Annotated in this window: 107 protein-coding genes and 1 riboswitch (1 of these 108 only partly in view); of the genes, 48 read left to right on the forward strand and 59 right to left on the reverse strand. The window is 68.7% G+C overall.

Annotated features, from left to right (window positions below; translation table 11 throughout):
• Positions 1–64 precede the first annotated feature (64 nt).
• Positions 65–985: a LysR family transcriptional regulator gene (locus WKR98_RS27025; RefSeq protein ID WP_341435173.1), complete on the forward strand. Its 921-nt coding sequence runs from the start codon at positions 65–67 to the stop codon at positions 983–985.
• Between the two features lie 13 nt (positions 986–998).
• Here WKR98_RS27025 and WKR98_RS27030 read toward each other — a convergent pair whose 3' ends face one another.
• Positions 999–1451 (reverse strand): MarR family winged helix-turn-helix transcriptional regulator, encoded by a 453-nt coding sequence (locus WKR98_RS27030; RefSeq protein ID WP_238160166.1) that lies wholly within the window; start codon positions 1449–1451, stop codon positions 999–1001.
• An 82-nt stretch (positions 1452–1533) separates the two neighbouring features.
• Between WKR98_RS27030 and WKR98_RS27035 the strand changes: the two genes are divergently transcribed.
• The 6 genes from WKR98_RS27035 (at position 1534) to WKR98_RS27060 (ending at position 9389) form a co-directional block, all read left to right on the forward strand.
• Entirely contained in the window at positions 1534–3330 is a 1797-nt protein-coding gene (locus tag WKR98_RS27035; protein WP_341435174.1) for a chloride channel protein, read from the forward strand.
• Positions 3331–3333: 3 nt separating this feature from the next.
• Positions 3334–4491 carry a D-alanyl-D-alanine carboxypeptidase family protein gene (locus tag WKR98_RS27040; RefSeq protein WP_341435175.1) on the forward strand — a complete coding sequence of 386 codons (1158 nt, stop codon included), beginning with the start codon at positions 3334–3336 and terminating at the stop codon, positions 4489–4491.
• A gap of 87 nt (positions 4492–4578) precedes the next feature.
• Positions 4579–6210 (forward strand): sensor domain-containing diguanylate cyclase, encoded by a 1632-nt coding sequence (locus tag WKR98_RS27045; protein WP_341435176.1) that lies wholly within the window; start codon positions 4579–4581, stop codon positions 6208–6210.
• Between the two features lie 97 nt (positions 6211–6307).
• The gene (locus WKR98_RS27050) at positions 6308–6751 is read left to right on the forward strand and encodes a copper resistance protein NlpE (protein WP_341435177.1); all 444 of its coding nucleotides are present in this window, start codon (positions 6308–6310) and stop codon (positions 6749–6751) included.
• An 83-nt stretch (positions 6752–6834) separates the two neighbouring features.
• Entirely contained in the window at positions 6835–8070 is a 1236-nt protein-coding gene (locus WKR98_RS27055) for an MASE1 domain-containing protein (protein ID WP_124691022.1), read from the forward strand.
• 8 nt (positions 8071–8078) lie between these two features.
• Entirely contained in the window at positions 8079–9389 is a 1311-nt protein-coding gene (locus tag WKR98_RS27060; RefSeq protein WP_341435178.1) for an HdeD family acid-resistance protein, read from the forward strand.
• Between the two features lie 176 nt (positions 9390–9565).
• Here WKR98_RS27060 and WKR98_RS27065 read toward each other — a convergent pair whose 3' ends face one another.
• Entirely contained in the window at positions 9566–10090 is a 525-nt protein-coding gene (locus tag WKR98_RS27065) for a hypothetical protein (RefSeq protein WP_341435179.1), read from the reverse strand.
• A gap of 349 nt (positions 10091–10439) precedes the next feature.
• Here WKR98_RS27065 and groES point away from each other — a divergent pair, with 349 nt between their 5' ends.
• The 16 genes from groES (at position 10440) to WKR98_RS27145 (ending at position 31074) form a co-directional block, all read left to right on the forward strand.
• Positions 10440–10727 carry a co-chaperone GroES gene (groES, locus tag WKR98_RS27070; RefSeq protein WP_087781765.1) on the forward strand — a complete coding sequence of 96 codons (288 nt, stop codon included), beginning with the start codon at positions 10440–10442 and terminating at the stop codon, positions 10725–10727.
• 60 nt (positions 10728–10787) lie between these two features.
• Positions 10788–12434, forward strand: a complete 1647-nt coding sequence (gene groL, locus WKR98_RS27075) for a chaperonin GroEL (RefSeq protein ID WP_124691025.1) — start codon at positions 10788–10790, stop codon at positions 12432–12434.
• Between the two features lie 172 nt (positions 12435–12606).
• On the forward strand, positions 12607–13125 hold the full coding sequence (locus WKR98_RS27080) for a hypothetical protein (RefSeq protein WP_341435180.1): 519 nt from the start codon (positions 12607–12609) through the stop codon (positions 13123–13125).
• Between the two features lie 76 nt (positions 13126–13201).
• On the forward strand, positions 13202–14182 hold the full coding sequence (locus tag WKR98_RS27085) for a bifunctional helix-turn-helix transcriptional regulator/GNAT family N-acetyltransferase (RefSeq protein WP_341435181.1): 981 nt from the start codon (positions 13202–13204) through the stop codon (positions 14180–14182).
• 102 nt (positions 14183–14284) lie between these two features.
• Positions 14285–14851 carry a methylated-DNA--[protein]-cysteine S-methyltransferase gene (locus WKR98_RS27090; RefSeq protein WP_341435182.1) on the forward strand — a complete coding sequence of 189 codons (567 nt, stop codon included), beginning with the start codon at positions 14285–14287 and terminating at the stop codon, positions 14849–14851.
• Between the two features lie 14 nt (positions 14852–14865).
• The gene (locus tag WKR98_RS27095) at positions 14866–15561 is read left to right on the forward strand and encodes a 2OG-Fe(II) oxygenase (RefSeq protein ID WP_341435183.1); all 696 of its coding nucleotides are present in this window, start codon (positions 14866–14868) and stop codon (positions 15559–15561) included.
• Positions 15562–16158: 597 nt separating this feature from the next.
• Positions 16159–16632 (forward strand): cellulose biosynthesis protein BcsD, encoded by a 474-nt coding sequence (gene bcsD, locus WKR98_RS27100; protein WP_341435184.1) that lies wholly within the window; start codon positions 16159–16161, stop codon positions 16630–16632.
• A 7-nt stretch (positions 16633–16639) separates the two neighbouring features.
• Entirely contained in the window at positions 16640–17044 is a 405-nt protein-coding gene (locus tag WKR98_RS27105; RefSeq protein ID WP_341435185.1) for a hypothetical protein, read from the forward strand.
• 35 nt (positions 17045–17079) lie between these two features.
• Positions 17080–19290, forward strand: a complete 2211-nt coding sequence (gene bcsA / locus WKR98_RS27110) for a UDP-forming cellulose synthase catalytic subunit (RefSeq protein WP_341435186.1) — start codon at positions 17080–17082, stop codon at positions 19288–19290.
• Positions 19287–21590 (forward strand): cellulose biosynthesis cyclic di-GMP-binding regulatory protein BcsB, encoded by a 2304-nt coding sequence (bcsB, locus tag WKR98_RS27115; protein ID WP_341435187.1) that lies wholly within the window; start codon positions 19287–19289, stop codon positions 21588–21590. The genes bcsA and bcsB overlap by 4 nt, the downstream gene beginning before the upstream one ends.
• 17 nt (positions 21591–21607) lie before the next feature.
• Entirely contained in the window at positions 21608–22834 is a 1227-nt protein-coding gene (gene bcsZ / locus WKR98_RS27120) for a cellulose synthase complex periplasmic endoglucanase BcsZ (RefSeq protein ID WP_341435188.1), read from the forward strand.
• Positions 22810–27117, forward strand: a complete 4308-nt coding sequence (locus WKR98_RS27125) for a cellulose biosynthesis protein BcsC (protein WP_341435189.1) — start codon at positions 22810–22812, stop codon at positions 27115–27117. The genes bcsZ and WKR98_RS27125 overlap by 25 nt, the downstream gene beginning before the upstream one ends.
• Before the next feature lie 40 nt (positions 27118–27157).
• On the forward strand, positions 27158–27820 hold the full coding sequence (locus WKR98_RS27130) for an SGNH/GDSL hydrolase family protein (RefSeq protein WP_124691038.1): 663 nt from the start codon (positions 27158–27160) through the stop codon (positions 27818–27820).
• A complete protein-coding gene (locus WKR98_RS27135; protein WP_341435190.1) occupies positions 27817–28470 on the forward strand; it encodes an alginate O-acetyltransferase AlgF in 654 nt (217 codons plus the stop codon). The genes WKR98_RS27130 and WKR98_RS27135 overlap by 4 nt, the downstream gene beginning before the upstream one ends.
• 34 nt (positions 28471–28504) lie before the next feature.
• A complete protein-coding gene (locus tag WKR98_RS27140; protein WP_341435191.1) occupies positions 28505–29914 on the forward strand; it encodes an MBOAT family O-acyltransferase in 1410 nt (469 codons plus the stop codon).
• Positions 29914–31074, forward strand: coding sequence for an alginate O-acetyltransferase AlgX-related protein (locus tag WKR98_RS27145; protein ID WP_341435192.1), 1161 nt, complete (start codon positions 29914–29916; stop codon positions 31072–31074). Before WKR98_RS27140 ends, WKR98_RS27145 begins: the two co-directional genes overlap by 1 nt.
• On the opposite strand, the gene WKR98_RS27150 is transcribed toward WKR98_RS27145, so the two are convergent.
• Positions 31046–32026: a Bug family tripartite tricarboxylate transporter substrate binding protein gene (locus tag WKR98_RS27150; RefSeq protein WP_124691042.1), complete on the reverse strand. Its 981-nt coding sequence runs from the start codon at positions 32024–32026 to the stop codon at positions 31046–31048. The genes WKR98_RS27145 and WKR98_RS27150 overlap by 29 nt on opposite strands.
• Before the next feature lie 152 nt (positions 32027–32178).
• On the opposite strand from WKR98_RS27150, the gene WKR98_RS27155 reads away from it, so the two are divergent.
• Both WKR98_RS27155 and pyrF read left to right on the forward strand, forming a co-directional pair.
• Positions 32179–32571: a diacylglycerol kinase gene (locus tag WKR98_RS27155; RefSeq protein WP_087839813.1), complete on the forward strand. Its 393-nt coding sequence runs from the start codon at positions 32179–32181 to the stop codon at positions 32569–32571.
• A gap of 87 nt (positions 32572–32658) precedes the next feature.
• Positions 32659–33486 (forward strand): orotidine-5'-phosphate decarboxylase, encoded by an 828-nt coding sequence (pyrF, locus tag WKR98_RS27160; protein ID WP_341435193.1) that lies wholly within the window; start codon positions 32659–32661, stop codon positions 33484–33486.
• A gap of 25 nt (positions 33487–33511) precedes the next feature.
• On the opposite strand, the gene WKR98_RS27165 is transcribed toward pyrF, so the two are convergent.
• Positions 33512–34501 carry a Bug family tripartite tricarboxylate transporter substrate binding protein gene (locus WKR98_RS27165; protein ID WP_341435194.1) on the reverse strand — a complete coding sequence of 330 codons (990 nt, stop codon included), beginning with the start codon at positions 34499–34501 and terminating at the stop codon, positions 33512–33514.
• A gap of 1 nt (position 34502) precedes the next feature.
• Positions 34503–35225: an RraA family protein gene (locus tag WKR98_RS27170; protein WP_124691045.1), complete on the reverse strand. Its 723-nt coding sequence runs from the start codon at positions 35223–35225 to the stop codon at positions 34503–34505.
• Between the two features lie 143 nt (positions 35226–35368).
• Between WKR98_RS27170 and gcvA the strand changes: the two genes are divergently transcribed.
• Positions 35369–36286: a transcriptional regulator GcvA gene (gene gcvA / locus WKR98_RS27175; protein WP_341435195.1), complete on the forward strand. Its 918-nt coding sequence runs from the start codon at positions 35369–35371 to the stop codon at positions 36284–36286.
• Between the two features lie 13 nt (positions 36287–36299).
• On the opposite strand, the gene WKR98_RS27180 is transcribed toward gcvA, so the two are convergent.
• Complete coding sequence (locus tag WKR98_RS27180; RefSeq protein ID WP_341435196.1) at positions 36300–37652, reverse strand: ATP-binding protein; 1353 nt, start codon at positions 37650–37652, stop codon at positions 36300–36302.
• The gene (locus WKR98_RS27185; protein ID WP_341435197.1) at positions 37649–38311 is read right to left on the reverse strand and encodes a response regulator transcription factor; all 663 of its coding nucleotides are present in this window, start codon (positions 38309–38311) and stop codon (positions 37649–37651) included. The genes WKR98_RS27180 and WKR98_RS27185 overlap by 4 nt, the downstream gene beginning before the upstream one ends.
• 213 nt (positions 38312–38524) lie before the next feature.
• Here WKR98_RS27185 and WKR98_RS27190 point away from each other — a divergent pair, with 213 nt between their 5' ends.
• Positions 38525–39277, forward strand: a complete 753-nt coding sequence (locus tag WKR98_RS27190) for a MipA/OmpV family protein (RefSeq protein WP_341435198.1) — start codon at positions 38525–38527, stop codon at positions 39275–39277.
• Here WKR98_RS27190 and WKR98_RS27195 read toward each other — a convergent pair.
• The 9 genes from WKR98_RS27195 to WKR98_RS27235 all read right to left on the reverse strand — a co-directional run bounded on the left by WKR98_RS27195 (position 39265) and on the right by WKR98_RS27235 (position 46717).
• Positions 39265–39789: a CinA family protein gene (locus WKR98_RS27195; protein ID WP_341435199.1), complete on the reverse strand. Its 525-nt coding sequence runs from the start codon at positions 39787–39789 to the stop codon at positions 39265–39267. The genes WKR98_RS27190 and WKR98_RS27195 overlap by 13 nt on opposite strands.
• Positions 39790–39937: 148 nt before the next feature.
• A complete protein-coding gene (locus WKR98_RS27200) occupies positions 39938–40453 on the reverse strand; it encodes a phosphatidylglycerophosphatase A family protein (RefSeq protein WP_445936169.1) in 516 nt (171 codons plus the stop codon).
• Positions 40450–41463: a thiamine-phosphate kinase gene (gene thiL / locus WKR98_RS27205; RefSeq protein WP_341435200.1), complete on the reverse strand. Its 1014-nt coding sequence runs from the start codon at positions 41461–41463 to the stop codon at positions 40450–40452. Before thiL ends, WKR98_RS27200 begins: the two co-directional genes overlap by 4 nt.
• Before the next feature lie 189 nt (positions 41464–41652).
• A complete protein-coding gene (gene nusB, locus WKR98_RS27210; RefSeq protein ID WP_124691052.1) occupies positions 41653–42120 on the reverse strand; it encodes a transcription antitermination factor NusB in 468 nt (155 codons plus the stop codon).
• Positions 42113–42637 carry a 6,7-dimethyl-8-ribityllumazine synthase gene (gene ribH / locus WKR98_RS27215; RefSeq protein ID WP_341435201.1) on the reverse strand — a complete coding sequence of 175 codons (525 nt, stop codon included), beginning with the start codon at positions 42635–42637 and terminating at the stop codon, positions 42113–42115. Before ribH ends, nusB begins: the two co-directional genes overlap by 8 nt.
• On the reverse strand, positions 42634–43824 hold the full coding sequence (gene ribBA / locus WKR98_RS27220; protein WP_124691054.1) for a bifunctional 3,4-dihydroxy-2-butanone-4-phosphate synthase/GTP cyclohydrolase II: 1191 nt from the start codon (positions 43822–43824) through the stop codon (positions 42634–42636). The genes ribH and ribBA overlap by 4 nt, the downstream gene beginning before the upstream one ends.
• A 123-nt stretch (positions 43825–43947) precedes the next feature.
• A complete protein-coding gene (locus tag WKR98_RS27225) occupies positions 43948–44724 on the reverse strand; it encodes a sulfurtransferase (RefSeq protein ID WP_341435202.1) in 777 nt (258 codons plus the stop codon).
• Between the two features lie 32 nt (positions 44725–44756).
• The gene (locus WKR98_RS27230; protein ID WP_124691056.1) at positions 44757–45737 is read right to left on the reverse strand and encodes an XdhC family protein; all 981 of its coding nucleotides are present in this window, start codon (positions 45735–45737) and stop codon (positions 44757–44759) included.
• 62 nt (positions 45738–45799) lie between these two features.
• Positions 45800–46717, reverse strand: coding sequence for a hydroxymethylglutaryl-CoA lyase (locus WKR98_RS27235; RefSeq protein WP_341435203.1), 918 nt, complete (start codon positions 46715–46717; stop codon positions 45800–45802).
• 177 nt (positions 46718–46894) lie between these two features.
• On the opposite strand from WKR98_RS27235, the gene WKR98_RS27240 reads away from it, so the two are divergent.
• Positions 46895–47737 (forward strand): SDR family NAD(P)-dependent oxidoreductase, encoded by an 843-nt coding sequence (locus WKR98_RS27240; protein WP_341435204.1) that lies wholly within the window; start codon positions 46895–46897, stop codon positions 47735–47737.
• Between the two features lie 11 nt (positions 47738–47748).
• Here the strand turns inward: WKR98_RS27240 and WKR98_RS27245 are convergent, their stop codons facing one another.
• Positions 47749–48501, reverse strand: a complete 753-nt coding sequence (locus WKR98_RS27245; protein WP_341435205.1) for a GntR family transcriptional regulator — start codon at positions 48499–48501, stop codon at positions 47749–47751.
• A gap of 164 nt (positions 48502–48665) precedes the next feature.
• Here WKR98_RS27245 and WKR98_RS27250 point away from each other — a divergent pair, with 164 nt between their 5' ends.
• Positions 48666–50093 carry an NAD-dependent succinate-semialdehyde dehydrogenase gene (locus WKR98_RS27250; protein ID WP_341435206.1) on the forward strand — a complete coding sequence of 476 codons (1428 nt, stop codon included), beginning with the start codon at positions 48666–48668 and terminating at the stop codon, positions 50091–50093.
• On the opposite strand, the gene WKR98_RS27255 is transcribed toward WKR98_RS27250, so the two are convergent.
• The 7 genes from WKR98_RS27255 to WKR98_RS27285 form a co-directional block, all read right to left on the reverse strand.
• A complete protein-coding gene (locus WKR98_RS27255) occupies positions 50080–51237 on the reverse strand; it encodes an ABC transporter permease (protein ID WP_341435207.1) in 1158 nt (385 codons plus the stop codon). The genes WKR98_RS27250 and WKR98_RS27255 overlap by 14 nt on opposite strands.
• Positions 51237–52511 (reverse strand): ABC transporter permease, encoded by a 1275-nt coding sequence (locus WKR98_RS27260; protein WP_341435208.1) that lies wholly within the window; start codon positions 52509–52511, stop codon positions 51237–51239. The genes WKR98_RS27255 and WKR98_RS27260 overlap by 1 nt, the downstream gene beginning before the upstream one ends.
• 4 nt (positions 52512–52515) lie before the next feature.
• Entirely contained in the window at positions 52516–53493 is a 978-nt protein-coding gene (locus WKR98_RS27265; protein WP_341435209.1) for an HlyD family secretion protein, read from the reverse strand.
• A gap of 21 nt (positions 53494–53514) precedes the next feature.
• Positions 53515–54876: a TolC family protein gene (locus WKR98_RS27270; RefSeq protein ID WP_341435210.1), complete on the reverse strand. Its 1362-nt coding sequence runs from the start codon at positions 54874–54876 to the stop codon at positions 53515–53517.
• Between the two features lie 183 nt (positions 54877–55059).
• Positions 55060–55833, reverse strand: coding sequence for an SDR family NAD(P)-dependent oxidoreductase (locus tag WKR98_RS27275; RefSeq protein ID WP_341435211.1), 774 nt, complete (start codon positions 55831–55833; stop codon positions 55060–55062).
• Positions 55834–55836: 3 nt separating this feature from the next.
• Positions 55837–56811 carry a Bug family tripartite tricarboxylate transporter substrate binding protein gene (locus WKR98_RS27280; protein WP_124691065.1) on the reverse strand — a complete coding sequence of 325 codons (975 nt, stop codon included), beginning with the start codon at positions 56809–56811 and terminating at the stop codon, positions 55837–55839.
• A 56-nt stretch (positions 56812–56867) separates the two neighbouring features.
• Complete coding sequence (locus WKR98_RS27285) at positions 56868–58139, reverse strand: Rieske 2Fe-2S domain-containing protein (protein ID WP_124691066.1); 1272 nt, start codon at positions 58137–58139, stop codon at positions 56868–56870.
• Between the two features lie 143 nt (positions 58140–58282).
• Between WKR98_RS27285 and WKR98_RS27290 the strand changes: the two genes are divergently transcribed.
• Positions 58283–59059 (forward strand): IclR family transcriptional regulator, encoded by a 777-nt coding sequence (locus tag WKR98_RS27290; RefSeq protein ID WP_124691067.1) that lies wholly within the window; start codon positions 58283–58285, stop codon positions 59057–59059.
• A gap of 10 nt (positions 59060–59069) precedes the next feature.
• Here WKR98_RS27290 and ribD read toward each other — a convergent pair whose 3' ends face one another.
• The 3 genes from ribD to glyA form a co-directional block, all read right to left on the reverse strand.
• On the reverse strand, positions 59070–60182 hold the full coding sequence (ribD, locus tag WKR98_RS27295; RefSeq protein ID WP_124692479.1) for a bifunctional diaminohydroxyphosphoribosylaminopyrimidine deaminase/5-amino-6-(5-phosphoribosylamino)uracil reductase RibD: 1113 nt from the start codon (positions 60180–60182) through the stop codon (positions 59070–59072).
• Positions 60183–60230: 48 nt separating this feature from the next.
• Positions 60231–60704 carry a transcriptional regulator NrdR gene (nrdR, locus tag WKR98_RS27300; RefSeq protein ID WP_124691068.1) on the reverse strand — a complete coding sequence of 158 codons (474 nt, stop codon included), beginning with the start codon at positions 60702–60704 and terminating at the stop codon, positions 60231–60233.
• A 123-nt stretch (positions 60705–60827) separates the two neighbouring features.
• Entirely contained in the window at positions 60828–62075 is a 1248-nt protein-coding gene (gene glyA / locus WKR98_RS27305) for a serine hydroxymethyltransferase (RefSeq protein WP_124691069.1), read from the reverse strand.
• A gap of 154 nt (positions 62076–62229) precedes the next feature.
• Positions 62230–62364: riboswitch (ZMP/ZTP riboswitch) on the reverse strand.
• A gap of 117 nt (positions 62365–62481) precedes the next feature.
• On the opposite strand from glyA, the gene WKR98_RS27310 reads away from it, so the two are divergent.
• The gene (locus WKR98_RS27310) at positions 62482–63420 is read left to right on the forward strand and encodes a 2-hydroxyacid dehydrogenase (protein ID WP_341435212.1); all 939 of its coding nucleotides are present in this window, start codon (positions 62482–62484) and stop codon (positions 63418–63420) included.
• Here the strand turns inward: WKR98_RS27310 and WKR98_RS27315 are convergent.
• The 12 genes from WKR98_RS27315 to WKR98_RS27370 all read right to left on the reverse strand — a co-directional run bounded on the left by WKR98_RS27315 (position 63417) and on the right by WKR98_RS27370 (position 76493).
• Positions 63417–64430, reverse strand: coding sequence for a LysR family transcriptional regulator (locus WKR98_RS27315; RefSeq protein WP_238160169.1), 1014 nt, complete (start codon positions 64428–64430; stop codon positions 63417–63419). The genes WKR98_RS27310 and WKR98_RS27315 overlap by 4 nt on opposite strands.
• A gap of 93 nt (positions 64431–64523) precedes the next feature.
• On the reverse strand, positions 64524–64973 hold the full coding sequence (locus WKR98_RS27320) for a CoxG family protein (protein ID WP_124691072.1): 450 nt from the start codon (positions 64971–64973) through the stop codon (positions 64524–64526).
• 30 nt (positions 64974–65003) lie between these two features.
• Positions 65004–65474, reverse strand: a complete 471-nt coding sequence (locus WKR98_RS27325) for a (2Fe-2S)-binding protein (protein WP_341435213.1) — start codon at positions 65472–65474, stop codon at positions 65004–65006.
• Complete coding sequence (locus tag WKR98_RS27330) at positions 65471–66304, reverse strand: FAD binding domain-containing protein (RefSeq protein ID WP_341435214.1); 834 nt, start codon at positions 66302–66304, stop codon at positions 65471–65473. Before WKR98_RS27330 ends, WKR98_RS27325 begins: the two co-directional genes overlap by 4 nt.
• The gene (locus WKR98_RS27335; RefSeq protein WP_445936171.1) at positions 66301–68715 is read right to left on the reverse strand and encodes a xanthine dehydrogenase family protein molybdopterin-binding subunit; all 2415 of its coding nucleotides are present in this window, start codon (positions 68713–68715) and stop codon (positions 66301–66303) included. The genes WKR98_RS27330 and WKR98_RS27335 overlap by 4 nt, the downstream gene beginning before the upstream one ends.
• A complete protein-coding gene (locus WKR98_RS27340; protein WP_161567917.1) occupies positions 68712–69707 on the reverse strand; it encodes a Bug family tripartite tricarboxylate transporter substrate binding protein in 996 nt (331 codons plus the stop codon). The genes WKR98_RS27335 and WKR98_RS27340 overlap by 4 nt, the downstream gene beginning before the upstream one ends.
• A gap of 92 nt (positions 69708–69799) precedes the next feature.
• Complete coding sequence (locus tag WKR98_RS27345) at positions 69800–70150, reverse strand: RidA family protein (RefSeq protein WP_124691077.1); 351 nt, start codon at positions 70148–70150, stop codon at positions 69800–69802.
• Positions 70147–71730, reverse strand: coding sequence for a hydantoinase B/oxoprolinase family protein (locus tag WKR98_RS27350; RefSeq protein ID WP_341435216.1), 1584 nt, complete (start codon positions 71728–71730; stop codon positions 70147–70149). Before WKR98_RS27350 ends, WKR98_RS27345 begins: the two co-directional genes overlap by 4 nt.
• Entirely contained in the window at positions 71730–73841 is a 2112-nt protein-coding gene (locus WKR98_RS27355; RefSeq protein ID WP_341435217.1) for a hydantoinase/oxoprolinase family protein, read from the reverse strand. The genes WKR98_RS27350 and WKR98_RS27355 overlap by 1 nt, the downstream gene beginning before the upstream one ends.
• Positions 73842–73890: 49 nt before the next feature.
• Positions 73891–75303 carry an aldehyde dehydrogenase family protein gene (locus WKR98_RS27360; protein ID WP_124691080.1) on the reverse strand — a complete coding sequence of 471 codons (1413 nt, stop codon included), beginning with the start codon at positions 75301–75303 and terminating at the stop codon, positions 73891–73893.
• Positions 75304–75315: 12 nt separating this feature from the next.
• A complete protein-coding gene (locus WKR98_RS27365; RefSeq protein WP_341435218.1) occupies positions 75316–75930 on the reverse strand; it encodes a thiamine pyrophosphate-dependent enzyme in 615 nt (204 codons plus the stop codon).
• A gap of 11 nt (positions 75931–75941) precedes the next feature.
• Positions 75942–76493 carry a decarboxylase gene (locus WKR98_RS27370; RefSeq protein WP_341435219.1) on the reverse strand — a complete coding sequence of 184 codons (552 nt, stop codon included), beginning with the start codon at positions 76491–76493 and terminating at the stop codon, positions 75942–75944.
• 336 nt (positions 76494–76829) lie between these two features.
• Between WKR98_RS27370 and WKR98_RS27375 the strand changes: the two genes are divergently transcribed.
• Genes WKR98_RS27375 through WKR98_RS27385 form a run of 3 tightly spaced genes read left to right on the forward strand, consistent with a single transcriptional unit; the run spans position 76830 to position 79800 of the window.
• Positions 76830–77825: a zinc-binding dehydrogenase gene (locus WKR98_RS27375; protein ID WP_341435220.1), complete on the forward strand. Its 996-nt coding sequence runs from the start codon at positions 76830–76832 to the stop codon at positions 77823–77825.
• The gene (locus WKR98_RS27380) at positions 77822–79348 is read left to right on the forward strand and encodes a class I adenylate-forming enzyme family protein (protein WP_341435221.1); all 1527 of its coding nucleotides are present in this window, start codon (positions 77822–77824) and stop codon (positions 79346–79348) included. Before WKR98_RS27375 ends, WKR98_RS27380 begins: the two co-directional genes overlap by 4 nt.
• Positions 79349–79395: 47 nt before the next feature.
• On the forward strand, positions 79396–79800 hold the full coding sequence (locus WKR98_RS27385) for a PaaI family thioesterase (RefSeq protein ID WP_341435222.1): 405 nt from the start codon (positions 79396–79398) through the stop codon (positions 79798–79800).
• On the opposite strand, the gene WKR98_RS27390 is transcribed toward WKR98_RS27385, so the two are convergent.
• Positions 79797–80810 (reverse strand): Bug family tripartite tricarboxylate transporter substrate binding protein, encoded by a 1014-nt coding sequence (locus WKR98_RS27390; protein ID WP_341435223.1) that lies wholly within the window; start codon positions 80808–80810, stop codon positions 79797–79799. The genes WKR98_RS27385 and WKR98_RS27390 overlap by 4 nt on opposite strands.
• Positions 80811–81008: 198 nt before the next feature.
• Here WKR98_RS27390 and WKR98_RS27395 point away from each other — a divergent pair, with 198 nt between their 5' ends.
• Genes WKR98_RS27395 through otnI form a run of 4 tightly spaced genes read left to right on the forward strand, consistent with a single transcriptional unit; the run spans position 81009 to position 84652 of the window.
• Positions 81009–82010: a Bug family tripartite tricarboxylate transporter substrate binding protein gene (locus tag WKR98_RS27395; RefSeq protein ID WP_124691086.1), complete on the forward strand. Its 1002-nt coding sequence runs from the start codon at positions 81009–81011 to the stop codon at positions 82008–82010.
• A 26-nt stretch (positions 82011–82036) separates the two neighbouring features.
• Positions 82037–82846, forward strand: a complete 810-nt coding sequence (locus tag WKR98_RS27400; RefSeq protein WP_124691087.1) for a class II aldolase/adducin family protein — start codon at positions 82037–82039, stop codon at positions 82844–82846.
• 17 nt (positions 82847–82863) lie between these two features.
• Positions 82864–83799 carry a 2-hydroxyacid dehydrogenase gene (locus tag WKR98_RS27405; protein WP_341435224.1) on the forward strand — a complete coding sequence of 312 codons (936 nt, stop codon included), beginning with the start codon at positions 82864–82866 and terminating at the stop codon, positions 83797–83799.
• Between the two features lie 22 nt (positions 83800–83821).
• Positions 83822–84652: a 2-oxo-tetronate isomerase gene (gene otnI / locus WKR98_RS27410; protein WP_341435225.1), complete on the forward strand. Its 831-nt coding sequence runs from the start codon at positions 83822–83824 to the stop codon at positions 84650–84652.
• Here otnI and WKR98_RS27415 read toward each other — a convergent pair.
• The 4 genes from WKR98_RS27415 to tyrS are packed head-to-tail and all read right to left on the reverse strand — an operon-like array spanning position 84618 to position 88145.
• Positions 84618–85508, reverse strand: a complete 891-nt coding sequence (locus WKR98_RS27415; protein WP_341435226.1) for a LysR substrate-binding domain-containing protein — start codon at positions 85506–85508, stop codon at positions 84618–84620. The two genes, otnI and WKR98_RS27415, sit on opposite strands and share 35 nt — an antisense overlap.
• A 21-nt stretch (positions 85509–85529) precedes the next feature.
• Positions 85530–86183: a histidine phosphatase family protein gene (locus tag WKR98_RS27420; protein ID WP_124691091.1), complete on the reverse strand. Its 654-nt coding sequence runs from the start codon at positions 86181–86183 to the stop codon at positions 85530–85532.
• Positions 86176–86826 (reverse strand): YbhB/YbcL family Raf kinase inhibitor-like protein, encoded by a 651-nt coding sequence (locus WKR98_RS27425; RefSeq protein WP_124691092.1) that lies wholly within the window; start codon positions 86824–86826, stop codon positions 86176–86178. Before WKR98_RS27425 ends, WKR98_RS27420 begins: the two co-directional genes overlap by 8 nt.
• Positions 86827–86867: 41 nt before the next feature.
• Positions 86868–88145, reverse strand: coding sequence for a tyrosine--tRNA ligase (gene tyrS / locus WKR98_RS27430; RefSeq protein WP_341435227.1), 1278 nt, complete (start codon positions 88143–88145; stop codon positions 86868–86870).
• A 263-nt stretch (positions 88146–88408) separates the two neighbouring features.
• Between tyrS and WKR98_RS27435 the strand changes: the two genes are divergently transcribed.
• From WKR98_RS27435 to WKR98_RS27450, 4 genes are all read left to right on the forward strand, one after another.
• Positions 88409–89860 (forward strand): M23 family metallopeptidase, encoded by a 1452-nt coding sequence (locus tag WKR98_RS27435; protein WP_341435228.1) that lies wholly within the window; start codon positions 88409–88411, stop codon positions 89858–89860.
• A gap of 11 nt (positions 89861–89871) precedes the next feature.
• The gene (locus tag WKR98_RS27440) at positions 89872–90975 is read left to right on the forward strand and encodes an anhydro-N-acetylmuramic acid kinase (RefSeq protein WP_341435229.1); all 1104 of its coding nucleotides are present in this window, start codon (positions 89872–89874) and stop codon (positions 90973–90975) included.
• A gap of 236 nt (positions 90976–91211) precedes the next feature.
• Positions 91212–92156: an NAD(P)H-dependent flavin oxidoreductase gene (locus tag WKR98_RS27445; RefSeq protein WP_124691095.1), complete on the forward strand. Its 945-nt coding sequence runs from the start codon at positions 91212–91214 to the stop codon at positions 92154–92156.
• A gap of 19 nt (positions 92157–92175) precedes the next feature.
• A complete protein-coding gene (locus WKR98_RS27450; RefSeq protein ID WP_341435230.1) occupies positions 92176–93366 on the forward strand; it encodes a CaiB/BaiF CoA transferase family protein in 1191 nt (396 codons plus the stop codon).
• Here the strand turns inward: WKR98_RS27450 and WKR98_RS27455 are convergent.
• From WKR98_RS27455 to WKR98_RS27490, 8 genes are all read right to left on the reverse strand, one after another.
• Positions 93361–93864: an aromatic-ring-hydroxylating dioxygenase subunit beta gene (locus tag WKR98_RS27455; RefSeq protein ID WP_124691097.1), complete on the reverse strand. Its 504-nt coding sequence runs from the start codon at positions 93862–93864 to the stop codon at positions 93361–93363. The genes WKR98_RS27450 and WKR98_RS27455 overlap by 6 nt on opposite strands.
• Before the next feature lie 13 nt (positions 93865–93877).
• Entirely contained in the window at positions 93878–95200 is a 1323-nt protein-coding gene (locus WKR98_RS27460; RefSeq protein WP_341435231.1) for an aromatic ring-hydroxylating oxygenase subunit alpha, read from the reverse strand.
• A 22-nt stretch (positions 95201–95222) separates the two neighbouring features.
• A complete protein-coding gene (locus WKR98_RS27465; protein WP_124691099.1) occupies positions 95223–95999 on the reverse strand; it encodes an SDR family NAD(P)-dependent oxidoreductase in 777 nt (258 codons plus the stop codon).
• 24 nt (positions 96000–96023) lie between these two features.
• A complete protein-coding gene (locus tag WKR98_RS27470) occupies positions 96024–96995 on the reverse strand; it encodes a Bug family tripartite tricarboxylate transporter substrate binding protein (RefSeq protein WP_124691100.1) in 972 nt (323 codons plus the stop codon).
• A 70-nt stretch (positions 96996–97065) separates the two neighbouring features.
• Complete coding sequence (locus tag WKR98_RS27475) at positions 97066–97383, reverse strand: non-heme iron oxygenase ferredoxin subunit (RefSeq protein WP_124691101.1); 318 nt, start codon at positions 97381–97383, stop codon at positions 97066–97068.
• A gap of 11 nt (positions 97384–97394) precedes the next feature.
• Complete coding sequence (locus WKR98_RS27480; RefSeq protein WP_341435232.1) at positions 97395–98693, reverse strand: NAD(P)/FAD-dependent oxidoreductase; 1299 nt, start codon at positions 98691–98693, stop codon at positions 97395–97397.
• Positions 98690–100120 (reverse strand): MmgE/PrpD family protein, encoded by a 1431-nt coding sequence (locus WKR98_RS27485; RefSeq protein ID WP_341435233.1) that lies wholly within the window; start codon positions 100118–100120, stop codon positions 98690–98692. Before WKR98_RS27485 ends, WKR98_RS27480 begins: the two co-directional genes overlap by 4 nt.
• A gap of 37 nt (positions 100121–100157) precedes the next feature.
• The gene (locus WKR98_RS27490) at positions 100158–100955 is read right to left on the reverse strand and encodes an HpcH/HpaI aldolase family protein (RefSeq protein WP_341435234.1); all 798 of its coding nucleotides are present in this window, start codon (positions 100953–100955) and stop codon (positions 100158–100160) included.
• Between the two features lie 242 nt (positions 100956–101197).
• Between WKR98_RS27490 and WKR98_RS27495 the strand changes: the two genes are divergently transcribed.
• Positions 101198–101995: a GntR family transcriptional regulator gene (locus WKR98_RS27495; RefSeq protein ID WP_124691105.1), complete on the forward strand. Its 798-nt coding sequence runs from the start codon at positions 101198–101200 to the stop codon at positions 101993–101995.
• Positions 101996–102008: 13 nt separating this feature from the next.
• On the opposite strand, the gene WKR98_RS27500 is transcribed toward WKR98_RS27495, so the two are convergent.
• The 6 genes from WKR98_RS27500 to rplM all read right to left on the reverse strand — a co-directional run bounded on the left by WKR98_RS27500 (position 102009) and on the right by rplM (position 107547).
• Complete coding sequence (locus WKR98_RS27500) at positions 102009–103946, reverse strand: ATP-binding cassette domain-containing protein (RefSeq protein WP_341435235.1); 1938 nt, start codon at positions 103944–103946, stop codon at positions 102009–102011.
• A gap of 123 nt (positions 103947–104069) precedes the next feature.
• Positions 104070–104438, reverse strand: coding sequence for an iron-sulfur cluster insertion protein ErpA (gene erpA, locus WKR98_RS27505; RefSeq protein WP_124691107.1), 369 nt, complete (start codon positions 104436–104438; stop codon positions 104070–104072).
• Between the two features lie 201 nt (positions 104439–104639).
• Complete coding sequence (locus WKR98_RS27510; RefSeq protein ID WP_124691108.1) at positions 104640–105440, reverse strand: DUF6776 family protein; 801 nt, start codon at positions 105438–105440, stop codon at positions 104640–104642.
• Positions 105440–106498, reverse strand: a complete 1059-nt coding sequence (gene argC, locus WKR98_RS27515) for an N-acetyl-gamma-glutamyl-phosphate reductase (RefSeq protein WP_341435236.1) — start codon at positions 106496–106498, stop codon at positions 105440–105442. Before argC ends, WKR98_RS27510 begins: the two co-directional genes overlap by 1 nt.
• Before the next feature lie 217 nt (positions 106499–106715).
• A complete protein-coding gene (gene rpsI, locus WKR98_RS27520; protein ID WP_124691110.1) occupies positions 106716–107108 on the reverse strand; it encodes a 30S ribosomal protein S9 in 393 nt (130 codons plus the stop codon).
• Between the two features lie 10 nt (positions 107109–107118).
• A complete protein-coding gene (gene rplM, locus WKR98_RS27525) occupies positions 107119–107547 on the reverse strand; it encodes a 50S ribosomal protein L13 (RefSeq protein WP_124691111.1) in 429 nt (142 codons plus the stop codon).
• A 346-nt stretch (positions 107548–107893) separates the two neighbouring features.
• Here rplM and WKR98_RS27530 point away from each other — a divergent pair, with 346 nt between their 5' ends.
• The 3 genes from WKR98_RS27530 (at position 107894) to WKR98_RS27540 (ending at position 109598) form a co-directional block, all read left to right on the forward strand.
• Entirely contained in the window at positions 107894–108328 is a 435-nt protein-coding gene (locus WKR98_RS27530; protein ID WP_161567918.1) for a DUF4168 domain-containing protein, read from the forward strand.
• 83 nt (positions 108329–108411) lie between these two features.
• Complete coding sequence (locus WKR98_RS27535) at positions 108412–108792, forward strand: hypothetical protein (RefSeq protein WP_341435237.1); 381 nt, start codon at positions 108412–108414, stop codon at positions 108790–108792.
• A 380-nt stretch (positions 108793–109172) separates the two neighbouring features.
• Positions 109173–109598: an OsmC family protein gene (locus WKR98_RS27540; protein ID WP_124691113.1), complete on the forward strand. Its 426-nt coding sequence runs from the start codon at positions 109173–109175 to the stop codon at positions 109596–109598.
• Positions 109599–109604: 6 nt separating this feature from the next.
• Here the strand turns inward: WKR98_RS27540 and coq7 are convergent, their stop codons facing one another.
• Entirely contained in the window at positions 109605–110288 is a 684-nt protein-coding gene (gene coq7 / locus WKR98_RS27545) for a 2-polyprenyl-3-methyl-6-methoxy-1,4-benzoquinone monooxygenase (RefSeq protein WP_341435238.1), read from the reverse strand.
• Between the two features lie 202 nt (positions 110289–110490).
• On the opposite strand from coq7, the gene WKR98_RS27550 reads away from it, so the two are divergent.
• A complete protein-coding gene (locus WKR98_RS27550) occupies positions 110491–111534 on the forward strand; it encodes a porin (RefSeq protein ID WP_161567919.1) in 1044 nt (347 codons plus the stop codon).
• 340 nt (positions 111535–111874) lie between these two features.
• On the forward strand, positions 111875–111894 hold the 5' portion of the coding sequence (locus WKR98_RS27555) for a porin (RefSeq protein WP_124691116.1). It continues 1006 nt past the right edge of the window; the window shows 20 of its 1026 coding nt (coding positions 1–20); its start codon is at positions 111875–111877; its stop codon lies beyond the right edge, outside the window.

Consider the following 111894-nt stretch of genomic DNA (forward strand, 5'->3'; position numbering starts at 1 on the left):
TATTACACGATCGGCTCACTTATAATTCAAACGAATATTTCTTATCCAGAAATGAGCTGATCTCATGAATTTGACGGTGCGTCAGTTGCAAGCCTTCGTGCTCGTCTCGCGGCTGGGCAGCTTCACCAAGGCCGCCCACGCCATGCACGTCACGCAGTCGGCGCTCAGCCTGCTGGTCCGCGAACTGGAGACGGGACTGGGCACGCGCCTGGTCGACCGCACCACGCGCAGCGTCAGCGTCACCGCCGTCGGCCGGGAATTCCTGGCCAGCGCCGAGCGCATCCTGGACGACATCGGCCACGCCATCGCCAACGTCGACCAATGGGTGGCGCACCAGCGCGGACGCGTGGTCGTGGCCGCGCCGCTCGTGCTGTCCGGCACCCTGCTGCCGCCGCTGGTCGCGGATTTCAGGGCCGGCCACCCCGGCATCGAACTCGTCTTGAAGGATTCACTGCCCGACGAAGTGCTGCCGCAGGTCCGCAGCGGCGCGGCCGACCTCGGCATAGGCACCTTCCGGCGCACCGAGGCCGAGTTGCAGCACACACAGTTGTTCGAGGAATCGCTGGTCGCGATATTTCCGCTGGACCATCCATTCGCGCGCGCGCGGCGCCTGCCCTGGCGCCGGCTGGAACAGGAACGCGTGCTGACGCTGCCGCGCGGCAGCGTGTTCCGCGAGCTGGCCGAGCGGGGCTGCAACGCGGCGGGCATGGCGCTCGATCCGGCGGGGGAAGCGACCTACGTCGGCACGCTGATCGGATTGGTGTCGGCCGGGCAGGGGGTGGGTATCGTGCCCGGCTACGCGACCGCGCTGGCCGACCGGCGCGTGATCGCCTGGAAACCGTTGCAGGACCCGGTCGTGCGGCGCGAAGTGTCGATCGTGCACCGCGCCACCGTGGCGGTCTCGCCGGCGGCCCAGGCCTTCATGGATTTCGTCCTGGGGCACGCCGGCATCCGGCGGCTGCGCCGCGCGTCCGCCAGGGATTGACGGGCGGGAACGTTCAGTCCGCCGCGCCGTCGTCGAAGCGCGCGAGCAGCCGCGTCAGCAGCGGCTTGATCGCCCGCAGTTCCTCCAGGTGCGCCGCCGACAACTCCTCCAGCAGTTGTTCGGCATGCGCCGTCAGCACCAGCCGCACCTTGCGGCCGTCGTCGGGATCCGCCATGCGCGCGACCAGGTCCATGCGCACCAGCCGCCCGGCCAGCTCGGCGGCCGAATGCGGCCTGATCAGCAGGCGCTCGGCGATCTCTCCCACGTACAGCCCATCGCGTCCCGGCGCGCCCTTGATGGCGAGCAAGGCCTGGTGCTGCTGCGGCGCCAGGCCGATCGCGTGCGCGGCGTCCTCGCTGAACGCGATGAAGCGGCGCAGGGCGTAGCGGAACTCGGCCAGCAGCGCATAGTCGGCGGTCGACAGGCTGGGTCGCGCGCCGCGCGACGAGGAAGCGGCTTTCTTCACCGGGGCATTCTAATATATGTCGTGGTACGATATATATGGCCGCCCCATGTCCGGGGCGCCCTCTTCCCTTCCCTCCTTCATCATGTCTCATTCCGTTCCCGCTTCCCGGCTCGGCGATTTCACGACCGACCGTCGAGTCCTGCTGCTCATGGCCCTGGCCGCGGCCATCGGCCTGTGCAGCGTCGGCGCCGCATGGCTGCTGCTGCGGCTGATCACGCTGTGCACCAACCTGGCCTACTACGGCCGCCTGTCGCTCGAAGACCTCCCCATCGCCGGCACGCCGCTGGGCTGGACCACGGTGTTCGTGCCGGTGGCAGGCTGCCTCATCATCGGTTTCATGGCGCGCTACGGTTCGGAGAAGATCCGCGGCCACGGCATCCCCGAGGCCATGGAAGCCATCCTGATCGGCCGCAGCCGCATCCAGCCCAAGGTGGCGGTGCTCAAGCCGCTGTCGTCGGCGATATCGATCGGCACCGGCGGCCCGTTCGGCGCCGAAGGACCGATCATCATGACCGGCGGCGCCATCGGCTCGCTGCTGGCGCAGATGGTCCACATGAGTTCGGCCGAGCGCAAGACGCTGCTGGTGGCCGGCGCCGCGGCGGGCATGACGGCCATCTTCGGCACGCCCGTGGCCGCGCTGCTGCTGGCGGTGGAACTGCTGCTGTTCGAATGGAAGCCCCGCAGCTTCCTGCCGGTGGCGGTGGCCGCCGTGGTCGCCGCCGCCGTCCGCCCGCTCGTGATGGGCGGCGCGCCGCTGTTCCCCTATGCCGGCTCGGTCGATGTCTCGGCCGCGCACGTGGCGGCCTTCGCCGCGCTCGGCATCGTCGCCGGACTGGGATCGGGCGTGCTGACGACGCTGGTCTACGCCGCCGAAGACGGCTTCGCCAAGCTTCCCTTCCACTGGATGTGGTGGCCCGCCATCGGCGGTCTCGTCATCGGGCTGGGCGGCCTGATCGAACCGGCCGCGCTGGGCGTGGGCTACGACAACATCCGCCACCTGCTGGCCGGCGACCTGGCGCTGCACGCGGTGCTGCTCCTGCTGGCGGTCAAGGTCGTCATCTGGGCCGTGGCGCTGGGCTCGGGCACCTCGGGCGGCGTGCTGGCCCCGCTGCTGATCTTCGGCGGCGCGCTGGGCGCCCTGGCGACGCCTGTCATGCCGGAAGCCGCGCCCGGCTTCTGGGCCCTGCTGGGCATGGCGGCGATGATGGGCGGCACCATGCGCGCGCCGCTCACCGCCACGCTGTTCGCCGTGGAGCTGACCGGCAACTTCGGCGTGATGGTGCCCGTGCTGACTGCCTGCGCGTTCGCCTACGGCGTGACGGTGCTGCTGCTCAAGCGCTCCATCCTGACCGAGAAGATCGCCCGCCGCGGCCATCACATCACCCGCGAATACCACGTGGATCCGTTCGATCTCGTGCGGGTGGCCGACCTGATGACGCGGCAGGTGGAAACGCTGCCGGCGTCGATGACGGTCGGCCAGGCCGTGGAGCATTTCACGACGCTGGAGCGCCGCCACACCAGCTATCCCGTGGTGGACGCGCAAGGCGTGGTGGTGGGCGAAGTCACCCGCGCCGACAGCCTGGCCTGGACGGTGGAACAGGAAGACCGCGACCAGCCCATGGGCGAACTGCTGGCCGACCGGGAACTTCTGGTCGCCTATCCGGACGAACTCGCCAGCCAGTTGGCCGACCGCATGGCGCTCGCGGGCGTTGGGCGCGTGCCCATCGTCGACCGCGCCGGCGGAAAGCTGGTGGGGCTCGTGGGCCGCAAGGATCTCCTGCGGCTGCGGGCACTGCGCCTGGCTGAAGAGCGCGATCGCATGGCCTATTTCCGATGGAACGCGGACGCCGGTCGCCCCCCCACTCAGGACATCCGCTAAGACATGCCCATATCGAAGATGGCGGCGGCGCTGGTCTGCGCCCTTTGCACCGCCACCGCCGCCGCCCAGCCCGTACCCGTCCCCGCCCTGTCCGCCCGCGCCTGGCTGCTCCTGGATGCCACCAGCGGCCAGGTGCTGGGCGCGCACGATCCGGACAAGCGCATCGAGCCGGCCTCGCTCACCAAGATGATGACGGCCTACGTCGTGTTCCAGGCGCTGCGCGACCACGCCGTGGCCCGCGACACGCGGGTCACGGTCTCGACACGGGCCTGGAAGGTGGCGCCGGGCAGCTCGCGCATGTTCCTCGAACCCGGCAAGCAGGTCAGCGTCGACGAACTGCTGTACGGGCTGCTGGTACAGTCGGGCAACGACGCCGCGATCGCGCTGGCCGAGGGCGTTGCCGGGTCGGTCGAGGCCTTCGTCGCACGCATGAACCAGGAGGCCGGAGAAATGGGCCTGGCCTCGACCCACTTCTCCAACCCCCACGGCCTGCCCGATCCGCAAACGTATTCGACCGCGCGCGACCTGTCCGTGCTGGCGGCCCGGATCGTGCGCGACTTCCCCGACCTGGCGGGCACCTACGACGCCACGCGCCAATACACCTACAACCGCATCACGCAGCCCAACCGCAATCGGCTGCTGTGGCTGGACGCCAGCGTGGACGGCATGAAAACGGGCCACACGGAGTCGGCCGGATACAGCCTGGTGGCGACCGCGCGGCGCGCCAGCGCCGGCGTGCAGCGGCGGCTGGTCTCGGTCGTGGTCGGCACCGCCTCGGATCGCGACCGCACCCAGCAGAGCCGCGAACTGCTGGAATGGGGCTTCCGCAATTTCGAAACGGTGCGGCTCTATGCGGGCGGGTCCCCGGTCGGCTCGCCGCGCGTCTGGAAGGGCGCCCGCTCGACCGTGCCGATGGGCTTCCAGCGCGATACCTACATTACCGTGCGCCCGGGCGCACGGATCGAACGCACCCTGCATCCGGCCTCGCCGCTGATCGCGCCGCTGGCGGCGGGACAGCGCGTGGGCGAGCTCGAGGTGCGCGTGGACGGCGAACCGGCCCGGCGCCTGCCGCTGGTCGCCCTCCAGCCGGTGCCGGCGGCATCGTGGTTCGGCCGTACCTGGGACGGACTGCGCCTGTGGCTGCGCGGCCTGGGCGCCTGAGGCGCGCACGGATTTTGCAACGGATGTCTCGCATGGTAGGCTGGGCAAAAACAAGGCAGCGGGCCACGCAGTCCCGCTCCATGGCAGATGACATCCGTTCCAGCGCAGTCCCCTTCATCCGACACGCCGGCCGGCCATGCCCGGCGCGGCGGAACGATCTCGATACGCGTCGGCCTGCTCGCCCTGGTCGTCGTCTGCACGCTCCCCGCCACGCTGGTCGCCGGCCTGGCCGTGTACGAAACCTATGCGCTGCGCAAGACGCGCATCTATGAAACAACCATCCTGACCGCCCGCAGCGTGGCCGCCGACCTGGACCAGGAACTGGAAAGCATCGGATCCGGCCTGCGCGTGCTGGCAAGCTCCACCGATCTGGTGCGCGCGGACCTGGCGTCGTTCCACCGGCGGGCCATCGAGGCGCTGAAGTACCAGGACATCGATCGCTACGTCCTGACGGACATCAGCGGCAACGAGGTGCTGGATACCTCGCAGTCCTATCCCGGCGCCCTTCCCCTTCCGACCAGGCTGCCCGACCTGCCGCAGGTCTCCAGCGGCGGCAGCCATCCCCTGGTCGCAAGGCTGGGCCCGCCTCGGCATGGCCGTGGCCTCACGATCATCGTCGGCGTACCCGTCCTGATCGACGACGAAGTCCGCTATCTGCTCTTCGCCGACCTCGGCTCGGATCGCCTGAGCGCGCTGATGAACCGCCATGCCCTGGGCGAAGGCTGGGTGGCCGCGCTGCTCGACCGCGACGCGACCATACTCGGCCGGACCCGCGACGAGGCGCGGTTCGTCGGCCAGCGCGCCGTGTCCTCGCTGGCCAACGCGGTGCGAAGCGAGCGCGAAGGCACGCTGCAAAGCCTGACCAAGGAAGGCATCCCCGTCCTGACGGCGTTCAGCCACCTGGCCACCACCCAATGGACGATCGCCGTGGGCGCTCCCACCGCCGCCTTCACGGGGGATCTCTACCGGGCCATGGCCTGGGTGGTCGGCGGCGGCCTGCTGGCCATCCTGCTCGGCCTGGGCGTGGCATACCGGCTGGCGCGCCGGATCGAACAGGCCGTGGGCAACCTCGTGGAACCCGCCCTGGCGCTGGGCGTCGGCCATCGCATCGGCGTGCCGCCGCCGCACTTCAAGGAAACGGCGGCCGTGGCCGAGGCCATCGAACACGCCGCCGATACGCTCGAGCACGCGCGCCAGCTTGCCTATTACGACCCGCTTACCCAATTGAGCAACCGGGTCCTGTTCGCGGAACTGGCCCGCCGCGCGATCGCCGCCGCGCAGCGGTCCCAGGCGTCGCTCGCCCTGGTGGCCATCGACCTCGATCATTTCAAGACCGTCAACGACGTCCACGGCCACGGCACCGGCGATACCGTGCTGCAGATCGCCGCGCGCCGCATGGCCGACGCCATCCGCCATTCCGACGTGGTCGCCCGCTACGGTGGCGACGAGTTCATGGTGCTGCTGGACGGCGCCGGTCCCGCCGCCGCCGAGGCCGTCGCCAACAGCCTGGTGGCGGTGCTGTCCGAGCCCTATCCCGGCGTCTCGCCCAAGGTCGGCGCCTCGGCGGGCATCGCGGTCTTCCCGCACTCCGGCACGTCGCTGGAAGAATTGATCAGCCGCGCCGACGCGGCGCTATACGCCGCCAAGTCCCGCGGCCGCAACCAGGCCGTGCTCGACCCCGACGCCGGCGAACGGACACGGGAACGCCCCTTGTTCTGAACCTCCTTACATCCGGTTGCCGGCGCGGCCGCCGTCGCCTGCTACCGTTGGCGAGAAGCCCCGCGCCTCGCGCGCGCCGGCAACCGGAGCAGCCATCATGAAAACCGCCGCCTTCGCGTGCCTCGCCGCCGTACTCATCGCCGGCTGCGACACGCCGCCCAGGGAACACGACACGCCAGCCGCCAGCCCCATCGCCGACGCGCACAACGCCCGCAACGCGCTGGACTGGGACGGCGTCTACGAAGGCACGCTTCCCTGCGCCGACTGCCCCGGCATCCGGACCCGGCTCACGCTGCGCCAGGATGGCCGCTACGAACTGGAGACCCAGTATCTCGACCGCCAGCCGCGCGCCGACCGCGTCGAGGGCAGCTTCACATGGCAGCCCGACGGCACGCGCATCACCCTGGACCAGGCCGGCGACGGACGGCAGTATTTCGTGGCCGAGGGGCGGCTCATCCAGCTTTATGTGGACGGCACGCGTCCCCAGGGTCCGCTGGCCGGCAACCATGAATTGCAGAAGGTGGAGAACCCCGGCCGTTAAGCGGCCGTGTCATCTTTTTTCCTTATACTTTCGCCTGGGCAAAGCCGCTTCGACGGCCACAAGAACAACTACCGGGAACCGCCATGCCTTTCGCCAGCTTGCTTGGCCGCCTCGCGCTCTGGGCCGCGCTCTATGTGGCCTGCGCCTATTTGTCGTTCTCCCTGGACGATCCCGTCACGCAGGTGTCCTTCGTCTGGTTCCCCGCCGGCGTCGCCGTCGCCGCCTTCTTCGCCATGCCGCGCGGCGCCTGGGCGCCCCTGGTGGCCGCGCTGTTCGCCGCCGACCTGGGCCTGTCCGCGCTGACCGGCCATCCCCTGGTCCCCTCGGCCTGGCTCGCCGGCCTGTCGCTCGCCTCCACGCTCGGCATCGCCTGGCTCTCGCAGCGCTATGCCCAGGGCCGGGACGATCTGCACGCGGTGCTCGGCTGGGTGGCCGTCACCTTCGTGGTCAGCGCCCTCGCCGCCGTGGCCGGCAGCGCGGGACTGGCGCTGATCAAGCACGAAGTCCTGTGGGAGGCCGTCTCCGACCTGGCGTGGATATGGTGGGCCGCCACCGTGACCGGCGTGCTGTTCGGCGTCTCGGTGCTGATGGGATTCATGGGTTTTCGCACGGTCGAGGCGCCGCCGGGGCCGATCGGCCGCACCGTGGGCATCGCCGCCTGGCTGCTGCTGGCGGCCATGACCTGGTACGTGTTCGGCGTGCACCGCCCGTCCACGTCCGAAGCCCCGCTGCTGCTGGGGCTGGCCTGCATCCCGCTCGCGCTGGCCACCGTGGCGACGCTCAGCGGCGGCAACCGCATGGGTTCGCTGGCCGTGCTGACCATGGCGGCCATCGTCATCTACCACTCCAACGCCGGGCGCGGCCCCTTCTTCCTGCGCGGCTTCCTGCCGGGCGAACCCCTGCTACTGGTCCAGTGCTACCTGGTTTCGGTCGCCATGCTGCAGGTCTTCGTGCGGGTGCTGACCCGCGGCATCCGGCGCCCGCGCACGGCCGGTGCCGACGGCCGCGAGACCCTGTACCGGCTGGACCTCGCCTCGGGCACCATCGTCTGGGACGCGCCGCCCGATGCCCGTCCGGGCCCCGGGACGCTGGACGAAGTGCTGCGGCAGGTCCACCCCGACGACCGCCAGGGCCTGCGGGAACGCCTGCGGGCCGCCGACGGAACGCCCGGGCTGGACCGCCCGTTCCCGTTCCGCCTGGCGACCGCGCCCGACCACTGGACGACCGTCGTCGACCTGAACCGGGGGGCCATGATGGGGCCCGACGGCGCCTTCATCATCGGCAGCTGGCGGCTGCCCACGCCGCACCACGGCGCATAAGGGAACCCATGATCCAGCTCGCCCTGCTTCTGTTCGGCGCCGGCTTCGTCCGCAGGAACATCCATCTGCTCATCCTGGTCGGCCTCGTCTGGGCCGCCCTGGGCGTGGTCATCACCCTGGACGGCGTGGACGGCGCGCGCTACTTCCCCCTGACGCTGTTCGGCGCGCTGCTGCTGTTGGAAAGCCTGGTCACGCTGACGGTCGCCGGCAGCGGCATGGGCGCCCAGAAGGCGGTGCTGGCCTTCAAGGGCGGCATCTTCCTGCTGGTCGCCCTGCTGATCCTGGCCGGCGGATCCATCAGCAACCTGCTGCTGGCCATCATCCTGGGCCTGACCTACTTCGTGCTGGGCGTGTTCCAGATCGCCTCGGCCTGGGTGCTGCGCTACGACCGCTGGCGCCTGTCCGTGCTGGGCGGCTGCGCCCAGGTCCTGTTCGGCCTGTTCCTGTTCCAGCCCTACCCCACCCACTACGCCGGCACCGTCTCGTACTTCATCGGCATCACCATGCTGGTCGCCGGCGTCAACACCATGCGGGTGGCCGCCCGGGCGCGGAAGCTGAGCGAGCAGTCGTCCATGTTCGACCTGCTGGCGCCCGTGGATCTGCGCGGGACGAACGCCGGCGAGCCGCCGCCCGCGCAGCAGCCGGCGCCCGACGGCCCCTTGACCGTCCACGTCTGGACCCCGGAAGGCTCGGCCAAGGACAAGACCGTGTCGCGGCCGGTGTTCAACCGCTACATCGCCGCCGTCGACGTGCAGGGCGTGATCTCGACCGGGCACGCCGCCATGGAAGTCCCGCCTTCGACCTACATCAGCCTGTATCCCGCGGTGGACATCGACCGATCGCCGTCCGAGTTCTTCAATCTATTGAAGGCGGTCAAGGAGAACGACGTCCCGGGCAAGTTCCAGCCCGACTACGCGACCGAGTCCAAGGCCTGGTGCCCGTCGAACTGGCAGGTCAGGTTCGAGCGGTACGACCACCAGAAGCTCCAGGACTTCTGGCTGCGCTACCGCGGCCAGGAAATCTACAACCTGACGCGGCGCAACTGCTCCAGCTCCGTTTCCTACGCGCTGGAATCCGCCCTGGACGGCGTGCTGGACGACCGCAGCCGCAGCGTGCGGCAGGTGCTGCGCACCCTGTTGATGCCCGAACTGTGGATCGCCGCGCAGGTGCGCCAGCGCGCCCAGGTCATGGCCTGGACCCCCGGCCTGACGCTGGACTACAGCCGGGCCCTGCGCGCGGTCATCCATCCCGTCCAGCAATCGTGGGTCTCGCGCTTCCTGGCGGCCGCCACGCGCATGACCTCGCGTAGCGGGGCCTGAGGCGGGGCAGGCCCGCACGGACGATTGCCCATTGCTCGAATTCGAGCAATAATGACGACAACGCAATAGCTGGTGAGCCTAAGGGCAAAAGCGTTGACTGCCGCGCAAGCGGTTCCGCCAAAAGCGGAGGCAACAGACAGCCAGACTACGGGGCCCCTTCGGGGGCCTTCGCTTTTTCAGCTCCTGGGAGGCCGAGGCTTGACGCCCTGCAGCGTCAGTTCGACCAGCCGTGTGAACTTGATGGAGCCCCGCATGGACAATTGCCGGCTCAAGGCCAGTTCATAGGCACTCTGGATGGTCAGCAACACTGCCGGACCGGCTGAATCCTTGACCCTGAGGACGTTGAAAAACACGCCATACAGCGCGGTCTTCCCCTCAGTGACAGGCACGTCTACCGTCACATAGTTCTCATTCTTGGCGTAGCCGCACCTGCGGGTGGCCAATCCACGCGCAATCGTCGGCAATCGCGGGGACAAAGCATAACGACCGGGACAGAAGCAGCGCGTTTCGCGCTCATCCTTATAGAGCTGTGAATGGCCACCACTCTCTGCACGCGCGCGCGTGAAACAGTGCATGGCGAATGCCACGCGAATTTCGACGCGCCTCTGGTCGCTGATGGGCAACTCATACCGGAAAGGATGCAGGTGAGTCAGTGGATAGACCCGGCCGGCCGCATCGACATGAGGTGCCCAGCGCATCATGCCCTCGTTCCAATTGACCCCCATTGCCCCTTCCGTGCCCATGAATCCGTGAGGCGGCAAGTATGTCCCGCCGGCCTTATTCGCAGGGCGGAACATCGGACCGCAATGCCCACGGGACAAGAAGGTCCGGGTAAGGGCTCTCCCGAATACCCACCCCCCTTGAAAGCCCCCCATGCCATCCCTATAATTAGCACTCGATTGCAGAGAGTGCTAACAACGCCGCCCACGCGGCGTCCAGGCCTCCGGCAACCGGCCGAGGCGCCGCGTTACGGCGTGGCACCGGCCAAATGCGGCTTTCCAGCCTCTTTTTCTGACAAATAGACGTCAACTTCGAACATCAGGAGTTTGTATGGCCCTCCGTCCCCTGCACGATCGCGTGATCGTCAAGCGCCTGGACAACGAGCGTAAAACCGCGTCCGGCATCGTCATCCCCGACAGCGCGGCCGAAAAGCCCGACCAGGGCGAAGTGCTGGCCGTCGGCCCGGGCAAGAAGACCGAAGACGGCAAAGTGCTGCCGGTCGACGTCAAGGTCGGCGACAAGGTCCTGTTCGGCAAGTACGCCGGCCAGGCCGTGAAAGTCGACGGCGACGAACTGCTCGTCATCCGTGAAGAAGAAATCCTGGCGGTGATCCAGTAAGCCTCGCGGCCCGCTGTCCGATCCCCCAGCATTCAACACACTATTCAAGGAATTTCGTAAATGGCTGCCAAACAAGTCCAGTTCGGTGATGACGCCCGCGCCCGCGTCGTCCGCGGCGTGAACGTCCTCGCCAACGCCGTCAAGGTCACCCTCGGTCCCAAGGGCCGCAACGTGGTTCTGGAGCGCTCCTTCGGCGCCCCCACCGTCACCAAGGACGGCGTTTCCGTCGCCAAGGAAATCGAACTGAAGGACAAGTTCGAGAACCTGGGCGCCCAGCTCGTCAAGGAAGTGGCTTCCAAGACCAGCGACAACGCCGGTGACGGCACCACCACCGCCACCGTGCTGGCCCAGGCCATCGTGCACGAAGGCCAGAAGTACGTGACCGCCGGCCTGAACCCGATGGACCTGAAGCGCGGCATCGACAAGGCCGTCGCCGCCGCCATCGAAGAACTGAAGAAGATCAGCAAGCCCTGCTCGTCGAGCAAGGAAATCGCCCAGGTCGGCTCGATCTCGGCCAACAGCGATTCGTCGATCGGCCAGATCATCGCCGACGCGATGGAAAAAGTGGGCAAGGAAGGCGTCATCACCGTCGAAGACGGCAAGTCGCTGGACAATGAACTGGACGTCGTCGAAGGCATGCAATTCGACCGCGGCTACCTGTCGCCCTACTTCATCAACAACCCCGACAAGCAAGTCGCCGCCCTGGACGATCCCTTCGTCCTGATCCACGACAAGAAGATCAGCAACATCCGCGAACTGCTGCCCGTCCTGGAACAAGTCGCCAAGTCGAGCCGCCCGCTGCTGATCATCGCTGAAGACGTCGACGGCGAAGCCCTGGCCACCCTGGTCGTCAACAACATCCGTGGCATCCTGAAGACCACCGCCGTCAAGGCCCCGGGCTTCGGCGACCGCCGCAAGGCCATGCTGGAAGACATCGCCATCCTGACCGGCGGCACCGTGATCTCGGAAGAGACCGGCCTGTCGCTGGAAAAGGCCACCCTGCAAGAGCTGGGCCAGGCCAAGCGCATCGAAGTGGCCAAGGAAAACACCACGATCATCGACGGCGCCGGCGACAGCAAGGCCATCGAGGCCCGCGTCAAGCAGATCCGCACCCAGATCGAAGAAGCGACCTCGGACTACGACCGTGAAAAGCTGCAAGAGCGCGTGGCCAAGCTGGCCGGCGGTGTTGCCGTGATCAAGGTCGGTGCTGCCACCGAAGTCGAAATGAAGGAAAAGAAGGCTCGCGTCGAAGACGCCCTGCACGCCACGCGTGCCGCGGTGGAAGAAGGCGTGGTGCCCGGAGGCGGCGTGGCCCTGCTGCGTGCCAAGCAAGCCATCAAGGACACCAAGGGTGCCAACGCCGACCAGGACGCCGGCATCAAGATCGTCCTGCGCGCCATTGAAGAGCCGCTGCGCACCATCGTCGCCAACGCCGGCGACGAGCCCAGCGTCATCGTCAACAACGTGCTGAACGGCAAGGGCAACTACGGCTACAACGCCGCCACCGGCGAATACGGCGACATGGTCGAAGCCGGCGTGCTGGACCCCACCAAGGTCACCCGCACCGCCCTGCAGAACGCCGCCTCGGTTGCTTCGCTGCTGCTGACGACGGAAGCCACCGTGGTCGAGCTGGTCGAAGACAAGCCCGCTGCTCCCGCCCCCGGCGGCATGGGTGGCATGGGCGGTATGGGTGGCATGGACTTCTAAGAAGTCCTGCCGCCGGTCCCGGGCCCGCCCGGGACACTGCTTCGAAACCCGCGAGCGTCCGCGCTCGCGGGTTTTTTCGTTTCGGCGGGTGCTACCGCATTTGGAGGATGACTCGCCGAATAGCGGTTCATACCATGGGCGTGCATACACACTTGGCAAGGACCGCTCCGCCATGGACTCGGACAACAGGATCTTCCATCGCCGCCTGGCCCGGCTCGCCCTGCTCGGGGCGGCCACGCTGTTTTGCGGCGCCGCCTCCGGCGCGACGTATTGCTCGTTCGTCAATCGCGACGACGGGGGCAACCGCAAGTTCACAGTGCGTATCGACACGGCCCGGTTCAAGGGCGAACCGGTGGCCGTCAACGATTGCACCCCAAGCACGATCATCGAGCTGATCACCCACCGGAACTACCAGACCCCGGAGCCGCTCTGGCTATCCTCGGGCTTCGACGAGGACCGGAATCGACTCAGCTACAAGCTGGTCATGAAACAGAGCGGGGGCTATTCCGGCCTCGCCCAGGCCATCATCGTCGAAGCGACCGACAGCAGCGAAGTCGGCGACGTGTATCCGATCCACCTGGAGCCCGTCGACTCCATCAACGTCATCTTCGTTTCAGGGTCCAACAACCAGGCGCGCGAGAAGGTCCCGAAACGCAAGTACATCCTCGAAGGCAAGTTCAATTCGAATTGACGTTGGCCTGGGCTCTTGACCGGGTTGCGTATCGCAACTACATTTGTTGCGATACGCAACCCATGAACAAGAATCCATGGAAACCATGGCAGCGCCCCCTCCTCCCGCCGACTCTGTCATTCGGGAACTCCGCGAGTTCTCCCGCAAGCTGGTCCGCGAACTCGGCTTCATGCGCACCACCCTGGCGGATACGGATCTGGCGCCATCGGCGGTCCATGCCATTCTCGAGATCGGCGCCGCGCCCGGGATCCATGCGAAGGATCTCGGTCATCTGCTGAAACTGGACAAGTCAAATACGAGCCGCCAACTGGCCCGGCTCGAGGCGGGGGGCCTGCTCAGGCGTCAGGCTGCCGAAGACGACGGGCGTTCGGCGGCGCTTCATCTGACCCCCGCGGGGCAGGCGCTGCGCAGGAAGATCGACCGGTTCGCCACGGCCCAGGTGTCGGATGCGCTGCGGCGCCTCGTTCCCGTCGACCAGCGGGCCCTCGTCCGCGCGCTGGCCCAGTATGCGGAGGCCCTGGCCGCAGGCACCGGCTCCGGAGCCGCGGCCCGGGGCCCCTCCGCCGGCATCCATGAGGGCTACCTCCCGGGCTGCGTCGGCGACATCGCCAGCCTGCACGCCCGCTTCTATTCGGAAAACTGGGGCTTCGGCGTCTTCTTCGAGAAGAAGGTGGCCACGGAACTGGCCGCTTTCGCGCAGGCGCTGCCCGCCGACGGCAAGGCCTTGTGGCTCTACGTGGAAAACCGCCGCACCCTGGCCTCCCTGGCCCTGGACGGCAATCCGGCCTCGGGCATCGCCCATCTGCGATGGTTCATCGTCGACGATGCACTGCGCGGCACGGGCGTCGGACGGGAGCTGATGTCTCGCGCGATGCGGTTCGTGGACGACCGTTTCCAGGAGACCTGTCTGTGGACGTTCAAAGGCTTGGACGCGGCGCGCCATTTGTACGAATCGTTCGGCTTTCGCCTGGTGCAGGAATCGGAAGGCGAACAATGGGGGGCGAGAGTCACCGAACAGCGGTTCAGCCGTCTTCGCCCGAATCCCCACCCGGATTGACGGCGCCTGGCCATCCCGCGAATTCGACCGCAAGGAGCGGAGTGCCGGGCCGCGCCCGGGTTCCTACACTGGCCTCACCTTCAACGAAGCGAGTGATGCGCCATGAACACCCCCTCTACCCTGTTTTTGCTGAGCCGCATCGAGTCGCCCATGGGCGGCATGCTGCTCGTCACGGACGCGCGGCAGGTCGTGCGCGCGCTGGACTTCGCCGACCATGAGGCGCACCTGCATCGAGGCTTGCGCGAACACTACGGCCGTGTCGAGTTGGCCGAAGCTTCCCCGCCCGCCGGAATCGCGCGGGCCCTGGCCCGGTACTTCGCGGGTACGCTGGACGCGCTCGACGCCCTGCCGACGGAGACGGCCGGCTCGCCGCTGCAACGCCGGGTCTGGGCCGCGCTGCGCGGCATCCCGGCCGGCACCACCACGAGCTATGGCAAGCTGGCCCGCGAACTGGGCTTCGACGATCCGCGCGCGGCTATCGCGATCGGCACGGCCAACGGCGCCAATCCCATCGCCATCATCGTGCCGTGCCATCGGGTCATTGCCAGCAGCGGCGATCTGAAGGGCTATGCCTGGGGCCTGCCCCGCAAGCGCTGGCTGCTGGAACACGAGAAGGCGATCTCCCCACAGTCCGCCACCGTGGAAACCGCGGCGCTTCCCGGGTTCTGACCAGGGGCGCTCGCATGCATGCATCCACCACCGCCATCGACCGCCTGGACTGGGCCGGCATCGCCGAACGGCTGGACCAGGACGGCCATGCGCTGCTGCCGGGCCTGCTGGACCCGGAGGCGGCACGCGACCTGGCTCGGCGGACAGCGGCCACGCGGGCCGCCCCGGCCTTCGGCAAGCCTGGCCACGGGGAATGGTTTCATTTCGGCATGCCGCTGCCGGCGCCGTGGGCCGAGTGGCGCGTCACGTTCTATCCTCATCTGGCCATCATCGCCAACCGCTGGAACGCGCTGCTGGGCAACGATGACCGCTATCCCGCGGACCTGGATGCACTCCTCCAGCGCGACCGGCGCGCGGGACAGGACTGGCCGCAGTCGTACCTGAGCCGGCTGCGCGCGGGCGAGCACGTGCCGCTGCACCAGCGCGGCGAAGGCGAGCATGTGTTTCCGCTGCAGGTCGTGGCGCTGCTGTCCGAAGCCGGCCGGGATTTCCAGGGTGGCGAGTTCGTGATGACGGAGCGGCGTCCCCGCATGCAATCGCGTCCCATGGTGCTGCCGCTCGGGCTCGGCGACGCGGCCGTCATCGCCACGGCGGCGCGCCCATCCAAGGGCTCGGGCGGCCACTATCGGGTTCATCTGACGCACGGCATCAGCCGCGTGCATCAGGGCGAGCGCATGGGTATGGAACTGTCTTTCCACGACATGCGGTAAGCCGGGCATCCGTTCCGAATGGTAAACACAGCGCAACAAAACGACCGTTTCACGTCAACTTTTTTTTGCGTATTACGCATAAGAATAAATGCGGCCCATCTTGCGGCCGGAGGTCGCCAGGCGCGTCGATCGAATTTCCGATTACCGTAATCCAGGGCGCCCGCCTACCCTCTTTCATCCGATATCAATGATCGAAAATGGCCAATTCGTTATAGGCAAGTAATTGCGCAGCACACATATATTCTGCTAAGTGCTTGTTTTTCAAAAATAAACACTCGCAATGAAATATTGCGCCACGGCTACCCGGTGGGATAAATTTTGCCCGCCTACCCGTGGTTTTTTCTTCCCGGGCCACGGCACTCAGACGCAAGGTCATGCTTTAAGAATACGTGCCGGAAACACGTAGCTCCGCCTTGCCAGAATGGGCGCAGACCCCATGAAGAGACTCTCTTCGGCCGAATAGGCCCTTGTCCCATCCCCTCTCCGGGGGACACACCACCCGTACTCGCGTTCTCCCGCATTCCGCCGCATCCGCGTCCGGAATCGCCGTGCTTTGGCACGCGCGAACGCATCCATCATCCGAGACAAGGACCATCCATGGACGCCACTTCTTCCGTCATCAACTATCTTTCCGGCCGCCAGGTATCGGTGCAGTGGAAGATCTTCCTGCTATCGACCGCGCAGGAACTGGCCGAGAAATTCTCGGCCGCCGAATTGCGCACCTTCATGCGCCGCGTAGGCGGGCGCTTCGGGCGTGAGCTGCCCGTGCCGGCCTGCACCACGCTGGACGACATCCAGCTGGCCATGAGCCAGATCTGGACGCGCCTGGACTGGGGCTGGGTCGAGATCACGGACGAAACCGATCATCTGCACCTGCAGCACTATTGCGCCCCCCTCGAGGCCGCGCTGGGCCGTGAAGCCCTGGCCTGGACGCCCTCGTTCCTGGAGGGTGTCTACCAGCAGTGGTTCGAGCAACTGGGCGCCGGCGACAGGCTGCGCGTCTCGCAGGTTTCCGACTTCGACAGCATCGGCGGCATAGGCTTGCGCCTGGGATCGCCCGTAGCGGCCTGAGGTGGCCATGGATACGACCAATCATCCCGAGGCGGGGGATACGCCCCAGCCCGCCACGCCATCGGCCCTGCCGCCCGTGAGCCGCTGGCCCGCCCTGGCCCAGCGCCGCACGGTGCCAGCCGTGGGCAGCGTCGCGGGCGACCAGGCGGCGGAGCCGTCCACCGTGTACGTCCCGCCCACCCGCTTCCACGCCGCCGATGAAGCATCCGTGGCCCAGGAGCCGGCCGCCGGCCCGGACGCCGGCCAACCCGCCCTGGCGCAGACCGCCGCGCCGCCTCCGGCTCCGTCACTGCCTGCCTCCGCGGACGAGCCGATCGCGGGGATCTTCGCACGCCTGCGCGGCTACGCCGACGACGGCCGGCCGGATCCCCAGGCCATGCCCGCGCTGTTCCGGCGCCTGCTCAGGAACTGATCCATGAAGCCGAGCCAGACCCGAAGGAGAACGGCGTGAGTCCGCTGCCGCCAGCCGTTCCCACCTCCCACCAGGCACCGGCAGACGCCCGCGCCGACCGCCTGGCCGCGCTGCCGCTGTGGAACCACCCGCTTGTCCGGATCGTGCTGGCCGCCGTGGCCTGCTTCAGCCTGGCCGTCGTCATCACCGCCCCGCTGGAAGCGCTGCCGCAACTGCTGCTGTCCCTGGTGGCCCTGGTGGCCGCGCTGGTATTGCGCAACGTCGCGGGGCGCCTGCCGACGGTGTTGATGGTGCTCCTGTCGGCGACGATGTCGCTGCGCTACATGTACTGGCGGCTGACCTCGACGCTGGACTTCCAGAGCTGGCTGGACATCGCCTTCGGCTATGGCCTGCTGCTGGCCGAGATCTATGCCCTGTCGGTACTGCTGCTGGGCTATCTGCAAACCATCTGGCCGCTGCGCCGGCTGCCGGCCGCGATGCCCGCCGATCCGGCGACCTGGCCGTCGGTGGATATCCTGATCCCGACCTACAACGAGCCGCTGGACGTGGTGAAGCAGTCGGTGCTGACCGCCGTCTCGCTGGACTGGCCGGCCGACCGCTTGCACATCTTCGTGCTGGACGACGGCCGCCGCAAGGAATTCCAGGACTTCTGTTCCGAGCTGGGCGTGGGCTACATCGCGCGCAGCAACAACGAATCGGCCAAGGCCGGCAACCTGAACGCGGCGCTGGAGCTGACCAGCAGCGAGTACGTGGCCGTGTTCGACTGCGACCACATCCCCACCCGCTCCTTCCTGCAGATCTGCATAGGCTGGTTCCTGAAGGATCCGAAGCTGGCGATGCTGCAGACGCCCCACTATTTCTTCTCGGCCGATCCGTTCGAGAAGAACCTGCATACCTTCCGCGCGGTGCCCAACGAGGGCGAGCTGTTCTACGGCCTGGTCCAGGACGGCAACGACCTCTGGAACGCGGCGTTCTTCTGCGGTTCGTGCGCGGTCCTGCGCCGCAGCCAGCTCGAGGAAGTGGGCGGCATCGCCACCGAGACAGTGACCGAGGACGCCCACACCGCCCTCAAGCTGAACCGCGCGGGCTACAACACGGCCTACCTGGCCGTCCCGCAGGCGGCCGGCCTGGCGACGGAAAACCTGTCCCGCCACATCGGCCAGCGCGTGCGCTGGGCGCGCGGCATGGCCCAGATCTTCCGCGTCGACAACCCGCTGTTCGGCAAGGGCCTGAGCCTGAGCCAGCGCATGTGCTACCTGAACGCCATGCTGCATTTCTTCTACGGCCTGCCGCGCCTGGTGTTCCTGACCGCGCCGCTGGCCTTCCTGTTCTTCGGCGCGCACGTGTTCCAGGCGTCGGCGCTGATGATCACGCTGTATGCCTTCCCCCACCTGATCCACGCCAACCTGACCAGCTCGCGGATGCAGGGGCGCTTCCGCCACTCGTTCTGGAACGAGGTCTACGAATCGGTACTGGCCTGGTACATCATGCGGCCGGCACTGCTGGCCCTGATCAACCCCAAGCTGGGCAAGTTCAACGTCACGGCCAAGGGCGGCGCCCAGGGCCAGGCGTGGTTCGACTGGGACATGGCCAAGCCCTACCTCGTGCTGCTGGCCCTGAACATCGCCGGCCTGATCGCCGGCCTGATCTCGCTGGCCGTCGTCGACTATGACTCGGGCGGCCTGTTCACCCTGGCGATCAACCTGGTCTGGACCCTCTACAACATCATCATCACCAGCGCGAGCATCGCCGTCGCCCGCGAGGAGCGGCAGTTCCGCTCGCAGCCCCGCGTCGCCGCGCAGATCCCGGCCATGCTGCGCCTGCCGAACGGCAAGACCGTGGCGTGCAGCACCACCGACTATTCCGCGACCGGCCTGGGCATCCAGCTGCCGCCGGAACTGGAACGGCTGGAGATCGGGCAGGAACTGCACGTGGCCCTGTTCCGCGGCACCGAGCAGCGGGTCTTTCCCGCCACCATCGTGTTCTCGACCGACCACCACCTGGGCCTGCGCTTCGAATCGCTGACGCTGCAACAGCAGGTGGAAATGGCCGAGATGACCTTCGCGCGCGCCGACACCTGGGCCGAGAACTGGGGCCAGAACACGCCCGACGCGCCGCTGGTCGGCCTGCGCGAGGTCGTGCGCATCGGTGTGCTCGGCATGAAGCAACTCGCCCTACACGGAGGCCAGGCCGTGCGCGCCCGGCTGCAAGCCCGTCCTATCCAAACCAGGATGAAGAATCGATGACAACAACCAGAAATCTTCCCCGCAAGCGCGCCTACGCATTGTCCGCCAGGCCGCTCTCGGTGATGCTGGCCGCCGCGCTGCTGCTGAACTCGCTGCCGCTGCAGGCCGCCACCCAGCCGGCTCCGGCCGGCGGCGAGGCCCCCGCCAAGCCCGAGCAACTGGTGTCGGGCGGCCGTACCTATGGCGTCACGCTCAAGCAGCTCGGCGCGGGCACGCCCATGGTGATCCGCGGCGTGGAAGGCAGCTTCAGCCTGCCCTTCGACATCCGCGCCGACGAGGTCGTGTCCTCGGCGCGGCTGCGCCTGCGCTACACCTATTCGCCCGCGCTGCTGGCCGACCTGTCGCACATCAACGTGCTGGTCAATGGCGAAGTCGCGGCCTCGGTGCCGGTGCCCAAGGAAAGCGCGGGCGAGCCCAAGGAAACCGTGGTCGACCTGCCTTCGCAGCTCATCACGCAATTCAACAACCTGAACGTGCAGCTCATTGGCCACTACACGATGGAGTGCGAGGATCCCCTGCACTCCAGCCTGTGGGCCAACGTCAGCAACCGCAGCACGCTGGAGCTCACGGTCACGCCGCTGGTGCTGGCCAACGACCTGTCCATCCTGCCCCTGCCCTTCTTCGACCGGCGCGACAGCCGGCCGCTGACGCTGCCCTTCGTGTTCGCCGCCGCGCCGGACAACACCACCCTGGAGGCGGCCGGCATCCTGTCGTCGTGGTTCGGAGCGCTGGCGAGCTACCGCGGCGCGCGCTTCCCGACCGCCGTCAACCAGTTGCCCACCAAGGGCAACGCCATCCTGCTGACCACGGGCGAGCTGCGCTCGGGCGGGCTCGACCTGCCCGCCCCCAGCGGGCCGAGTGTCACCCTGGTCCCCAATCCCAACGACATGTACGGCAAGCTGCTGGTGCTGGGCGGCCGCGATGCCAAGGAACTCAAGCGGGCCGCCCAGGCCGTGGTCACGGGCAGCAAGGCGCTGACCGGCCAGCGCGCGGTCATCACGCAACTGGCGGAACTCGAACCGCGCAAGCCCTATGACGCGCCCAACTGGCTGCGCAGCGATCGTCCGGTCAAGTTCGGCGAACTGGTGCCGCCCACCAGCCTGAACGTCTCGGGCTTCGCGCCTCCCACCATTCCGGTCGACCTGCGCCTGCCGCCCGACCTGTTCGGCTGGCGCGAGAGCGGCATTCCTCTGGACCTGCGGTATCGCTACACGCCCCAGCAACTGTCGACCAGCTCGACCATGACCCTGGGCGTGAACGACCAACTGGTGAAGTCGTTCCCGCTGCCGTCGATCGAACGCCTGAACGGCGGCGAAGGCCTGCTGGCCAAGCTCCAGACGGACAGCAGCATTCCCGTGCGGGCGCAGATGGAGCTGCCGCTGCAGCTGATGCCGCCGCGCTCGCGGCTGCAGTTCCGCTACCAGTACGACTACATCAAGGAAGGCCAGTGCCGTGACGTGATCATCGACAACGTCCGCGGCGCGATCGAACCGGATTCGACCATCGACATCTCCGGCTTCAAGCACTACATCGCCCTGCCCGACCTGGCCGTGTTCCACAACAGCGGCTTCCCGTTCACCCGGATGGCGGACCTGTCGCAGACCGCGATCATTCTTCCGGACAGCGCCGGCACCGCCGAGTACAGCGCCTACCTGGGCGTGCTGGGCCGCCTGTCGGAATCGACCGGCTATCCCGCACTGAACGTCACGGTCGCGCGCGCCGAGCAGGTTTCCGGCCTGGCCGACAAGGACCTGCTGGTGATCGCATCGGGCGACAACCAGCCCCTGCTCAAGCAATGGAGCAGCCAGCTGCCCGTCTCGCTGGCCGAGGGCGGCCGCCGCTTCAGCCTGTCGGACTGGGTCTACCAGGCCTGGAACTGGGTCGTTCCCAATCCGCGCGAGGACACGGGCAAGGCCCGCAATTCGCTGTCCTTCACGACCGACGGCGCCAGCGTGGTATTCGCGGGCTTCGAATCGCCGCTGCGCAGCGGCCGCAGCGTGGTCGCGATCTCGGCCACCCGCCCCGAAGGCCTGGCCGAAGCCGTGGATGCGCTGATCGGCGAAGACCGGACCGAGTTCATCCAGGGCAGCGTATCCGTCGTGCGCGGCAAGCAGGTCGACTCGCTGGTCTCGGGCCCGACCTACTACGTGGGATCGCTGGGCTTCTTCAAGACCATCCAGTGGTACGCCGCCCGCCAGCCCTGGATCCTGCTGCTGCTTGCCGTGTTCGGCATCGCGCTGCTGGGCCTCCTGGTCTACATCGCGCTTCGCGCCCGGGCGGCCCGCCGCCTGAACGCCTGAGCGACGCCGGTGGCCAGATGAAGACGTACCCAGCTATCGGGCGGCTGACATGGCGCCTGGCCGCCATGGCGTCGGCGCTGTCGTTCGCTCTGGCCGGGCCGGCGGCCGTCCGCGCGGCCGCCGGCCCGGACGCGTGCACGCCCGCGTGGCCACTGTGGCAGGCATTCGGGACGCACTTCATCCAGCCCGACGGCCGGGTGCTGGACGCCAGCACACCGCGCCTGCACTCCTCGTCCGAAGGGCAATCCTACGGCATGTTCTTCGCCCTGGTCGCCAACGATGCGGCCGCCTTCGACAGGATGTGGCGCTGGGCCGTCGACAACCTGGCCGGCGGCGACATCGGCGCCCGGCTGCCCGCGTGGTACTGGGGCAAGCGCGAAGACGGCACCTGGGGCGTGCTGGACGACAACTCCGCCTCGGACGCCGACCTGTGGTTCGCGTATGCGCTGTTCGAGGCCGGCGAGAGATGGCGCCGCGACGACTACCTGCGCGACGCGCGGGCCCTCGTGGCCCGCATCGAGGCCGAGGAGACCGTCGAACTGCCAGGCCTCGGGCCCATGCTGCTTCCCGGCCGCCGCAGCTTCGCGCGGCCGGACTCGCTCTGGCAGATCAACCCCAGCTACCTGCCGCTGCCGCTGCTGCGCCGGCTGGCCACGGTTTCGCCGTCGGGTCCCTGGGCCCGGATCGCCGACAACACCGCGGCCTTGCTGGCCGCCGTCAGCCCCAAGGGCTACGTGGCCGACTGGGTCGCCTATCGCGGCGCCTCGCCCGCCAGCGGCCTGTTCGTGGTCGACCCCATCAAGGGCGACCTGGGCAGCTACGACGCCATCCGTACCTACCTGTGGGCCGGCATGGCCCCCACCAGCGATCCGCTGGCCGCCCCCATGCTGCAAGCCCTGCGCGGCATGGCCGCCTCGACCGCGAGCGCCGGCACGCCCCCCGAACGCGTACGCGCCATGACAGGCCAGACCGAAGGCACCGGACCGTTCGGCTTTTCGTCGGCGCTGGTGCCCTACTTCACGGCCAAGAAACAGCCCTGGCTGGCCGACCTGCAGCAGCGCCGCGCCCAGGCCCTACTGGACGAAAGCCTGCGCACGGCAGGTCCCGGCCGCCAGCCCCCCTACTACGACGTCGTGCTCAGCCTGTTTGGATTGGGCTGGGCCGAAGAACGCTATCGATTCCTAAGCACTGGACAAGTGCAACTATCCTGGGAGAAAACATGTCCGCCCACCGTCGCTCGCTAGCGCCCCGGCGCCGGGCCGCCCCAAGCCCGGGCCGCGCTGGAGGTGGTTTTCTGACGGCCGGCCTGCTGGCCGCCCTGGCCATTTCCCCCAGCCTGAACGCGCAGACCCCGTCGGCAGCCCCCGCGCAGACGCCTTCGGCCACGACCACGTCGCTGCTCGAACAGGGCCGCTACTGGCAGGCCCGCAACAACGACGCGCGCGCCGCCGAAGCCTGGGGGCGCCTGCTGCAGGCGGATCCCAAGAACACCGAGGCGCTGTACAACCTGGGCCTGCTCGAACTGAAGGCCAACCGGCCCGCGCGCGCACGGGAGTACCTGGCGCAGCTGCGCGCGCTGGGCACGGCTGAAGTCGATGCGGTGCGGCTGGAGCAGGAGATCACCCTGCGCGCCGGCGACAATCCGAAAACGCTCGAACAGGCCCGGCTGCTGGCCAGCTCGGGGGAGATCGACAAGGCCGTGGTGCAGTACCGGTCCGTGTTCGGCGGCAAGGCCCCGCAAGGCCGCATCGCGCTGGAATACTACAGCTACCTCGGCTACACCAACGACGGCTGGGACGAGGCGCGCCAGGGCCTGGAACGGCTACAACGCGAAAGCCCCGACAACGTCCAGGTCTCGCTCGCGCTGGCCAAGCTTCTGACCCGCAAGGAAAGCACCCGAGCCGAAGGCATCCGCCGCCTGGCCAGGCTGTCGTCGCGCCAGGACGTCGGCGGCGACGCCGACGAAAGCTGGCGGGCGGCGTTGACCTGGTACGGTGATCCCCGCCCCGCCGACGCTCCCCTGTTCGAAGCCTACTTGAAGGCCCATCCGGACGACACCGAGATCCGCCAGCAATACAGCCGCACACGCAGGGCCGGAGGAGGCACCGCGGCCCGCGCCGCCACGCCCTCGCCGCAAGACGCGCAGCTGAGCCGCGCATTCAAGGAACTGGAAGGCGGCAACCTCGACAGCGCCGAAGCGGACCTCACCGCCCTGCTCCAGGCCAATCCCAACCACGCCGACGCGCTGGGTGGCATGGGCGTCCTGCGCCTCAAGCAGGAGCGTCCCGACGAAGCCGTGGAATTCCTCACGCGCGCCACGCGGCAGCCGCGCTCGCGCGGCGGCTGGCAACAGGTGCTGGGCGTCGCCCGGTACTGGTCGCTCAACGCCAGCGCCGAACGCGCCCGCGAAGCCGGCGAACTGGAAAAGGCACAGCAGCAACTGGAACAGGCCGTCAAACTGTCGCAGAACGATCGGACGGCCGAAGTCGCGCTGGGCGGCGTGCTGGCCGAGCGCGGCCAATACTCCCAGGCGGAGAAAATCTTCCGCGGCGTGCTGGCGCGCGACAAGGACAACCTTTCCGCCCTGCAAGGCCTGGTGAACGTGCTGGCGCAGACCGACCGCATGGAGGAAGCGCTGCGGCTGGTCTCGCAACTGAGCCCGGCCGACCAGCAGAAGATAGGCAGCGTCGGCCAGTTGCGCGCCACCCAGGCACGCAACGATGCCCGCAAGGCCAGCGAACGGGGCGACTACCCGGCCGCGCGACGGCTGCTGGAAGACGGCCTGCGCGCCAATCCCGACGATGCCTGGCTGCGCCTGGACCTGGCACGCCTGTACCTGAAGACCGGCAGCATCGCCGAAGCGCGCGGCGTGGTCGACGGCCTACTGCTGACCAACCCCGACGACCCCGGCGCATTACAGGCCAGCGCCCTGCTGTCCGCCGAAGTCCAGGACTGGGACGCGGCGCTCAAGACGCTGGACAGGATCCCGGCCCGCAACCGGACCAAGGAAGTCATCGACCTGCAGAAACTCGCCTGGACCCAGTACCAGGTGTCGCAGGCGGTCACGCTCGCCCGGGCCGGCAAGCCGGAGCAGGCCAAGGCCATCCTCGCGCAGCTCGAACCCGAGGTGGCGCAAAGCCCGGGACTGATAGGCTCGCTCGCGTCGGCCTACATCGACGCCGGCGACAACATGCATGCCTTGAGCATGTTGCGCCAGGCAGTGGCCCGCACCTCCACCCCCGACAACGACCTGCTGCTGCAATACACGGTCGTGCTGCTCAAGACCGACCAGGACGCGGAAGCCGCGGGCATCCTGCGGCAATTGCAGACGCAGGCGTTGAACGATCGGCAGACCCGCAGCTTCGACGATCTTCGCAAGCTCTACACCGTGCGCCAGGCCGACGCGCTACGCCAGCGCGGCCGCATCGCCGACGCCTACGACGTGCTGGCCCCGATGCTGGCGAAGTATCCCAACGACCCGCTGGTCGTGGGGGCGCTGGCGCGCATGTACTCGGCGGCCGGCGACGGCGCCAAGGCGCTGGCCCTGCACCGGCAATTGCTGGAGAAGGATCCCGACAATGCCGAACTGCTGACCGCCGCCGCCCAGGCCGCGGTGCAGGCCAGGAATACCGACTACGCCGAGGCAGCGCTGGCCAAGGCCGTCAGCCTGCAACCCAGGAACCCGACCGTGCTGGCCTCGGTGGGCCGGGTCTACAACAGCATGGGCAAGAGCGGCAAGGCGGCGGAATACCTGAAGGCGGCCCTGGCCGCGCAAGCCGCGGCCAAGGTTCCGGCGGCCCAGCAGACGGTGGCAGCGGCGCCGGCTCCCCGGGTCAACGACGACAATCCTTTCGCCAGCCTCCCCGGCCAGGTCCGCAGCAATCCGCCGGCCCAGCGGGTGGCGGGCGCGGCACCGGCGGACACGACGACCGTCTCCTACGGCGGCCCCGTCTTCGGTACCCAGGTCACCGCGCCCGCCGCCTACGCCGCGGCGGCACGCGGAGACGGCGGACGCGCCGCTGCCGCGCCGGCGCCCGCGGCGCTGGCCGCGCCCGTCCCGGCAGCGCGCGCCTCGTCCAGCGCGGAGCCCGCGCCGGTCGTCTCCTCGGTCCGCGCGGACCTGGAACCCGCGACCGTGCAGGCACCGTTCGTCGCCACGGTATCGGCGCCGCCTCCGGGTACCGTCCCGCCGCCCTCCCCCGGCGCCATTCCCGACCCGGTGATCGGCCTCGAACCCGCCCCCACCCTGCCGCCGTCCCCCTTCCGCCGGCCCGGCGGCTCGCAGGCCAACCTGGCCAGGGCCTCGGCCGCGCCTGCTGCGCCCAAGACGCTGGAAGAAGAACTGGATGCGATCCAGCAGGCCCGCAGCGCGACCATCACCGTCGGCACGACCATCCGCCAGCACAATGGCGCCGGCGGCATGGGCCGCATGCTGGACGTGGAAACGCCAGTCACGGTGGACTTCCCCGTCGGCGACGGCCGCGCCTATGTCCAGGCCACCCCGGTCACCCTGCGCGCCGGCTCGGTCGGCGGCGATTTCGCGTCCAGCAGCCAGTTCGGCGGTGGCCCCGCCGCCGCGAATGCCCAGCAACAGGGTGCCGTCGGCGCACCCGGCTCGCAGAACGCCAGCGGCGTGGGCGTCGCGGTGGGCTACCAATTGTCGGGCCTGAAGCTGGACCTGGGTGTCACGCCTTTCGGTTTCCGCTACCAGAACATCGTGGGCGGCGCCCGCTTCGACGGCGAAGTCGCCAACGAGGACGGCCCGCGCCTGTCCTATGGCGTGGAAGCCTCGCGCCGCGCGGTTACGGACACGGTGCTCTCCTACGCGGGCACGCGCGACAGCCGGACCGGCGAAAGCTGGGGCGGCGTGACGGCCACGGGCGGACGCCTGCGCGGCGGCCTGAACTACGATGGCTACGGCTTCTACGGCAGCCTGGGCTGGCACAGCCTGAACGGCCACAACGTGCAGTCGAACAGCCGGCTCTCGGGCGGCGCGGGTTTCTACACGCAGCTCATCCGCGAACCCAACCGCACCCTGACCTCGGGCCTGGACCTGACCGTCTTCGGCTACGACAAGAACCAGGGCTACTACACGGTGGGCAATGGCGGCTATTTCAGCCCGCAGCGCTTCGTCGCGCTCAGCGTGCCGCTGGCGTGGGCGGAGCGCCAGGGCCGCTTCAGCTACCAGATCAAGGGCGCGATCGGCGTGCAGCACATCAAGCAGGACGCCGCGAACTACTTCTCGGATCCGGCCCGCCAGGCCCAGGCCGAAGCCGTCGCCGCGGCCTATGGCACCCAGGCCAGCTACGCCGGCCAGAGCAAGACCGGCATCGGCTACGGCCTCGCGCTGGCCGCCGAATACCAGCTCGCGCCCAAGTGGTTCCTGGGCGGCAATTTCAGTATCGACAATGCGCGCGACTATCGGCAATACAAGGGGGGCGTCTACGTACGCTATGCTCTCGAGCCGCAAACGGGTCCGGTCCCCATGCCGGTACCTCCCTTCGCCTCGCCCTACGCGAGTGAATAAACGCATCACCTTACTGCTGTAGGTATCACCGGAGTACGAAATGGTTTCATTGATCGCTGGCCTGACGATCCTCATCATCGGCGACAGCCACCTGGCCACCCCGTCCTACCTGATCGGGTCGCTGCACGACGGCCTGCTCCGGCAGGGGGCAAAGAGCGTGCACACCATAGGCGTGTGCGGCACGACGCCCGCCGAGTGGCTGACCGCAACGCCCGGCTCCTGCGGCGGCGCCGAGCGCATCGGCAACGCCAAGGCCGTCGTCAAGGGCAAGGCCGCCGCGACCGAACCCATTTCTCAGTTGATCGCCAAGGAAAAGCCCGACCTCGTCGTCCTGGTCTTCGGCGACACGATGGCCGCCTATACCAAGCCGGACTTCCCCAAGACCTGGGCCTGGCAACAGACGACCTCGCTGGTCAAGGCCATTTCCTCCACCAACACCAAGTGCGCATGGGTGGGGCCGGCCTGGGGCAGCGAAGGCGGCAAGTATGGCAAGACCTATCCCCGCGTCCAGCTGATGTCGAAGTTCCTCGAGGCCAATGTTCCGCCCTGCCAATACATCGACTCGCTGAAGTTCGCCAAGCCCGGACAATGGGCCACGGTGGACGGCCAGCACTTCACGCAGGCCGGCTACAACGCGTGGGGCTCGGCCATCACGCAGGCGCTGGCCAGCGCGCCGGCAACCAAGGGAGCCAACGGCAAATGAAACCCACCCTGACCGCAGCACTGGCCTGCCTGCCCGCGCTGACCGCGCACGCGGCCGGCATCCCGCTCTATCCGACGGGCCCCGCCGAGGACTCGGCCTTCGTGCGCTTCGTCAACGCCACCGCCGCGCCGCTGGAAGTCCAGGCCGCCGGCACCAGTGCGACGCTGGCGCTGCCGGCGGACAGGCCCGCCTCCGGCTTCATGCCGGTGGCCGCGAGCAAGCCGGTCAAGGGCACGCTGGTCGGAGGCGGCCAGAACCTGCCGGTGTCGGTCACGGTCAAGCCCGGCGAGTTCGCCACCGTCGTCGCGCTGGACAAGAAAGCGACCGTGGTCATCAAGGAATCGCCCGACGACTTCAACGCCATGCGCGCCTCGCTGGCGCTCTACAACGCCGATCCCGCCTGCCGCCACGCCGGGCTGCGCACGGCCGGCCGCAACGTCGGCATCTTCGAGAATGTCGGCCAGGGCCAGGCCAAACGCCGCCTGATCAACCCCGTGGCCGTGTCGGTGGAGCTGACCTGCGACGGCAAGCCGCAAGGCGCGGCCCGCGACCTGGGCGCGCTCGAGGCAGGCCAGCGCTATACGGTCCTGGTCGTTCCCGGTCCCCAGGGCCCCCGCACGCTGTTCGCCAACGACGCACTGACCCGCTGACCCCGCTTCCCGAGTTCCCCCACAGGTCGTCTCCATGGTCTTTGCGTCGCTGGAATTCCTCACGCTGTTCCTGCCGCTGTTCCTGCTCGTCTACGCGGCCGTGCCGGCGTCCTGGCGCAATGCCGTGCTGATGTTCTCCAGCTGGATCTTCTACGGCTGGTGGAGCCCGCTGCTGCTGTTGCTGTTCATCGCGCTCATCCTGGTTGGCTGGATAGGCGGCATGGCCATCGACAGCACCCGCACCGAACGCCAGCGCATGCTGATACTGGTGGCGTTCATCACGATCAACCTGTCCGTGCTGTGCTGGTACAAGTACGCCAACATCCTGGTCGAAACCTTCAACCAGGTGCTGTCGTGGAACGGCGCGATGCCCGTTCCCTGGCAGAAGATCGCGCTGCCCATCGGCCTGTCCTTCATCGTGCTGCAGTCGATTTCCTACCTGATCGACGTGCAGCGCCGCGTCGTGCCGGCCGACCGCAGCCTGGTGAACTTCGGCGCCTACCAGGCCATGTTCGTGCACCTGATCGCCGGCCCCATCATCCGCTACGACTGGGTGGCGCGCGAGCTGCGTGAGCGCACCGTCGACTGGCCCCAGTTCACGCAGGGCGCGCGCCGGTTCATGATCGGCTTCGGCATGAAGGTACTGATCGCCGACACGCTGTCGCCCCTGGTGCAGACCGCCTTCTCGCTGTCCGCCCCCACCTTCCTGGACGCGTGGCTGGGCTGCTTCGCGTACAGCCTGCAGCTGTTCTTCGACTTCGCCGGCTACAGCGCCATGGCCATCGGCCTGGGCCTGATGCTGGGCTTCCATTTTCCCGAGAACTTCAACCATCCCTACCTGGCCACCAGCATCCAGGACTTCTGGCGCCGCTGGCACCTGTCGCTGTCGAGCTGGCTGCGTGACTACCTCTACATCCCGCTGGGCGGCAACCGCAAGGGCGAGGCGCGCACCTACGTCAACCTGCTGCTGACCATGGCCATCGCCGGCCTCTGGCACGGCGGCGACAACTGGAACTACCTGCTGTGGGGCATCGCCCACGGCCTGGCCCTGGCCGGCACCCGGCTGTGGGGCCATGCGTCGCTGCCCGAGCCGCCCGCCGTGCTGTCGCGGGTGCTGACCCTGCTGTTCGTCATGCTGGCCTGGACGCTGTTCCGGGCGCACTCCTTCGGCTCGGCCCTGGACATGTATGCCGGCCAGTTCGGCCTGAACGGCTACGCGCTGGGCGATGCCCTGCGCGTCCAGCTTCGGCCCGCCCACGTGATGGCCATGGTCCTGGGCGTGCTGTGCATCGTGTATCCGGCGATGGACGCCTGGCTGGCGCGCGGCGGCCGGCCGGCGCTGCTGCGCGCCTGGGACGGCGCCTGGCCGGTGGCCGGCTTCCTGCTGGGCTTCTCGCTCATCGCCAGCCGCGGCGCGGTCCCCTTCCTGTACTTCCAGTTCTGATGGACAAGACCTCTTCCCGCTCCGGCCCCCGCTACGCGCTCGCGGGCTGCGTCATGGCCGCCGTCCTGGCGGCGGGGCTGCTGTCCAACGGCTACGGACTGCTGGTCGAGCAACTGCCCCTGACCCGCACCGCGCCCGATTGGTCCGGCTTCCTGGACGGACGGGTCACCGCCGAGATCGCCGACACCCTGGCCAAGACGCCGCTGCCCTCCGGCTCGGCCAGCCTGGAACGCGGCGCGAGCTGGCTGGCCGTGGGCGACCTGGGCCCGCGCGTGCGCCAGGGCTGCCCGGACTGGCTGTTCCTGGCCGACGAACTGGAGCCGCATGCCGGCGGCGACGATGCCCTGCGGGCGCGGGCGCGGGAAGTCGCCGACCTGCGGACGCGGCTGGCCGCGCGCGGCATCGAGCTGCTCGTGGCCACGGTACCCGACAAGAGCCGCATCGCTGCCGCCGAACGCTGCGGCGTCTATCGTCCGGCCGCGCTGGACGAGCGCCTGCGCGCGTGGAACGGCCTGCTGCGAGCCAGCGGCGTACGGACCGTGGACCTGGAGTCCGCGCTGCGCAAGCTGCCCGTGCCGGGTTTCCTGCGCACCGACACCCACTGGAACGAAGCCGGCGCGGAAGCGGCGGCCGGCGCCATCGCCGCCGCGGCGCGCGCGCTGCCCTCGGCCGACCAGGCGCTGAAACCGCACCAGGCCTATGCCGTGACGCGGGGCCAGCCTCGACCGCTGGAGGGCGACCTGATCCGGCTGGCCGGCATAGAATGGCTGCCGGTCTCGCTGCTGCCTGCCCTGGACCTGGAGCCGCGCACGGCCTTCGCGCCGGTGGCGGACACCGCCGCCCCCGCCAGCGAGAACGACCTGTTCGGCGACGCGGACCTGCCTAGGGTGGCCCTGATCGGCACGTCCTACTCGCGCAACTCGAACTTCGTCCCGTTCCTGGAGGCCGCGATGCAGACCCGCGTGGTCAACTTCGCCCGCGACGGCGGCGAATTCGCCGGCGCCGCGCAGGCCTATTTCAAGAGCGAGGAATTCCGCGCCACGCCTCCCCGCCTGATCGTCTGGGAAATCCCGGAGCGTTCGCTGCAACGCCCCCTGGGCGGCGAGACCACGCTCTGGGAAGCCAGCGCGGCTACTCCACCTTCGCGCCCGAGGCCTTGACCACCGTTGCCCAGGTGTCGACTTCGTCCTTGATGAACGCACCGAACTGCTCCGGCGTGGTCTTGGCCGTGACGGCGCCCAGGTCCTTGAAACGCTGCTGCACGTCCGGCTTGGCCAGCGCCTTCTGCACGGATGCGTTGACCTTGGCGATGACGTCGGGCGGCGTGCCCTTAGGCGCGATCAGCCCGAACCACGACGACACGTCGAACTTGTCATAGCCCGACTCCATCATGGTGGGCAGATCGGGCGCGGTGGCCGAGCGTTCGGCGGTGGTGACCGCCAGCGCGCGCAGCTTGCCGGCCTGCACGTGCGGCCAGGCCGAGGGCATGTTGTCGAACATCAGTTGCACCTGGTTGCCGATCAGGTCGGTCAGGGCGGGAGCGCTGCCCTTGTAGGGGATGTGGGGAATGTCCACGCCGGCCCGCAGCTTGAACAGCTCGCCCGCCATGTGGATGGACGTGCCGCTGCCCGACGACGCGTACGAGAGCTTGTCCGGATGCGCCTTGACGTAGGCCACCAGTTCCTTGACGTTCTTGACCGGCAGCGACGGATTGACGACCAGGATGTTGGGCACCTTGATGACCAGCGCGATGGGCGCGAAGTCCTTGACGATGTCGAAACTCAGGTTCTTGTACAGGGTCTGGTTGATGGTGCTGGTGACGGCCACCATGTACAGCGTGTAGCCGTCGGGCTTGGCACGGGCGACCAGTTCCGCGCCGATGTTGCTGCCGGCCCCGGGCTTGTTCTCGACCACGAAGCTCTGGCCCAGGTCGTCGCCCAGTTCCTTGGCGATGATGCGGGCGGCGACGTCGGTGGTGCCGCCGGCCGAGAAACCGACCACCACGCGTACCGGCTTGTCCGGATACGAGGCAGCGACTGCGGGGCCGGCGGATATCAGGGAAACCAGGGCGGCCAGGCAGGCCGCCCGGGCCGATGACGGGAAATGCCTCATGGGTGCGTCTCCTTCTTGTATCGGTGGGGAATTTTCCAGCGATGCCTATGTCAACATCGGCGTCGGGCTCCGACCATTGTTGCAAACCCCAAGCATGCGCCGCGGGCGCGTTTCGCTGTATCCTGCGGCCGACCCATCCCTACCCCGCTCCGATGACCGATCAACAGCATTCTCCCTACAAGAGCACCGGCGGCCTCCAGCGGGTCTTCCGCGCCTGGCGCTATTCGCTGCAGGGCCTGGGCGCCGCGCTCAAATACGAGGCCGCGTTCCGCCAGGAGGTCGCGCTGGTCGTCATCCTGGTGCCGGCGGCGGTCTGGCTGGGCCGCGACACCACCGAAGTCCTGCTGCTGCTGTTCAGCATGCTGCTGGTGCTGGTGGTGGAATTGCTCAATTCCGCGGTGGAGGCGCTGGCCGACGCCCTGTCAGTGGAAACCCACCCGCTGCTGGGGCGCGCCAAGGACCTGGGCAGCGCGGCCGTGATGCTGTCCCTGCTGTTCTCGGCCGGGCTCTGGATACACGTGCTGGCGGGCCGGCTGCTAGCCTGATCCCGCTTCCATGGAGAATTGCGGGCCGTTTCGCGCCGGATGCCGGATGATCCTACAATGGCGGATCGACTCCGTTCCCCTTGCACCATGTCTTTCACCCGCAAACTGACGCAGGCCTGGGCCGCGTCCGACTCCCTGCTGACCGTCGGCCTGGACCCGGATCCCGCCCGCTTTCCCGCCGAACTGCGCGGACGGACCGACCGCATCTTCGATTTCTGCCGGGCCATCGCCGACATCACCGCGCCCTACGCGTGCGCGTTCAAGCCCCAGATCGCCTATTTCGCCGCCCGCCGCGCCGAGGACCAGCTCGAGGCGCTGTGCCGGCACATCAAGGAACACCATCCCGACATCCCGCTGGTGCTGGACGCCAAGCGCGGCGACATCGGCTCGACGGCCGAACAGTACGCCGCCGAGGCCTTCGAGCGCTACGGCGCCGATGCCGTCACGGTCAGCCCCTACATGGGTTCGGACTCGATCGAACCCTATTTCGCCTGGCCGGATCGCGGCGTGATCGTGTTGTGCCGCACTTCCAACCCCGGCGGCTCGGACCTGCAATTCCTGGAAACCGGCGGCGAACCGCTCTACCTGCGCGTGGCCGACCTGGTGGCGAAGAAGTGGAATCGCCACGGCCAGCTCGGCCTGGTGGTGGGCGCCACCTTCCCCGCCGAGCTGGCGGCGGTACGCGCCCGCATCGGCGCCGACATGCCGCTGCTGGTGCCCGGCGTGGGCGCCCAGGGCGGCGACGTGCAGGCCACGGTGGAAGCGGGATGCAATGCCGCGGGCACCGGCATGATGATCAACTCGTCGCGCGCCATCCTGTACGCCAGCGGCGGCGACGACTGGCGCGAGGCCGCGGCGCGCGTGGCGCGCGAGACCCGCGACGCCATCAACGGCTTCCGCCCCGGCCGGGGCTAGCCCCCGGTCCCGGGCGGCCCCCTGGTCACTTCTCGATCTTGATGCCGGCCGTGCGGACCACCTTGGCCCAGCGCCCCACCTCGGCCTGGATCAACTTGCCGAAAGCCTCCGGCGTGGGGCTGGGCACGACCTCGGCCCCTTCGTCCGAGATCGACTTGCGCACGTCGGCATCATTCAGCAGCGCGACGATTTCCTGGTGCAGCCGTGCCACGATGGGTGCCGGCGTGCCGCCGCGCGCCACGATGCCGAACCAGGTACCGGTCTCGAACTCCATGCCCGCCTCGCGGAAGGTAGGCACCTCGGGCAGGCTGGGGGAACGCTTGTCCGAGGCCATGGCCAGCGCCCGCAGCTTGCCGTTGCGGATGTGGTTCATCACCGGCACCAGGCTGGGAAACAGCAGCCGGGTCTCGCCCGACAGGGTCGCCAGCACGGCGGGGCCGCCGCCCTTGTAGGGCACGTGGTAGAGCTTCGTTCCGCTGCTCTGCTGGAACAGTTCGGCCACCAGGTGGGGCGCCGTGCCCACGCCGTAGGACGCGTAGTTGACCTGGCCCGGCCGCTCGCGGGCATAGCGGATCAGTTCCTGCAGCGACGATACCGGCAGGCCGGGATTCACCACCAGCACCGCGGGCGCGTTGGCCAGCTGCGAGACGGGGGCGAAGTCCTTCTTCAGGTCGTACGAAATCGTGTTGTACAGGCTGCCGTTCGAGCTGATGGCGGTCGTGGCCATCAGCAGCGTATAGCCGTCCGGGGCGGAGCGGGCCACGGCCTCGGCGCCGATGATGCCGCTGGCGCCGGGGCGGTTGTCCACGATGACGGGCTGGCCCAGCCGCTCGCCCAGCTTCTTGCCCACGACGCGCGCGATCATGTCGGTGCCGCCGCCGGGCGCGAAGGGCACGATCAGGCGGATGGGCTGATTGGGATAGTCCTGGGCCGCCCAGGCGCCGGCGCTGGACAGGGTGGCGGCGACGGCGCAGGCGAGCGCCAGCCGCCCGCGCGGGGAAGCAGGTGTTTGCATCTCAGCTGGCCGACGGCAGGTCGCGGATGGCAATGCCGCGGTCGATGGCGTCGCAGCGCGCGTCCTCGGCGGCGGCGCGCTTGCGCGACAATTCCAGCACTTCGCGGGCGCGGTCGCGCGGAATGAAGCAGACACCGGTGTCGTCGGCCACCACGAGGTCGCCGGGATTGACGCGTATGCCCTCGATCTGGACCGGGCCGTTGATCTCGATCGTCTCGATGCGCCACTTGCCGGTGATGGGCGAGACCTCGGTGGCCCAGACCGGGAAGCCGACGCGGCGCGAATGCGCCACGTCGCGCACCCCGCCCGACACGATGGCGCCGATCTCGCCCTGGCGCTTGGCCACCTGGGCCGAGATGCCGCCCATGTTCGACAGCCCCGGCACGCCCTCGATCACCAGCACATCGCCTTGTTCCGCGATGTTGTGGGCCTCGATCTCGGCCATGCCGTTGCGGTGGGCGCGCGCGTTGTCGATGGGATGGCCGGTCAGGACCGTGTTGCGCAGGGTCATGGCCGGGCCGACGATGGTGGCGCCGGGAATGGTGGGCCGAAGCAGCGAGCCGGGCAGCGTCCCGGCGATGCCCAGGTGGTCCATGACGTCGGACACGATGCCGGTGGCGTCTCCCAGCGCCTTGAAGCCGTCGATCAGGTCCTGGGGCGGGCGCTCGATGTCGAGGCTCTTTACCCGTTCGGGGGCGATCTTGCCCAGCAGCGTCTTGGTCATGCGTGGTCTCCGTGAGGAATGAGGCGCGCCGCCCCCTGCGGCCCATCCGCAGTGGCGGTCTTCATATGTGAAAAATTCTCATCGCTTTCCCAATACGCATCAATCGATTTATAGTCAATATGATTGACTTTTACTCATAGAAAATGGCCACTCGCCTGCCCCCGCTGAACCCGCTGCGCACCTTCGAGGTGGCGGCGCGCCACCTGAGCTTCACGCGCGCCGCGCGCGAACTGCACGTCACGCCCGGCGCCGTCAGCCGGCAGGTCATGGTCCTGGAGGAATTCCTGGGGGCCCGGCTGTTCGAGCGGGTGAACCGCGAAGTGCGGCTGACCGCCGTCGGCCGGCGCTACCTGGACGACCTGAACGACGTGTTCGACAGCATAGGCGAGGCCACCCATCGCGCCATGCAGGGGGTACGCGACAAGCCGCTGCACATCTGGTGTCCGATGACCTTCGCGATGCGTTGGCTGGTGCCGCGCCTGCCCGCGTTCCACGCCGCCCATCCCGGCCGCGACGCCATCTTCACCACCTCGCTCAAGCCGGTGGACTTCACCGAGCACGATGCCGACGTCGCCATCCGCATGGGCCGCGGCGACTGGCCGGGGGTGATCTCCCGCTTCCTGGTCGGCATCGAACTGTTGCCGGTGTGCAGCCCGCGCCTGCTGGAGGGCCGCGCCCCGCTCGTCCATCCGGGCGACCTGGGCCAGTACACGCTGCTGCAATCGGTGGCGCGGCCGGACTACTGGCCGACCTGGCTGCAGGCCGCGGGCGCGGATGACATCGACCCGGACCGCGGGTTGACCTTCGAGAGCGTCAGCCTGGCCTACCAGGCGGCACTGGAGGGCCTGGGCGTGGCCATGGGCCAGCATGCGCTGGTGGCCGACGACCTGGCGGCGGGCAGGCTGGTCGCGCCCTTCGGCCTGCGCGTCCCCATCGACAACGCCTTCTACCTGATCTATCCGGAGCGGCTGCAATACGACGCGCACCTGTGCACGTTCCGCGACTGGATACTGGCCGAGGCCCGCGCGGACGAAACCCGGCGCGCCTCGCCCCGCGCCTGAGGAACACTCCGGCTCAGGCCGGCTGCGGCGACGGGAAGCGTATCCGCACGCCCAGGCCGCGCCCGCGCAGGCCGGTGCCCACGTGGATGGAGGCCGCGTGCGATTCAGCGATCTGCGCGACCAGCGACAGGCCGATGCCGCTGCCGCGTTCGGTGGTACCCATCACGCGATAGAAACGATCGAAGATGCGCCGGTATTCGGATTCGGGCACGCCGGGGCCATCGTCGGCCACCGTCAGCAGCACGCCGTCGGCCTCGCGCCGGCAGGCCACGGCGATGTGCGCGTCGCGGCCGCCGTAGCGCACCGCGTTGTCGATCAGGTTGCGCACCAGGATGCCCAAAGGATCGACCCGGCCGCGCACCAGGCAGTCCTCGGTGTCCAGGCTGATGCGCTGGCCGCGCTCGGCGGCGCCGTTCTCGAAATCCCGCGCGATCACCGACACCACGGTGTGCAGCTCCACGTCGTCCTCGCCGAAACCGTTGGCGTCCAGCCGGGCCATGTCCAGCAACTGCTCGGAAAGCCGCGCGCTGCGCTGGGTAGTCGCCAGCAGCTTGCCCAGTTCCGCGCGCAGTTGCACGGGGTCCTGGCACCCCAGGGCGTTCTCGGTCTGCACCGTCAGGACCGCGAGCGGCGTGCGCAGTTCGTGCGCGGCATCGACCAGGAAGCGCCGCTCGTTCTGCATGGTCTCGTCCAGCCGTCCTAGCAGGCCGTTGAACGACTCGACCAGCGGACGCAGTTCCACCGGCAGTTCCTTCGCCGGCAGCGGCTGCAGATCGGTGGGACGCCGCTGCAGAATGCGGCGCGACAGCCGCGTGACGGGCAAGACCGACCACTGGACCAGGCAGCCGACGACGCAAGCCAGCATGCAGGCCAGTATGCCGACGAACATCAACCCGCGGGTCAGGCGGTCGTGCAGTTCCTTGCGCAGCAGCGATTGCGGCTTGCCCACCTGCACCTGTATCCGCCCGCTGGCATCCGAGACCGCATAGACGCGCCAGGGTTCGCCTCCCACCATGATGGTGCCGTAGCCTTCGTGCATGTCCGGCACGATGGGGCGGCCGGGCGCGGTCGGGGAATGCAGCACGCTGCGGCCCGTCGCCAGGTTCCAGACCTGGAAGGTCATCTGGAGCTGGGAAGTGTCCAGCCGCTGCTGGCCCGGCAGCGAAAAGCCGCGTTCGGCGACGTTGTTCTCGAGTCCGACAGGCAGGGACAGCAAGGTCAGGTTCGCCACCTCGCGCAGCGCGGCGTCCCATTCCCCGCTCCACTCGCGCGTGACCTCGGCCCGATACCACAGGAACGTTCCCGCCCAGGTCAGCAGCATGGTCGCGACGATGCCCGTCAGCAGGCGCGTGCGCAGCGATCTCATCGCGCCTCCCGCAGCCGGTAGCCGTATCCATGCACGGTCTCGATCAGGTCCTCGCCCAGCTTGCGGCGCAACTGATGGACGTAGACCGCCACGGTGTTGCTTTCGATCACGCCGTCACTGCCGTAGACCGCCTCCTCCAGCGCCGTGCGGGACAGGGCCTTGCCCGCCCTTTCCATCAGCGCCAGCAGCGTGCGGTATTCGTGCGCGCTGAGCGCGACCGGCTGGCCACGGCAGGCGACCGAGCGCGAGGCGGGGTCGAGTTCGACCTCGCCGCTGCGCAGCACCGGCGCCACGCGTCCCAGGCTGCGGCGCAGCACCGCGCGCAGCCGGGCCCGCAGCTCGTCGACCTGGAACGGCTTGACCAGGTAATCGTCGGCACCCGCGTCCAGGCCGCCTATGCGGTCGCTCAGGCGGTCGCGCGCGGTCATGATGATGACCGGCGTCGTGTCGTAGCGGGCGCGCATGGCGGCCAGCACGCCCAGCCCGGAGCCGCCGGGCAGTCCAAGGTCGAGCAGGACCGCCGCATAATCGTGGTCGATCAGCGTCAGCCGCGCCGCCGCGGCGTCACGGGCCCATTCGACCACGGTGTCGTGCTGGCGCAGCGCGGTGACGAGCGCGTCGGCAAGCATGACGTCGTCTTCTACGAGCAGGAGGCGCAAGATCGGTGTCCCGGTGGTTCGGCTGAGCGGCGCGCGTGGCCGCATTGGCTGGCAAAGGCCAGTATCGTCGCCCGATTTTAAAAAGTTCTTAAACCGCTCCGCCCAGAATTCACGGTGGCGGCTGGCTCGCGCTCATGCCCGGGCCGGGCTGGCCGCCGCCTTCACATCCCCATTCGGAACCGCCCGCGGCGGCAGGTTCCAGGAGCCAGCCACATGATCCAGGATCCGCGCAGCCTCTGCCTCTGCTTCCTGCTGGGCGCCATGCAGCCCGCCGTCGGGCAGGACCTCGTGGGCGGCGGCCTCGCCGTCATCCCGGCCTATCCCGGCGCCGACAGCTATCGCGTGCTGCCCGCCCCCATCGTCAACTTCCAGCGCGGCCCCTTCTTCATCTCGAACAGCCAGGGCCTGCCCGGGCTGGGGCTGAAGACGGAAATCGCCCCCGGCCTGAACGTGGGCGTGCGCGCCGGCTTCGGCCTGGGCCGCAAGGAAAGCCGGTCCGACCGGCTGTCGGGCCTGGGCGACATCGATGCCCATGCCCAGTATGGCGTGTTCGCCGACTGGGCGCCCGGCCGGTGGCGCGCGTCGGTGTCGTACACCCAGGCGGCCAAGAGCGGCTATGGCGGCACCCTGGCCGTGCGCGGCTCGTACGCCATCTGGCAGGGCGGCAAGCACGACGTGCAGGTCGGCGCCGGCCTGGAATGGGGCAACCGCGATCACATGCAGACCTGGTTCGGCGTGACGCCCGAGCAGGCCGCGCACAGCGGCGCGGGCCTTGCGTCCTACCGGCCGTCGTCGGGCCTGCGCTCGGGCTCGGCCTTCGCGCTCTGGACTTACCGGCTCGACCAGCGCTGGCGCGTCGTCACGCTGCTGGGCGTCCAGAGCCTGATGGGCGACGCGGCCGACAGCCCCATCGTCGAACGCAAGACCGCCGCCTTCGGCAGCGTGGGCCTGGCCTACTCGTTCTGAAGCGGGTCGGCCGCGAGCGCCCGCGCTTCCAGCACGCCGCGCAGCGCGATCCTGACCGCCTGCATGCGCACGGCGGCGCGGTCTCCGGCCAGCAGATGCGTGGCCGTGCGCACCCGCGGGCCTTCGGGCGTCGTCCACGCCCAGCCGAAACACACCATGCCCACCGGCTTGCCCGGCGTCGCACCGCCGGGTCCGGCGATGCCGGTCGTCGATACCGCCATCTGCGCCCGCGCCGCCTTCAACGCGCCGGCCGCCATTTCGCCCGCGGTCTGTTCGCTGACCGCGCCGTGCGCCGCCAGCGTATCTTCCCGCACGCCCAGCTCGGCCACCTTGGCCGCGTTGGTGTAGGTGACGAACCCCCGGTCGAACCAGGCGCTGGAACCGGCCACGGCCGTGACCAACCCCGCCACCAGCCCGCCGGTGCAGGACTCGGCGGCGGCCAGCATCCAGCCCGCGGGTTGCAGGGCCTCGCCCAAGGCGGCGGACAGATCCAGCGATTCCTGGTCGAACATATATGCTCCCCCCTACGCGCTGACGCGCGCCCCCCAGGGGGCGATGCGGGTGGACCGGCAAAGCCGGATCCACCGCATCCTGGGGCACGACCAGGCCGGCCGAGAATGGCGATCGTCAGCCTGGTTGAAAGCCGCCCCCTGGATTGATTTAGTTGACGATACGCCAGTACAGCGCGCAGACCAAGAGCGCGTAGAACGCGGCGATCATGTCGTCCCACATCACGCCCACGCCGTTCTTGAGCCGGCGGTCGAAATGGCCGATGGGGGGCGGCTTGAGGATGTCGAACAGGCGGAACAGCAGGAAGCCGAAAGCCTGCGACACCGCGGAATCCGGGATCAGCCACAGCACGGTCCAGAAGGCGACCATCTCGTCCCACACCATGCCGCCATGGTCGGGCACGCCCAGGTCGCGCCCGGTGCGGTCGCAGGCCCAGATGCCCACGGCGAAGGCCACCGCCAGGAAGATGACCTGGTGCAGCGGCGCGCCCAGCACCATCGTCAAAGGCTGCCACAGCGCCCAGGCCAGCAGCGTTCCCCAGGTCCCCGGCGCGGGGCGGATCAGGCCACTGCCCAGGCCGAAGGCGATGGTGCGCGACAGGCGCGCGCGCATCCAGGCGAAGCTGGGGCTCGCCGGCACCGTGCCGGCGGAGGAGGTGTCGGTCATGATGCCTCAGGCAAGGAGTCCACCGCCGGACCGGCCGTGGACGGAAAATGATCGAAGCCCGCGCGGGGCAGATCCGGCACCGGGTTGCCGCCGGCATCCACCACGCGCAAGCCGGCGCCCGCTTCCACCGCGCCGATGCGCGTGACCGCCACGCCCGCGCGCGCGGCGGCGTCGGCCACCCGCGAGCGGGCGTCGGCCGGCGCGGTGAAACACAACTCGTAGGCATCGCCACCGCCCAGCGCGCAGCGCCGCCGCCACAAGGGCGGCAGCGCCGCCACGGCGGGCGACACCGGCACGTCGTCGGCGCACAGCCGGCCACCGCATCCGCTGGCGGCCAGGATATGGCCGAGGTCCTGCAGCAGGCCGTCCGAGATGTCGATCGCCGCGCTGGCCAGGCCGCGCAGCGCCAGCCCCAGCGCCACGCGCGGCTCGGGCCACTCGAGCGCGCGGCGGGTCGCCGCCAGCACCGCCGCCCGGTCCGCCACCGGCACTTCCGGCTCGCCCAGCAGCAGGCGCAGCGCGAGGTCGGCGTCGCCCAGCATGCCCGACACCCAGATGTCGTCGCCGGGCCGGGCGCCCGAGCGGCGCAGCGCCGCCTGGGCGGGCACGCTGCCGAAAATGGTGATGGACAGCGTCGTGCCCGCGTCGCTGCGGGTGGTGTCGCCCCCGACCAGGAAACAGCCATGGGCGTCGGCCAGCGCGAACAGGCCGCCGGCATAGGCCGACAGCCAGGCGTCGTCCACGCGCGGCAGCGCCAGCCCCAGCACGAAGGCCGTCGGCTTCGCCCCCATGGCGGCAAGATCGGACAGGTTCACGGCCAGCGACTTGTGGCCCAGCGCGCGCGGATCGACGTCGGGAAAGAAGTGGCGCCCTTCCACCAGCAGGTCGGTGCTGACCGCCATGGCCTCGGCCGAGGGCGCGAGCAGCGCGCAGTCGTCGCCCACCCCCAGCATGTCCGCCGGCGCCGTCCGGGTGAAATGGCGGCGAATGAGTTCGAACTCACCGCTCATGGTCAGACCCACCCCCTACGCCCTTCGGGCGCCCCGCATGGTGAGCCCCCAGCCGCTATGCGGCAGCCCCCCTCGGGGGCCGGGACCCGCCTTGGGACGGCCCAGCGCCGGGTCCCGTGGGGGCGGCGCTGGCGGACCGGCAAAGCCGGATCCGCGGCGCCCTGGAGGATGCGCGTCAGCGCATCCATTTCAGGCCCGGCGGCCGGCCTGGACCTCGGCGGCGCGGACTTCGGCCGCGAGCTTGTCCAGCACGCCGTTGACGAACTTGAAACCGTCGGTGCCGCCGAAGGACTTGGCGAGTTCGACGGCCTCGTTGATGACGACCTTGTACGGGATCTCGACGTGGTTCTGCAGCTCGTAGGTGCCGATCAGCAGGATGCCGTGCTCGACCGGCGACAGTTCCTCGACCTGGCGGTCGAGGAAGGGCGCGAAGCGTTCGCGCAGCGCGGCCGCATCGCGGGCCGCGCCGTAAAGCAGCGCCTTGTAGTGGCCCAGGTCGGCTTCGGCGAAACCTTCGCCGTCCTGCATGTGGGCATCGATCTCGCCCATCTCGCCGGCATCGCCACCCTTGAGCAGCCACTCGTACACCCCCTGCAGGGCGAACTCGCGCGCGCGGCGGCGCGCGCTGCGCGCGTTCTGGCGGCTGGCCTCAGTCATCCTGTTCTTCCTCGTCGTCGAACTCTTCGTCGTCTTCGTCCTCGTCGTCGTCTTCCTCGGGCTCGAGGGTGGCCAGCAGGTTGGCCATCTCGACGGCGGCCTGGGCGCAGTCGCGGCCCTTGGTCGCGGCGCGCTCCAGGGCCTGCTCTTCCGTTTCCGTGGTGAGCACGCCGTTGGCGACGGGGATGCCGGTCTCGAGCGCGACGCGGCTGATGGCCGCAGCGCTTTCATTGCTGACCACTTCGAAGTGGTAGGTCTCGCCGCGGACCACCGCGCCCAGCGCGATCAGTCCGTCGAACTCGCCGGTATGGGCGAGCTGGGCCAGGGTCACGCCCAGTTCCAGCGCGCCGGGCACCGAGATGACCATGATGTCGCGTTCATCGACGCCCAGCTTGCCGAGTTCTTCCAGGCAGGCCTGCAGCTGTTGTTCGCCGATGTTCTCGTTGAAGCGGGAGCGCACGATGCAGATATGCAGCCCTTCGCCATTCAGATCGGGAGTCATGGTATAGGGGTTCATGTTGGGGCGCCGTCCTTGGTGGGGGGTTGGTCATGGCCGGCCTCGTAGCCGGTCACGGTAAGGGAGAAGCCGGTCATGCTGGGCATGCGGACCGGCCGTGCCAGCAGCTTCATGCTGCCGACGTTCAGGTCCTTCAGGATCTGCGCGCCCACGCCGTAGGTGCGAAGATCCATGCGGGGCGGCGCGTCGCCGCAGGCCGCGCCGGTGCGGTCCTGGTCGATCAATTGCTGGAACTCGACCGCCAGGTCGCTGGCCGTGCCGTCGCAGTTGAGCAGGATGACCACGCCGGACTCGGCCTGGGAAATGGCTTCCAGGGCGCTGGGCACGCTCCAGCTGTGCGTGCTGCGGGCGACTTCCAGCACGTCCAGCAGCGAGGTGGGCTCGTGCACGCGCACCAGGGTCTCGCGCTCGGGATGGATGTCGCCGTGGACCAGCGCGAGATGGGGCGCGCCGCTGGGCGTGTCGCGGTACATCACGGCGCGGAAGACGCCGTGCGCCGTGCGGATCGGCCGCTCGGCCACGCGCTGCACCAGCGACTCGTGCTCGCTGCGGTACTGGATCAGGTCGGCGATGGTGCCGATCTTGACGTCGTGCTGGCGCGAGAACTCGATCAGGTCGGGCAGCCGCGCCATGGACCCGTCGTCCTTGAGCACTTCGCAGATGACCGAGGCGGGCGTAAGCCCGGCCATGGCGGTCAGGTCGCAGCCGGCCTCGGTGTGGCCGGCGCGCGCCAGCACGCCGCCGCGCGCGGCCTTCAGCGGAAAGATGTGGCCGGGCTGCACCAGGTCGGACGGCTTGGCCTCGCGGGCCACGGCGGCCTGCACGGTGCGCGCCCGGTCGGCCGCCGAGATGCCGGTGGTCACGCCCTGGGCGGCCTCGATGGAAACGGTGAAATTGGTGCCGTGCTTGGTGCCGTTGGCGGACACCATGAGCGGCAGGTTCAGCTGGCGGCAGCGGTCTTCCGTCAGCGTCAGGCAGATCAGGCCGCGTCCGTAGCGAGCCATGAAATTGATGGCCTCGGGCGTGACGAATTCGGCCGCCATGACGAGGTCGCCTTCGTTCTCGCGGTCCTCTTCGTCGACCAGGATGACCATGCGGCCGGCACGCAGCTCGGCCACGATTTCCGGCACCGACGAGATGGCCGAGGAACCGCTGGGGGCGGGAACGGGAGAAATGAATGCAGACATGAGGATCGTCCGGCGCGGGTTGCGTGGCTGTACCGGAGGCGGCGCGGGCGGTCGGGCCGGTACGGGAAACCCGGTATTTTACCCGGATGCCGGGACAGTAAGGGGGCCGGCGCCGTCCCCGGCCTACGACGCGGGGGGCGGGTTGTCCTGCGCGTCCAGCCGAGGCCGCAAGCCCGGATCCAGCGCCTCGCGCCCGTCGAACACGAAGCACGCGCCGTCGTAGCCTTCCCCGCCGGTTTCCTCGAAATATTTCAGAATGCCGCCCTCGAGCTGGTAGATGTGCTCGATGCCGGCCTGTTCCATGTAGATGGCCGCTTTTTCGCAGCGGATGCCGCCGGTGCAAAAGCTCACCACGGTCTTGCCGGCCAACTGGTCCCGGTTCGCCTGCACCGCCGCCGGGAACTGCGTGAACCGGGAGATCCGCCAGTCGAGCGCGCCCCGGAACGTGCCGTGGTCCACCTCGAAGGCATTGCGGGTGTCCAGCATGACGACTTCCCGCCCCTCGTCGTCATGGCCCTGCCGCAGCCAGCGGGCCAGGGTACGGGCCTCGACCGCTGGCGCCCGCCCCGCCTCGGGCCGGATGGCCGGGTGGTCCATGCGGATGATCTCGCGCTTGACCTTCACCAGCAGCTTGCGGAACGGCACCTGTGCCGACAGGCTTTCCTTGACCTCGATGCCGGCCAGCCGCCCGCCGAAGGCCGGGCCGTGGCGCAGCCAGTCCAGCCAGGCATCGATGCCCTGGCGCGTGCCGGCCAGGAACAGGTTGATGCCCTCCCGCGCCAACAGCACCGTGCCCTTCAGCCCGCACGCCAGCGCCCGGTCCCGCGCCGCGGCCTGCAGCGCGGGCAGGTCGTCCAGGGTCAGGAAACGGTAAGCGGCGATGTTGACGACGGCGGGCACGGCGAATCCAGGAAACGACAAGGCGCGATAGTTTACGCGCCGTCGTCCGGGGCCTCGAATTCGAGCTTGTGGAATCCGTAGCGCTCGGCCGTCATGTGGGCCAGGATGGCCACGGCGATCTCGGGCGGCGTGCGCGCGCCGATGCGCAGGCCCACCGGTCCGTGCAGCCGGGCCACGTCGTCCCGCGTCAGGTCGAACTCCACCAGCCGCTCGCGGCGCTTGGCCTGGTTGGCCCGCGAACCGATGGCGCCGACGTAGAACGCCTCGGACTTGAGCGCCTCCAGCAATGCCAGGTCGTCCAGCTTGGGATCGTGGGTCAGCGCGACGATGGCCGTGTGGCGGTCGGGACGCATCTCGGTCACGGTGTCGTCGGGCATGGTGGTCACCAGCTTCGCGCCCGGCACCTCCCAGCCCTGCGCGTATTCCTCGCGCGGATCGCAGACGATGACCTCGTAGTCCAGCGCCAGCGCCATCTGCGCCAGGTACTGCGACATCTGCCCCGCGCCGATGATCAGCAGGCGCCAGCTCGGCCCGTGGGTGGCGGCCAGCTCCGAGGCGGTCAGCGACAGCGTGTCGGCGCGGTCGCTGGCGGTTTCCAGCGCGGCACGGCCGGTGGCCAGGTCCAGCCGGCGCAGCACCCGATGGCCCTGGGTCAGCTCGGCCAGCAGGTCTTCCACCCCGCTGTGGTCGGCCACGGGCTCCAGGACCAGTTCCAGCGTGCCGCCACAGGGCAGGCCGAAGCGCGTGGCCTCGTCGGCCGAAACGCCGTAGCGCACCACGCTGGGCACGTCCGTGGGCCATGCACCGGCGCGCGCCTTGTCCGACAGATCGTCCTCGATACAGCCGCCCGATACCGAGCCGGCGATCGAGCCGTCGCCGCGCACGGCCACCATCGCGCCGATGGGCCGGGGCGCCGAGCCCCAGGTGCGTGTCACCGTGCCCAGCACGACCTTGTGCCCTTCCCGCCGCCACTGGGCCAGGCGCCGCAGGACGTCCAGATCGACGTTGTCCATCGTCGTTGCCACTCCACGTCATTCTCAGGACGTCATGATAGTCCAGGCCCGCGCCGCGACCGCTACGCGCAGGCCTGTGCCGCCGCGGACGGAAAGCGGCCGGCGCGGCTGACGCCGCCGATGGCGGGCCGCTGCAGCCGCTCGCCCAGCCACTGCGCCGTCCGCAGCACGGCATCCAGGTCGATGCCGGTGGCCACGCCCATGCGCTCGAGCATGTAGACGACGTCCTCGGTGGCGATGTTGCCGGTGGCCGCCGGGGCGAACGGGCAGCCGCCGAAACCGCCCGTGCTGGCGTCCAGGGCATCCACGCCCGCCTCCAGCGCCGCCAGCACGTTGGCGATGCCGGTATTGCGCGTATTGTGAAAATGGCAGCGCAGGCGCGCCCGCGGCGCCAGCGCGCGCGTGCCCGCCAGCAGCTCGCGCACCTGGGTCGGCACGCCGCAGCCTATGGTGTCGGCCAGCGCGATCTCGTCCGGCCGGGCCGGCAGCAGCGACTCCACCAGGGCCAGCACGCGTTGCGCGGGCACCTCGCCCTCGAAGGGGCAGCCGAAGGCGGCCCCGACCGTGACGGACGTGCGCATGCCGGCGGCCCGCGCGCCTTCCAGGATGGCCGAGGCGGCCGCGACCACGTCGGCCACGCCCGCGCCCTGGTTCTTGCGCGAGAAGGTCTCGCTGGCCACCACCACCACGTTGGCTTCGTCGCAGCCGGCCGCCCTCGCGCGCGCCAGGCCGGGCTCGTTCAGCACCAGGCCGATCAGCGACAGGCCCGGACGGCGCTCGATGCCCGCCATGACGGCCTCGGCATCGGCCATCTGCGGCACCCGCTTCGGATTGACGAAGCTGGCCGCCTCGATCCGCCTGCCGCCGGCATCGGCGATGCGCCGGATCAGTTCGATCTTGTCCGCCGCGGGCAGCAGCACGCGCTCGTTCTGGATGCCGTCGCGCGGCGCGACGTCGATGATCTCCACGTGGCCGTCCATGCCGGGTCTCCTGGTGTCTGTGGTCGGGAAAAGTATAGCTTTGTCCGGACAAACTGACATCCCTGGGCAGCCGGCGGCCCCGGTCGGCCCACCAAGCCGCTACACTGGGACATGCGCGGCGCGAGACGGGCACCGGACGGTGCGGCCGAATGGGCGCCTCTTCCAGGAGCGAACGTCATGACGGCAGATTACACGGCATCCCTGCGCGACCGCGTCGTGCTGGTCACGGGCGGCACGCGCGGGCTGGGACGCGAAATGGCGCTGGCGCTGGTGGCGGCGGGCGCGCGGGTCGCGATCACCGGCGCCCACGCCTCGGACGCCATGCACGAGACCATGGCGCAGGCCCAGGCCACGGCCGGCATCGGACGCATGTTCGCCATCGTCGCCGACGTCACGCGCTTCGAGCACTGCGCGCGCGCCGTGACCGAGATCCGCGACCATTTCGGCGCGCTGCACGTGCTGGTGAACAATGCGGGCATAGGCATGGGCGTCATCAGCGACACCTTCACCACCGAGCCCGCGCGCTTCTGGCAGACCGACCCGCAGGCCTGGCGCGCCATCATCGACACCAACATCAACGGCGCCTTCAACATGGCGCGCGCCGCCGCGCCCCTGATGGTGGCCCAGGGCTTCGGCAAGATCGTCAACATCTCGACCAGCGACCAGACCATGGTGCGCCGGGGCTATTCGCCCTACGGCCCGAGCAAGGCCGCGCTGGAGGCCGCCTCGCGCATCTGGGCCCAGGACCTGGAAGGCACCGGCGTGGACGTGAACGTCTACCTGCCCGGCGGGGCCGCCGACACCGACTTCCTGCCCAGCGGCCCCAACAGGAAGGGTGCCGACGGCAGCCTGCTGCCCGCCTCCATCATGCGGCGCGGCATCCTGTGGCTGTGCTCGGACGCCTCCAACGGCCGCACCGGTGAACGCTACATCGCGCGGCTATGGAACGAATCGCTGCCGGCCGAACTGGCCGCCGAAGGCGCCCGCGCGCCGCACACGGACAAGCCGGCCATCATGTAGAGGCAGGCGCGCTAACGCCGGCGCTCGATCTCCATCCGGTAGCTGAAGCTGGCCGCCGGGTGCCAGTTGAACGAACAGATGACGCTGCCCGCCGCCGAGAAATAGTGGCGGATCAGGCACAGCGCGATCGCCTCGCGCTGGTCGCCCAGCAGCGGCCGCAGATGGGCCGGCATGGGTTCGGCGCGGATCTCCTGCGTGGCCCGCACGATGGATTCGCCCGCGCGGGCCTCGATATGGGCATAGAAGGGCCCCACGCAGCCGGGCAGCTCGGGGCCTATCCACGCCAGCCGCTCAGGCAGGAAGGAACTGGTGCAGCAGATGGGCGCGCCGCCCCGCTCGGTCCAGCGCACGCTGTCCACCTGCAGCCAGCGGTCGCCCTCGCGCGCGCCCAGCATGGCCGCCGTGGCCGCATCCAGCGCCACCAGGGTCGAGGCGCGGATCTCCACATGGGTGTCCAGCGCGTACTGGAACAGGTCGGACAGCGAGGCGATCGACTGCTGGTAGGCGCGCCGCGACCGCGACGCCAACACCACCGTCCCGATGCCCGCGCGGCGTTCGATCATGCCGTGTTCGACCAGGTGGGCCAGCGCGGCGCGTATCGTGTAGCGGCTGGCCTCGAACTCGCGGCACAGCTGGCCTTCGGTGGGGACGTGGCCGCCCACCGGGTAGATGCCGTGCTCGATGCGAGCCAGCAGCGCATCCAGGATCTGGCGGTAGCGGGGGCTGTCGCCGGGCGGTGTTTTCGGGTCTCGTGCTGCCGGCATGCCGCGGGGGATACGCAAGTTTCGGTGTAGGGGAAAAGTACCCGGGAAGATAGCACGCAGGGCGGGCGGCGCATGCGGAAAAGCGCCCGACCATGCTAGTCTATGGGGTTGCTTTTCGCTTCCGGAGTCCGGAACGTTCCGGACTCCGACCTCAGGAGACTGGCATGTATCAGGACCTCGCCCTTTACATCGACGGCGAATTCATCCAAGGCGGCGACCGGCGCGAGCAGTACGTCGTCAACCCCGCCACCGGGGAAGTGCTCGGCAAGCTGCCCCACGCCTCGCGCGCGGATCTCGACCGCGCCCTCGCGGCGGCCCAGCGGGCCTTCGAAAGCTGGAAGAAAACCTCGCCCCTGGAGCGTTCGCGCATCCTGCGCAAGGTGGCCGAACTGGCGCGCGAGCGTGCCCAGGAGATCGGGCACAACCTGACGCTGGACCAGGGCAAGCCGCTGGCCGAGGCCGTGGCCGAGATCATGACCTGCTCCGAGCACGCCGAATGGCACGCCGAGGAATGCCGCCGCATCTATGGCCGCGTGATCCCGCCGCGCAACCCCGCCGTGCGCCAGTTCGTCGTGCGCGAGCCGGTGGGCGTGTGCGCCGCGTTCACGCCCTGGAATTTCCCGTTCAACCAGGCCATCCGCAAGGTCTCGGCGGCCGTCGCCGCCGGCTGCACCATCATCCTGAAAGGCCCGGAAGACACGCCCAGTGCGGTGGTGGCCATGGCCCAGCTGTTCCACGACGCCGGACTGCCCCCGGGCGTGCTGAACATCGTCTGGGGCGTACCCAGCGAGATATCTTCCTACCTGATCGAATCGCCCATCGTGCGCAAGATCTCGTTCACCGGCTCGGTGCCGGTGGGCAAGCAGCTGTCGGCGCTGGCCGGTGCCCACATGAAGCGCACCACCATGGAGTTGGGCGGCCACTCGCCGGTATTGGTGTTCGACGACGCCGACGTCGAGCCGGCGGCCGAGATGCTGGCGCGCATGAAGATCCGCAACGCCGGCCAGGTGTGCATCTCGCCCACCCGCTTCTACGTCCAGGAAAAAGCCTACGACAAGTTCGTGGCGCGCTTCACCGATACCATCGCCTCCATCAAGGTCGGCGACGGCCTGGGCAAGGGCGTGGAAATGGGTCCGCTGGCCCACGAGCGCCGGCTGATGGCCATGGAAACCTTCCTGGACGACGCCAGCCAGCGCGGCGGCCGCATCGTGACGGGCGGCTCGCGCATGGGCGAAAAAGGCAATTTCTTCTCGCCCGCGGTCGTGACCGACATCCCCGACGATTCCAAGCTGATGACCGAGGAACCCTTCGGCCCCATCGCCCCGGTCACGCGCTTCAAGACCACCGAGGAGGTGCTCAAGCGCGCCAATAGCCTGCCGTTCGGCCTGGCTTCCTACGTGTTCACGAACTCGCTCAAAACCGCGACCGCCGTGTCCAACGGCCTGGAAGCCGGGATGGTCAACATCAACCACTTCGGCGTCGCCCTGGCCGAAACGCCCTTCGGCGGCGTGAAGGACTCGGGCATAGGCAGCGAAGGCGGCGTCGAGACCTTCGACGGCTATCTCGTGACCAAGTTCATCACGCAGATCTGACGTTGCCACGGAGCGTCCCCGGCTCCCGGGGACGCATCCACCAGGCCAGCGCGGCGAAGCCCGCCAGCGCCCAGGCCGCCAGCCACGACAGCGATCCCGCCACGTCGGCCAGCGGCGCCCCCATCTGGTTCAGCCTGAGCGAGGCATCGATCCCGGCAGTGCTGGGAAAGATCCAGCGCACCGCCTGCAGCACGGGCGGCAGGCTTTCCACCGGCCACGCGAAGCCGGACAGGAAAGCGATGGGCAGCGACGTGAACAGCCATGCCTGCAAGGCCTGCTCGCGGTCCTTGAGCCAGGCGCCCAGCAGCGCCCCCGCCACGCTGACCGCCGGGGCATAGCACAGCAGCAGCACCAGCGCCCCCAGCGGATTGCCCCCGCGCGGGTAGTCCTGCAGCCAGAATATCCAGCCGAAGTAGACCAGCCCGGCGAACAGGCCGGCGGTGGAGAAGGCCAGCACGCGCCCCAGCCAGACCGCGGCCGGCGCCCGCAGGCGCCCGGCCTCGGCCCAGGTGCCGGCCAGCATCGCGACGCCCATCAGCAGCGTCTGCTGCATGATGATCAGCGCCACCGCCGGCACGACGTAGCTGCCATAGCCGCCGGTGGGATTGTAGAGAGCGACGGCACTGACGCCGACCGGACTGCGGCCGGCCATGGCCTGGGCCCGCCCCTGGCCGCGCGCGCTGCGCTGCGCGATTTCGATGCCGGCCGACACCGTGCCGATCACGGCGGTGAACCCGGTCATCACCGCCTTGTTGTAGAGCGCGTAGCTGCCGTTGGTGCTGACCACGACCGGCGCCGGCCGGCCGCGCAGCACGTTGCGCCTGAGGTCCCGGGTCAGCAGCGCGTAGCCTTCGATCTCGCCGCGCCACATCGTCTGCCTGGCGGTTTCCTCATCCCCGGTCACCATCGCCACACGCAGGTCGGGGCTGGCATCGGCGTAGCGCACGATCTGGCGCGACAGGCTGGAGTGGTCCAGGTCCACGATGGCCACCGGCACGCGTTGCAGGACCTCGGTGGCATAGGGCCAGGGATAGAAGAAGCCGTAGAAGACCGGCGCCAGCACGATCAGCAGCAGCGCGCCCTTGTCGCGCAGCAGTTCCGCCAGCGTGTCCCGCCAGGCGGCGGCCCAGCCGCGCGCGGCCATCAGCGGCCTCCCCAGCGCGCGGGCTCGGCCGCCACGCGGCACAACAGCCACGCGCCCGCCAGCGCAAGCAGCGCCGTGCCCACCGGCATCGACACGAAAGCCGGCAGCGACTGGCGCAGGGGCGCCGCCATCTGCAACTGCTCCACCTGCAGCCGTATGTAATGCGTATAGGGCAGCGCCAGCGCCCAGGCGCGCGCGCCGACCGGCATCGCGGCCAGCGGAAAGCCCATGCCGCTGAAGGCGAAGGCCGGCGCCGTCACGACGCCGGCCAGCGACAGCGCCGTGCGCAGGGACCGCGTCGCCAGCGCCGCGGCCGCGCCCATCGCGATCGACAAGGCCATGAAGGCCACCAGGGCCAGGGCCACCCACGGCAGGCTGCCGGGCGGATGCCAGCCCCGGCCCCAGGTCAGCCACAACAGTGCCGCCAGGCCCACGCCGGACAGCCCGGTCCACGGCCACGCGAGTTTGCCGGCCAGCGCGGCCAGGGCCGGCCCCGCCGCGATGCGCACGCCGCCGTCCGGAGCCGTCCCCGCCCCCGTGGCGGCCGCGAGCCAGGCGCCCACCGTTCGGTCGCGGATCTCCCGGCCCACGGCCCAGGCGCCCGCCGTCATGCCCAGGATATGCAGCAGCGCCGGAATCAGCGCGGCCGCCAGGAACTGTTCGTAGTTCAGGCTGGGGTTGAACAAGGCCAGCGAACTGGGCCGGATCGGTTCGGCACTGACCGCCACCGCCTGCGCCGGCTCGCCCCGGCGATTGCGCGCCGCCATCTCGACGCCGACCGACAGCGTCATGGCCACGGTCTGCACGTCGCGCAGGACCAGGCCCGACACCGTGTAGAACTGGGCGTTGTGATACAGCGTGACGTGGCCGCTGGCCCCGCGCTTGATGTCGCGCGAGAAGTCGCGCTCGATCGCCACCACCGCGTAGATGTCGCCCCGCTCCATGCCGGCCCGCGCCTCGGCCAGGTTGGCGTCGCGCCGCGCGATGCGCAGGCCCGGCGCCGCCTCCAGCATGCGCGCGAGCTGGCGCGACAGGGCCGAATGATCGTCGTCCACGATGGCGATGGGCAGGCGCGTGGGGATGCCTGCCGAGAACATCCACCACAGCAGCAGCACGGCCAACAGCGGCACCCAGCTGATCATGGCCAGTTCGCGCGGATGCCGGCGCAGCCAGGCGGCCTCCCGGCCCGCCGCGCGCAGGAAGACGCCGGACCGCGCCTGCCGCTTCGCGGACTTGCCGGCCGTATGCGAAGAAGGCCCGGCGGCCGCGCTCATACCGTCACCGCACCAGCACGCTCATGCCCGGCCGCGCCCCGTCTATCGGCGCCTCCGGACGGGCCCGGACCTCGAAGGTGCGGACGTCGAACCCCTGGCTGGCGCGGGTGGTGCGCCAGGTGGCGAAGTCGGGCAGCACGGCCACGTAATAGACCTTGAAACGCGCGCGGCGCCGGTCCAGCGCCGGCAGTTCGGCCTCGAAGCTCGTCCCGACGGCGAAGCGCGAAAGCCGGTCCTCGCGCACGTTGATGGCCACCCACTGGTCGGCCAGATCGACCACGGTGGCCACCGCCACACCCTGCGGCGACAGCTCGCCGACCTTGGCATAGACCTTGGTGATCTCGCCGGCCACGGGGCTTTTCAGGTTGACCTCGGCTTCGGCCGCCTCGGCCTCGGCCAGCGCGCCGGCCACCTGCCGGGCCTGGCCCGCCGCGGCCTCCTTGTCCTCGGGCCGCGCGCCGTCCAGCGCAAGCTGGTACTGCGCCCGCGCCGCCAGCGCCGCATCGCGCGAGGCGTGGTAGTTGGCGCGCGCCTCGTCGCGCTTCTGCTCGGCCACCAGCCCCTCGCGCGCCAGGTTGTCCACGCGGCGGAACGAGACCTCGGCCAGGTCGGCCGCCGCCTGCGCGCGCTGCCAGTTCAGTTGCGCCATCGTGATCTCCTGCGGGCGCGCGCCGCGATCGGCCTTGGCCTGCACCGCCCGCGCCGCCGCCAGCGCCCCCTGGGCCTGGGCCATCTTGGCGGCGACCTCGGGGCTGTCCAGGCGCACCAGCAGCGAACCGCGCTCCACCCGGTCGCCTTCCCTGACCGCCACCTCGGCCACGCGCGCCGAAATCTTGGCGGCGACGTCGGTTTCCTGGGCCTCCATGTAGCCCTGGAACTGCTCGGGCGCGGGCCGCGACGCGCGCCAGAACCCATAGGCGACGACGGCCAGCGCCAGCACGCCGGCAACGGCGATGGCGAGAGTGGATTTTCTTGCGCTCATGGCAGCTCGGTCTCGTTGTCGTCAGGGGCCGCGGGCGGGATCGGCGACCACGGCCGCCAGCGGCAGGCGCACGTCCGCCCGTTCGATGTAGCGCGGCAGCTCGCCGCCCAGCCCGCTGGCCTCCAGCAGTTCGGCCAGGGACTGGATATAGTCGTAGGCGGCTTGCGCCCTTTCAGTCTGCACCTTGGCGCGGTTGGTCTCGGCATCGATCAGGTCGGTGGCGGTGCTGACGCCTTCGCGCAGGCCGCTGGTGCGCAGGCGCACCACCTCATCGGCCAGTTCCACGCTGGCGCCGGTCGCCAGGAACTGGCGGCGCGCCTGGTCCACCGCACGCCACTTGCTTTCCACCAACAGACTGATGTCCTGCCGCGCCTGGGCCTCGGTCAATTGGGCCTGGAGGACGGTCTTGTCGCTGGCGGCGTCCAGCGACGGCCGGTCGAGCGAATCCCACAGCGTCCAGCGCACGCCCACGCCCACCAGCCAGCTGCCATTCTCGCTGCGGATCTGGTGCCCGCCGAAGGCGAACACCTGCGGCCGCCGGGTGGCGGTCTCCACCGCATGCAGCTGGCGTGCCTGCTCTTCCTTGGCCGCGACCTTGCCCAGCGCGGGGTGGCCGTGCATCGCGGCATCCAGGAAGTACGGCAGCGGCTCGATGGCCTGGGTCAGGATGAACAGCGGCGTCGACGGCCGCACGGCCTCGTCCATGCGCAGCGTGCGGCCCAGCGCGACCTGCGCCAGTTCCAGCTTGTCCTGCGCTTTGCGCTCCTCGCGCCGCGCATCCTCCAGCGCGACGCGCGCCTGCAACCGATCGACGCGGGCGATGGTGCCTTCGGCCATCATGCGCTCGGCGGCGCGGTCGTGTTCGCCGATGGCCCGCAGGACCTCGCGGCGCAGGTCCCATGCGCGGGCGGCGAGTTGCGCGGCGAAATAGCGCTTGGCCAGCGTGGTCTGTACCTCGTAGCCGGCCTGGGTCGCGTCCGCGCGCGCCTCGTCGGCCTGGGCATGGACCAGGCCGCGCGCCGCGTCGGTGGCCCCGCCCAGATAGAGCGGCCAGATGCCGATCAGGGATTTGTTGGTCAGGGACCCGTGCCGTTCCAGCTCCACGTTGGAAGGCAGGGGCAGCGGAATGCCGAGGTTGTTCAGCCCGGACAGGCTGAGATTGGCGTTGGCCTCGTAGCGGATGTGCGAGGCGGACACGCTAAGCGAAGGCCCGCCCAGGTTGCGCACGCCTTCGAGCTGGAGTTCCTTGCTTTGGACCGCCGCCCGCGCCGCGCCCAGCTTGTCGGACCGCGCCAGCACCTGCTGCTGCGCCGCCTGGAAACTCAAGGCGGGCAGCGCCTGGGCCGCCGCGCCCGCGTGCAGGACGACGGCCACCCCGGCCATGGCCCCGCGCACTGCCCACCGCCGCGGCTCACCCCTGCCCGAACGGAACTGCCAGCCCCTGGACGTCGACGCATGCACGGATCCCGTCCCCCCGAAAAGAACGGCGGGGCCGGACATCCCCCGCCAGCCGCGCCTGTTGGGGACATGATAAAGAAAACAGGCCAATAGTGCGCATCTTGCGCATCACATCGCCGACAGTCCTCCATCGACCAGCACGTGGGTCCCGGTCATGAACGAGGCCTCGTCCGAGGCCAGCCACAGCACCGGCCAGGCGATCTCCTCGGGTGCCGCCCAGCGCCGCAGCAGGGACGTGTCGCTGCGCTCGCCCTTCAATTGCTCGACCGCCTTGCCGCGCGCCTGGGCCCGGCCCACGTGGAACTCGGTCAGCGTCGATCCCGGGCACACGGCGTTGACGCGCACGCCGTATGGCGCTTCCTCGAACGCCAGCGTGCGGGTCATCGCCAGCAGGCCGGCCTTGGTCGCGTCGTAGATGCCCATGCCCGCCCTGCCCGTCACCGCGTAGCACGACGAGACGATCACCACGCTCCCCTTGCCCGACTCGCGCAGCGCGGGCAGCGCGGCACGGCAGTAGTTGGCCGTGCCGATCAGGTTGACGTCCACCATGGCGCGCCACTCCTCGGGCCGGGCCGCGGACAAGGGCGAGTAGTTGCGCATGGCCGCATTGCAGACCAGGACGTCCAGCCCGCCCCAGGTCCGCCCGGCCAGCTCGGCCGCGCCTGGCGCCGCGTCCTCGTCGGCCACGTCGGCGGCCAGGTGTTCGACCCGGGCCCGCGGGTACTGCTCGCGCAGCACGGCGGCGGTGCGCGCCAGCGCGTCGGCATCGCGGTCCACCAGCAGCACCGCCGCGCCTTCCTGGCAGAAGACCCGAGCGATGGCGGCGCCTATGCCCGCGCCGCCGCCGGTGATCAGGGCCCTGCGTTCGGCAAGTCTGGCCATGACTCAACCCGCCTTGGCGCCGGTGGCCTTGATGACCTTGCCCCAGCGCTCCACTTCGGTCCGTATCCAGGCACCGAACTGTTCCGGCGTGTTGGCCACGACCTCGAACTCCATGTCGCGCAGCTTCTGCTGCACGTCCGGCATGTGCAGGACCTTCACGATCTCCTTGTTGTAGCGGTCGATGATGGGGCGCGGCGTGCCTGCCGGCGCCAGGAAGCCTATCCACGACGTGGCGACGAAATGGGGATAGCCCGACTCGATCATGGTCGGGATGCCGGGCGTGCTGGCGAAGCGCTTCTCGCCCGTCGAGGCCAGCAGCTTGAGCCGCCCTTCCTTTACGTACTGCTGGACGTTGCCGGGCACCATGAAAGCCGCCTGCACGTTGCCCGCCACCAGGTCGACCAGCGCCGGCGAGGCGCCGCGATAGGGCACGTGCGTGGCGCCCAGTCCCGAGGCTTCGTTCAGCATTTCCATGGTCAGGTGCGAGGCGCTGCCCGTGGCCACCGATCCGTACGACAGCTTGCCCGGATGGGCCTTGGACCAGGCCACCAGATCGGCCACGCTCTTGACCGGCAGTCCCGGGTTGACCACCAGGTACTGCGGCGAGCTGACCGCGAGCGTGATCGGCGCCAGGTCGGTCACGGGGTCGTAAGGCATGTTGTCGAACAGCGTCTTGTTGATGGCGATGGGCCCGTTGTAGCCCACCAGCAGCGTGTAGCCGTCCGGCGGCGACTTGGCCACCAGGTCGGCGCCGATGTTGCCGCCGGCGCCCGGCTTGTTCTCGACGATGACGGGCTGCCCGAGTATGCCCTCGAGCTTGGACGCGACCAGCCGTCCCAGCACGTCGTTGGTGCTGCCCACGATGGGCACGATGATGCGCACCGGCTTGGTGGGCGCCCATTCCTCGGCGGCCACGGCCGCCGGGACGACGGAACAGACGGCCAGCGCACAGGCCGCGTTGCGTAGCAATGCTTGCATGAAAGTCTCCTTACCCTCTCGTTCTTGAAGCGGCCGGCTTGGCCTTGACCGCATGGCTACACGCTGTAGACCGGCTCGTTCAGGCCGTCCGCCAGGTGTCTCTTGGCCCACTCCATCGGATCGGCGGCACGGTCCAGCAGGACGCCGGCGGCGCGCACGCGCTGCGCCGCGCCGTCCAGCGCCGGCGGTTCCGAACCGTTGGCCAGGCCCACCGCGGCTTCGTGCAGCATGCGGCGCGCCATGACGATGGCGCGATCCGTGGGCAGCAGCCGTTCGGCCTCGTGGTCCTGGATGGGTCCCATGCTTTCCTGCAGCGACGCGTCCTGCATGGCGAAGCCGAACACGCCGCTGTACGCGCGCTTCTCTTTCTGCGCCACGCGATCGATCAGGTAGTCGTTGTCCTTGTTGGCGAGCGGGCGGAAGGTGACGGGATCGCAGGGCGCGTGGATGCCCCGGCCCGCGTCCAGGTCCGCGCGCTCCTGCTCGGACAGCGGCTTGTCGGGGTGGAAATTGATGCTCCAGGCCCAGCAGTTGTGGTCATCGATGGGTACCCAGACGTGGCCGCCCAGGGCATGGTCGCCGAATGGCGGAATCAGCGTGAACCACGGGAACAGCCACTGGGTGATGCGCCAGTAGTACGAATCCGGTTCGCCGTTGCGGCGGCCGTACAGCGACAGGCCGAAATCGTTCTTCTCGATGTCGAACACGACGTTGCCGTCGGCCTTGATGTAGTCGTTGGCCTTGGTGCCCTGGTGCAGCGGATCCACGTCGACCTCGTAGCGGTGCACGTACGACACGTGGCTGGTGTCGATGCCGCCTTCCATGGCCTGCAGGTAATTGGATTCCTGCAGCCGCTTGGACACGTAGATGTGGCTTTCCGGCAGGCCGCACCATTCGACCTCGGGCAGGCTGGGCTGGGTTTCGGGCGGACCCATGTAGGCCCAGACGACGGAGCCGCGCTCGATGCACGGATAGGCCTTGATACCCATGCGGCTGCAGCTTTGCGGCGCCGACGGCACGTCCACGCATTCGCCCAGGCGGTTGAACTTCAGGCCGTGATAAGCGCAGCGGATGCCGTCCTCTTCGTTGCGGCCGAAGTACAGCGACACGCCGCGATGCGAACAGAACTCGTCGATCAGCCCCACCTGCCCGCTGCTGTCGCGGAACGCCAGCAGCTTCTCGCCCATGATCTGGACCCGCACCGGCGGGCAGTCGGGCTCGGCGATCTCGTTCGATTTCAGGATGGGGACCCAGTAGCGCCGCAGCAGATTGCCCATGGGCGTGCCCGGGCCGGTGCGCACCAGGATTTCCGAGGTTTCCTTGTTCATGACTCCACTTTCTCCTGCGGGTAATGTCCGTTCTGTGATAATTGAGTCCATTCTACGGACATAAAACGGATTGTCAACGGGTACGCGGCAGCAGAACCCGGCGGCGGCTCGGCTACGATGTCGGGCTCGATGGACAGAGACGAATGAGGAAAGGCGTGGCGGAAACCGAGAAACCGGGCGAAAGCGTGCGGGCCGTGGACCGGGCCCTGGAGATCCTGCTGGCCTTCACGGCCACGGACTACGAGCTGACGGTGGGGCAGTTGCTCAAGCGCGTGGACCTGAGCCGGCCCACGCTGTACCGCCTGCTGTACACGCTGGAACAATGCGGCTTCGTGGTGTCGGAGGGCGATCCGCAGAAATTCCGCCTGGGACCCGCCGTGGGCCAGCTCGCCCACGTCTGGACCTCCAGCCTGGACCTGAGCGCACTGGCGGCGCCGCCGATGCAGCGGCTGCGCGAGCAGACCGGCGAGACCGTCGCCCTGTTCCTGCTGCAAGGCGGCGACCGGCTCTGCATCGCCGAACTGCCCAGCCCCCAGCCCCTGAGTTTCAAGCGCGGCATCGGCTATCGGGAACGGATCTCGGTGGGCGCCAGCGGCCGGGCCATCCTGGCCAACATCGGACAGGGCGACGAGGACCGGCGCCGCTACGCGGCCGAGCGTGGCCTGGACATCGCGCAGCCGGCCGAGGACCTGGACATGGTGAAGCAGCGGGGCTATGCCGTCAGCAGGGACGAACTGATACAGGGCGCGGTGGCGATCGCCGCGCCGTTCTTCGACCGCAGCGGCCAGGTGGCGGGCTCGCTGGGCGTGTTCGGCCCCGGCGCCCGGCTGCCCGCCGAGCGCATCAAGGAATTCGGAGAACGCGTGATGCGGGAAGCCGCCGAACTGTCGCGCACGCTGGGCAGCCGGACGGCGCCCTGAGCGTGGCGGATCAGGCCCGCCGCGCGGGCGTGGCGGCCGCGCGCGCGGCCGCCAGCCGCTGCGGGTCCTGCGCCCGCAGCCGGACGTCCGGGCCCAGCCCGCTCACGTCCACGAACTGGAAACGGCGCGCCTGGTCCAGGTCCTCGATCAACGGCAGGCGCGCCATGCCCGCGCCCTCGCCCAACAGCACGGGCGCCATGTAGACCAGCAGTTCATCCACGCAGCCGGCCTGCAGCAAGGCGCCGGTCAGCACCGCGCCGGCCTCGGCATGGACTTCGTTGATGTCGTGCTGCCCCAGCCAGCGCATGACGCCGGGCAGGTCGACCCGGCCATCCGCGCCCGGCAGGCAGATGACGCGCGCGTTGCGCGCCGCCAGGTCGGCGGCGCGGCCGGCATCCTCGCGCGCCGTGAAGATCCAGGTTTCCGCGCCATCGAGCAGGCGCGCGCCGGCCGGCATGCGCAGATGCGTATCCAGCACGATCTTGCGCGGCGGGCGCGTGGTCGCCACATGGCGCACGTCCAGGCGGGGATCGTCGGCCAGCACGGTGCCGATGCCGGTCAGCACGGCGCAGCTGCGCGCGCGCCAATGGTGGCCGTCGGCCCTGGCGGCCTGGCCGGTAATCCATTGCGACCGGCCGTTGGGCAGCGCGCTGCGCCCATCCAGCGACGCCGCCATCTTGGCCCAGAGCCAGGGCGTGCCGCGGCTCATGCGGGAGACGAAGCCGACGTTCAGCGCCAGCGCCTCGTCCAGGCACACGCCCGCGGTGACGGCGATGCCGGCGGCGCGCAGCCGCGCCAGGCCTTCGCCGTTGACGCGCGGATTGGGATCGCCCATGGCCACGACGACCCGCGCCGGCGCGGCGGCGACGAGCGCGTCGACGCAAGGCGGCGTACGGCCATGGTGGCTGCACGGCTCCAGCGTGACGTAGACGGTGGCGCCTTCCACGGAAAGGCCGCGCGCCTGCGCGTCGCGCAGCGCCCGGACCTCGGCATGCGGCCCGCCCACGGGCTGGGTCGCGCCCTCGCCCAGGATCTGGCCGTCGCGCACGATGACGCAGCCCACGCGTGGGTTCGGTGAAGTCGTGTACAGGACGCCGTCGGCCAGCGACAATGCGCGCCGCATCCAGGCGGCATCCTCGGGACGTTCGGCGATCTCGGCGCTCATCGGCGATCAGGATTTCGTGGCGGGAGGCCGGGGCCCCTGGATCTCGCGCACGACGTCGGTGAATTCGTCCACGTCCTCGAAGCTTTTGTAGACCGAGGCAAAACGGATGTAGGCGATCTTGTCGAGCTTCTTGAGTTCCTGCATGACCAGTTCGCCCACGCGCTCGGACGGTACCTCGCGCAGGCCGCTGGTCATCAGGGCTTCCTCGATGCGGGTAACGGCGGCTTCCACCGCGTCTGCGCTGACGGCCCGCTTGCGCAGCGCCAGCATCAGGCTGCCGCGCAGCTTGCCCTGGTCGTACTCCGACCGGCTGCCATTGCGCTTGACCACTGCCGGCAGCGACAGCTCCACCCGCTCGTAGGTGGTGAAGCGTCGATCGCAATGCGTGCAGCGGCGGCGCCGGCGAATGGCGCTGCCTTCTTCCAACACCCGGGTGTCCATCACCTGGGTGTCCTCATGGCGACAGAAAGGACACTTCATGTATGGTCCTCGATCCTCTGCAACCTAGAACACCCCCTCCAGGGCGCCGCGGATCCGGCTTTGCCGGTCCGCCAGCGCCGCCCCCTCGAGGGGGCGCCCGAAGGGCGTAGGGGGTGGGCCCTCCTACCCACCGTAGACCGGGAACTTCGCGGTCAGGGCATTGACGCGCTCGCGCACGGCCGCGATGTTGGCCTCGTCGCGCGGGTTGTCCAGCACGTCGGCGATGAGGTTGGCGGTCAGGCGGGCCTCGTCTTCCTTGAAGCCGCGCGTGGTCATGGCCGGCGAGCCGACACGCACGCCGCTGGTGACGAAGGGCTTTTCCGGATCGTTCGGAATGGCGTTCTTGTTGACCGTGATGTGGGCCTGGCCCAGCGCCAGTTCGGCGTCCTTGCCCGTGATGCCCTTGGCGCGCAGGTCCACCAGCATGACGTGGCTTTCGGTGCGTCCCGACACGATGCGCAGGCCGCGCTCGACCAGCGTCTCGGCCATCACCTTGGCGTTGGCCACGACCTGGGCGGCGTACTGCTTGAACGAGGGATCCAGCGCTTCTTTGAAGGCCACGGCCTTGGCGGCGATGACGTGCTCGAGCGGGCCGCCCTGGATGCCGGGGAAGATGGCGGAGTTGACGGCCTTCTCGAACTCGGCCTTGCACATGATCAGGCCGCCGCGCGGGCCGCGCAGCGACTTGTGCGTGGTCGAGGTGACGAAATCGGCGTGCGGGACCGGGTTGGGGTAGGCGCCGCCGGCGACCAGGCCGGCGTAGTGGGCGATGTCCACCATGAACAGCGCGCCGTTGGCCTTGGCGATCTGGGCGAAACGGGCGAAGTCGATGCGCAGCGCATAGGCCGAGGCGCCGGCCACGATCAGCTTGGGCTTGTGCTCGGCGGCCAGGCGCGCGACCTGGTCGTAATCGATTTCCTCCTGGGCGTTCAGGCCGTAGGACAGGAAGTTGTACAGCTTGCCCGAGGCATTGACCGGCGAGCCGTGCGTCAGGTGGCCGCCCTCGGCCAGGCTCATGCCCAGCACCGTGTCGCCGGGCTTGAGCACGGCCATGTACACGCCCTGGTTGGCCTGCGAGCCCGAATTGGGCTGCACGTTCACGGCATCGGCGCCGAAGATCTGCTTGGCGCGGTCGATGGCCAGCTGCTCGACGATGTCCACGAACTCGCAGCCGCCGTAATAGCGCTTGCCGGGATAGCCTTCGGCGTACTTGTTGGTGAGTTGCGTGCCCTGGGCCTGCATGACGGCGGGGCTGGCGTAGTTTTCCGAGGCGATCAGCTCGATGTGCTGTTCCTGGCGCTGGTTTTCCAGCTCGATGGCGGACCAGAGTTCGGGATCGGCCTGGGCGATGGTGCGGTTGCGGTCGAACATGACGGTTTCCTTCCTGTGCAGAACGGGGGCCAACCGACGGGTTCAAAGCGACGGCCAGCCGATATGACGGAAACCGCGCCACATCGTCCTGCTGCGCCTGCGCGGCAGGGCAGCCGAAACGAAAGACGGCGTGACGCGATCTACGAATCTGCCTAACGGCTGCCCAGGCGAACGGCGGGCGGCGCGGCCGCGCCCCGGATGGGACGAACCGAACCGCCGGAACCCTGCGCTTCCTTGTGGTAAACCCACCTAGGCCCCAGGCCTAGAGTCGCCAGTCACGCAGGGTGAAGGCAAGGAGTAGTTTACCCCAGACTGGCGCGCCCCGGCACCGGTCTGCGCGGCGGCGCAACATGGGCTATCGTGGCAGCCTGACCGCGACCGACAACCGACTTCCAGGACTCTCCCGATGAAGCACCGCATCCTGCAGATCGCCTCCATCACGCCCGCCGTCGACGCCCGCCTGGCGCGCGACTACGACGTGGCGCCCCTGTGGAAACAGGCCGATCCCGCCGCCTTCCTGGCCGAGCACGGCGCCGGGTTCGAAGGCATCGCGATCCACGTGCGCGATGCCTGCGGCGCCGACATCCTGGCGGCCCTGCCCAACGCCCGCGTCATCGCCAACTTCGGCGTGGGCTACGACCGGATAGACATCGACACCGCCAAGCGCCAGGGCATGCAGATCAGCAACACCCCGGAAGTGCTGGACGGCTGCGTCGCCGACCTGGCCATGGGGCTGGCGATCGACGCGGCGCGCGGCATTTCCGTCACCACCCGCTTCGTGCGGGCCGGCGGCTGGAAAACCGGCCAGCGTCCGCTGATGACGCGCGTCCACGGCAAGAACATGGGCCTGCTGGGCTTCGGCGGCATCGGCCAGGCCATCGGCCGGCGCGCCGCCGGCTTCGACATGGACGTGCGCTACCACACGCGCCGCCCGGTCGCCGGGTCCCCCTACCGGCACGAGCCCTCGCTGGTGGAACTGGCCCGGTGGGCTGATTTCCTGGTGGTGGCCTGCCCCGGCGGCGCGGCCACCCGCCACCTGGTGAACGCCGAAGTCATGGAGGCCCTGGGCCCGTCCGGCATTCTGGTCAACATCGCGCGCGGCAGCGTGGTGGACGAGGCCGCGCTGGTGCAGGCGCTGCAGGCCGGGCGCCTGGGCGGCGCGGGGCTGGATGTGTTCGAGCACGAGCCCGACGTCCCCCAGGCCCTGCTGGAGATGGACAACGTGGTGGCGGTCTCGCACATCGCCGGCTTCACCCGCGAATCGCGGGCGGACATGGAAGCCCGCGTGTGCGACAACCTGGATGCGTATTTCCGCACCGGGCAGGTGTTGAACCCGGTTCCCTAAAGCTCCATCAACTGCCGCGCGTCGGCCTGCCCACGCGCGGATTCACCCTCCCAGGTCTCGGACGCGGACCAGCGCTGGTCCAGGATGACTTCGACACCGCTCAGGTTGCCGGCATCCTGGATGGTGGTCATCAGCACTTCGAGAATGCGGCGGGTATTGACCGAAAAAGAACGAAGGTGTCGGGTGGTCAGGCATATTTCCCGCGAAATGCGGGGTTCGCATAACTCCCGGAACTTCAGTTCATTGAGTGGTCCCGCCTGGGCGGCCAGCGCCGGCACCACCGAGATTTTCCCGCCCAAGCCCAGCATGGCGTAAAGGGAATGGGTACTGGACACGTTGTCGTGCAGCTGGGCCCTGTCGTGCAGGCCCAACTCCGGGTAGTTCTCCAGGAAGGCGCCGATGCCGGTGTCTCCCGTCAGCCCGATGTAGTCGTACTGCGCCAGGTCCGACCACTTGATCGGACCATTGGTACAGGCCAAGGGGTGGTCGTTGGGAAAGATCACGCCGAACGGGTCGGCCAGCATGGGCACGTAATTGAGCTCGGGATAGTTGTTGAGGCGGCTGCACAGGCCGAAATCGACGTCGCCGTCGAGCACGGCCCGCTCGATCTTGTCCGACCCGCCGTCGCGCACCGAAACGGTGATGGCGGGATAGGCCCGCCGAAACGCCGCCAGCGCCGGGGTCAGGATGTGCATGATCATCGACGGCGCGGCGGCGATGCGCACGTGCCCCCGCTGGCTCTTGGCGATGGCCTGGAGATCCCCGATGGCGCTGTCGAAGTCCCGCAGGATGCGCTCGGCCACGGCCTTGAAGCGGACGGCATCGTCAGTCAGGACCACGCGCCGCGTCGTGCGGTCGAACAGCTTCAGCCCGACCGCTTCCTCGAACTGCTGGATGGTGGCGGTCAGGGACGATTGCGTATGGAACAGCCGCGCGGCGGCCAGGGTGAACGAACCGGTTTCGGCAATGGCGACGAAACACCGCAGGTGACGCAGGGAAATCTTTCTCATGATGGCGAGCCTTCGAAAGACACCGCTCGAACAACCCTGGACGTGTTGCAGCGCGGTATTCGCGCCGGGCTCCCGCCGTGCGGCGTGGGCGGATCAGGTCTGGCCCGCCGTGACCGCCGTCTCGAAGCGATCGAAGAATTCTCCTGCGAGCTTCCTGGCGACTCCTTCGATCAATCTTGCTCCCACCTGGGCCAACTTTCCTGCGACCTGAGCCTGGGCATCATAGGCCAGGCGCGTACCGCCGTCAGCGGGGTCCAACACCACATCGGCGCCGCCTTTTGCCAGGCCCGCCGCCCCGCCGCTGCCTTCGAACACCAGCCGGCAACGCGCCGGCGCCTGCGCGTCGGCGATGGTGAAGGTTCCCGAGAACCGCGCCTTGACGGGGCCGATGGCCATCACGACCACGGCCCGGTAGCGGGTGTCGTCCTCGCGCTCGACCGATACGCAGCCGGGTATGCACTGCTGCAGGATGGCCGGGTCGAACAGGCTTTCCCAGGCGGTCTGCCGATCGACGGCCAGTTGCCGTTCTCCGGTAATGTTCATGAATGGAATGTCCTTGAGGGGGTTTCGGATTCAGCCGGCCTTGGCCAGCCGGTCGCGCGCCATTTCAGTGGCCTTGACGATGCCGGCATAACCGGTGCAGCGGCACAGGTTCCCGGCCAGTTGGTCGCGGATCTGGTGTTCCGATGCGCAGCAGCCGCGCGCCAGCGCATCGCGCACCATGATGACCATGCCGGGCGTGCAGAAGCCGCATTGCAGTCCATGCGCCTCGGAAAAGCATTCGCGGATGACCGCCATCGCGGCATCGTCCTCGAAGCCTTCGATGGTCGTCACCGACCGGCCGTCGACCGCGGCCGCCAGCGTGATGCAGGCCCGCACGGGCTCGCCGTCCACCAGCACCGAACAGGCGCCGCACACGCCGTGTTCGCAGCCGAGATGGGTGCCGGTCAGGCCGCAGTGGTCGCGGACGAAATCGGCCAGCGTCATGCGGTCCTCGACCTCGCCCGCTACCGGCGCACCGTTCACTGTCAATGCAAGCTTCATGTCTGCTCCTGCAATCGCGCGCACGCGCGTACGACCATGGTCCGATGCAGATGGAACTCGTAGGACGACGCGGCCAACCCCGTAGCGTCCCGCACGTCCGCGTCCACCACCTGCCCGAGCTGCCGCGGATCGACCCGATCCCCTTCGGCCAGCAACGCCGATACGCGCCCCAGCCGGCATGGTTTGTCTCCCGCCGCGCCCAGCGCCACCTCGGCCAGTTCCCGAGCCGGATCGCGTACGACGGCCGCGATGGAATGGGCGAACTCGCCCGACTTCCGGCAGAACTTCTGATAGCTCCACCGAGCCAGATCGGACAGAACGGGCACGGTCACGCCGACGAGGATCTCGTCCGGCCGCAGCGCGGTCTCCATCAATCCGAGCTGGAATCGCGCCAACGGCAGCCGGCGTTCGCCGCCGGTGCCGCGGATGACGGTTTCGGCCCCCAGCGCCAGCAGCGCCGTGGGCCAGTCCGCCGCGGGATCGGCGTGGGCCAGACTGCCGCCCAGCGTGCCGCGGTTGCGCACCGAACGAAAGGCAATGCCGCCGGCCACGTGCCGCAGGTAGCCGCGCGACGGATCCTCGATCCTGCCGTCCTCGATCATGGCGTGCGTAACGCCCGCACCGATGAACACGCGATCGTCCTCGGCCGCGCTGCGCCGCAGTTCGGCCAATCCGGAGATGTCGATCATGGTGTCCGCCACCGTCAGGCGCAGGTTCATCATGGGCACCAGCGACTGGCCGCCGGCCAGGAAGCGAGAGGTCTCGCCGCCGGCCGCCAGCGCCTCGTCCAGGGTCGCGGCGCGGCGATAGGAAAACGGCGCGGCCTTCATTGCACCACCTCGCCTTCCCGATGCGCGCGGGTTGCGCTCGGCGTGCCTTCGGCTGCCGCGACGATGGCGGCCCGCACGCGCTGCGGCGTCATGGGCGTTTCGTTCAGCTCGGCGCCCAGGCCGCGCAGCGCGTCACGCACCGCGTTGGCGATCGCGGCCGGCGGCGGAATGGCGCCGCCCTCGCCCATGCCTTTCATGCCGTACTCGGTGTGCGGCGTGGGCGTCACCATGTGGCCGATCTTGATGGGCGGCGCCTCGGGCGCGCCTGGCATCAGGTAATCGCCCAGCGTCGTCGCCAGCGGCTGTCCATTCTCGTCATAAGGGATTTCTTCGTACAGCGCCGTGCCTATGCCCTGCACGATGCCGCCGATGATCTGGCCGTCGACGATCATGGGATTGACCACGGTGCCGCAGTCCTCGACGCAGGCGTAGTCCAACAGATCGATCTTGCCCGTATCCGGGTCCACGGCCACCACGGCCGCATGCGTCGCATAGGTGAACACACCGGTGTCGACCTGCGGCTCGTAGGTCGTCGTCACGTCGAGCAGGGGTTCCATGCCCGGCGGCAGCGCTTCCTGCCGCAGATGCGCGATGCGGCCGATCTCGTCGAAGCCCATCGACCCTTCGGGCCCGTGCACGCTCCCGTCCTCGAAGCGCAGCGCCTCGGCTTCGCACTTCATGGCGTACGCGGCGATGGCCGCCATCTTGGCGCGCAGCAGCCGGCACGCCCGGGCCACCGCGCCCCCCGACATGACCATGCTGCGCGAAGCGAAGGTCCCCATGCCGAATGGCGAGACCTGGGTGTCGCCATGCCGGACCGACACGCGGGCCGGATCGATGCTCAATTCGTGATGGGCGATCTGCGACAAGGCCGTCTCCAGGCCCTGCCCATGCGACACGATGCCCACCATCAGCATGAGCGATCCGTCGGGCATCATCCGCGCCGTGGCCGACTCGTAGCCCGGGATCACCGGCGTGCCGCGCGAGACCCATTCGCCGCAGCCGTGCGCGGTCTGCTCGGTGAACGCCGCAAAGCCCACGCCAATCAGGCGGCCGTCGGCTTCGCCCTGCTTCTGGCGCGCCCGCACCCCGGCCAGCTCGATCAACCCGGCGGCACGCCGCACCGACTCGCCGTAGTTGCCGGTGTCGAAGAGCAGATTGGTGATGGACCGGTACGGCATGGCGTGCTCGGGCACCATGTTTTCCACACGCACCTCCCAGGGCTCGCGGCCCACGGCGTGGGCGATTTCGTCGATGGTGCGCTCGATGGTGAAACAGGCGGCCGGGCGCGCCACGCCTCGATATGCGCCTATGGGCGACTTGTTTGTGGCCACGGTATAGCTGCGGCAACGATAGCTGGGCACGTCATAGGGGCCGGGGATGTTCTTGGCAACCATGCCCGTCTCCATGAAAGGGCTGTTGGGCCAGTGCGAATAAGCCCCGGCATCCACATAGACCTCCACGTCCAGGCCCAGGATGCGGCCGCGTGCGTCGGCGTAGGCCTTCACCTTGTGATGATGCTCGCGGCAATGGATGGCGCTCAGCAGGTGCTCCCGCTTGTCGTCCAGCCAGCGGACCGGCCGCTTGAGCTTGAGCGCCAGCGCCGCCACCATCAGCTCTTCCGGATACAGCACGCGCTTGGCGCCAAAGCCGCCGCCCATGTCGGGCGAGATCAGACGCAACCGCCGCTCCTCGATACCCAGCACCTGCGCCATACCGACCCGCGTCTGGTGCGGCGACTGGCTGCCCGTGTAGACGCACAGTTCGTCCAGCCGGTCGTCCCACACCGCCAGGATGGCGCGTCCTTCCAGCGGCACGGCGGACTGGCGGTTCATCCGGTATTCGCGCTCGATCACCACCGCGGCCTCGCGCCGCGCGGCCGCCAGGTCGCCGAACTCGGCGTCGCGCGCCACGTACACGTTGTCGCCCCATTCCTCGCGGATCAGGGGCGCGCCGGGCAGCGTGGCCGCGACGGTATCGACCACGGCCGGCAGTTCCTCGATGTCGACCAGCACCGAGTCGGCGATGTCCTCGGCCATCGCCCGTGTGGGCGCGATCGCCATCGCCACCGGCTCGCCGGCGAAGCGGACGCGATCGGTGGCCAGGGCCGGATGCTCGGAATACTTGAAGCCGTCGATCTTGGGGACCGCCACGATGGGCTTGACGGCGGGAAAATCCCTGGCGGTGAACACCTGGTCGCGGTACTCGTCGGGAATGACGATGCCGCGCACGATGCCGTGGGCGCTGGAACTGCGCACGAACGCGACCTCCAGCATGCCCGGCACGCGGATGTCGCCGACGAACTGCCCACGCCCCCGCAGATGGCGCCAGTCCTCCCGGCGGCGCAGGCGCGCCCCGATCCCCTTTGCCGTCGCCGTGGACGAGCCGCTCGCATCCTTGTCGGTCATCAGTCGCGCTCCAGTCCCATGTCCTTGACGAGCTTACGGTAAGTCGTGGCGTCGTGGCGGCGCAACTGGGCAAACTCCGTCGAACTGATCAGATAGGGTTCCGCGCCCAGCGTGGCGAGCTGCTTGCGCATCTCCGGCGACTGCACCGCCTTGTGGATGGCGGCATTGAGCTTCTCCACGACGGCTGGCGGCATGTGGGCCGGCCCTTCTATGCCCATCCAGAAATTCATGGTGGCCGAGGGGTATCCCGCTTCGATCGCGGTGGGCACGTCGGGCAATATCGAGGAGCGCTCCTTGGACATCACCACCAGCGGACGCACTTGCCCGGCGCGCACGTAGCCTATGGTGGAGGGCAGCGAATCGAACACCATCGACACCCGTCCCGAGATCACGTCGGGAAAGGCCAGCCCCGACGACTTGTACGGCACGTGGGTCATGGTGATGTTCATCGCGTTCTGCAGGATCTGGCCCGACAGGTGGCCGGTGCTGCCCGGCCCGGCCGAGGCGAAGCTCAGCTTGTTCCGGCCTTCGCCCTTGGCATAGCTGGCCATGTCGGCCAGGGACTTCACCGGCAGGTCGTTGTTGACCGCCAGGATGTTGGGCGTGGTCACCAGCGTGCCGATCGCGGTGAAATCGTCGATCGCATGGTAGGAAAGGTTCTTGAGCAGCACGGGCGCCACCACGACCATGGGCGGACTGGTCAACAGGATCGTGTAGCCGTCGGGCGGGGCGGCGGCCACGACCGCGGCGCCTATGGTGCCGCCCCCGCCGCCGCGGTTTTCCGCGACCACCGACTGCCCCAGCGCGTCGCTCATGGACTTGGCCAGCACCCGTCCGATCGAATCGGATACGCCACCGGTCGCATACGGAATCACCAGCCGGATCGGCTTGCTGGGGAACTCGTCGGCCACCGCTGCGGAGGGCGTCACCCAGGCCGCGCACACCATGGCCATCCCGGCCACGGCCCACCCGGCCCGCGTGGATGGCGACTTCACCTTACAACACCTGCCAGAGCTTCTCTCGATCATCTCAGCCTCACGTGTTTAGGGAACTACGGGATGTCGCCTCCTCCGTCCTGCAACCTGCCTCAGACGGCGGCCACCACCACGATCTCGACTCGGCATGCCGGGTCATTCAGTTCGACCTTGCCGCAACAACGAGTGGGGGTCTGCCCGGGCACGACCCAGGCATCCCACACCGCGTTCATCGCCGCAAAATCGTCCATCGTCTTCAACCAGATCTGCGCGCTCAGCATCCGGCTCTTGTCGGTCCCCGCCTGCCCGAGCAATTCGTCCACCTTGGCCAATACCTGGCGGGTCTGGCCGGCGATGTCTTGCGAGCGGTCGTCGGGCACCTGGCCCGACAGGTAGGCAATGCCGTGGTGAACCAGCGCCCGGCTGCGCCGCGCGCTCTGGTCGATGCGTGTCATGTCACTCATGCTTTCTTCTCCAGTGATCCATAGGCGCCGCCGCCGGCGGTCTCCATCAATACGCGGTCGCCGGCGCGCAGCACGCGCGGTTCGGTGGGATCGACGGCCTGGCCGTTGATGGCCAGGCGTCCGGGCTGGCCGGCGCCGCCGCCCGCCAGCCCGGACGGCGCGGACTTGAGCTGGGTCATCAGGAACGAGGCTGCCGCATCCGGTGCATCGGGCAGCAACTCGTACTCGAAGCGGATGCCGCAGCCGCCCGGCTGGCGCCCCTCGCCGCCGCTGCCGCGGCGGATCTCGCGCCGCAGGACACGGATGGGCGCCAGGGACTCCATCATCTCGACCGGGGTATTGCCCAGGTTGGCCGGAAAGCTCAGCGCCGAGAACCCAGGCCGGCGCGCGTTGGCCCCCTGCCCCGCGTTCAGGAAGTTGACAACGGCGTAGCGCTTGCCCCGGTACTCGCCCGACATGGTCATCGACGAATTCGGCGACCCCGAGGCCCAGACCTTTTCGGGCAGCACCTCGGCCAGCGCCTTGAAGACGGCGCCCGGCAACAGATGGCCGATGGCGCTGCGGCCGCCCGACGCCGCGGGATAGGTCGGATTCAGCAGCGAACCGAGCGGCGCCTGGGTCGTGATGGGCAGGAAGCTGCCTTCGTTGTTCGGAATGTCCGCGCACAGCAAGGCCTTCAGGCCGTACACGGTGTAGGCGAACACGTAGATCGGCACCACGTTCAGGGCGCGCGGCAACTGCGCGGACGTTCCCGCGTAGTCGATGTCGATGCGGTCGCCGGCCACGGTCAGTTGGCAACGGATGACGATGGGCTCCTCGAAACCGTCGTGCTGCACGGTCGAGCGGTAGACGCCGTCGGGCAAGGCACGGATGGCCTCGCGCATGGCCTCTTCCGAACGCCTGCGCACTTCCGCGCCCAGCGCCTCGAGGTCCACCGTTTCCAGCGGCCCCTTCAGGCGATCGGCCATCATCCGGCACGCCGCCACCTGCGCCCAGATGTCGCCCATGCCCTGCTCCGGCACGCGGATGTTCTGGGTGATCATCTCGATCAGCACCTCGTTGGGCTTGCCGTCGTCGAGCAGCTTCATCAGCGGAATCTGCAGGCCTTCTTCGTAGATCTCGCGGCTGCTGTTGCTGCGCAGCTTGCCGCCGATGTCGGGCAGGTGCGAAACCACCGCGCCGAAAGCCACCAGCCGGCCCTCGAAGAAGATGGGCGTGACAGTGGTGACGTCGTGCACGTGGCCCGAACCTTTCCACGGATCATTGGTGATGAAGACGTCGCCCGGCTTGATGGTGTCGGCCGGGTACTTGTCCAGGAAATGGCGCACCGTCGCCGGCAGGCAGCCGATGAAACCGGGCAGGCTCATGGCCGATTGCGCCAGCGAACGCCCCTGGGCATCGGTCAGCACGATGGCGAAATCGTTGCCGTCCCTGACCAGCGTGGAAAAGCAGGTGCGCACGAACGCCGCCGCGGCCTCGTCCACGACGCTGATGAGCCGCTTCCACAGGATCTCCAGTTCGACCGCGTCGAAGCGGGTCTGCCGGGCGGCCGGCCTCCGCCGCGAGGATGTCTTGTCCATTATTCGAATTCCTTGATGGTCACGGATACGGTCAGGTCCGGAAGAATCGTCACGTCGGCCGCCACCGCGACGACCAGGGTGGATTCGCGTTCTTCCAGGATCAGCGGCCCCGGCAGAGTGGTTCCCGCCGGCAGCGAATAGCGGTCGTGCACCGGCACCTCGCCGTACGCCCGCCGCAGCGGCAGGTAGACGGGCCGCGAGCCCGCCGGCGCGCCGCCGCTGGTGCGCGTGTCGCCCCATTCGAAATGGCTGCCTTCGGTGCGCGCCTTGCCGACCAGTCGCCAGGTCGTGACCTGCGGCCGGGCATTCGGTACCAGGCGGCCGTACAGGCGCCGGTATTGCTCTTCGAACGCGGCGAGCACGCGCGCGCCAGTGCCGGCGTCGGCCTCTGCATAGGGAATCGAAACAGGCACCTCGGCCCCCTGGCCGTGGTAGCGCATGTCGGCACCGATGCGCCACTCGACATCGCGGGCCCCCACCGAAGCCAGCTCGGCCTCGCCCTCTTGCTTGAGTGCGCTCAGCACGCGCGCGACCTGGCCCCAGTCGACCTCGGCCAGTAGCTGCGGACTGGACCAGGCACGGTCCACGCGCGCCGGCGCGGCCAGCATGCCCAGGCACGACCCGGCGCCCGCGGCGATGGGCACCAGCACGCGCGGGATGCGCAGCTTGCGCGCCACGTCCACCGCGTGCACCGGGCCCGCGCCGCCCGTCGCCACCATGGACAGTTCGCGCGGATCGTGGCCGGTCTCGGCGATGTGGATGCGGGCCGCGCTCGCCATGTTCTCGTTGACCATGTTGCAGATGCCCCAGGCCACGCCCTCGGCCGGCATCTCCAGTTGCTGGCCGAGCCGGGCCATGGCCGCACGGGTAGCCTCCAGGTCCAGCGCCATCTCGCCGCCCAGGAAATTGGCCGGGTTCAGATAGCCCAGCAGCAGGTCGGCGTCGGTCACCGTCGGCTGCGTGCCGCCACGGCCGTAGCAAACCGGTCCAGGCACCGATCCCGACGATTCCGGACCGACGTTGAGCAGGCCCAGCCGGTTGCAAAAGGCGATCGAACCGCCGCCGGCGCCGATCTCGATCAGCTCGATGCTGGGAATGAGGATGGGCAGCCCCGACCCGCGCTTGAAGCGCTCCACGCGCGCGCATTCGAAGCTGTGGGCGACCGGCGCCTCGCCGTCGATGGCGACGCAGGCCTTGGCCGTGGTGCCGCCCATGTCGAACGCCAGCACCTGGTCCACGCCGTTCTGCCGCGCGGTGTTCAGCGCCGACAGCACCCCCGCGGCCGGCCCGGACTCCAGCAGCATGATGGGCGACTCGGCGCCCGCGCGGGCGGAGGTGAACCCCCCGCTGGACACCATCACGCGCAGCGAAATGCCGCGGCGGATGTCGCCGATGCGCGCCTCGAGCTGGCGCAGGTAATCGGCCACCACCGGCTTGACGTAGGCATTGGCCGTGGTGGTGGAGGTCCGTTCGAATTCGCCGATCTCGCGCGCCAGCGACGACGAGGTCGATACCGCCATGTCGGGCAGACGCGCCTTGATGGCCGCCTCGATGCGGCGTTCATGGCTGTCGTCCATGTAGGCATGCAACAGCGACACCGCGACCGAGGTCACGCCCGCGTCCGCCAGCGCCTGGATCGCCGCCGCGACATCCGCGTCGTCCAGCGCTTCGAGCACGTCGCCATGCGCGCCCAGCCGCTCGGCCACTTCGGCCCGGCACTCGGGCGGCACCAGCGGCCGGGGCAGCACGATGTCCAGGTCATAAGGGTCATAGCGCCACTCGCGCCCGATGTCGAGCGCATCGCGCATGCCGGCGGTGGTGATCAGGCCGGTAGCGGCGCCCTTGCGTTCGATCAGCGTATTGGTGACCAGCGTCGTGCCGTGCAGCACCTCGCCCAGCGACGGCGCCGCCCCGCCCATCGAGACCGCGATCTGCCGCAACAGGTCGCCGATGACGGTGGAGACCGCTTCGCCGGGGTCCGACGGTGTGGTCGGCGTCTTGCCGACCCAGATCCGGCCCTGCGGATGCAAGGTTGCCACGCCGTCCGTGAAGGTTCCGCCGATATCCACGGCGACGCGCAAGGTACTGGAGCCTGCAGCAGATGTGTTCACGCTCTCTCTATCCCATTCAGTTTGAATCGAAGCCGTCCCGCGCACGCGGCTAGTAGGCGATGGTGATCAACCGCTCCTCGGTCATTTCCCTGATGGCGTAGCCCGGCCCTTCGCGGCCGTGGCCGCTGTCCTTGACGCCGCCGAAGGGCATGGCGTCGACCCGCGCGCTGGAGGCTTCGTTGATGTGCACGCCGCCGAAGCGCAAAGCCAGCGCGGTGCGCAGCGCCGTATGCAGATCGGCCGTGAACAGGCCTGCCGCCAGGCCGAAGTCGCTGGCGTTGGCGCCGGCCACCGCCTCGGCGATGTCGTCGAACTCGATGATGGACAGCACCGGCGCAAAGATTTCCTCGCACACCACCCGCATGTCGCTGCGCACGTCCTGCAGGACCGTCGGCTCGAACACCCGGCCGCGCAGCGTGCCGCCGGTCAGCAGGCGCGCGCCCTGGCTCACGGCCTCGTCCACCCACGACGCCGCGCGCCGGGCGTGATGCTCGCTGATCATCGGACCGATGACGGTGCGCGGATCGGCCGGATCGCCGACCGGCGTTGCCCGCACGGCCTCCACCAGGCGCGGCACGAAGGCCGGCGCGATGCGCCGGTCGACGAACAGCCGCTGCACCGAGGTGCAGACCTGGCCCGCCTTGCGGAAGCCCGCATTGATGATCTTGGGGATCGCCATTTCGATATCGGCGTCGTGGCACACGATCGTGCTGGCGATACTGCCTAGCTCGAGCTGCGTGCCGCGCAGGCCGGCGGCCTGCTGGATCTCGCGCCCCACCTGCGTGCTGCCGGTGAAGGCGTAGTACGCGATACGCGGATCGGCCAGCAGTTGCCGGCCGAGCGAGCCCCCCGGCCCGTGCAGCAGGGTCAGCAGTTCGCCCGGCACGCCGGCGTCGATCAGCGCCTTGCACAGTTCGACCGCCGCCAGCGGCGTGAAGGTCGAAGGCTTGATGATCACCGAATTGCCGCCGGCCAGCGCCGGCCCCACTTTGTGGGCCAGCGTATTGAGCGGCGAATTGAACGGCGTGATGGCGCAGATCACCCCGAGCGGGGCCCGCACGGTGAACCCCAGGCGGTCCTTGACCCCGCGGCCGGCCGCCATGGGAATCAGGTCGCCCACCAGCCGCTTGGCTTCTTCGCCCGACAGCTCCAGGGTCTGGGCACAGCGCCGCACCTCGTTCTCGCTATCGGCGCGGGTGAAGCCGGCCTCGTCGCGCAGCAGGTCGACGAACTGCCGCATGCGGCTCTCGATGATGCGGGCCGCGCCGGTCAGGGCCTGATAGCGCGCATACGGTTCCATGCGCACGGTATCGGCGGCGCGCCGGGCGGCGCCGATCGCCTCGTCGATCTGGGCGCTGGACGCCACGGCCATCTCGCCGTAGACGCGGCCCGCGTATTTGTCTGTGAGCGGCTGGGAGGATGCGCCATCCACCCAACGGCCATTGATCAGCAGTCTGGACATCGTCTCGCTCCTTCAGGCCGCCACGCCCAGGCCTTGCATGAAACGCAGGCGGATCTTGGCGGGATCGCGCTCGGTCGTACCGGCGGGTTTTTCGCCATCGATGCGCGCGCCGATGACCCACGGCCCGTCTCCCTCCAGCGCCTGCCCGACCAGGGACTCGAAATGCCCCTCGTCCAGCGCCCAGGAACTGCGCTCCAGTCCGGCGGCTCGTGCCATGCCGATCAGGTCCACCTTTGATGACGTCAGGGTCTTCTGCGATCCCGTTATCTGATACATGCCGTTGTCCCAGACGACGATGGCCAGGTTGCGCGGCGCCTGCGCCGCGACCGTTCCCAGCGCGCCCAGCTCCATCAGCAGCGAACCGTCGCCCTCCAGCGCGAATACGCGGCGCGCCGGCTGGGCCATGGCCACGCCGAGCGCGATGGGAATGGCCAGCCCCATGCTGCCCAGCATGTAGAAGTTCTGTGGCCGCTGGCCGCTGGCCCACAGATCGAAGTTGCTGTTGCCTATGCCGCCGATGACGGCCTCTTCCCGCTCGAGCCGGGCCACCAGCCTGCGTGTCAGGTCGGCGCGATTCATGACCTTGGCGCTGGCGCGGGAGATCGATCTCAGTTCGCTGTCCGGCATGGGGGTCTCCTTCAGCGCGCCGCCGCATGAGCGGCAGTCGGGACGAGTTTCTTGGTCAGCAGCGGCGACAGGATCATCGCGGCCGGTTCATGCGTGGCAAAGGCCTGGCCGATCATGCTGCCCACGACGAATTCGACGTCGTCGCGCCGCTCGATGGCGAAGTGCGGAATGCCCAACGCCGTCAACACCGGCCGCATCGTGCGGCACACCATGGCCTGGCCGAGCTGGAAATCGCCGACCGCGCCGCGCTCGGAAATCATCATCGGCACCGGTATGCGATAGGGGCTCAGAAGCGAGGCCAGCACATTGGGCAGGGTGGCGAAACCGCTGGTCTGCATCAGGACGATGCCGCGCGTGCCCGCCATGTAGGCGCCGGCCACGATGCCCACGGCCTCTTCTTCGCGGGCGGGACAGACCACGGTGAAATACGGATCGTCGTGGACCAGCCGGATCAAAGGTGCCAGGACGTTATCCGGCACATAGGCCACGAGCCTGACGTCGTTGGCCTTGAGCGCGCGTACGACGATCTCGGGCCAGTTTTCGGCGGAGGAATCGGCCGACATGGATGCTCCCTGTCTGATTGAATGAACAAGGGACCGTGTGCAACGAGGCACCGGCATGGCCCGCCGGCTCCGCATCGGGGCGGCACGCCGGACAGGCAAGGGCATCCTAAGTTCGACGCTTTCATCAGCACAAACAATTCGTTTTTGTCCATTCTTCACTTTTGCCGATAGATCGCCGACGGCCGCTTTCCACCGCCGCCACGACGCATCTATCGACGGCGACGATCAATCCACCAAAACTAGTAATTTGTACTGATCAAAGCCCACTCTTACGATTCCTTCGCCATCCGCGCATCGGGCACAGAGCCGGTGCGCCACTTACCACGCAAGGGATCCATGACTACGACGATGAGAGTGATCGCGCTCAACGAGCACGGCGGCCTGGAGCAGTTGAAGCTGGAGCGATGGCCGGTGCCGCGCCCCGCGACGGGCCAGGCGCTGGTGCAGATCAAGGCCTGCGGACTGAACTACATGGACGTGTTCGTGCTGCACGGCATGCCCGACCTGCACACGACCATGCCGCGCATTCCTGGCGGCGACGTCGCCGGCGTCGTGGCCGACGTGGGCGAAGGCGTGCCGCGAGACTGGGTAGGCAAACGGGTGGCGCTGTTCCCGCGCTTTCCCGAAGGCGGCGTGCTGGGCGAGCACGGCAATGGCGGACTATGCGAATACATCGCGGTAGACCAGCGCCAGTTGATCGAGATCCCCGAGGGAGTGGGTTTCAATGAAGCGGCCGCCCTGCCCATCGCCTACGGCACCTCGCACCGCATGCTGTTCACCCGCGGCAGGATCCAGGCCGGAGAAAAAGTGCTGGTGCTGGGCGCCAGCGGCGGCGTGGGCGTTTCCTGCGTGCAGTTCGCCAAGATGGCCGGCGCCGAAGTCATCGCCTGCACCAGCAGCGAGGAGAAAGGCCGCAAGCTGCGCGAACTGGGCGCCGACCACATCGTCAACTACGCTGAGCATCCCGATTTTTCCAAACCGGTCTGGGCCGCTTCCGGCAAGAAGGGAGTCGACGTCGCCATCAATTTCACCGGCGGCGACACCTGGATCCCGACCCAGCGCTGCATGGCGGTCAACGGCCGCATCCTGACCTGCGGCTCGACCGCTGGCCATCTTTGTCCCATCGACATTCGCTACGTGTGGCACCGCGAGATCGACATCATCGGCTCGCGCGCCTACCTGCCCAGCGACATCGAGGCCTGCCTGGCCTATGTCGCCGAGGGCCGGCTCGCCCCCGTCATCGAGACCATCCTCCCGCTCGAACGCGCCGCCGAAGGCGTCGGCCTGCTCGAGAACCGCCGCATCTTCGGAAAGGTGATCGTGAACCCATGAGCCCATCCATCAAGAACCTCGGCTGCATCGGCAGCGAATTCCGCAACGACGCACGTCCCGCCGTCATCGACCTGTCGGACCCGGACCATCCGCGCGAGGTGGACTACCCGACCTTCCACGCGTCGTGCGACGCCATGGCGCGCGGACTGCGCCGGCACGGCCTGGCGCCGGGTGAACGGATCGGCATCCTGTGCTCGAACCGCCTGGAGTTCCTGGAAATCTTCTTCGGCGCGATGCGGGCGGGCATCATCCCGGTGCCCATCGGCATCCTGCAACCCAAGGCCACCGTCGAATGGGTGGTGCGCGACGCCCAGGTGCGCCTGGTGTTCTGCGACGGCGCGCTGCGGATGAACCTGCCGGACGACGTGCCCTGCGTCGACGTCGACGCGGACGGACAGCGGCCCTACGAAGCCTTCAAGGATCCCGGACCGTTCGAGCCCTACGCGCCCGCCTACGACGACGTGGCCTTCCAGCCCTATACCTCCGGCTCGACCGGCCGCCCCAAGGGCGCGCTGCTGTCCCACCGCGCCCATACCTGGGTGGCCGAGACCATTTCGCATGACCGCGGCTTCTGCGCCACCGACCGCATGATCGTCGCGGCGCCCCTCTACCACAAGCACGCGATGAACTCGATCAAGTGCGTGCTGGTGGGCGGCTCGGCCGTGATCCTGATGCGCAAGTTCGAACCCCGGCGCTACATCGAGGCCATCACCCGCCATCGCGTGACCGTGCTGTCGGGCGTGCCGACCATCTTCGCGATGATCCTGCAGCAGCGCGACCTGATCGAAGGCCAGGACTATTCCTTCGTGCGGCTCGCCACCATGGGCGGCGCGCCGGCCTCGGACGTGCTGATCGACGAGGTCGCGCGCATGTTTCCGCGCGCCGAGATCGTTACCATCTTCGGCACCACCGAGACCAGCGCCGCGCTGTTCGGCCCGCACCCGCAGGGCAAGCCGCGCCCCCGCCATTCGGTGGGCTGGCCGGTGTCCGGCAACCGCTTCCGTCTGGTCGGCGACGCCGGCGACGGCGACTTCGGCACGCTGTACGTGCAGGGGCCGGGCATGATGAACGGCTACTACAACAACCCCGAGGAAATGGCCCGCCGCATGAAAGACGGCTGGTTCGACACGGGCGACGTGCTGCGGCGCGACGCGGACGGCTGGTACTACTTCGTCGGGCGGGCCGACGACATGTTCGTTTCCAGCGGGCACAACATCTATCCGGGCGACGTCGAGCTGATGCTCGAGCGCCATCCCGACATCGACCAGGCCATCGTGGTGCCGGTGCCCGACGAGATCAAGCATCGCATTCCCTATGCCTTCATCGTCAAGCGTGCCGGCTCGCCGCTCACCGCCGAGGCGGTCAAGGCGCACTCGCTGGAGAATGCGCCGCCCTACCAGTATCCGCGCCGGGTGATCTTCGTCGATGCGCTGCCGCTGAACGGCGTCGGCAAGATCGACCGCAAGGCGCTCGAGGCGCAGGCGCGCGAACTGAGCGAACAGGCCCGCGCGGTCGGCGCCTGACCCCGCACGGCGGCTCGGCCGCCGGGCCATCTGGCATGGAGAATCCTATGACGCTGGAAGAATTGCAGGCGCTGGTGTCGCGCGGCCCCTACCTGCAGTGGCTGGGCCTGAAGGTGCTGGCGCTGGAAGAAGACAGCATCGAGGTAAGCGCCACCTGGCGCGAGGAATGGGTGGCCAGCACCCGGCTGATGCAGACGCACGGCGGGATCCTGGCCTCGCTGATCGATTTCGCCGCCGACTTCGCCCTGGTCCGCCGCATCGGCCACGGCGTGCCTACCATCGACCTGCGCGTCGATTACCACCGCCTGGCCAAACCCGGCGACCTGATCGCAAAGGGCCGGGTCATCAAGCACGGACGTCAATTCTCGGTTTGCGAGGCGCAGGTGCTCCAGGACGGCAAGCTGATCGCGAGCGGGCGCGGGACCTACATCACCGCGCCCCCGCAGCCCTAGACCGACGCCCCCGAGAACTTCACCACCTCGGACCACTTGCGGCTTTCTTCCTGGACCTTGCGGGCGTATTCGGCCGCGCCGCCCAGCATCGGCTCGGCGCCTTCGATGCCGAGCTTGGACTGGAATTCGGGCGTGGACGCCGCCTTCAGGATCTCGCCGCCCAGTTGCGCCACGTCCGCCTGCGGCACGCCCTTGGGGGCCAGGATGCCGTAGGTCAGCGTGCTCTCGAAGCCGGCCAGCGCCGGGACACCGGACTCGGCAACGGTCGGCACGTCTGGCAGCAGCGCCAGCCGCTTCGCGTTCGTGACCGCCAGGGCCTGCAGCTTGCCCGCCTTGACGAGCGCCATGGCGGCCGGGATCACGCTGAAGCTGAAATCCACCTGGCCGCCAGCCACGTCGGCCAGCGCCGGCGCCGTGCCCTTGTACGGCGCATGGACGGCGCGCGCCCCCAGCGCGTGCAGGAACATTTCCGCCGTCAGGTGGCCGCCCGTGCCGGCGCCGCTGGACGCATAGGTCAGGTCGGCATTCTTGGCCTTGAGCGCGTCGACCAGTTGCGCGACGCTCTTGACGGGCGAGGCGGCCGGCACGACCAGCAGCAGTGCCGACGACGCGAACATCGCGACCGGCTGCAGGTCGGTGGCGGCGTTGAACGCCAGGTTCTTGTAGAGCGCCGGATTGATGGCGATCGTGCCTGTATGGCCGAGCAGGAAGGTGTTGCTGTCGGCCGCGGCGCGCACCACCAGTTCCGTGCCGAGATTGCCGCCGGCGCCCGGCTTGTTCTCGACGATGACGTCCTTCTGGGTCATCGCGTTCAGGCTGAACGCGAGCTGGCGCGCGAACACGTCGTTCCCGCCGCCCGGCGCGAACGGCACGATGATGCGGGTCACCCGCTTGCGGCCCTGGGCCCAGGCATTGGGAGCGGCGGCGACGGCCAGGCCAAGCGCTGGCGCGGCGGCCAGCAGGCGGCGGCGGATGGAGCGGGAAACGGTGCGGGAAGTGGAGATCGCCATGTCTGGAAAGTGGGTGGAAAGCGGGGTTCAAGCATAGCCGATCGCCCTGGGCCGCCCGACGGCGGAAACCCTTAGGCCGCCCCCAGCCATATCAAAACGGCATAACAGCTGTCCATCGAAAACGGTATCGGCCGGTGCCGCGCCTGTCCACAATGCTCTTCCAGGCAGGACGACACTGCCGTACCACCAGGAGACATCATGGACCGCCACCACCTTCCGCCCCGGCGCGGGTTCCTTTCCCCATTGCTGCTCACGCTCGCCACCCTCCTGGCCTCGCCGGCCGCGTGGCCGCAGGCCTTCCCGCAGAAGCCGGTCAAGATCGTCGTCGGCTTCGGCCCGGGCGGACTGGGCGACACCGTGGTCCGCACCCTGGCGCAGAAGATGGCCGAGTCGCTGGGTCAGAGCGTCGTGGTCGAGAACGCGCCCGGCGCCGGCGGCATCACGGCGGCTTCGATGGTCGCCCGTGCCGCGCCGGACGGGTACACGCTGCTGCTGGTCAGCGGCCAGAACGCGTTCAGCCCCTATCTGTTCAAGTCGCTGCCCTACGATCCGGTGGACAGCTTCTCGATGATCTCCACCATCGGCACCTTCCATTTCCTGCTGGTGGCCGACAAGGACAGTCCGCTCAAGACGGTTGACGACGTCGTCGCCGCCGCCCGCCGGGATCCGGCGCACTTCAACATCGGCACGATCAGCGTCGGCAGCGCCCAGCATCTGTCGGCGCGCCTGTTCGCGACCATGGCGGGGCTGGACGTCCCCATCGTCCCGTTCAAGTCCACCGGCGACGTCATCGCCGCCCTGCGTGGACGCAATGTCCAGGTGGGCATGGAAACCGTCACCGGCGCGCTGGGCCAGATCCGCGGGGGCTCGCTGCGGGCCATCGCGACCACGGGCTCCACGCGGATAGGGTTCCTGCCCGACGTGCCCACCATCGCGGAAAGCGGCAACCCGGCCCTGGCCAGGTACGAATCGGACTCCTGGAACGGCATCGTCGCCCCCGCCGGCACGCCGCCGGCGGTGGTGCGCAAGCTCAACCAGGAAATCGGCAAGGCCCTGCAATCGCCGGACGTGCGCCAGCGCTTCATCGCGCTGGGCATAGAACCGCGCGGCAGCACGCCGGAGGCGCTCAAGGAGGTCTTCCAGAAGGACGCCGCCAAGTGGCGGGTCGTCATCGAGGAAGCCGGCATCGAGAAACAATGAAACCCGACCAGGCAAACGGAACCGTCATGACCCACCGCAGCACGGCGCCTTCGGCGCCGCAAGAAACGACCGCCGCCATTACCGAGGAGGAAAGGCAAACCAGGATAGACCTGGCCGCCTGCTACCGGCTGATAGACCTGTTCGGCATGAGCGACATGATCCTGAACCACATCTCGGCGCGGGTCCCGGGCGACGACGAGCATTTCCTGATCAACCCCTTCGGCATGATGTACGAGGAAATCACGGCGTCGTGCCTGATCAAGGTCGACCTGGCGGGCAAGGTGATCCACAACCCCAACGCGCAGTACACGATCAACCTGCCCGGCTACGTGATCCACAGCGCGATCCACGGCGCGCGGCCGGACGTCGCCTGCGTCCTGCATACCCACACGCCCGCGGGCATGGCGGTATCGGCCCTGCAATGCGGCCTGTTGCCGCTGAACCAGACCGCGATGCGCTTCGCTGGCGGCGTGGGCTACCACGACTTCGAAGGCGTGGCGGTGGACGTGGACGAGCGCCAGCGGCTGGCTGCCAACCTGGCCGACCGCGACGTCATGATCCTGCGCAATCACGGGCTGCTGGCCGTGGGCCGGACCGTGGCCGAGGCCTTCGTCAACATGCAGCGGCTCGAACGGGCGTGCCAGACGCAGTTGCTGACGCTGTCGGCCGGCAGCCCCCTGCACATGCCGGCGCCGGCCGTGGCCGAGCGCGCCTACCAGCAGTTGCGCCACGCGCCCACGCCCAATCCTGACGGCACCCATCCCCCCCACGGCGAACGCGAGTGGCCGGCGCTGCTGCGGATGCTGGACCGCCGCGACACGAGCTATCGCGATTGACGCCGGGAGCCACCACGATGAAACACCGCATCCTGCAGATAGGCCCCATCACCGCCCCCGCCGATGAGCGGCTGGCGCGCGATTACGACATCGCCCCGCTGTGGCAGCAGCCCGATCGCGCCGCGTTCCTGGCCGAACACGGGTCTGCCTTCGAGGGCATCGCCGTGCACGTGCGCGATGCCTGCGGCGCCGACATCCTGGACGCCGTGCCCCATGCCCGCGTCATCGCCAACTTCGGCGTGGGCTACGACAAGATCGACGTCGAGACCGCCAAGCGCCTCGGCATGCAGATCAGCAACACGCCGCGCGTCCTGGACGGCTGCGTCGCCGACCTGGCCATGGGCCTGGCGATAGACGTGGCACGCGGCATTTCCACGACCGACCGCTTCGTGCGGGCCGGCGGCTGGAAGACCGGCCAGCGTCCGCTGATGACGCGCGTCCACGGCAAGAACATGGGCCTGCTGGGCTTCGGCGGCATCGGCCAGGCCGTCGCGCGCCGCGCCGCCGGCTTCGACATGGCGGTGCGCTATCACACGCGCCGGCCGGTCGCGGGTGCCCCGCACGAACACGAACCCTCGCTGGTGGAACTGGCCCGCTGGGCCGACTTCCTGGTCGTGGCCTGCCCGGGCGGCCCCGCCACCCGCCATCTGGTGAACGCCGAGGTCATGGAGACGCTGGGTCCGCGCGGTATCCTGGTCAATATCGCGCGCGGAAGCGTGGTGGACGAAGGCGCGCTGGTGCAGGCGCTGCAGGCTGGCAGCCTGGGCGGCGCGGGGCTGGACGTGTTCGAACACGAGCCCGACGTGCCGCCGGCCCTGCTGGAGATGGACCAGGTCGTGGCGCTGTCGCACATCGCCGGCTTCACGCGCGAATCGCGCGCCGACATGGAACGGCTGGTGTGCGACAACCTGGACGCCTACTTCCGTGGCGGACAGGTCCTGACCCCGGTCTGAACACCCCACGGAGCAATCGACCATGCCGCGCTTCGCCGCCAATCTCTCCATGCTCTATCCCGACCGCCCCTTCCTGGAGCGGTTCGGCTGCGCGATGCGGGACGGTTTCACGGCGGTCGAGTTCTTCTTTCCCTACGACCACCCCCAAGCGGACCTGGCGGCCCGCCTGCGCGATCACGGCCTGCGCCTGGTGTTCTTCAACGCCACGCCCAGGTCGCATCCGGAGGAACGCGGGATCGCCTGCCTGCCGGGCCGGCAGCGGGAATTCCGCGACAGCTTTGTGCGCGCGCTCGACCATGCCGCGGCGCTCGATTGCGGCAGCCTGCACGTCATGCCCGGCCGGATGCCCGCGCAGGCGGATCCCGCGGCCCTGCACGCGACCTACGTCGAGAACCTTGCCTGGGCCGCGGACCGGGCCGCACGCGACGGGCGCACGGTGCTGATCGAACCGATCAATCCCCGCGACGTGCCCGGCTTCTTCCTGACCCGCCAGGAGCAGGCCCACGAGATCGTCCGTGGAGTGGGCTCGCCCCACCTGAAGATCCAGATGGATCTCTATCACTGCCAGATCGTGGAAGGCGACCTGGCCGCCCGGCTGCGCCGCTACCTGCCCACCGGGCGCGTCGGCCACGTGCAGATCGCGGGCGTGCCGGACCGCCACGAGCCGGATACCGGCGAGATCAACTATCCCTATCTGTTCGGCCTGATGGACGAACTGGGCTATGACGGCTGGGTCGGCTGCGAATACCACCCCCGGCTGGGCGATCGGCCGGGCGGCACCTCGGCCGGACTGGCATGGCTGCGCCAGGCGCGCGCCGCTACATGCGCAGGCCCAGCACCAGTTCGCGGATGATGTCCTGCATGGCCTGCTGCGTGCGCGTGGCGGGCCGCTGCGCGCTGACCGCCAGCGCCAGCTTGCTGCGCAGGCGCGGCTTGACGATGGGCACCGCGCGGAACACTTCCTCTCGGCCGGACGTACGCACGGCGTTGACCGACAGCACCGCGGCCCCCACGCCCTCGGCCACCAGGTCGAGCATGGCCGCGACCCCGTCTATCTCCATGGCGATGCGCGGATGCAGCCCGATGTTGGCCAGTTCGGCCTCGACCAGCATGCGTATGGTGTTGGGCCGGGTCGGAATCACCAGGGGCTGGTCGGCCAGTTCGCGCACGCTGATCGACTTGCGCGCCCGGTCCTCGCGCCGGGTGACGAGGTAGAAGTCTTCTTCCAGCAGCACGACGCTGTCGATGTCGGGCGACGGCGCGGGGTTGTACAACAGCGCGATGTCCAGCCGGCCGCTTTGCAGCGACTCCTGCAAGCCTGTGGAAAGGCTCTCGGAAATGGACAGCGCCGCTTCCGGCAGTTGCGCCCGCACCGCGCGGGTCAACGGCACGGTCAGCATCTTGGCGAAGCGGGGCGGCAGGCCGATCGCCACCCGGCCGGCCAGCGCACCGCGCAGCCGCCCCAGTTCCTCGCGGGTGCGCGCGACCTGGTGCAGGATGCCCCGTCCGTGTTCGAGCAGCATCTTGCCCGCCTCGGTGGGCACCACCCCGCGCCCGGTGCGCCTGAGCAGGCTCTGCCCCAGTTCGACTTCGAGCTGGCGTACCTGCCGGCTAAGCGCGGGCTGGGCGATGTCGAGCGCGATGGAGGCCCGCGTGAAACCGCCCAGTTCCGCCACGCTCACGAAGTATTCGAGCTGCTTGAGGTCCACGGCGGTAGCGGGCGCCGGCCGCTAGGCCGCGTCGGCCGGTTCTTCCCAGGCGTCCTGCCCGGCGCCTTCCAGATGGGCCACGTCGCCCCAGCCGTCCACCCGCCAGCGCGCGTCGTCGACCAGCAGGCGGTTGATGCTGACGTTGTGCAGCGTATGCCGGCGCTCGGCCCGCAGCGACAGCCCTTCGGCGTGGCGATAGGCGGTATCCAGCACGCCGCTGTGGGTGAACACCAGCACGCGTTCGCCGGCATGGGCGGCGGCGATGCGGCCCAGCGCGGCCACCACGCGCTGGTGGAACTGGCGCAGCGACTCGCCGCCGTCCAGTTCGTAGTCCGGATGCCGCTCGCGCACGGCCACCGCGGCCTGGGGATGGCGCTCGGCCAGCTCGTCGAAGCTGAGCCCCTCGAAGACACCGTACTTGCGTTCGCGCAGGCCGGCATCGAGCCGCACGTCCAGCCCCAGCCGGGCGGCAGTGGGGCGCGCGGTGTCGTGGGCCCGCGCGAGATCGCTGCTATAGATAGCATGCACGTGGTCGCGCCCGGGCCGGAACCGAGCGGCGACCTGTTCGGCCTGGGCGCGGCCGAGCGCGTTCAGGGCGATGTCGAGCGTGCCCTGCACCCGGCGCAGCCGGTTCCATTCGGTCTCGCCGTGCCGGATCAGCCAGAGCTCAGTCATTGGGCGCGATCCGGCGCGGCGCCAGGGCCGGATTCAGCGTGTAGGTGCCGGTGATGGCCGCCTGCCCCAGCACGTGCTTGTCGATCGCGCGACGCACGTCGGTCCCGCCGAACTTGCCGTCGACGTCCACCCTGGGCACGTCCAGCGCATACACGGTGAACACGTAATGGTGGATGATGGAGTCGTTCCACGGCGGGCACGGGCCGTCGTAGCCGTAGTAGTCGCCGCTCATGTCGTGGTCGGCCGCGAACCACCCGGTGTAGTCGTTGACGCCCTGGCGGGTATCGCCGGGGGCCATGGGGCCGGCCTTGCCGCGCGGCGTCACGCCGTTGCAGAACTCGCCTTCCTCGATCTCGGTCTTGCCTGCAGGCACGTCCACCAGCACCCAGTGGAAGAAGTCCACGCGCGGCAGGTCGGCCGGCACCTGCTTGCCGGCCTGGTTGACGTCGTCGCCCTTGCTGGGCACGTCGTAGTCATGGCAAATGATCGCGAACGATTGCGTGCCGGCGGGCACGTCGCTCCAGGCCAGGTGGGGATTGACGTTGTCGGACAGCGTCACCTGGGTCTTGGGGTCGATCTTGCCGAAGGCATAACGCGCGGGGATGGGTTCGCCATCCATGAAGGAATTGCTCCAGAGCTTCATCGCGATACTCCTAAAAATCGTCTACCTGGACTCCGGTCCCCTCATCGTACCGTGACGCGGGCGAACTTTCGTTTACCAACTTGTACGACGTAGGTGCCGGCATCCAGCTTCAGGCCCTTGTCCTCGACCCTGGCCGCATCGACGCGCACGCCCCCCTGTTCGATATTGCGCTGGGCTTCGGACGCCGAGGCGCACAGCCCCGCCTCGCGCAGCAGCTGCAGGATGCCCAGGGGCGCGCCCGCGAGCGAGACCTCGGGCATCTGGTCGGGAATGGCCTTCTGCTTGAAACGGGCCTCGAAGTCCGCCAGGGCCTGTTCGGCGGCGGCCGCCGAGTGAAAACGTGTAACGATTTCCTGCGCCAGCATCACCTTGATGTCGCGCGGATTGCGGCCGCCCTCCGCCTCGCGCCTGAGACCGGCGATGTCCTCCAGCGACCGGAACGACAGCAACTCGTAGTAGCGCCACATCAGCGTGTCGGAAATCGACATGAGCTTGCCGAACATCGATTCAGGCGTCTCGGAAATGCCGATGTAGTTGTTCTTGGACTTGGACATCTTCTCGACGCCGTCCGTCCCTTCCAGGAGCGGCATGGTCAGGATGCACTGGGGCTCCTGGCCGTATTCCTTCTGCAGCTCGCGCCCCACCAGCAGGTTGAATTTCTGGTCGGTGCCGCCCAGTTCCAGGTCCGCCTTCAGCGCCACCGAGTCGTAGCCCTGCATCAGGGGGTACAGGAACTCGTGGACCGAGATCGGCACGCCGCCCTTGAAGCGCTTGGTGAAATCCTCGCGTTCCAGCATGCGGGCCACGGTGTAGCGCGAGGCCAGCTGGATCATGCCGCGCGCGCCCAGCGGGTCGCACCATTCCGAGTTGTAGCGGACTTCGGTGCGGGCCGGGTCCAGCACCAGGCTCGCCTGGGCGTAATAGGTCTTGGCGTTGGCCTCGATCTGCTCGCGCGTCAGCGGCGGGCGGGTGGCGTTGCGGCCGCTGGGGTCGCCGATCATCGAGGTGAAGTCGCCGATCAGGAAGATGACCGTGTGGCCCAGCTCCTGCAGCTGGCGCATCTTGTTCAGGACCACCGTGTGACCCAGGTGGATGTCGGGCGCCGTGGGGTCCAGGCCGAGCTTGATGCGCAGCGGCACGCCGGTGGCCCGACTGCGGGCGAGCTTGCGCGCGAATTCGGCCTCGACCAGCAGTTCGTCGCAGCCGCGGCGCACAATGGCCAGGTCCCGCTCGACCTCGGGTGTAACCGGATATGTCGCCGCCGCCCCGGACGTGCCAGAGGGGAGGGATACGGACGAGTCGGGTTTCGTTTCGGTCATGGCGCGAACTGCTCTGGAAAGTGTGTCAAGTGTAAACAATCGTATTGGCAGGCCCGGGGGAGTTTCTATATACTCGGCCCGTTTCGGCGACATCCCGTTGTTACAAATATGAAGGCGCGGGTTCGGTTCATGAATCGAGCCCAGCGACGCTATTTGTGCTCCGCAACAATGTTGCGACAATACAACAGGACCCGAGACACGCCGCGCTCCGGACCCGCACTCCGAAGCAATTCTAGCCCAACCGACCCCAGGGGCCAGGCCGCATGAACCGTAAGTTTTCCGGCATCGCCGGCGCGATGCTCAAGCGCATCGCCGCAGCGGTGCAACAAACCTTCTCCCGCATCACCTCCCATCCCGCCACCCTTACCATCACGTCGTCGCCGCTGAAACGCCGCATCGTCATCGGCACCGGCGCCGCCGGGCTGTTCGTCACCGCCGCCGCCATCGGCGTCGCGCCCCTGGCGCCGGACGCCTCCATGCTGCCCACGACCCGCATCGTCGAGTCGCTGACCCTGCCGGACCTGTCCGAACAGGTCGCCGAGCAGGAAGCCAAGGCGCCGGACTTCATCCGCGAGGAACGCGTCCAGCGCGGCGACTCGGTCGCCACGCTGCTGAACCGGCTGGGCGTGGACGACCCCGAGCTCGAACGCTTCATCCGCATCTCGCCCGACGCCCGCAGCTTCTACCAGCTCTACCCCGGCCGCGTGGTCCAGGCGTCCACCGACGCGCTGGGCGAGGTCCGCTGGCTGCGCTACATCCACACCCCGGGCGCCGAGTCCGGCGACAAGGTCGTCTCGCGCATGCTGCAGATCGAGCGCTCGGCGCAGGGCCTGTCCGCCCGCGACGTGCAACTCGACACCGAACGCGAGACCCGCATCGCCCACGGCGAGATCTACAGCTCGCTGTTCGGCGCCACCGACGCCGCCAACATCCCCGACAGCGTCGCCACCCAGATCGCCGAGATCCTGTCGGGCGACATCGACTTCCACCGCGACCTGCGCCGCGGCGACCACTTCAACGTGGTCTACGAAACCTATACGCACCAAGGCAACTACGTGCGGGCCGGCAAGGTCATCGCGCTCGAGTTCGTCAACAAGGGCACGCCCTACCAGGCCATCTGGTTCGACCAGCAGTCGGGCGTCAGCGGCGGCTACTACACGTTCGACGGCAAGAGCCTGCGCAAGGCCTTCCTGCGCACGCCCATGGAATTCACCCGCGTCACCTCCGGCTTCTCGCGCCGCTTCCACCCCATCCTGAAGACCTGGCGCGAACACAAGGGCGTGGATTACGGCGCGCCCACCGGCACGCCCATCCGCAGCACCGCCGACGGCACCATCGACTTCATCGGCAAGCAGAACGGCTACGGCAACGTGGTCGTAGTCCGCCACCATGGCCAGTACTCCACGCTGTACGCCCACATGAGCGCGTTCGCGCCGGGCCTGTCCAAGGGCGCCCGCGTCAGCCAGGGCCAGTTCATCGGCCGCGTCGGTTCGACCGGCTGGGCCACCGGCCCGCACCTGCACTACGAGTTCCGCATCGCCGGCAAGCCGGTCGATCCGCTCACCGTCGCGCTGCCGCAGGCCCCCGAGCTCAATGCCCGCGGCCTCGCCCTGTTCAAGCAGCAGACCGATCCCCTGCGGCACCAGATGTCGCTGCTGGCCCAGCTGAAGGACTACAGCATGCCGGCGGGCGACATGTCGCTGGCCGCCCAGTAAGGCGGTCCTTCATGGCCGAACCGTACATCGGCCTGATGTCGGGGACCAGCCTGGACGGCGTGGATGGTGTGGCCGCCGTGTTCGACGGCGGCCGCCCCCGCATCCTCGCGCACACCGACCTTGCCATGCCGCAGGCCCTGCGGGCCGAGCTGCTGGCCCTGAACACGCCGGGCCCGGACGAAATCCACAGGATGTCGCAAGCCGGCCTGGCCCTGGCGGACCTGTATGCCCGCGTCGTCGCCGAACTGCTGGCGCGGACCGGCCTGGACGCCTCCGGGGTCCGAGCGATCGGTGCCCACGGACAGACCATCCGCCACCGTCCCGATGCCGGCTACACCGTGCAATTGAACGCCCCTGCCCGCCTGGCCGAACGAACGGGCATCGCGGTCGTGGCCGACCTGCGCAGCCGCGACGTGGCCGCGGGCGGCCATGGCGCCCCGCTGGCGCCGGCCTTCCACGCGGCGGTGTTCGGCACCGGGCGGCCGCGGGCCGTGGTCAACCTGGGCGGCATCGCCAACGTCACGCTGCTGTCGCCCGCCGGGGCCGTGGGCTACGACACCGGCCCCGCCAACCTGCTGCTGGACGCCTGGTGCGCCCGGCACACCGGCCGGGACTACGATGAAGACGGCCGCTACGCCGCCTCCGGCACGCTGCGGCCGGATCTGCTGGCGGAGCTCATTGCCTCCGAACCGTGGCTGGCGGCTCCGCCGCCCAAGTCCACGGGGCGCGACCTGTTCAACACCGCGTGGCTGGACCAGCGCCTGCAGGCCTGGCAGGCCCGCCACGGCACGCTGGCGGCGGCCGACGTGCAGGCCACGTTGCAAGCCTTGACGGTCGAGACGGTGGCGCGCGAGATACGCCGCCAGCAGCCCGCCTGCGAACAGGTCTGGGTCTGCGGCGGCGGCGCGCGCAACGGTGGCCTGATGCGGGCCCTGGCCGGAGCATTGCCCTGCCCCGTGGCGCCCTCCGACGACGCGGGCGTACCGGCCCAGCAGATGGAGGCGCTGGCCTTCGCCTGGCTGGCCCATCGCCACGTTGCCGGCCTGCCCGGCAACCTGCCCGCCGTGACCGGCGCGGCCGGACCCCGCGTGCTGGGCGCCTACTACCCCGCGTAGGCCGCGCCGCACCGCTTCCGGCGGCTTTCCCTCCCCCGCTTTCTTTCCATGCCACGCCTGGGTTGCATTCGCCCAACCTCTAAAATGAATACATTTTTATCAATTAACAGAGCAACCATTTAGGTTAAACACCTAGAATCCACCGGAAAATATTGACCGCGAACATAAAAATACATACATTTCCCCAGATCTTTTCTAGCGACCAGACCGGGGTGATCCCGGCCTCCAGGAGCACCATGAGCTTCCTCGCAGGTCTACGTCTTCCGGTCTTCGCCGCCCCCATGTTCCTGGTGTCCGGACCGGAACTGGTCATCGCCGCCGCCCGGGCCGGCATCATCGGCGCCTTTCCCAACAACAACGTCCGCACCAGCGAGGACTATGGCGACTGGCTGCGGCGAATCAGCGACGCCCTGGGTTCGCACGGGGCGTCCGGGGCGCTGCCCTGGGCGGCGAACCTGATCACGCACTCGACCAATACCCGTCTGGCCGGCGACCTGGAACAGGTCCGGCGCTTTCGCCCCCCCATCGTCATCACCTCGCTGGGCAGCCCCCGCCCGGTCATGGAAACCGTGCACGGCTACGGCGGCCTGGTGTTCGCCGATGTCATCGACCTGCGGCTGGCACGCAAGGCCGCCGAGGCCGGGGTAGACGGCCTGGTCTGCGTGTGCGCGGGCGCGGGCGGACACACCGGCCACTTGTCGCCGTTCGCCTTCGTCTCCGCGGTCCGCGCGTGCTTCGACGGCTACATCGTCGCGGGCGGCGGCATCGCCGACGGCTGGGGCATCGCCGGCGCGCTGGCGGCCGGCGCGGACTTCGTCTACATGGGCACGCGCTTCCTGGCGACCCGGGAAAGCATCGCCGCCGAGGCGCACAAGCGCATGGTCGCCGCCTGCGGCATCGGCGACCTGCTGGTCAGCGACGCCGTCACCGGCACGCCGGCCTCCTGGCTGGTGCCCTCGCTGGTGCAGTGCGGCCTGGACCCGGCCAACCTGCCCTCGCCCGGGGAACGCGTCTACGACAGCGGCCGCAGCAAGGAGACCCGGCGGTGGAAAGACGTCTGGTCGGCGGGCCAGGGGCTGGGCGCCGTGCGGGACATCGCGCCGGTGGCGCAGGTCGTGGACTGGCTGGAAGACGAGTTCCAGGCGGCGCGCACGCGCTTTCTCGCCCTGGGCCAACCTTGATCCCGCGCAGGAGACATACGTGACACTCGCAGACACGCCGCGCAGCGGCCCGCTGGCCGGCGTCAAGGTCCTGGACCTGACCTGGGTCATCCTGGGCCCCTTCTGCACCCAGATGCTGGCCGACCACGGCGCCGACGTCATCAAGCTCGAAGCCCCGGAGGGCGACCCGATGCGGGCCGTGGGACCGCGCCGCACGAACGACATGGGCCCGTCCTTCCTGCAGTTGAACCGCAACAAGCGCAGCATGGCACTGGACCTGAAGCAGGAAGCATCGCGGCGAGTGCTGGAGCGGCTGATCGCCTGGTGCGACGTGTTCGTCAGCAATATGCGTCCGCAGGCGCTGGAGCGCCTGGGCCTGGACTACGATCGCGTCAGGCGCGTGAATCCCAAGGCGCTCTACGTGAGCTGCACCGGCTTCGGCGAGGACGGCCCCTATGCCGGCCGGCCGGCGTTCGACGAAGTGATCCAGGCGATGACCGGGCTGGCGGCGGCCCGGGCACGCGACGGCGACGGCATGCCGCAGTCGTGCCCCTTTCCATTGGCCGACCGCTACGCCGGCCTTTATGCCGCGTTCTGCATCAGCGCCGCCCTGGCCGCCGTCGCCCGCGACGGCGAGGGGCAGAAGCTGGAAATCCCGATGTTCGAAGTGATCGCGCAGCTGGTGCTGGCCGACCACATGATAGGCAGCGTCTTCGATCCGCCCGAGTCGGCACCCGGATACGACCGCTACCTGAACGGCCAGCGCACCTACTTCCGCACGGCGGACGGCCACCTGTGCGCCGCCATCAACACCGACCGCCAGTGGCGCAAGTTCCTCGAGGCGGCAGGTCGGACCGACCTGCTGGGGCATCCCTCGTTCGCCACCCGCGCCGCGCGTGCCCGCGAAGCGCCAGCCGTGGATCGCCAGTTGCGGGGACTGTTCGCCGGCGGCACCACCGCGCACTGGCTGGCGCTGCTGGAGAAGGCCGAGGTACCGGCGGCCCCGGTGCGCGGCATCGCCGACCTGGTGAACGATCCGCACCTGGCGGCGGTGGATTTCTTCATCCATGCGCCGCACCCCACGCAAGGCGATCTGCGCATGCCGGGCTTTCCCGCGCGCTGGAGCGCCACGCCGCCCTCGTACCGGCGGGGCGCGCCGGGACTCGGGCAGCACACGCAAGAGATACTCAGGGAACTGGGCCTGGACGACGGCCCGCGGCCCGCGTCATAGCAGGAAGGTCAGGTTGCCCAGCCACGCATCGTGGTTCATCAGCGTGATGGTCTTGCGGACGATCCGCACGCCCTGGGCCGTTGGGCGGCAGATGTGCTCCATCGTCGTCACCAGCGGCTGGATCTCGCCGATGCCGACCTGCGCGCTGTCGCCGGTGCGCATCTCGTAGATCACCTGGTTGGACTTCACCAGGAAGCCTTCGGCATGTTCCTGCACGCGCACGTTGCCGATCAGGTGCAGGGTGCGCGATGGCGGCGACTGCGCGGGAAATTCCACGTGCAGCAGGTGATAGACCCGCTCTTCCCGGCGCAGCGTGTCGTCGTGGACGATGGCGGCGTTCTGGCCCGGCTCCTCGGCCGGATCCAGCGGTATCCAGTACAGCCCGTCCTCGGTGAAGAGCTTGAGCCAGTCGTCCAGCTGCCGGGTGTCGAGCAGGTCCGCTTCGTGTATCAGCAGGGTTTCCGCGTCCGCGCGGGTCCATGTAGTGGGGAAATGCATGCGCCCGGTCTCCTCAGCGTCGCGCCATCAGTTGCTTCCACGCCAGCCACAGCGCGCGCTGGGGGGCCTCGCTGGCCGGCAGACCCTTGATGTCGCCGTTGGCCAGCCTCTCGTCCGTTTGCAGCCCGCGCTCCAGCACCAGCCAGTCCACCGCGCTGCCCGCCAGCCCCTGCTGGTTGCGCGCGAAGATGTCCACGTCGTCGGCCATGCCGTGGCCGGCCGGCCCATAGAAGCGCTCCTGGCTGCGCATCCAGCCCTCGTTGAATTCGCGCGGCGCGTCGACCAGGTCGTACAGGTAGATGGTGACCTCGGTCAGGTCCGGCGCGATCGGGCGCCAGGTGCGGATCTGCTGGTGGATCAGGCCCAGGTTGGGAAAGATCGTGCCCGACATGCGCCCGACCACGAACGCGAATTCCTCTTCGCCATGGATGTCGCGCAAGGCCTCGTAGTAGGCGCGGTTTGGGCCGTTCAGCAAGGCCTCGGGATCGGCCGTGCCGGAATTCTCCAGCTGGGCGTGGCCGTGGCGCAGCGCCCAGCTCGATCCCTTGAAGCGGATCTGGCGCATGGCCTTGGCCGACCCGCCCTTGTGTGCGCCATAGTCGCCGGTGGTTTCGCCGTACTTGGCCTGCAGCGCGACGAAGCCCTTGTGCGTGTGCAGAAAGTGGTAGGCATCGACGATGTTCTCGATCTGGAATTTCCAGTTGCCCTGGTAGCGCATGACGAATGGCTTGCCGCGCAGCGCGATGCGCCCCGCCGGCGAACGCCCGAACTTGCGGTCTATGGTCTTCTTGGCGCGTCCCAGGTAGGTGTCCAGGTCGACGGCGTCCGGGTCCAGGTTGGCGAAGATCAGCCCCCGGTAGGCATCGACCTTCGGCACCCGGTGCAAGCCTTCGGGCGCGTCGAAGTCGGGGGCATAGCCGCCCGAGTCGTTGCGTTCGGACACCGCCAGCAGCTTGCCGTCCAGGCCGAACACCCAGCCGTGGTACGGGCAGGTGAAGTCGCGCACCGTGCCGCGGGTCTCGCGCGCGATCACCGCGCCGCGGTGCACGCAGCGATTGACCAGCACGTGCACCGTGCCGTCGGCCGCCCGCGAGACGATGACGGGCTGCGTCCCGATGTAGGCCGTCTTGAAATCGCCCGGGTTGGGGATCTCGCTTTCATGGCCGACATAGACCCAGACCTTCGAGAAGACGCGCGCCATCTCGGCGTCGAACACCGCCTGATCGGTATAGGCGCGCGTGTGCACGCGGAAATGGCGTTCGTCCTGCCAGATCAGCGACGACGGATCCAGGCCGGCCTCCCCGCCTCCATGCTCTCTTGCAAACATCGCAGACATATCGATTCCTATCCTCCAACCACTAATCCATGAACCTGCCGCCCGACAGGTTCAGCGTTTCGCCCGTCACGTACGCGCCGTGGCGCGAGGCCAGGTAGAACACCGCGTGCGCCGCCTCGATGGACCGGCCCACGCGGCCGACGGGAATGCCTTTGACCACTTCCTCCATGCGGGCCTCGCTGGCGCCCGCCACCTGCACGTCGAACAGGGACGTGGCGATCACGTTGACCGTCACGCCGTGGGGCGCCAGCTCCGCCGCCATCACGCGCGAATACGCGATCAGCCCGCCCTTGGCCGCCGCATAGGGCGCCACGTGCCGATGGACGCCGGTCTTGCCGGACATCGAGGAGAACGACACGATGCGTCCGCCGCCGCGCTCCTTCATCCGGCGCGCCGCCGACTGGATGCACAGGATGGGCCCCACCAGTTCCCGCTCGATCACGTCCCGGTAGCGCGCCGCGTGCGTATCCAGCGCGTCCGCGGTGCTGACCGGCGCGGCCACGTTCACGAGGATGTCCAGCCCGCCGAGCCGAGACACGCAGGCATCGAAGAAACGCTCGACCTCGGCTTCGTCGTCCGTCTCCACCGGCAGACAGGCGGCGCCGCAGGCACCCGCCACCGACGCCGCATGCGCCGCGTCCTCCGCCGATGTCACGCCGACCACGACCTTGGCGCCGCGCGCCGCGAAGGCCCGCAGCAGTTCCGGGCCCGACCCCAGCGCGCCGCCCACCAGGACGACGGCGGAACCGGCGAACTCCGCCGGATCACCGGGCGCATCCCACTTGAGCGTGTCATCCATGACGGCTTCCTCCCGGCTTGGGGCCTAGTTGGCCGTGATGTTGTTCTTGCGGATGATGGCGCTGAAGCGGGCCAGCTGCATGTCCATCAGTTCCTGCAGCGCCTGCGGCGAAGACGGCTTCACGTCCAGCCCGGTCTTCTCCAGGGCCGACTTGACGTCGGGCAGCTCCAGGATGCGCGTCATCTCCTTGTTGAGCTTGTCGATGATGGCGGCCGGCGTTCCCTTGGGCGCCAGGAAGCCGTACCAGGCGGGCATGCCCGGCGTGATCCCCAGTTCCGCGAACGACGGCACGCCCGGCGCGCTGCGCTGGCGCTCGGAACTCGACACGCCCAGGTTGCGCAACTGGCCGGACTCGATGAAGGGGCGCAGCGTATGGGTGGCGACGAACATGGCGTCCACGTGCCCCGCGATCACGTCATTGACGCCGGGCGCCGTGCCTTTGTAGGGCACGTGCAGGAACGAGGTGTGCGTGGCGTCCTCGAACTCGGCCAGCAGGATGTGCGACGGCGAGCCCACGCCCGCGGACGCGAAATTGATCTTGCCGGGGTTGGCCTTGGCCGCGGCCACCAGGTCGGCCATCGTCCGGTAGCCCTTGCCGGGATTCACCGCCAGCGAATTGGTGCCGCGCGCCGCGATCATCACCGGCGTCAGGTCCTTCATGGGATTGAAGGACGGCGAGGGATAGAGGATGGACGTGATGACGAGATTGCTCGCGGTCACCACCAGCGTGTAGCCGTCGGGCGCCGCGCGCGCCACCTGCTCGGCCCCCAGGTGGCCGGCCAGGCCGGTCTTGTTCTCGACGATGACGGGCTGCTTCCAGCTTTCGAACAGTTTTTCGCCGACCAGCCTGGCGATGTTGTCCATGCCGGTTCCCGGGGTGAAGGGAACGATGAAGCGCAAGGGCTTGGACGGGAAATCGACCGCCGCGTCGGCCGCTGCCACGGCGGTCGATACGCAGCCAAAGGCCAGGAGCACAGCACACGACGTGATACGCATTTGACTCTCCCAAGATATGGACAGACACGGAGGACCCTCCTCCGCGCCTTGCTGCAGGACGCCAGCGGCGTCAGCCCGAGGGAGGCACGTCGACCAGCACCATGCCTTCCTCGATACGTACCGGATACACCTGGATCGGAATGCTGACCGGGCCCGAAACCGGACGGCCGGTGGGAATGTGGAACACGCCTTCGTGCAAGGGGCACTCCACGCAGTCGCCGCTGACGAAGCCTTCCGCCAGGTGCGCCTTCGCGTGCGTGCAGATGTCGTGCGTGGCATGGACGCGGCCGTCCAGCTTGTACAGCGCGAGGGGCTCGCCCTCCACGCACACCGAGACGGCATCGCCCTCGGGTACGTCGTCGAACTTGATCGTCTGGCACCAGACCATGAAAGCTCCGTCTATGACCGGGAATCGTCCGGCGCCGCGGCCGGGCCGCGCTGCTGGGCATTGCGCAGCGCCGTTGCCAGCGGCACCGCCGGGTCCGCCAGTTCCGCGGCATCCACGCCCCGGCCCGCGGCCACGAGCTGGCGCACGATACGGCGGTCCCGGCCGCTGTTGAACAACTCCGCCCCGACCAGCACGCCGGCCGCGTCGAAGTGGAAACCCACCGCCTTGCCCGCGCCGGCCTCGCGCGCGACGTACCGGACAGCGCCCGCCGGCCAGCCCACGATCTGCAGATTCATGTCGAACTGGTCCGTCCAGAACCACGGCGCCTCGTCGGCGGCGGGCTCCGCCGGCAGCGGCCCGCCGCCCTGTTCGATGCGCGCGATGGCGGCGGCGGCCCGTACGGCCTGGCGCTGGGCGTTCTCCCAGGACTCCAGGCGGATGCGGCAGCCGCCACCGGCCTCGCGCGGCGCGGCGATGTCGCCGATCGCATAGATGCCTTGCGCCGACGTCCGGCACGCCGCGTCCACCAGGACGCCGTGCACGGGCGGCGGATTCAGGGCCAGGCCCGCGCGCTCGGCCAGCGCGACGTCGGGCAGCGCGCCCATGCCGGCCAGCACCACGTCCGCCTCGCCCTGCGCGCCATCGTCCAGCACGTACCGGAAGGCCGGCCCCGCGCGCGCGATGTCGACGGGCGCGCGGCTCAGCTTCACCTCCACGCCCTGCCCGGCATGCAGCGCGAGCACGCGTTCGGCCGCCCACGCGCTGACGGCGCGCGGCAACAGCCTCGGCTGTTTCTCCACCACCGTCACGCGGCACCCCAGGCGGGTGGCGGACGCGGCCACCTCCAGTCCCACGAAGCCGCCGCCGATCAGCAGCACGCGCTGCCCGGGGCGCACTGCTTCCCTGAGGCGCGCGGCGTCGGCCGCGTTACGCAGCGCCAGCACGTCGCCCGGCGCAAGGCCGGCGAAGGCCGGCATCCGCGCCACGGAGCCGGTCGCCAGTACCAGGTGGCGATAGGCGAGGGATGCGCCATCGGCAAGATCCACGCGGCGCGCGGCCGGATCGATGGCCATGGCCCGGGCCGCAGGCCGCAGGACGATACCGGCGGCCTCATAGCTGGCCGCCGGCGCGATCGGCGCCAGGCGGCCGTCCTCCAGCAGGAACGATTTGGACAGCGGCGGCCGCTCGTAGGGCTCGGCACCCTCGTCGCCCAGCAGCGTGACCGATCCGGCATAGCCCGCCTGGCGCAGGGCATGAGCGCAGCGCGCCCCCGCATGGCCGGCACCGACGATGACCACGCCTGGCGTCATGGCGCCTCCACGCCCTTCGCGCCGGCTCCCAACAGGGCGCACAGCGGCTGGATGCTGGCCGCCGCGTCCAGCGCGCGAACCGCTTCCAGGATGTCCCGGGTACGCTGGGCGCCCATGACCGGTTCGACGTTGACGCGCAGCTTTTCCTCGAAGTCGGCATCGGAGAAAGGCTTGAGCCTGTGCCCGGGCGGCGGGCCCGCTTCGCCCACGATCACCTCGCCGGTGTCCAGCGTGACCTCCACCCGCGCCAGGAATCCCGCGGCCGCGCCGCCGCCCAGTTCGGCGGCCGGTTCGACCACGAGCCGGTCGTTCAGCAGTGTCCGCACGTCGGGACGCATGACCCGCTCCTTGTCGAAGGTGCCCGTGTCCACCCGGCCGTCGAGCAGCGCCATCGCGACAATGCAGGGCAGCGAATGATCGGCCGTCTCGCGCGACACCGGATGCCACGGGTCCGCCCGCTGGCTGACCAGATGGTCGTACACGCCCTCGTCGGCGCGCACGCGGATGCCGGCGATCCGGGCGGGATCGGGAATCCGGCGCCGCGCTTCCAGCGCGGCCTGGATGGCGCTTTGCCCGCGCGACCCGACCGGCCACAGTTTGTAGGTCACCCGTTCGACGGCCGACAGGGGCTGCACGGGGTCCAGGCGGCGCAGCAGCGCCTCGCGGTCTTCCTCGGCCAGTTCCAGACGGGCCAGGAAACCGTACTTGCCCTCGAACGGCCGGACCGCGCCTTCGGCCCCCGCTTCCGCGAGCAGGCAGGCATACACCGACTGCCGGACGGCGTCGCTGCCGTTGAAGCGCTTCCACATGGTCAGGTCGCCGCGCCGGTTCAGGTCGTTGGACTCGACCTCCAGGCTGGCGGAATGGGGAATCACGGTGATCGCCAGGGCGTCGGCAGCCTGCTCTTCCGACAGGTCCAGCATGCGGGCCGCCGCGCAGGTGCAGGCAATGGCCACGATGTTGGGATAGTCCAGGCCGCCGTTGCGCAGGCGCAGGCCGTCGAACAGCGCCACCGCGACCTCGTAGCCCAGCGCGATGGCACCGATCAGCCCCTGGCCGTCGATGCCGCGCCACTGCGCCAGGGCCATCAGGCCCGGAATCATGTCGCTGGGATGGCCCCCCGACTTGCCGATGTACAGGTCGTTGTAGTCATAGGCGCGCAGCGGCACGCCGTTCACCAAGGCCGCGGCTTCGGCGGTAACGCATTCGCCCGTGCCCCATATCGTCGCCCCCTGGGCCACGACGGCATGGCGCGCGTAGCGCCGGGCCGCCACGGCGGCGGGGTGCGTCAGAGCGCCCAGCGCCACGGCCAGCGTATCCAGCAATGCGGCTTTCACCGCGCGGTCCACCGACGCGCCGCATTCCAGCGCCGCATGCCGGGAGAACGCAGCCAGGGCCCGCAGCATGCGATCGGAAGTCGTTGTCACTTTGCCTTTCTCCAAGAGTCCGGACGAACGCCCGGGGTCAGGTATAGCCCTGGGCCTTGGCGGCCCCCTGCGTCTCGCCCAGCGCCGCGCGGATTTCCTGGCGCGCGCCGGCCTGCAGCAGAGCGGAGTCCTTGATGACGGTGATCAGGCCGAACCCGCGTTCGGCGTAGGCGCGGCCGGATGTCCCGGTGGCGCACTGGATCCCGGCGACGATGCCGTGCCGACGGCAGGCCTGGAAGATCCGCTCGACCGCGGCGACGTGCTCGGCCTCGGTCTTGTCCAGGTCAGGCGGCAGGCCCAGCCCCAGGGCCAGGTCGGCGGGGCCGATATAGATGCCGTCCAGGCCCGGCGTGGACGCAATCTCGTCGATGTTGTCCAGCGCCTCGCGGGTCTCGACCATGACGAAGCACAGCACGGCGTCGCCCAGGGCCTGGGTGTCGCGCGTGGCGCTGACCAGCGCGGCGCGGATGGGGCCGTAGGACCGTATTCCCGAAGGCGGATAGCGGCACGCCCGCACCGCCGCGGCGGCTTCCTCGCGGCTGTTGACCAGCGGCACGATGACGCCCTGGGCGCCCGCGTCCAGCGCCTTGCCTATCATCCATCCCTCGTTGGCCGGCACGCGCGTGAACGGCACCGCGCCCCGGCCCTCCGCGGCGCGATACATGTCCAGGGTCTGCGCATAGTCGATCAGCCCATGCTGCTGATCGACGCAGACGTAGCCCACGCCCTGCTGCGCGATCAGCTCCACGGAAAACGGCGTGGGCAGCACCGCCCAGCCGCCGAACACCGGCTTCCCGGCCCGCCATGCCTCGCGCAACACCCCCGCTGTGCTCATCGCCGCCTCCTGAAAATGGATGCACTAGGATTACATCAATCTCCAAAAAAGGATACATTTTTGTCTAATTCCTAGGGTAAACACCAAAAATTCCCTATAAATAAGTCGATATCGCTCAAGCGCATCATCTTGAGACAATAAAAATGAATACATTTTTGGCTTTTTGCAGATGTGATACTGTCTGAAGCACAAGCCCAGATCAAGACTCTCTTCAGGCACCATCGGAATCACAGGGTGACTCAGTGACCCACGACTCGACCGGCAGCGACGCGGCGTTGCATCAGAACGGCCAGGACGGCCCCCTTGCCGGCCCTCCCGTGCCGCCGCCCGCCCCGCCCCGCGCCTCGCGCGGGGACCTGCACGACGTCTACGAACGTTTGCGCCACGACATCCTGGATGGCAGCATCCCGGCCGGCTCCATGCTGAACCAGGTGCATATCGCCAAGCGGCTGAACGTCAGCCGCACCCCCGTGCGGGAAGCGCTGCGCATGCTCCAGGCGGAAGGCCTGGTCGAGGTCAATTTCCAGCATCGGATCCGGGTCGTCCCCATCACGCCCGAGGAAATCGATTCGGTCTACGCCATGTGGCTGCTGATGGCCTGCCTGGGCATCTCGCTGACGGTACCTCGCCTGGATGCAGGCGACATCGCGCGCATCCGCGCCGCGCTCGAGGCCATGAACGGCAGCCAGCCGGCGGGCGACTGGGCGCACCGCCACATCGAGTTCCACAAGCTGCTGATCATGCACGCGGGCGACCACATCGTGAACGCCTACGAGAATTGCCGCACCAACTCCGAACGCGCCCGCAAGTCGTTCATGGGGCAGCAGCAGCCGTATTCCTGGCTGGCGTCGGAAGAGGAACACAGCGCATTGGTCGACGCCTATGCGGCGCGGGACCAGGACCGGGCGATCCAGATCATGAGCCGGCAGCTGTCCCGCATCGCGCTGACGGTCATGGGCAACATCGACCCCACCTACGAACCCACGGCGATCCGGCAGGCCATGAAGCTGGTCACGCGGCCCGCGGGCGCGGGTCGCTGACGGGCCGGCGGGATCAGCCCCGTTTGCTTTCCAGCAGTTCCCAGCGTTCGAGCCGGGCCATGAGCTCGTCCTCGATCGCCGCCAGGCGCTGCTGGATGGCGGTCGCGCCGGCGGGATCGTCCCGGTAGATCGATCCGTCGGCCAGCTTCCCGTTCAGTTCCTGCTGCTCGGCCTCCAGCCCGGCGATGGCATCGGGCAGGCCTTCCAGTTCCCTGGCCTCCCAGGAACTCAGGCGCGACCGGCCGGGCTTGGCCGGCGCGGCCTTCTCCGGCGCGGGGGCGGCGGGTTCCTCGCGAACGGCCTCGCGCACCGGCCTGGCCGCGGCCGACCTGGCTTCTTCCACCCTGGCGCGCTGCGTCGCCCAATCGTCGTAGCCGCCCACATAGTCGCGCCAGTGCGCGTCGCCCTCGTAGGCGATGGTCTGCGTCACGACGTTGTCCAGGAACATGCGGTCGTGGCTGACCAGGAAGACCGTGCCCGAATAGTCCTGCAGCAACTCCTCCAGCAGTTCCAGCGTCTCGATGTCGAGGTCGTTGGTGGGCTCGTCCAGCACCAGCACGTTGGCCGGCCGCGCGAACAGCCGCGCCAGCAACAGCCGGGCACGTTCGCCGCCCGACAGGCTCTTGACCGGCGAACGCGCCCGCTCGGGCGCGAACAGGAAATCCCCCAGGTAGCTCATCACGTGCTTGCGCTGGCCGTTGATCTCTATCCATTCGCTGCCCGGGCTGATGACGTCGGCCAGGGCCATGTCCTCGTCCAGCTGGCTGCGCATCTGGTCGAAATAGGCCACCGACAGGTTGGTGCCCTGCCTGACCGAGCCCGTGTCCGGGGCGAGTTCGCCCAGGATGAGCTTGAGCAGCGTGGTCTTGCCCGCGCCATTGGGTCCGATCAAACCGATGCGGTCGCCGCGCATGACCGTGGTCGAGAACGACCGGATGACGGCCTTGTCGCCGAACGATTTGGACACCCCGGTCAGTTCGGCCACCAGCTTGCCCGACCGCTGCCCCTCGGCCACGTCGATGGTGACCTTGCCCATGCGCTCGCGCCGCTCGGCCCGCTGCACGCGCAGCTGCTCCAGCCGCTTGACCCGGCCGACGCTGCGCGTGCGGCGCGCCTCGACGCCCTTGCGTATCCAGACTTCCTCCTGGGCCAGGAGCTTGTCGAAACGCGCCTGCTCCAGCCGCTCGGCCTCCAGCATCTCGGCCTTGCGCGCCTGATAGGTGGAGAAGGATCCTGGGAAACTGGCGAGTTCGCCCCGATCGAGTTCGACGATGCGGGTCGCCACCGCATCCAGGAAGCGGCGGTCGTGGGTAATGAAAACGATGCTGCCGGGGAAGGCCTTCAGCAATTCCTCGAGCCACGCGATGGCCTGGAAATCCAGGTGGTTGGTCGGCTCGTCCAGCAACAGCAGGTCAGGGTCGCCCAGCAGCGCCCGGGCCAGCGCCACCCGCTTGCGCGTGCCGCCCGACAGCCCCGCCACCGGCGCATCGGCGGGCAGGTTCAGCCGGGCCAGCGTGGCCTCGACCCGCGCCTGCACCGTCCAGCCGTCGTGCGCCTCCAGCTCCGCCTGCAAGGATTGCAGCCGGGCCAGCAGCGCGTCGTGGTCCGTCCCGCCGGCCGTTTCCGCCAGATCGTGGGTCAGCCGCTGGTAGGCGCGCAGCAGGTCGCGCCCCTTGGCCAGGCCCTCGCTGACGGCATCGAATACCGTGCCCGACTCGTCGAACACCGGCTCCTGCTCCACCGTGGCGACCTTCAGCCCGTCCTGGCGCGAGATGAGGCCGTCATCGGGCAGCGAGCGGCCATCGAGCAGCTTGAGCAGCGACGACTTGCCGGTGCCGTTGCGGCCGATCAGCCCCACCCGCTCGCCGGCTTCCACCGACAAGCCGGCGCGGTGCAGGAGGGGGACGTGGCCGTAGGCCAGTTCGATGTCGGTCAGAGCAATAAGAGCCATGAAGCGCGCCGGGAGGACCGGTCAGGAGACGAAAACGAAAAAAGCGCCCTGGCTTGCGCGAGGGCGCCCTGGAGGAAAGGACGGAGCGGGCGCGGCCCCAGAGGCCCCCGCCCGGCGCCTGGGCTAGACCGAGAACGACGACCCGCAGCCGCAGGTGGACGTGGCGTTCGGGTTCTTGATCACGAATTGCGCGCCTTCCAGGCCTTCCTTGTAGTCGATCTCGGCACCGACCAGGTATTGGAAGCTCATGGAGTCGATCAGCAGTTGCACGCCGTTCTTGTCCAGTTGCGTATCGTCGTCGTTGACGTCTTCATCGAAGGTGAAGCCGTACTGGAAGCCGGAACAGCCGCCGCCCTGCACGAACACGCGCAGCTTGAGCGCCGAATTGCCTTCTTCGTCGATCAGCTCCTTGACCTTGGCGGCCGCCGCATCGGTGAAGACGAGGCCCATCGGCGGGGCTTCGAGGCTGGCTTGTTCAACTGCTGCGTTCATGACTGCTCCTTGCCTACGCGTACGCGCGGCCCGTGCCGCGCATGCGCTGTAAATCGTCTGGTTAATGGGTAATTCAACCGCTATTGGCGCCTGATTTCAACCCCGGCGCCGCCAGGGACACTATAAAGCGGCGCCTGCCCGCCCCGTGGGCGGCCATACCGTTTAGATGCGGGCACGCCGCCAAGGTTCAAGCCCACGGCCTCAGGCCGGCAGGTTGACGGTGCTTTGCGAGCGCACCACGCCCCCCTCGACCACGCGCACCGTCACGCTGCGCACCACGAAACCGGCCGGAACCGCCAGCGATCCCTCGGCGCGCTGATACTGCCGAAACCGCACCGCCAGCGGGTCGGTGGCTGGCGGGACCACGGGAGCGACCTCCCCCGCGAGCGCCTCGGTCGGCACCGAGAACGGATGCAAGTCTATCGTGGTGGAGGTGCCCGCGCGCACGCCGGAGGCCGAGAACTGCAGGCGCCCGCTGAATTCGCCCGAAGGCCGGCCGCCGCGCATCAGCAGTACCCGGTAGCGCAGCAGCTCGCCCTGCCGCTCCAGTTCCGCGGAACGGATGTTGACCTGGGCCTGGCGCGGATCCATGGGAATGAGCTGGTCGAAAAAAGCCAGGTCATTGCGCATGTCGCCCATTTCCTTCTGCGCGGCACGCAGATCGGCCGCGAACTGGTCCTTGGCCGCGCGTTCGATCTCGAGGCGGCTTTCCGCGGCCGCGAGACTGCCCTGCAAGCGCTCGTTGTCGGCGATCAGGCGCTGATGCTCGGCGCGCAATTGCGCCAGCTCGGACGCCGAGATCTGGGGCCCGCCGAGCATCCGCCGCGCCGACTCGTACAACCCCGTTCCCAGGGCCGCGCCCAGCGCCAGCAACAGAACCAGGACCACGATCCGCCATGGCGAGGCCGCTGGCAGCCCCGTCCCGTCGGCCCGCGCGCCCGCCGCCGCGCCGCGCCGCAGCCTGCGCGGCACCAGCGCCGGAAACAGCGGCCGGCGCTTCATCAGGGCAGCACCGCCACCTGGCCGAGCCCGGCATCCTCGGGCAGCCCGAACATCAGGTTCATGTTCTGCACGGCCTGGCCGGATGCGCCCTTCACCAGGTTGTCCTGCACCACCAGCACGACCAGCTGGTCGCCGTTGCCGGGACGGTGGACGGCGATCCGGATCATGTTGGAGGCCCGCACCGAGCGGGTCTCGGGCGTGCTGCCCGCGGGCATCACGTCGACGAAGGGCTCACCGGCATAACGCTGTTCGAACAGCTTCTGGAAATCGACGTCGCGCGCCTTCGGATCGATGCGGGCGTAGATGGTCGAGTGCATGCCACGCACCATGGGGGTCAGGTGAGGCACGAAAGTCAGCCCCACCGGTCCGCCGTGCAGCGTCTGCAAGTGTTCGACGATCTCGGGATGATGGCGATGGCCCGACACGCCATAGGCCTTGAAGTTGTCGCTGGCTTCCGAGAACAGGATGTGCAGCTCGGCCTTGCGTCCGGCGCCGGTCACGCCCGACTTGCAGTCGGCGATGAGCGTGGACGCATCCACCAGCGGCGAGGTCCCGGCCCGGCCTTCCAGCAGCGGCGCCAGGCCCAGCAGCACGGTGGTCGGATAACAGCCGGGGTTGCCAACGACCCGCGCGCCGCGGATCTGCTCGCGGTTCAATTCGACCAGGCCGTAGACCGATTCGCGCAGCACGTCGGGGCAGGCGTGCGGCATTTTGTACCACTTCTCGAACGAGGCCTGGTCCTGCAGGCGGAAATCGGCGGCCAGGTCGATGATCTTGACGCCGGCGGCCAGCAGTTCCTGCGCCTGCGCCATGGCCACGCCATGGGGCGTCGCGAAGAACACCACGTCGCACTCGGTCAGCCGCGCCTTGTCGGGCGACGAGAACGCCAGGTCCACCTTGCCGCGCAGGTTGGAATACATGTCGGCCACCGGCATGCCGTCTTCCTTGCGCGACGTGATCGCCGTCAGCTCCGCGTTCGGATGCTGCGACAACAGGCGCAGCAACTCCACGCCGGTGTAGCCCGTGCCGCCGACGATACCTACCTTGATCTTGGCCATTGCAATCTCCTGGAGTCCCTTGCGCTTCCCGGCCCGGGAAAGCGGGACGGTGCCCTGCGACAGATGATGAGTAAGAATACCCCACGCTCGGCAGCATCGATGTGACGACCCGCGGGCCGGCACGCCGCTCGAGGCGAAAAAAAGGCCGCATCGCTGCGGCCTTTCTTGTCTCGTCCGCCGGCCGGAGCCGGAACGGGACGAGGGAGATCGAAGCCGATCAGCGCTTGCTGAACTGCTTGCGACGTCGCGCCTTGTGCAGACCGACCTTCTTGCGCTCGACCTCGCGGGCATCGCGGGTGACGAAGCCGGCTTGCGACAGCGCGGGCTTGAGCGTCGCGTCGTAGTCGATCAGCGCGCGGGTGATGCCGTGGCGCACCGCGCCGGCCTGCCCGGTCACGCCACCACCGTTGACGTTGACGTGGAAGTCGAAGCTTTCCAGGTGGCCCGTCAGTTCCAGCGGCTGGCGAACGATCATGCGGCCGGTCTCGCGAGCGAAGTACTCGTCGACGGGCTTGCCGTTGACGGTGATCTTGCCCGAGCCTTTCTTCAGGAACACGCGCGCCACCGAGGTCTTGCGGCGGCCGGTTCCATAATTCCAGTTACCGATCATGCGCGGCTCCTCAGATGTCCAGCAGCTTGGGCTGCTGGGCGGTGTGCGGATGTTCGGATCCTGCGTACACCTTCAGCTTCTTGATCATGGCGTAGCCCAGGGGACCCTTGGGCAGCATGCCCTTGACGGCCTTCTGGATCGCACGACCAGGAAAACGCTGCTGCATCTTCAGGAACGTGGTTTCGGTGATACCGCCGGGATAGCCCGAGTGGCGGTAGTAGCGCTTGTCCTGCGCCTTGTTGCCGGTAACGACGATATCGGCGGCGTTGATGATGACGATGTAGTCGCCGGTATCGACGTGAGGCGTGAATTCAGGCTTGTGTTTACCGCGCAAACGGCGTGCGACTTCGCTGGCCACACGACCTAGGACTTTGTCCTTGGCGTCAATCACGTACCAGTCACGCGTCACTTCATGCGGTTTCGCAACGAAGGTTTTCATGATGATCTCTGTGACATATCTGGTGCCCGTAAGCCCCCTACGGGCTTGCTGACGGCGTATCACCCCGATCCCGCCTCGGCATTGTGAACTGCAGGTACGGAAAAAGGGCAAGAGGATGATGATAACCCGGATAGACCGGCGAAGTCAAAGGCCGCGCGCCAGCTCGCCGCACGGCCCGCGCCGCGCCCGGCGCAGCTGTAACGATATCCGACGCAGCCCCCCGCTTCCCCCGTGACGCCCAGGCCGCGCTTCATGCTTTGATAAACATCCACACATAAGAAAAGATTCCGGCGCGGCGTAAGGGCAGACACTAGTCCGTTCACAGAGCCCTATGGAGATCCGTCCGATGAAAACGATCAAGACGATGCTGGCCGCCGGTGCCGTGGCCGCGGGATTGGCCGCCTGCGCGGCTCCCCAGCGCGACATGCCCACCCAGCAGGCCTCGACGATGTCGCCGCAATCGGTCACCGACGACCAGTTGCAGCGCTTCGCCAACGCGGCCAGGAAGGTGAATGCCGTCTCGCCGGGGACCGGAGCCGCCGCCTCCAGCACGCCGACCGGCGAGCCCACCAACGCCACCTTCGACGAAGCCAACGGCCGCAAGGCCGAGGCGGTCTGGAGCGAAGGGCTGACCGTACGGGAATTCAACGCCATCAACGCGGCCGTCCAGCAGGATCCCGCCCTGATGCAGCGCTATGGCGCGCTGATGCAAGGCGGCAGCACCGGCTCCACCGGCGGTGGCTATGGCGGTTCCACGGGCGGCGGCACGATGATGCGCTAACCCCGCCAAGGCAAAAAAAAGCCCGAAGCCTTGCGGCTTCGGGCTAATCCACCAAAGGAGGAGGGTGGAGGAGACACCGGTAGATGGGCTTTGCGGGGCTATCCGACGATGCCGAGGGGCCCGAGGCCGTGTCGGCATACAAAGCGACATCCGTTGAACCCATTATAGGGAAGCAATTTGTGCGTTGCAAGAAGTTTTTTGGCCTGTTCACCACAATACGGTTTCAAATTTCAACAGGTAAAAATTCTTTTTATATCAATAGGTTAATTATTTATTTAGCCCCATCACGGAGCTTCCTTCCCGGCTCTTTCCTGTCGAGTCGCGGCATGCTCTGCCATGCCGCGCTCCATCTCCCCGCTTATTTTGATGCAAAGCAGCAAGGATCGGGCAAAAAAAAGCCCGAAGCCTTGCGGCTTCGGGCTAATCCACCAAAGGAGGAGGGTGGAGGAGACACCGGTAGATGAGCTTTGCGGGGCTATCCGACGATGCCGAGGGGCCTGGGGCCGTGTCGACATACAAAGCGTCATCCGTTAGATCAATTATAGAGAGATGTTTTGTGCGATGCAAGAACCTCCTAGGGTTGTTGCCTACGTACAAAAACCAATGTGGATGCAGACAAAAAAACCACATCAAATCAATCACTTAAATACAAACCACCCACCCACTCCGCAACACTATCAACCAAAAATCAAGGGCGGGAACAGCTTGGCCGGGGGGCGCGACCATTTGTCGCAGTTTTCGCTGCATCGCAGCATAGCCTGGTTCCCCAACAGCCGCGAAACCCGCTTCCCACCCGCTATCATCGTGCTGATTAGCCAACTTCTATCGCAGCACGAGGAATATCATGGAATGCATCGTAAGCTGGGGCGGCCCGCAGGGCATGCTGTTCACCGCCCAGACGGGCAGCGGCCACGTCGCCGTCATGGACGGCGCGCCGGACGGCGGGGGCAACAACCTCGCCCCCCGGCCGATGGAACTGGTGCTGGCCGGCACTGGCGGCTGCACGGCTTATGACGTCGTCCTGATCCTGAAGCGCGGCCGCCACGCCGTGCGCGGCTGCACGGTGGCGCTCAAGGCCGAGCGGGCCGATACGGATCCCAAGGTCTTCACCAAGATCCATTTCGCCTTCACGGTCACGGGCAAGAACCTTCCGGCCGCAGCGGTGGAACGCGCGGTGCAGCTTTCCCACGAAAAGTATTGCTCGGCCTCGGCCATGCTGGAAAAAACCGCCGAACTGACCTGGTCGGTGGAAATCGTCGAAGCCGACTGACGCAGCTCAGAGGTAATAGGCGGTGGAGGTCATGACCTTGGACCCGCACCGCATCGCTGCCCGCACCGGCGCGGGCAGCTCGGCGCCGCCGCGCTGCTCCGCCGTCACCCTGTGCTGGCGCTCGTCGGCGGCCATGCGCTCGACGATGGCGCGCGAGCGCGCATCGTTGGCCGGCAGCGTACCCAGGTGTCCGTCCAGGTGGCGCTCCACCTGCCGCTCGGTTTCCGCCATGAAACCCAGGTTCCAGGCATCGCCCGCCTTGCCCGCCAGCATGCCCAGCCCGAAGGCCCCGGCGTACCAGAACGGATTCAACAGGCTGGAGTGCGAACGCAGTTCGCGCAGGCGGTCGTCCAGCCAGGCCAGGTGATCGGTCTCCTCGGCCGCCGCGTCCAGGAACACCTGGCGCGTATCCGGCTTGTCGCAAACCAGCGCCTGCCCCCGGTACAGGGCCTGGGCGCACACTTCCCCTACGTGATTGACGCGCATCAGGCCGGCCGCGTGCTTGCGCTCGGACTCCGTCAATGCCGGCCCGCCCGCCTCGTCGGACGAGTCGTCGACGGCGGACAGGCGCCCCGCCGGATTCGGACGCTGCGCGGACACCGAGCCCGTCAACACCCGCACGGCGCGGTCCGCCTCGGATAGCACCCGATCCAGCAGGGAAATACGGCGAAAGGATGCGGTTCCCGACATTTGCGACCTCCGGTCCGGACACGGCCGGACAGCGACACGAACAGATTCCAGTATAGGCAATCCCCGATTCGTTGTTCTTGAACAACGTCCGGCGCGACGCAACCCCGCTGTCATTTTCGCCTCATGTTGGATCGTCATCCTCTCGTCCGAGCACCTGAGCAATTTCCTCGTGCCCCATCACAAATCCATCTGGAGTTCTCAATTGAAAAAGACCCTCATCGCCGCCGCGCTGCTGGCCGGCTTCGCCGGCACCGCGCAAGCCCAGAGCGTGACGCTGTACGGTATCGTCGACATGGGATTCATGAACAGCAAGCAGGACGGCCAATCCGCCGTCAACGGGCTGGATAGCGGCATCGCCGGCAGCTCGCGCTTCGGCCTGCGCGGTGTGGAAGACCTGGGCAACGGCCTGAAGGCCAACTTCCAGCTGGAAAGCGGCTTCAAGGCCGACACCGGCATCCAGAGCGCCAGCGGCCAGCTGTTCGACCGCGCCGCCTGGGTGGGCGTGTCGGGCAACTTCGGTGAAGTCCGTCTGGGCCGCCAGGACACCCTGGGCTTCAACTGGTTCCGCGGCGCCATCAACCCCTTCGGCAACGCCTACTCGCAAGCCCAGAGCAAGACCGTCTTCAACGTGAGCGGCGTGGATGACCGCGTCAGCAACAGCGCGTTCTATCTGTCGCCCAAGTTCAGCGGCTTCCAGGTCGGCGCCGGCTACAGCTTCAACGCCAACAGCAGCGAAACCGCCGGCAACGACGCCGACAACTCGGTGTACTCGCTGGGTCTGCGCTATCAGAACGGCCCGCTGCTGGCCGTCCTGACCTATGAACAGAAAAATGCCGCCGATCTGGCTCCCGGTGCGGGCGTGGGCGGTTCCGACCTGAAGAACATCCAGCTGGGCGCCACCTACGACTTCGGCGTGGCCAAGCTGCACGCCGGCTACGGCCGCCTGCAGAACTCGGGCTACAAGTCGAGCTCCGAGAAGGAAAACTCGTACCTGCTGGGCGTGACCGTGCCGTTCGGCGCCCACTCCGTGTTCGCCAGCTACCAGCGCAACGACAACGCCAACATCAACGCCGGCCGCGCCGACAAGTCCATCAACGGCTACGCCATCGGCTACAACTACAAGCTGTCCAAGCGCACCATGATCTACGCTCTGCTCAACCAGTACACCGACGTGATCGTCCGCACGGACAACAAGGCCCTGGGCGACAAGCGCGAAATCGCCATCGGCCTGCAGCACAAGTTCTAAGCCCTGTTCCCCATGGGCCGGGTCGCCCCGGCCCATGTTTCGAAGTGCTTACTTCAGCAGTGAGTGTTTTCCCGTCTTCGGTTCGGCTGAAGACGGGCTTTTTCGTCAGTTTTTTGCGGAAAAACAACGAAAGCCGTAAGAATAAGTAAAAACCCGGCCATCACCCGCCTCCGCACTTGGTAGTAACCCGCATTCTTTGCTGCAATATGACCAACTTCCTACCAGGAAGCTCTGGTTTTCCCGCAGCAAACGGATACCCGACGATGGATCCGCGCATTCCATCCGGCGCCTCGCACCCCCCGTCTGCCGCGACAGCCAGATCAATCATGGAGATGTACGAATGAAAAAGACCCTGATCGC

Source organism: Pigmentiphaga sp. YJ18 (genome assembly GCF_038066655.1).
GTDB lineage: Bacteria > Pseudomonadota > Gammaproteobacteria > Burkholderiales > Burkholderiaceae_B > Pigmentiphaga.

Coding starts and splice junctions, on each gene's coding strand:
- WKR98_RS27025 (WP_341435173.1), top strand. CDS start 65: ATGAATTTGACGGTGCGTCAGTTGCAAGCCTTCGTGCTCGTCTCGCGG.
- WKR98_RS27035 (WP_341435174.1), top strand. CDS start 1,534: ATGTCTCATTCCGTTCCCGCTTCCCGGCTCGGCGATTTCACGACCGAC.
- WKR98_RS27040 (WP_341435175.1), top strand. CDS start 3,334: ATGCCCATATCGAAGATGGCGGCGGCGCTGGTCTGCGCCCTTTGCACC.
- WKR98_RS27045 (WP_341435176.1), top strand. CDS start 4,579: ATGACATCCGTTCCAGCGCAGTCCCCTTCATCCGACACGCCGGCCGGC.
- WKR98_RS27050 (WP_341435177.1), top strand. CDS start 6,308: ATGAAAACCGCCGCCTTCGCGTGCCTCGCCGCCGTACTCATCGCCGGC.
- WKR98_RS27055 (WP_124691022.1), top strand. CDS start 6,835: ATGCCTTTCGCCAGCTTGCTTGGCCGCCTCGCGCTCTGGGCCGCGCTC.
- WKR98_RS27060 (WP_341435178.1), top strand. CDS start 8,079: ATGATCCAGCTCGCCCTGCTTCTGTTCGGCGCCGGCTTCGTCCGCAGG.
- WKR98_RS27065 (WP_341435179.1), bottom strand. CDS start 10,090: ATGATGCGCTGGGCACCTCATGTCGATGCGGCCGGCCGGGTCTATCCA.
- groES (WP_087781765.1), top strand. CDS start 10,440: ATGGCCCTCCGTCCCCTGCACGATCGCGTGATCGTCAAGCGCCTGGAC.
- groL (WP_124691025.1), top strand. CDS start 10,788: ATGGCTGCCAAACAAGTCCAGTTCGGTGATGACGCCCGCGCCCGCGTC.
- WKR98_RS27080 (WP_341435180.1), top strand. CDS start 12,607: ATGGACTCGGACAACAGGATCTTCCATCGCCGCCTGGCCCGGCTCGCC.
- WKR98_RS27085 (WP_341435181.1), top strand. CDS start 13,202: ATGGAAACCATGGCAGCGCCCCCTCCTCCCGCCGACTCTGTCATTCGG.
- WKR98_RS27090 (WP_341435182.1), top strand. CDS start 14,285: ATGAACACCCCCTCTACCCTGTTTTTGCTGAGCCGCATCGAGTCGCCC.
- WKR98_RS27095 (WP_341435183.1), top strand. CDS start 14,866: ATGCATGCATCCACCACCGCCATCGACCGCCTGGACTGGGCCGGCATC.
- bcsD (WP_341435184.1), top strand. CDS start 16,159: ATGGACGCCACTTCTTCCGTCATCAACTATCTTTCCGGCCGCCAGGTA.
- WKR98_RS27105 (WP_341435185.1), top strand. CDS start 16,640: ATGGATACGACCAATCATCCCGAGGCGGGGGATACGCCCCAGCCCGCC.
- bcsB (WP_341435187.1), top strand. CDS start 19,287: ATGACAACAACCAGAAATCTTCCCCGCAAGCGCGCCTACGCATTGTCC.
- bcsZ (WP_341435188.1), top strand. CDS start 21,608: ATGAAGACGTACCCAGCTATCGGGCGGCTGACATGGCGCCTGGCCGCC.
- WKR98_RS27125 (WP_341435189.1), top strand. CDS start 22,810: ATGTCCGCCCACCGTCGCTCGCTAGCGCCCCGGCGCCGGGCCGCCCCA.
- WKR98_RS27130 (WP_124691038.1), top strand. CDS start 27,158: ATGGTTTCATTGATCGCTGGCCTGACGATCCTCATCATCGGCGACAGC.
- WKR98_RS27135 (WP_341435190.1), top strand. CDS start 27,817: ATGAAACCCACCCTGACCGCAGCACTGGCCTGCCTGCCCGCGCTGACC.
- WKR98_RS27140 (WP_341435191.1), top strand. CDS start 28,505: ATGGTCTTTGCGTCGCTGGAATTCCTCACGCTGTTCCTGCCGCTGTTC.
- WKR98_RS27145 (WP_341435192.1), top strand. CDS start 29,914: ATGGACAAGACCTCTTCCCGCTCCGGCCCCCGCTACGCGCTCGCGGGC.
- WKR98_RS27150 (WP_124691042.1), bottom strand. CDS start 32,026: ATGAGGCATTTCCCGTCATCGGCCCGGGCGGCCTGCCTGGCCGCCCTG.
- WKR98_RS27155 (WP_087839813.1), top strand. CDS start 32,179: ATGACCGATCAACAGCATTCTCCCTACAAGAGCACCGGCGGCCTCCAG.
- pyrF (WP_341435193.1), top strand. CDS start 32,659: ATGTCTTTCACCCGCAAACTGACGCAGGCCTGGGCCGCGTCCGACTCC.
- WKR98_RS27165 (WP_341435194.1), bottom strand. CDS start 34,501: ATGCAAACACCTGCTTCCCCGCGCGGGCGGCTGGCGCTCGCCTGCGCC.
- WKR98_RS27170 (WP_124691045.1), bottom strand. CDS start 35,225: ATGACCAAGACGCTGCTGGGCAAGATCGCCCCCGAACGGGTAAAGAGC.
- gcvA (WP_341435195.1), top strand. CDS start 35,369: ATGGCCACTCGCCTGCCCCCGCTGAACCCGCTGCGCACCTTCGAGGTG.
- WKR98_RS27180 (WP_341435196.1), bottom strand. CDS start 37,652: ATGAGATCGCTGCGCACGCGCCTGCTGACGGGCATCGTCGCGACCATG.
- WKR98_RS27190 (WP_341435198.1), top strand. CDS start 38,525: ATGATCCAGGATCCGCGCAGCCTCTGCCTCTGCTTCCTGCTGGGCGCC.
- WKR98_RS27195 (WP_341435199.1), bottom strand. CDS start 39,789: ATGTTCGACCAGGAATCGCTGGATCTGTCCGCCGCCTTGGGCGAGGCC.
- WKR98_RS27200 (WP_445936169.1), bottom strand. CDS start 40,453: ATGACCGACACCTCCTCCGCCGGCACGGTGCCGGCGAGCCCCAGCTTC.
- thiL (WP_341435200.1), bottom strand. CDS start 41,463: ATGAGCGGTGAGTTCGAACTCATTCGCCGCCATTTCACCCGGACGGCG.
- nusB (WP_124691052.1), bottom strand. CDS start 42,120: ATGACTGAGGCCAGCCGCCAGAACGCGCGCAGCGCGCGCCGCCGCGCG.
- ribH (WP_341435201.1), bottom strand. CDS start 42,637: ATGAACCCCTATACCATGACTCCCGATCTGAATGGCGAAGGGCTGCAT.
- ribBA (WP_124691054.1), bottom strand. CDS start 43,824: ATGTCTGCATTCATTTCTCCCGTTCCCGCCCCCAGCGGTTCCTCGGCC.
- WKR98_RS27230 (WP_124691056.1), bottom strand. CDS start 45,737: ATGGACAACGTCGATCTGGACGTCCTGCGGCGCCTGGCCCAGTGGCGG.
- WKR98_RS27235 (WP_341435203.1), bottom strand. CDS start 46,717: ATGGACGGCCACGTGGAGATCATCGACGTCGCGCCGCGCGACGGCATC.
- WKR98_RS27240 (WP_341435204.1), top strand. CDS start 46,895: ATGACGGCAGATTACACGGCATCCCTGCGCGACCGCGTCGTGCTGGTC.
- WKR98_RS27245 (WP_341435205.1), bottom strand. CDS start 48,501: ATGCCGGCAGCACGAGACCCGAAAACACCGCCCGGCGACAGCCCCCGC.
- WKR98_RS27250 (WP_341435206.1), top strand. CDS start 48,666: ATGTATCAGGACCTCGCCCTTTACATCGACGGCGAATTCATCCAAGGC.
- WKR98_RS27255 (WP_341435207.1), bottom strand. CDS start 51,237: ATGGCCGCGCGCGGCTGGGCCGCCGCCTGGCGGGACACGCTGGCGGAA.
- WKR98_RS27260 (WP_341435208.1), bottom strand. CDS start 52,511: ATGAGCGCGGCCGCCGGGCCTTCTTCGCATACGGCCGGCAAGTCCGCG.
- WKR98_RS27265 (WP_341435209.1), bottom strand. CDS start 53,493: ATGAGCGCAAGAAAATCCACTCTCGCCATCGCCGTTGCCGGCGTGCTG.
- WKR98_RS27270 (WP_341435210.1), bottom strand. CDS start 54,876: ATGGCCGGGGTGGCCGTCGTCCTGCACGCGGGCGCGGCGGCCCAGGCG.
- WKR98_RS27275 (WP_341435211.1), bottom strand. CDS start 55,833: ATGGCCAGACTTGCCGAACGCAGGGCCCTGATCACCGGCGGCGGCGCG.
- WKR98_RS27280 (WP_124691065.1), bottom strand. CDS start 56,811: ATGCAAGCATTGCTACGCAACGCGGCCTGTGCGCTGGCCGTCTGTTCC.
- WKR98_RS27285 (WP_124691066.1), bottom strand. CDS start 58,139: ATGAACAAGGAAACCTCGGAAATCCTGGTGCGCACCGGCCCGGGCACG.
- WKR98_RS27290 (WP_124691067.1), top strand. CDS start 58,283: ATGAGGAAAGGCGTGGCGGAAACCGAGAAACCGGGCGAAAGCGTGCGG.
- ribD (WP_124692479.1), bottom strand. CDS start 60,182: ATGCGGCGCGCATTGTCGCTGGCCGACGGCGTCCTGTACACGACTTCA.
- nrdR (WP_124691068.1), bottom strand. CDS start 60,704: ATGAAGTGTCCTTTCTGTCGCCATGAGGACACCCAGGTGATGGACACC.
- glyA (WP_124691069.1), bottom strand. CDS start 62,075: ATGTTCGACCGCAACCGCACCATCGCCCAGGCCGATCCCGAACTCTGG.
- WKR98_RS27310 (WP_341435212.1), top strand. CDS start 62,482: ATGAAGCACCGCATCCTGCAGATCGCCTCCATCACGCCCGCCGTCGAC.
- WKR98_RS27315 (WP_238160169.1), bottom strand. CDS start 64,430: ATGAGAAAGATTTCCCTGCGTCACCTGCGGTGTTTCGTCGCCATTGCC.
- WKR98_RS27320 (WP_124691072.1), bottom strand. CDS start 64,973: ATGAACATTACCGGAGAACGGCAACTGGCCGTCGATCGGCAGACCGCC.
- WKR98_RS27325 (WP_341435213.1), bottom strand. CDS start 65,474: ATGAAGCTTGCATTGACAGTGAACGGTGCGCCGGTAGCGGGCGAGGTC.
- WKR98_RS27330 (WP_341435214.1), bottom strand. CDS start 66,304: ATGAAGGCCGCGCCGTTTTCCTATCGCCGCGCCGCGACCCTGGACGAG.
- WKR98_RS27345 (WP_124691077.1), bottom strand. CDS start 70,150: ATGAGTGACATGACACGCATCGACCAGAGCGCGCGGCGCAGCCGGGCG.
- WKR98_RS27350 (WP_341435216.1), bottom strand. CDS start 71,730: ATGGACAAGACATCCTCGCGGCGGAGGCCGGCCGCCCGGCAGACCCGC.
- WKR98_RS27360 (WP_124691080.1), bottom strand. CDS start 75,303: ATGTCCAGACTGCTGATCAATGGCCGTTGGGTGGATGGCGCATCCTCC.
- WKR98_RS27365 (WP_341435218.1), bottom strand. CDS start 75,930: ATGCCGGACAGCGAACTGAGATCGATCTCCCGCGCCAGCGCCAAGGTC.
- WKR98_RS27370 (WP_341435219.1), bottom strand. CDS start 76,493: ATGTCGGCCGATTCCTCCGCCGAAAACTGGCCCGAGATCGTCGTACGC.
- WKR98_RS27375 (WP_341435220.1), top strand. CDS start 76,830: ATGACTACGACGATGAGAGTGATCGCGCTCAACGAGCACGGCGGCCTG.
- WKR98_RS27380 (WP_341435221.1), top strand. CDS start 77,822: ATGAGCCCATCCATCAAGAACCTCGGCTGCATCGGCAGCGAATTCCGC.
- WKR98_RS27385 (WP_341435222.1), top strand. CDS start 79,396: ATGACGCTGGAAGAATTGCAGGCGCTGGTGTCGCGCGGCCCCTACCTG.
- WKR98_RS27390 (WP_341435223.1), bottom strand. CDS start 80,810: ATGGCGATCTCCACTTCCCGCACCGTTTCCCGCTCCATCCGCCGCCGC.
- WKR98_RS27395 (WP_124691086.1), top strand. CDS start 81,009: ATGGACCGCCACCACCTTCCGCCCCGGCGCGGGTTCCTTTCCCCATTG.
- WKR98_RS27400 (WP_124691087.1), top strand. CDS start 82,037: ATGACCCACCGCAGCACGGCGCCTTCGGCGCCGCAAGAAACGACCGCC.
- WKR98_RS27405 (WP_341435224.1), top strand. CDS start 82,864: ATGAAACACCGCATCCTGCAGATAGGCCCCATCACCGCCCCCGCCGAT.
- otnI (WP_341435225.1), top strand. CDS start 83,822: ATGCCGCGCTTCGCCGCCAATCTCTCCATGCTCTATCCCGACCGCCCC.
- WKR98_RS27420 (WP_124691091.1), bottom strand. CDS start 86,183: ATGACTGAGCTCTGGCTGATCCGGCACGGCGAGACCGAATGGAACCGG.
- WKR98_RS27425 (WP_124691092.1), bottom strand. CDS start 86,826: ATGAAGCTCTGGAGCAATTCCTTCATGGATGGCGAACCCATCCCCGCG.
- tyrS (WP_341435227.1), bottom strand. CDS start 88,145: ATGACCGAAACGAAACCCGACTCGTCCGTATCCCTCCCCTCTGGCACG.
- WKR98_RS27435 (WP_341435228.1), top strand. CDS start 88,409: ATGAACCGTAAGTTTTCCGGCATCGCCGGCGCGATGCTCAAGCGCATC.
- WKR98_RS27440 (WP_341435229.1), top strand. CDS start 89,872: ATGGCCGAACCGTACATCGGCCTGATGTCGGGGACCAGCCTGGACGGC.
- WKR98_RS27445 (WP_124691095.1), top strand. CDS start 91,212: ATGAGCTTCCTCGCAGGTCTACGTCTTCCGGTCTTCGCCGCCCCCATG.
- WKR98_RS27455 (WP_124691097.1), bottom strand. CDS start 93,864: ATGCATTTCCCCACTACATGGACCCGCGCGGACGCGGAAACCCTGCTG.
- WKR98_RS27460 (WP_341435231.1), bottom strand. CDS start 95,200: ATGTCTGCGATGTTTGCAAGAGAGCATGGAGGCGGGGAGGCCGGCCTG.
- WKR98_RS27465 (WP_124691099.1), bottom strand. CDS start 95,999: ATGGATGACACGCTCAAGTGGGATGCGCCCGGTGATCCGGCGGAGTTC.
- WKR98_RS27470 (WP_124691100.1), bottom strand. CDS start 96,995: ATGCGTATCACGTCGTGTGCTGTGCTCCTGGCCTTTGGCTGCGTATCG.
- WKR98_RS27475 (WP_124691101.1), bottom strand. CDS start 97,383: ATGGTCTGGTGCCAGACGATCAAGTTCGACGACGTACCCGAGGGCGAT.
- WKR98_RS27480 (WP_341435232.1), bottom strand. CDS start 98,693: ATGACGCCAGGCGTGGTCATCGTCGGTGCCGGCCATGCGGGGGCGCGC.
- WKR98_RS27490 (WP_341435234.1), bottom strand. CDS start 100,955: ATGAGCACAGCGGGGGTGTTGCGCGAGGCATGGCGGGCCGGGAAGCCG.
- WKR98_RS27500 (WP_341435235.1), bottom strand. CDS start 103,946: ATGGCTCTTATTGCTCTGACCGACATCGAACTGGCCTACGGCCACGTC.
- erpA (WP_124691107.1), bottom strand. CDS start 104,438: ATGAACGCAGCAGTTGAACAAGCCAGCCTCGAAGCCCCGCCGATGGGC.
- WKR98_RS27510 (WP_124691108.1), bottom strand. CDS start 105,440: ATGAAGCGCCGGCCGCTGTTTCCGGCGCTGGTGCCGCGCAGGCTGCGG.
- argC (WP_341435236.1), bottom strand. CDS start 106,498: ATGGCCAAGATCAAGGTAGGTATCGTCGGCGGCACGGGCTACACCGGC.
- rpsI (WP_124691110.1), bottom strand. CDS start 107,108: ATGATCGGTAACTGGAATTATGGAACCGGCCGCCGCAAGACCTCGGTG.
- rplM (WP_124691111.1), bottom strand. CDS start 107,547: ATGAAAACCTTCGTTGCGAAACCGCATGAAGTGACGCGTGACTGGTAC.
- WKR98_RS27530 (WP_161567918.1), top strand. CDS start 107,894: ATGAAAACGATCAAGACGATGCTGGCCGCCGGTGCCGTGGCCGCGGGA.
- WKR98_RS27535 (WP_341435237.1), top strand. CDS start 108,412: ATGGGCTTTGCGGGGCTATCCGACGATGCCGAGGGGCCCGAGGCCGTG.
- WKR98_RS27540 (WP_124691113.1), top strand. CDS start 109,173: ATGGAATGCATCGTAAGCTGGGGCGGCCCGCAGGGCATGCTGTTCACC.
- coq7 (WP_341435238.1), bottom strand. CDS start 110,288: ATGTCGGGAACCGCATCCTTTCGCCGTATTTCCCTGCTGGATCGGGTG.